Source organism: Burkholderia sp. AU38729 (genome assembly GCF_020419725.1).
Taxonomy (GTDB): Bacteria; Pseudomonadota; Gammaproteobacteria; order Burkholderiales; family Burkholderiaceae; genus Burkholderia.
Genome location: NZ_JAIZQO010000013.1, coordinates 1 through 114749, shown reverse-complemented (window position 1 = coordinate 114749; position 114749 = coordinate 1). Strand labels below are relative to the sequence as shown.

The window sequence follows — 114749 nt, the reverse complement described above, 5'->3', positions numbered from 1 at the left end:
TGCTGTTTTTGAGGGCCTGAAAAAGGTCATTTTTACCCATATTTTCCGCAGCGTTTTCAGCGCATGCGCACGATGCGTTTTTCACGCGTATCAGGCTCGACGAATTGCCGATTTGCACGCGAGAAAATGCGCCGTGCGGCCGATACCGCGCATGACGATTCATTCGTCAGAAAGATTTTGAAACGTGATCGGCAGGCGCGGAAGTCGGCCGTTCGGCCTATTCGATGGCTGCGGGCCGATTTTCAGGGCGTCGGCACGCTGCGCCGACGTGTAACGGCGGTGATGGGGCCACCGCCGCGCAGCGACTTTTGCGGGCGGCGGAGGCGGGGTCGGTGCCCGCTATCGGCCGCCGCGCGCGAGCCTGCTTACTTCAGCCATTTATCCGAAATCGCCTGGTATTCGCCGGTCGACAGCGCGAGATGCAGCCACTGATCGACGTACTGCTGGAACGCGACGTCGCCGCGCGGCACCATGTACGCCTTCTCGCCGAACTGGAACGGCTTGTCCGGATGCACCGAGCACAGGCCCGGATTCAGCTTTTGCTGCAGCAGCGTCTCGGATGCATCCGTCACCATCACGTCCGCCTTGCCGGCGAGGATCTGCTTGAAGATCGTTACGTTGTCCGGATAGACGGTGAGGTTCGCGTGCGTGAAATACTGCTTCGCGAAACGCTCGTTGGTGCCGCCCGGGTTCACGATCACGCGCGTTTCCGGCCGGTCGATCTGCGCGACGCTCTGGTATTTGTCGGCGTCCGCGCAGCGCACGATCGGCGTCTTGCCGTCGACCACGTACGGCTGCGTGAAGAACACGCGCTTCTGGCGCTCGAGCGTCGTCGACACGCCACCCACCGCGATGTCGCATTTCGCGACGAAATCGCCGGTCAGGTTCGGCCAGCTCGTCTTCACGTAATCGGTCTTCACGCCGAGCGACTTCGCGAGCGATTCGGCCATGTCGATGTCGATGCCCTCGAAGCGGCCGTCCGCGCGGTAGTACGAATACGGCTTGTAGTCGCCCGTCGTGCACACGCGCAGCGCGCCGCGCGCGAGCACGTCGTCGAGCCGCGAGCCGGCGCCCGGTGCGGCGGCAGCGGCGAGCGTGCCGGTCTGCGCGTGCGCGGCGGTGCAGCAAAGCAGTGCGGCCGCAGCGAGCGTGGCGAGTGTCTTCATCGGTCTCCTCCTTCGTTTCGTTCGATATGAGCGTCCGATCATAACGGAGCCATCGCGCGCGTCATATGGCCGCCATCGCGTCGGCATGCGCAGCCTGAGGGCGGCTGTCCGGTAAAATGCCGCTTTGCCCTCGCATCGTCGCTCCTACCGTGGCCCATACCCTGCTCAACGACACCTTCCTGCGTGCGCTTCTGCGCGAGCCGACCGACTACACGCCGATCTGGCTGATGCGCCAGGCCGGCCGCTACCTGCCCGAATACAACGCGACGCGCGCCCGCGCCGGCAGCTTCCTCGGTCTCGCGAAGCATCCCGACTATGCGACCGAAGTGACGCTGCAGCCGCTCGAGCGCTTTCCGCTCGACGCCGCGATCCTGTTCTCGGACATCCTGACGATTCCGGACGCGATGGGGCTCGGCCTCGACTTCCAGGTCGGCGAAGGGCCGAAGTTCGCGCATCCGGTGCGTACCGAGGCCGACGTCGCGAAGCTCGCGGTGCCGGACATCGAGGAAACGCTCGGCTACGTGACGGGCGCCGTGCGCGAAATCCGTCGCGCGCTCACCGACGGCCAGGGCCGCCAGCGCGTGCCGCTGATCGGTTTTTCGGGCAGCCCGTGGACGCTCGCGTGCTACATGGTCGAAGGCGGCGGGTCGGACGATTTCCGCACGGTGAAGTCGATGGCGTATTCGCGCCCCGACCTGATGCACCGGATCCTCGACGTGAACGCGCAGGCGGTGGCCGCGTACCTGAACGCGCAGATCGAAGCCGGCGCGCAGGCCGTGATGATCTTCGATACGTGGGGCGGTGCGCTGGCGGACGGCGCGTACCAGCGCTTCTCGCTGGACTACATCCGCCGCGTGGTCTCGCAGCTCAAGCGCGAGCACGACGGCGAACGCGTGCCGGTGATCACGTTCACGAAGGGCGGCGGGCTGTGGCTCGAGGAGATCGCGGCGACCGGCGTCGACGCGGTGGGGCTCGACTGGACGGTCAATCTCGGCCAGGCGCGCGAGCGCGTCGCGGGCAAGGTCGCGCTGCAGGGCAACCTCGATCCGACGATCCTGTTTGCGCCGCCGGCCGCGGTGCGCGAGCAGGCGCGCGCAGTGCTCGACAGCTATGGCAACCATCCGGGCCACGTATTCAACCTCGGGCACGGCATTTCGCAATTCACGTCGCCCGATCACGTCGCCGAACTCGTCGACGAAGTGCATCGCCACAGCCGCGCGATCCGTAGCGGAGCCGCCGGCTGAACGCAAGCGCTGTCATGCTGCATTGCGGCGTGACAGCGTTTCGCAATTGTCACTAAACAGGGCGCAACCCCCCACCGGTTGCCGATTCAGTGCTTGTCAAGACTTGACTTATACACATTTTCCACGTTGCAGCGCGGTAGAGCCCTGTATCGGTCAATTTGTCTCGCTATGGTTCGGTAATTTGAATAGCAGCCTTATGGCATAAGGCTCCGCGGGGCACCGCAACACGCGGCGAAAATCAGCGCAAAGCGCGGCCCCGCGCGCGTTGCGGCCATCGAGCGGCGAGTTCTCAACAAAGTTATCCACAGGCTGGGCAGGGTATACGGCGATTCCTAATGCGAATCCAAAACTTAGCGCCGAATCTGAAGTTTTACTTTAAGTTCGCTGCCCCAATGCGGGCGCGGATGTCGGCCGTCCATGCCCATGCGGCGCATCCGGCCGCCGGAGCGCCGGGATGAGCGGCACCTATCTGCGCGTCGCGCTCGACCATCCGCTCGCGACCCTGTTCGATTACCGCTGCGACGCGCAACCGGCGCCCGGGCCCGGCACGCTCGTCCAGGTGCCGTTCGGCAAGCGGCAGGCCGTCGGGCTCGTCTGCGAAGTGACGACTCACACCGACGTGCCGCCGTCGCGGCTGCGCGCGATCGACGCGATCTGCACCGACCTGCCGCCGTTGTCGCCGGACTGGCTCGCGCTCGTGTCGTTCGCCGCGGATTACTACCAGCGCGGACGTGGCGAGGTCGCGCTGCCGGCGCTGCCGCAGGCGCTGCGCGATGCCGGGCGCTGGGGGCGGCTGCTCGCGCCCGAGGTGCGTTACCGGCCGACGGAAGCGGGCCGCGCGGCGCTGCCCGATACATTGCCCGCGCGCGGCGCCGCGCTGCGTCGGCTCGCGCAGGCGCTGGTCGACAGCGGCTCGCTGGCGCTGCCCGACGCGCGCGCGCTGCACCCGAAGGCCGCGGCCACGCTCGACGACTGGGCGGCGCGCGGCTGGGTCGACGTCGAGGAGATCGGCTGGGCCGATGCGCCTGTGCCCAAAGCTGTGGATAACCTGTTGGCAGCCGGTGGAAGAACTGTGCCGCCGGCGCTCACGGACCAGCAGGCCGAGGCGCTCGACGCGATCCGCGCCGCGCAGGGCTTCGCGCCGTTCCTGCTGCACGGCGTGACGGGCAGCGGCAAGACCGAGGTCTATCTGCATGCGCTCGCGTCGCTGCTCGACGCGCGGCCGGATGCGCAGGCGCTCGTGCTCGTTCCCGAAATCAACCTGACGCCGCAGTTCGAGGCCGCGTTTCGCGCGCGCTTCGCGGGGGCGCTCGCCGACGACGCAATCGTCACGCTGCACAGCGGGCTCGCGGAGGGCGAGCGTGCGCGCAACTGGCTCGCCGCGCATACGGGCCGCGCGCGGATCGTGCTCGGCACGCGCCTCGCGGTGCTCGCGTCGATGCCGACGCTCGCGCTGATCGTCGTCGACGAGGAGCACGAGCCCGCGTACAAGCAGCAGGAAGGGTTGCGCTATTCGGCGCGCGATCTCGCCGTGTGGCGCGCGAAGCAGCTCGCCATCACGGTCGTGCTCGGCTCGGCGACGCCGTCGCTCGAAAGCTGGTGGCAGGCCGAGCAGGGCCGCTACACGCGGCTCACGCTGTCGCGCCGCGCGGTGGCCGACGCGACGCTGCCGACCGTGCGGCTGATCGATCTCGAAGAGGAGCGGCGGCGCGGGCGCGCGTCGATGGGCGGGCTGTCGGGGCCGCTCGTCGCGGCGCTGAAGGCGCGGCTCGAGCGCGGCGAACAGAGCCTGGTGTTCCTGAACCGGCGCGGTTATGCGCCGCAGCTCGCGTGCGATGCCTGCGGCTGGGTCGCCGGCTGCCCGCGCTGCAGCGCGTACGTCGTGCTGCACAAGCCCGAGCACGCGTTGCGCTGCCATCACTGCGGCTGGGAAGCGCGGATTCCGCGGTCGTGCCCCGAGTGCGGGAACGTCGACATCGCGCCGCTCGGGCGCGGCACGCAACGCATCGAGGAGGCGCTCGCCGAGGCCGTGCCCGGCGCGCGCGTGCTGCGGATCGACGCGGACAGCACGCGCCGCAAGGGCAGCGCGCAGGCGCTCTTTTCCGATGTGCATGCGGGTGAGGTCGATATCCTCGTCGGCACGCAGATGATCGCGAAGGGGCACGACTTTCAGCGCGTGTCGCTCGTCGGCGTGCTCAATGCCGACACCGCGCTGTTCTCGCATGACTTCCGCGCGAGCGAACGACTGTTCGCGCAGCTGATGCAGGTGAGCGGCCGTGCGGGGCGCGCCGGGCTGCCGGGTGAAGTGCTCGTGCAGACGCGTTACCCGCGTCACGCGCTGTACCACGCGCTCGGGCGGCAAGACTACGTCGGCTTCGCGAATTCGACGCTCGGCGAGCGCCGCGACGCGCACCTGCCGCCGTTCGTCTACCAGGCGTTGTTGCGCGCCGAAGGGCGCACGCTGGACGCCGCGCTCGCGTTCCTGCTGCAAGCGGCGGCCGCGTTGCCGGGGCTGCCGGGCGCCGATCGCGTGACCGTCTACGACGCGGTGCCGATGACGATCGTCAAGGTCGCGAACGTGCATCGCGCGCAGTTGCTGCTCGAAAGCGCATCGCGGGCGGCGCTGCAGCATGCGCTGCGTGCATGGCAGCCGGAGCTGCGCGCGTTGAAAGGCGTGCTGCGGTGGAGCGTCGAGGTCGATCCGCTGGATATCTGAGCTGAGCGGCGGCGCGGCATGCGGCCGTCGTGCTGCGTGCCGCTGCGTTGCACCCCCGGCCACCGGGCCGGGTGCCCCTGAATCGTCACTTGCCGCCCGGCCGCGCCCTGGCGTCTCACACCTTCCGTCGCACCCAGTGCAACCCGTTTTCGTCCGCCGCGACGCGTGCGGACGGTTGCGCACGCCTGTCAAACCGGCCCGCTCAGGGAAAACACCGATCCTCCGACCACGGGCAACTCCTAGGTTGCAACCGCATAAGTGGCTGATTATATTGAGTAACCTATGGGTGCAACCTGTCTCGTAATTTGGTTGCACCTTTTTATTGCGTGCCGTAGGATTTCGCGCATCCTCTCACACCACATTGCCGGGCTCGCACCGGCGCACGAACCCACCATGGCAAGCACGACTCTCGGCGTCAAAGTCGACGACCTTCTTCGCTCGCGCCTCAAGGACGCCGCCGCGCGTCTCGAGCGCACTCCCCACTGGCTGATCAAGCAGGCGATCTTCGCGTATCTCGAGCGGATCGAGCACGGCCAGTTGCCGCCCGAGCTATCGGGCCACAGCGGCGTGACGGAGCTCGCCGACGGTCAGTCCGCGGACGGCGACGACGACAACTCGCCGCATCCGTTCCTCGAGTTCGCGCAGAACGTGCAACCGCAATCGGTGCTGCGCGCGGCGATCACGGCGGCGTACCGCCGCCCCGAGCCGGAATGCGTGCCGTTCCTGCTCGGCCAGGCGCGCCTGCCCGCGAACCTGCAGGCGGACGTGCAGGCGCTCGCGACGAAGCTCGTCGAGGCGCTGCGCGAGAAGAGCTCGGGCGGCGGCGTCGAAGGGCTGATCCACGAATTCTCGCTGTCGAGCCAGGAAGGCGTCGCGCTGATGTGCCTCGCCGAAGCGCTGCTGCGCATTCCCGATCGCGCAACCCGCGATGCGCTGATCCGCGACAAGATCAGCAAGGGCGACTGGCGCTCGCACGTCGGCCACGCGCCGTCGCTGTTCGTGAACGCGGCCACGTGGGGGCTGATGATCACCGGCAAGCTCGTGACGACCAACAGCGAAGCCGGGCTGTCGTCGGCGCTGACGCGCCTGATCGGCCGCGGCGGCGAGCCGCTGATCCGCAAGGGCGTCGACATGGCGATGCGCCTGATGGGCGAGCAGTTCGTCACCGGCGAGACGATTTCCGAAGCACTGGCGAACAGCCGCAAGTACGAAGCGCGCGGCTTCCGTTACTCGTACGACATGCTCGGCGAAGCGGCGACGACCGAAGAGGACGCGCAGCGCTACTACGCATCGTACGAGCAGGCGATCCATGCGATCGGCAAGGCGGCCGGCGGCCGCGGCATCTACGAAGGCCCGGGCATCTCGATCAAGCTGTCCGCGCTGCACGCACGCTACTCGCGCTCGCAGCAGGACCGCACGATGAGCGAGCTGCTGCCGCGCGTGCGCGCGCTCGCGCTGCTCGCCCGCCGTTACGACATCGGCCTGAACATCGACGCCGAAGAGGCCGACCGCCTCGAACTGTCGCTCGACCTGCTCGAGGCGCTGTGCTTCGATCCGGACCTCGCGGGCTGGAACGGCATCGGCTTCGTCGTGCAGGGCTACCAGAAGCGCTGCCCGTTCGTGATCGACTACCTGATCGATCTCGCGCGCCGCAGCCGCCACCGCCTGATGATTCGCCTCGTGAAGGGCGCGTACTGGGATACCGAGATCAAGCGTGCGCAGGTCGACGGCCTCGAAGGCTATCCGGTCTATACGCGCAAGATCTACACGGACGTGTCGTACCTCGCATGCGCGAAGAAGCTGCTCGCGGCGCCGGACGCCGTGTACCCGCAGTTCGCGACGCACAACGCGTACACGCTGGCCGCGATCTACCAGCTCGCGGGCCAGAACTACTACCCGGGCCAGTACGAATTCCAGTGCCTGCACGGGATGGGCGAGCCGCTGTACGAGGAAGTCACCGGCCGCGACAAGCTGAACCGCCCGTGCCGCGTGTATGCGCCGGTCGGCACGCACGAGACGCTGCTCGCGTACCTGGTGCGCCGCCTGCTCGAGAACGGCGCGAACACGTCGTTCGTGAACCGCATCGCGGATAAGACCGTGTCGGTGAAGGAGCTGGTCGCCGATCCGGTCGACGAGGCATCGAAGGTCGTGCCGCTCGGCGCGCCGCACACGAAGATCCCGCTGCCGCGCAACCTGTACGGCGACGAGCGTCCCAACTCGATGGGCCTCGACCTGTCGAACGAGCACCGCCTCGCGTCGCTGTCGTCCGCGCTGCTCGCGAGTGCGCATTTCCCGTGGCGCGCCGCGCCGATGCTCGCCGACGACACGCTCGCCGACGCGCCGGCCCGCGACGTGCGTAACCCGGCCGACCAGCGCGACCTGGTCGGCACGGTCAGTGAAGCGACGGCCGAACACGTGAGCGCGGCGCTCGCGCACGCGGTGGCCGCCGCGCCGATCTGGCAGGCGACGCCGGTCGATGCGCGTGCCGACTGCCTGGTGCGCGCGGCCGACCTGCTCGAGGCGCAGATGCACACGCTGATGGGCCTGATCGTGCGCGAAGCCGGCAAATCGCTGCCGAACGCGATCGCCGAGATTCGTGAGGCGGTCGACTTCCTGCGCTACTACGCCGCGCAGATCCGCGACGAATTCTCGAACGACACGCACCGCCCGCTGGGCCCCGTGGTCTGTATCAGCCCGTGGAACTTCCCGCTCGCGATCTTCATGGGCCAGGTCGCCGCGGCACTCGCCGCCGGCAACACGGTGCTCGCGAAGCCGGCCGAACAGACGCCGCTGATCGCCGCGCAGGCCGTGCGCCTGCTGCGCGAGGCCGGCGTGCCGGCCGGTGCGGTGCAACTGCTGCCGGGCACGGGCGAGACCGTCGGCGCGGCACTGGTGGCCGACGCGCGTACGCGTGCGGTGATGTTCACCGGCTCGACCGAAGTCGCGCGCCTGATCAACAAGACGCTGTCCGCGCGCCTCGACCCGGACGGCAAGCCGATTCCGCTGATCGCCGAAACGGGCGGCCAGAACGCGATGATCGTCGACTCGTCGGCGCTCGCGGAGCAGGTCGTCGCGGACGTGATGCAGTCGTCGTTCGACTCGGCCGGTCAACGGTGTTCGGCGCTGCGCGTTCTGTGTCTGCAGGACGACGTTGCGGACCGCACGCTGACGATGCTCAAGGGCGCGATGCACGAGCTGGCGCTCGGCAATCCCGACCGGTTGTCGACGGACGTCGGCCCGGTGATCGACGCCGAAGCGAAGCAGACGATCGACGCGCACGTCGCGGCGATGAAGGACAAGGGCCACGGCGTCACGCAACTGCCGATGCCCGAGGCCTGCGCGCACGGCACGTTCGTGCCGCCGACGCTGATCGAGATCGGCAGCATCGACGAGCTGAAGCGCGAAGTGTTCGGCCCGGTGCTGCACGTGGTGCGTTATCGCCGCAGCCAGCTCGACAAGCTGCTGGAACAGATCCGCGCGACCGGCTACGGCCTGACGCTCGGCATCCACACGCGGATCGACGAGACGATCGCGCACGTGATCTCGAATGCGCACGTCGGCAACATCTACGTGAACCGCAACGTGATCGGCGCGGTGGTCGGCGTGCAGCCGTTCGGCGGCGAAGGGCTGTCGGGCACCGGCCCGAAGGCCGGCGGCGCGCTGTACCTGCAGCGCCTGCTCGCGACGCGTCCGTCGGGCCTGCCGCGTTCGCTCGCGCAGTCGCTGATCGCGGACGGCGCGGTGGAAGGCGACGCACGCGGCAACCCGGCGGCGGCGCTCACGACGCTGCGCGACTGGCTGATCGAGCAGCGCGAGCCGGCGCTGGCCGCACGTTGCGACGGCTATCTGGCTCAGGTGCCGGCCGGTGCGACCGCGGTGCTGACCGGTCCGACGGGCGAGCGAAACACGTATACACTCGGCCCGCGCGGCACGGTGTTGTGTGTCGCGGCGACGCCGGGCGGTGCGCGCGCGCAGTTCGCGGCGGTGCTGGCGACCGGTAACCGCGCGCTGTTCGCGGGTGCGGCCGGCGAGGCGCTGGTGGCCGCGCTGCCGGCATCGCTGAAGGCGCATGCGACCGTGCGCAAGCAGGCCGACGCGCCGTTCGACGCGGTGCTGTTCGAAGGCGACAGCGACGAACTGCAGACGCTCGTGAAGGACGTCGCGCAGCGGCCGGGCCCGATCGTGTCGGTGCAGGGCGTGTCGGTGGGCGCGTTCGAGAACGGCGATGCGGAAGATTACGCGCTGGAACGGCTGCTGACGGAGCGCTCGGTGAGCGTGAACACGGCCGCGGCGGGTGGCAATGCGAATTTGATGACGATCGGCTGACCATCCTTGCCGTTCGGATCAAACATAGGAAGCGGCAAGGCGATCCCGAAGCCGCTCCATTTACCCTGGTACCAAGGAGATGCTATGCAACACACGATGAAAAAGCTGGCAGGCGCGACGTTTGTCGCGGTCATGTCGCTGGCGGGGACGGCCCATGCGGATGACGTGAAGATCGGTTACGCAGGGCCGATGACGGGCGCGCAGGCGCACTACGGCAAGGATATGCAGAACGGGATCGCGCTCGCGATCGAGGATTTCAACGCGACGAGCCCGAAGATCGGCGGCAAGCCGGTGAAGTTCGTGCTCGACACGCAGGACGACCAGGCTGACCCGCGCACCGGCACGACGGTCGCGCAGAAGCTCGTCGACGACGGCATCAAGGGCATGCTCGGCCACTTCAACTCGGGCACGACGATTCCGGCTTCGCGCATCTACGCGAACGCGGGCATTCCGCAGATCGCGATGGCGACCGCACCGGAATACACGCAGCAGGGCTACAAGACGACCTTCCGCATGATGACGTCCGACACGCAGCAGGGCTCGGTGGCCGGCACGTTCGCGTCGAAGGATCTCGGCATGAAGAAGATCGCGATCGTCGACGACCGCACGGCCTACGGCCAGGGTCTCGCCGACCAGTTCGAGAAGGCCGCGAAGGCCGGCGGCGCATCGATCGTCGACCGTGAATTCACGAACGACAAGGCGGTCGACTTCAAGGCGATCCTGACCAAGCTGAAGGCGGCGAAGCCGGATCTCGTCTACTACGGCGGCGCGGATTCGCAGGCGGCACCGATGGTCAAGCAGATGAAGACGCTCGGCATCACCGCCCCGCTGATGAGCGGCGAAATGGTGAAGACGCCGACGTTCCTGAAGATCGCGGGCAACGCGGCCGACGGCACGATCGCTTCGCTGGCAGGCCTCCCGCTCGAAGAAATGCCGGGCGGCAAGACGTACGCCGACAAGTACAAGAAGCGCTTCGGCGAAGACGTGCAGACGTACTCGCCGTACGCGTACGACGGCGCGATGGCGCTGTTCAACGCGATGAAGAAGGCCGATTCGACCGATCCGGCGAAGTACCTGCCGGTGCTCGCGAAGACCGACATGGCCGGCGTGACGTCGACGCACGTCGCGTATGACGCGAAGGGCGACCTGAAGAACGGCGGCATCACGATGTACAAGGTCGAGAAGGGCGAGTGGAAGCCGCTGAAGAGCATCGGCGGGAAGTAAGCAGCCGGTCTTGATGTTCTGACGCGCGGGGCGGCGGCGCAATGCGTCGTCCCGCGCGTCATGCGAAAGAGCCACTGGGCCCGTTGGGTCTGGTGGCTTTTTCTTTGGCGAGCTACGGCTGGTAGGGCATAGGGATCTTGCAGGCCACGGTGGTGCAGAGGGGGCGCCGCATGCGTACGTCGATACCGCATCGCCGCGGCCGGCGGCAGTATGACGTTACTTGCCGTCGCAGCACTTGTTAGGGCAGTCGGGCAGGAACGAAATTTCCACGCGCCGTCCATTGTCCACGTCGCCATGCGAATAAACGCGGGCGCTCTTCTTGACGGTCCCGCGTAAAAAACCTAATTCCTCCAACAGCGCATACGCGGTTTGCAATCTCGATTGCGCAAGCGCCGGTGCTTCCGGTTCGCTTTCCTCGGCATGGCCGCTGATCAGCGTCGTTTCTTTGGTTAGGTGATTTGCATAATTGATTTTTTGGTCGGCAACCCATTTTGCAACGCGGACGATCTCGGAATTTGATATATGCGAGCTATCTCTCGAAAAGTAGATGTCGAAATTCTCGCTGGCGATGCATGCGAATACCGGATTGGAGATGAGAAGGCTTATGCCAAGAATAAACTTAAGCATTGTAAATGACATATCCTGCAATACTGTCGGCATTGTTGATTGCTTGATTCGGATTTTCGGCTCCAAATGTCAAGCATTCCTCCATGAAATATCTGTGATCCTTGGTTGCCATTGTATCGTCGAAATGACTCACCTCATGAATCAGCGTGGAAACTACGGAATCCTTTTCCCATGAAAAATCTCGCATTGTGCAAAAGTCGGGATGTATTGCAATCGTATGAGTTGCAGTATCTGGTGAGCACACTGATGCTGCAACTCCCGATTTGTTCGGATTCGGAACGCATCCAATGTGTTTGAATCGCTCGCTATCCCATCGCGTGAAATTGTAGCCTGTGAGTGACTTTAGTACGCGAGCGATTGCCGCTAGACCTGCTAATAGGGCTATGCGGGTGCTCTCATCGGTTCTACCGAACCACTGTAATACACGTGCCTTATCAGCGTGGGACCAGCGCTGCAAATCCTCGATTCTTTTACCGACAAGAGAAACGGCTCGATCGCGTTTACTCAATACCATTTCCCGGAATTCCTTGTTTGTCATGTTGTGACATATTCTTTCGATATTGATTGTTACCTCCACCATCGACCCAGGATTGGTATTAGTGACTGCGCCTGAATGTACGAGGAACCATTCTCCGCCGTCGTTCACATCAAAATTTTTCATTGCTTCAATGTTCCATCGTATAGATTTTCAGCGTTGCCGAGCCGCGGGTGGCGATCCGATGTGTTTGCCCGGCCGTATCCGTAGTGCCGGTAAAAATCTGCCCGGTGTCGGTAACGATTCGGTAGCGGATGTTCGCGAGCGGGCGGCGGGAGCCATCCAGCAACGTGAATTGCTCGTCGTGTACGGCATTCGATCGAGCAAATGACCGCTTGGCTGCATCAGGTTGGCGCCCAGTCAGCGTCGCAGTCTCTCCTGCAGTAAAAGTCATCCGCATGCCGCGCTCAGCGTAGAAGATCGGCGGTGGGTTGCATCCGCAGACATTGATATCCCCGCTCAATGCCCACTGTTTGCCGTTCGGGCCGGTGCCTGGCCAGCGCGGCCCTTGCGGTGCGATATACCCTTCACGCTTGCAGGCCGAACAGTAGGTCTTCATATCCAGCGTGGCGATATGAACCATCGGCGGCGGATTGGAACAGGTCACGCGGTCGAGGCCTTCAACAATGACCGCTTCCCCGGCGCGGTCGCCTTTGGCAAGAAAGTAGCGAATCATGGACGCTACCTCAGCGGGGCATGGAAGAGCGGGTGACGACGCTAAATACAACGGACGACGCTACGCCTTGTCGTTCGGGACTATCGGTGATCGTGTCGCCGTTATCGAGTTCGCTGCCAACGAAGGCGAGCGGCGCGAAGTCGGCCCGGTCGGCCAAAACCAGACCGGTCGTAACGCGCGCGGTTGAGCCGTCGGGATAGCGGATCAGGTCGCCCACCGTGGCAGCTTTGCCCAAGTGCGGCGCTACTTCCCATGTGCCGGACGGCTCGCGTAATGCACCGCCGCGCGCTGTTGTCGCGCCACGTACCGCCAATCTATAGGCAGGCGGTGCGGGTGGCGGCACATAGGTGGGATCGAACAGGCCCGCAACGCTTTGCCCCTCCCGCACGTGAATGCCCCACGAAGTGCGCAGCGTTTCGGTAATTCGGTCACCGTTGCTCAACCGGCTGCCGACCAGCGCGAACGGCTTGCCTCCGCTATGGTTGTCTCCCGCGCCGTCGATAATCGCGGCCTCGCTACCGTCGTCGTAGGTCACTACATCGCCGACGCAGGCGACTTCCAATCCGGCCAATGTCAGGCCGCCGGTTGCGGTGGTGACACGTCCACCGCGTTCCGTGAGCGCGCCAACGGTGGCGAAAAGATGGGTCGGTGCTTTGAGTTCGTTTTTCATCCGGCTTCCCTGTCTCAGTAAATGGAATGGCTGCCTAGAGACGCTATTCCAGATAAGAAACGTCGATCAATCGGACGAATATGATTCAGAGCTGGTAACTTCTATTACTTGTTCCGTTCTGCCTGTTGCATTGACCGCGCGTGCGCGAATGCGCTAGCTCAATCGCGGATACTCAGTCCCTGCGCACGCGCAGCAAAAACTTCTGCAGCTTGCCCGTCGGCGTGCGCGGCAGCGCCTGCGCGAACGTGAATTCGCGCGGGATCTTGTACGCGGCCAGCCGCTCGCCGCAGAACGCGCGCAGTGCATCCGCGTCGGGCACGCTGCCCGCGCGCAGCACCACGTGCGCGACGACCGTCTCGCCCCAGTCGGGATGCGGGACGCCGACGACGGCCGCCTCGGCGATGTCCGGGTGCGCGCCGAGCACGTCCTCCACTTCCTTCGAATAGACGTTCTCGCCGCCCGTCACGATCATGTCCTTCAGCCGGTCGACGATGAACAGGTAGCCATCCTGATCGATCCGTGCGATGTCGCCGGTGCGATACCAGCCGTCCGGCGCGAACGCGGCGCGCGTCGCGGCCGCATCGTCGAGATAGCCGAGCATCATGCTGTCGGTCTTCAGCCAGATCTCACCGGTCTCGCCCGGCTGCGCGTCGAGGCCGTCCGTCCGCATGACGCGCAGGTCGACGCCCGGGCCGCCGGTGCGGCCGATCGAACCGGCCTTCGCGATCTGCTCGTCCGGATACAGCGTCGTGCCGGCCGGCCCTGCTTCGGTCATGCCGTACACCTGGAAGAACGCGTTGCTGCGATACGCACGCGTGAGACGTTCGGCCTGCGCGGGGCCGATCGGGCCGCCGCCGTACAGCCACGCGCGCACGCTCGACAGGTCGAACGCCGCGAACCCGTCGATCGTGTCGAGCGGCAGCAGGTACGACACCGGCGCGCCGAAATACAGCGTCACGCGCTCGCGCTCGATGGCCTGCAGGAAGCGCAGCGGATGGTATTCGCGCAGCAGCACGACGGTGCCGCCCGCGTACAGCGTGCCGCCGAACCAGTTGTTGAGCGGCGACGAATGCCAGATCGGCATCGCCATCAGCGTGCGCTCGTGGCGGCCGATGCCGGTCGCGAGCGCCGCCTGCATCGCCGCGAGCGTCACGGTGCGGTGGCTGTGCACGCAGCCTTTCGGGTGGCCGGTCGTGCCGGACGTATAGAGGATCTGCGCGATGTCGCCCTCGGCCGGCTCGATGCCCGCGAGGCCGTCCATCGTCGCGCACAGCGTGTCGAAGCACGGCACGCCGTCGAGTTCGCCTTCGGTCACGAGCCGCCGCGCGGGATGCACGAGGCGTTCGACCACCGGCGCGAGCGCCACGTCGAACAGCAGCGCCTTGCTGCGGCTGTGTTCGAGCACGTAGTCGACTTCCGGCGCCTGCAGCTTGTGGTTGACCGGCACGAACGTCGCACCGAGCCGCCACGCGCCGAACATCAGGTCGACGAAGGCCGGCGTGTTGAAGCACATCGCGGCGACACGGTCGCCGGCCGCGACGCCGAGCGCGCTCAGCACGGCTGCCGCGCGGTGCGAGCGCTCGCGCGCGGCGGCATAGGTGATCGTCGCGGATTCGCTGACGAGGAACGGCTGGTCGGGCGTCGCACGGGCGGCGCGGTCGAGGGCGGCGACGAGGTTCATCGGGACTCCGGGCGGGCGAACGAAGGCGAACTGGGCCTTACCGAGCTATCCAAAGGGCATCAGGCCGGGTACGCGCGCTGCAGCAGCGCGGCGACGTCGATCGCGTGCGGATCGAAGCCGCCTGCGATGCGGCCCCAGTCGGGCGCGGCGAGCCGCGTCACGACGAATGCGTCGGCAACGGCCGCCGGCGCATCGCGGCGCAGCAGGCACGCCTGCGCGAGCACCGCGAGCCGCTGCGCGAACACGCGGCCCGACGCCTCGAGCGTGTCGGCCGGCGCCGCGAGCATCGCGCGCAGCGCATCGAGCGCCATGCGGATGCGCGGTTCGCCCGCACCGAGATCGGCGAGTTCGTCGAACAGCGCAGCGGCCGCGTCGGGCTCGCGCGATATCGCGCGCAGCACGTCGAGGCACATCACGTTGCCCGAGCCTTCCCAGATCGAGTTGACGGGCGCCTCGCGGAACAGCCGCGCGATCGGGCCGTCGTCGACGTAGCCGTTGCCGCCGAACACTTCCATCACCTCACCGGTCAGCTCGACCGCGCGCTTGCACACCCAGAATTTCGCGGCGGGCGTGACGATGCGCTTCCATGCGCGTTCGCGCGGCGAGTCGTCGCGCTCGAACGCGTCGGCGAGACGCATCGACAACGACAGCGCGGCTTCGCTCTCGAGCGCGAGATCGGCGAGCACGGTGCGCATCAGCGGCTGCTCGGCGAGCGCGCGGCCGAACGCATGGCGCCGGCGCGTGTACGCGATCGCCTGCACGACGCCCTGGCGCAGCATCGCCGCGCTGCCGAGCACGCAGTTCAGCCGCGTGGTGGTGGCCATCTCGATGATGGTCGGGATGCCGCGGCCTTCGTCGCCGAGCATGATGCCCCACGCGTCGTTCAGCTCGATCTCGCTGCTCGAGTTGCTGCGGTTGCCGACCTTGTCCTTCAGCCGCTGGATCTCGATCGCGTTCTTCGTGCCGTCCGGCCGCCAGCGCGGCACGTAGAAGCACGACGGGCTGCCGGCTTCGGTGCGCGCGACGACGAGGTGCGCGTCGCACATCGGCGCCGAGAAAAACCACTTGTGGCCGCGCAGCCGGTATTCGCCGCCGCGGCCGCCCGCGCCGACGGCGGTCGCGAGCGTCGTGTTCGCGCGCACGTCGGAGCCGCCCTGTTTCTCGGTCATGCCCATGCCGAACCAGATCGAGCGCTTGTCGGCGACCGGCACGTCGCGCGGATCGTAGTCGTTGCTGTAGAGCTTGTCGCGCAGCAGGTCCCACAGCACGGGCTCCTTCTGCAGCACGGGAATCGCGGCCTGCGTCATCGTCGCCGGGCACAGCGTGCCGGCCTCGATCTGGCCATGCAGGTAGAAGCCGGCCGCGGTCGCGGCCCAGCGGCCGCGGCGCGTGTCGCGGAACGCGAGCGACACGAAGCCTTCGTGGCGGTACTGGCCGAGCAGCGTGTGCCAGGCCGGGTGGAAGTCGACGCGGTCGATGCGCCGGCCGCGCCGGTCGAAGGTGTGCAGTTCCGGCGTGTGGCGGTTCGCTTCGTCGGCGAGCCGCGCGGTGTCGGCGCTGCCGAGCCGCGCGCCGTAGGCGTCGAGCTGCGGCACGGCCCAGTCGGCGCCCGCGCGGGTGAGCGCATCGCGCAGCGCGATATCCGTCGCGAAGAGGTTATAGTCGACCAGTTCGTCGAACTGGTTCGTGACGGCGTGAGTCGATTCGGTCATCGAGGTGTCTCCGGTCTCATGCTGCGCGGGCGGCCGGCGTCATGCCGCACGGATGACGCTTCGGCGCCGGCTCCGGCCCCCGGTAAAACGCATGCCCTGCTGATTTCCAGAGTAGCAAATATGCCGCCGCGACATGTTCAGGTTCCGGCGCCGCCCGGCCAGCCGGCGGCGCAACCCGCGCCCGCCTTGCGCCGCCGGCCGCGCCAGTCGCGCGCGCAGGCGAGTTCCGACGCGCTGCAGCAGGCGTTCGTTCAGCTTTTGCTCGAACGCGGCTACGCGAAGGCGACGATCCGCGAGATCGCGGCGGTCGCGGGCGTGAGCATCGGCACCTTCTACGAATACTTCGGCGACAAGCAGAGCCTCGCGGCGCTCTGTATCCACCGGCACGTACAGGCGATGGCCGACCGGCTGCGCGACGCCATCGCGCGACTGCATGGCGCGCCGCGGGCCGAACTGGCCGCCGCGCTCGTCGACCTGCAGGTCGACGCGATCGGCGCCGACGCGGCGCTGTGGGGCGCGCTCTTCGCGCTGGAACGGCAGGTGTCGCCGCTCACCGCCTACCGTCGGCATTACGACGCGTACGTCGCGCTGTGGCGTGACGCGCTCGCGCATGCGGCCGATCCGCCGCCGGCCGCGCGGCTCGACGGGCTCGCGCGGATGGCGCACACGATCTGCTACGGCGGGCTTTCGCAGGCGTTGCTGACGCTCGGGCCCGCGTTCGACATCGCCGCGCTGCGCGACGAACTGCGGGCCGTGCTGCTCGCCTACCTGGCGGCGGCCGGCCGGTAGCATCCCTGGGGCCTGCTCACACTGATAACAGCCTAGGGGAAATGCCTGATTCGCATGTCGCCCCGACAGGCTAGCCTTGCCGCTGCGTACCCCTCCCCACGAGCCATGAGAAAAATGCATGGCCGCCATGACGAACTTTCGATTGTCGACCGATATTGGCTCGGGCTAAATCGTGCGGCAGATGCAGGCCGTGCGTGTCGCGCGCGGCCGCCCGAAGGACATCAGAAGGAGGAGTCATGCGAAGCGCGACCGCGCCCCGTTCGAAACTACCCGACGTCGGGACGACGATCTTCACGGTGATCGGCCAACTGGCTGCCCGTCACGATGCGTTGAACCTGTCGCAGGGGGCGCCGAATTTCGCGCCCGATCCGGCGCTCGTCGAAGGCGTCGCGCGCGCGATGCGCGACGGGCACAACCAGTACGCGCCGATGGCCGGCGTCATGGCGCTGCGCGAGCGGCTCGCCGAAAAGACCGAGGCGCTGTACGGCCCACACTACGATCCGGCTACCGAGATCACGGTGATCGCGAGCGCGAGCGAAGGGCTCTACGCGGCGATCAGCGCGCTCGTGCATCGGGGCGACGAGGTGATCTACTTCGAGCCGTCGTTCGACAGCTATGCGCCGATCGTGCGGCTGCAGGGCGCGACGCCGGTGGCGATCAAGCTGTCGCCCGAGCATTTCCGCGTGAACTGGGACGAAGTCGCCGCGGCGATCAACCCGCGCACGCGGATGATCATCGTCAACACGCCGCACAACCCGACCGCGACGGTGTTTTCCGCCGACGATCTCGAACGGCTCGCGCAGCTCACGCGCGATACCGGCATCGTGATCCTGTCCGACGAGGTCTACGAGCACGTCGTGTTCGACGGCGCGCAGCACCAGAGCATGGCGCGCCATCGCGAGCTGGCCGAGCGCAGTGTGATCGTGTCGTCGTTCGGCAAGTCGTTCCACGTGACGGGCTGGCGGGTCGGCTATTGCCTCGCGCCGGCCGAGCTGATGGACGAGATCCGCAAGGTGCACCAGTTCATGGTGTTCGCGGCCGACACGCCGATGCAGGTCGCGTTCGCGGAAATCCTCGCGCGGCCGGACAGCTATCTCGGCCTGTCGGCGTTCTACCAGGCCAAGCGCGACCTGCTCGCGCGCGAGCTGGCCGATTCGCGTTTCGAGCTGCTGCCGAGCGAAGGCTCGTTCTTCATGCTCGCGCGCTTCCGGCACTTCTCGGACGAAAGCGACAGCGATTTCGTGCTGCGCCTGATCCGCGACGCGCGCGTCGCGACGATTCCGCTGTCGGCGTTCTATACCGACGGCACCGACGCCGGCGTGATCCGGCTCAGTTTTTCGAAGGACGACGCGACGCTGGTCGAAGGCGCGCGGCGGCTGCGTTCGCTGTAAGGCCCGTACGTCAACCGGCGACGGGAGCGTCGCACCGACCAGACACAGGAGATCACGATGAAGCACACGGCCACCCTGAAACTCGCGTTCGCACTCGCGTGCGCCATCGGCTCGGGCGCCGCGCTTGCCGATACGCAGACGCTGCGCTTCGGCCTCGAGGCGCAATACCCGCCATTCGAATCGAAAGCGCCGAACGGCGACCTGCAGGGCTTCGACATCGACGTCGGCAATGCCGTCTGCCAGACGGCGAAGCTGTCGTGCAAATGGGTCGAGACGTCGTTCGACGGCCTGATTCCCGCGCTGCAGGGCCGCAAGTTCGATGCGATCAACTCGGCGATGAACGCGACCGAGCAGCGGCGCCAGGCGATCGACTTCACGACGATCATCTATCGCGTGCCGACCCAGCTGATCGCCCGCACCGGCAGTGGCCTGCTGCCAACGCCGGAATCGCTGAAGGGCAAGCGTGTCGGCGTGCTGCAGGCGTCGATCCAGGAAACCTTCGCGAAGGCGCACTGGGAGCCGGCGGGCGTCGCGGTCGTCGCGTACCAGGACCAGAACCAGGCGTACGCGGACCTCGTGGCCGGCCGTCTCGACGCGACGCTCGTGCTCGCACCGTCCGGCCAGCGCGGCTTCCTGTCGCGTCCGGACGGCAAGGGCTTCTCGTTCGTCGGCCAGCCCGTGCGCGACGACAAGATTCTCGGCAATGGCATCGCATTCGGGCTGCGTAAAGGCGACAGCGCGCTGAAGGCGAAGCTCGACGCGGCGATCGACAAGCTGAAGGCGGACGGCACGGTGAAGTCGCTCGGCCTGAAGTATTTCGGCGATATCGACATCTCGGCGAAGTAAGCGGAGCCGCGCGCGATGCAGAACCGGAACACGGCCGCCGCGGGTGGCGAACAGGGCGGCGGATCGTTGTCGGGTGATGCGGTCGAAGCCGTGCTCGTCGCCGAACTGGGCGATGCGCTCGTGACGCGCTCGGCGGACATCGATCCGCGTTACTTCACCGCGTACAACGAGCCGGCCGGCGTGCGGCCGCGTGCGCTGGTGCGACCGCGCAGTGTCGACGACGTGTCGCGCACGCTCGCGCTGTGTGCGCGGCTCGGCCAGCCGGTCGTGCCGCAGGGCGGTTTGACGGGACTTGCGCGCGGCGCGGTCGCGCTCGGCGTCGAGGTGGTGCTGTCGATGGAGCGCTTCGCGGGCATCGAGGCGCTCGACGCGGCGGCCGGCACGATGACCGTGCGCGCCGGGACGCCGCTGCAGACGGTGCAGGAAGCCGCGGAAGCGGCGGGTTTCACGTTCGGTGTCGATCTCGGCGCACGCGGTTCATGCCAGATCGGCGGCATGCTCGCGACCAATGCGGGCGGCACGCGCGCGATCCGCTACGGGATGATGCGCGAGCAGGTGCTCGGGCTCGAGGCGGTGCTCGCGGACGGCACGGTCGTGTCGTCGATGAACCGGATGCTGAAGAACAATGCGGGCTACGACCTCAAGCAGCTGTTCGTCGGCAGCGAAGGGACGCTCGGCGTCGTCACGCGCGCGGTGCTGCGGCTGCATCCGCTGCTGGCCGCGCCGGCCACGGCGCTCTGCCGCGTGCGCGACTACGATGCGGTGGTCGCGCTGTGGAACCGCGTGCGCATGTTGCCGGAGGTCGTCAGTTTCGAGGCGATGTGGCCGGCGTTCTACGACTACGTCGCGCGTCATACGCCGGGTGTTTCGGCGCCGTTCGTCGGCGACGATGGCTTCGCGATCCTGATCGAATGCGCGACGAGTGCACCGGGCGGCGATGCGCACCAGGCGCTGGAAAGCGGTCTCGCGGCGGGGTTCGATGCAGGGCTCGTGGAGGATGCGGTGCTCGCGACGTCGGAGCGGCAGGCGCGCGACTTGTGGACGCTGCGCGAAGGACTCGCGATCGACGCGCTGCCGCAGCTCGTCAACTTCGACGTGAGCCTGCCGACGGGAGAACTCGGCGCGTTTGCCGAGCGTTGCGACGCGGCATTGCGGGCGCGCTGGCCGGACGTCACGTGCCTGTTCTTCGGCCATGTCGGCGACGGCAACGTGCATATCGGCGTGTCGCTGGCCGGGATAACCGACACGGACCTCGATGCGCTCGATCACTGCGTGTACGCGGTGGTGCGGGACATGGGCGGCTCGGTGTCGGCCGAGCACGGGATCGGCGTCCTCAAGCGCCCCTACCTCGCGCATACGCGCAGCGACGCGGAAATCGGATTGATGCGACGCCTGAAGGCCGCGCTGGATCCGCTCGGCATCCTGAATCCCGGCAAGGTGCTTTGATCGGGGTGACGCACGTTGCCGGCGGGAGCCGGCGTGCGTGACGCGTCAGCCGTCCACCCAGCGCAGCGCACCGATCTTCAGGTGCTCGACGACGCTGCGCGCCCAGTCGAGTTCGGCATTGAGCAGGACGAGCGCATGCTCGTTCTGCAGCAGGAACAGGCGCGGCACCTGGTCGGCCTGCGCGGTGGCGCGCAGCGTTTCGAGGCGTTCGCGCTCCGCGTCGAGCCGCGTGATTCGAAGCTCGAGCTGGTGGCGGGCATCTTCGGCGTCGAGCAGCGGCAGGAATGCCAGGCCGGCGCCGAATGCCGGAAATTCACGCGCGGGTTCCGCGAGCAGCGCATGCAGCCACGCCTGCCCGGCCGTGTGGCCGGCCTCGGTCAGCGCATACAGCGTGCGCTCCGGAAACGCGCCGTCGCGCTCGGTGTCGTGCACGGCGATAAGCCCGTCGCGCAGCAGCCGGTCGATCGTCTGGTAGAGGCTCGTGCGCTGGCGCACGTTGACGACTTCGTCGTACCCGCGCGCCTTCAGTTGCTGCAGCATCCCGTAGGGATGCATCGGTGTTTCGGTGAGCGTCGCGAGGACGGCCAGCGCGAGCGGGGACGGGCGACTGGTGGACATGAATAGTGATTCAATATCTAGTAAGAATATAACTATTCTTAATCAGACTATCATATTTCACAAGGGTTTCAGCCGAGGTGCGAGCGCTTCGCGGCCGGGGCGACGGTTTCCATCGTCGCGAGACCGTGCACGATGCCGCAATCTTCGACCGAATGCTCGCCGACGCACTGGCGGCGCAATTCGGTGAGCTGGTCGCGCAGATGCGTGAGTTCCGCGAGGCGCGCATCGACGTGTCCGATGTGCTCGTCGAGCAGCGAATTGATCGAATCGCAGGGGTCGGCCGGCGTGTCGGTGAGCTGCAGCAGCGCGCGGATTTCGTCGTGGGCCATGTCGAGTGCGCGGCAATTGCGGATGAAGCGCAGCCGCTCGACGTGCACGTCGGTGTAGTTGCGGTAGTTCGAGTCAGTGCGCTCCGCATCCGGCATCAGACCCTCTTTCTCGTAGAAACGGATCGTCTCGGGTGTGCAGCGGGCCGCTTTGGCCAGTTCGCCGATCTTCATGACCTTTCTCCCGTGTAAGGGTTGACCTTGTAGTGGCTTCAGGGTGTTAACTCTACACCGTTAGCCATTGAGGAGGTTGTCATGACCGACGCCCAGCGTACCCACGACCCACGACACCGTCATGCCGGCGGCGCCGCTCCGTGCTGCGCCGACGCGCACGATACGGATACGGCGACCGTCGCCGAGGCGGCGCCGACGGCCGGCGAGCACGCGCACGGCGAGGTCGCCGCAGCGCGCGGCGCGCAGTCGCATGCCCACAGCCACGACCACGATCATCAACATGATCACGCGCATGCCGGTGGTGAAGAGGGTCACGCCCACGGCGCCGGTTGCAGCCACGGCAGCGGCAAGGAACACGACCACGATCATGGTCATGACCATGCGCACGAGCATGGCGACGGCCATGTCCATGGCGCCGCCTGTGCACACGGCAGCGCCGCGCACGACCATGCCGGTCACGACCACGACCACGACCACGACCACGCGGCCGGCGACTGCTGCGCGCCTGCCGCGATGACGCTCGCGCCGCTGCCGGTTGCGCAGGCGACCGCGTCGGGCCATGTGCGCTCCGCGTTCCGGATCATGCAGATGGACTGCCCGACCGAGGAAACGCTGATCCGCAAGAAGCTCGGCGGGATGAGCGAAGTGTCGGCGCTCGAATTCAACCTGATGCAGCGGATGCTGACGGTCGAGCACGTGCCGGACGCCCAGTCGGCGATCGAAAGCGCGATCCGCTCGCTCGGGATGACGCCCGAGGCGGCAGCGCCGGGCGCACCGGCCGCGCGCGTCGCCGACGCCCCCCCGAAGCCGTGGTGGCCGCTGGCGCTCGCCGGTGTCGCCGCGATCGCGTCCGAAGGCGCGACCTGGGCCGGCCTGCCCGTGTGGCTCGCGGCCGCACTCGCGCTTGCGGCGGTGCTCGCATGCGGGCTCACCACGTACAAGAAGGGCTGGATCGCGATCCGCAACGGCAACCTGAACATCAACGCGCTGATGAGCATCGCGGTGACGGGCGCGATGGCGATCGGCCAGTGGCCGGAAGCCGCGATGGTGATGGTGCTGTTCACGATCGCCGAGCTGATCGAAGCGAAGTCGCTCGACCGGGCACGCAATGCGATCCAGGGCCTGATGCAGCTCGCGCCGGACACCGCGACCGTGCAGGACCCCGACGGGTCGTGGCGCACGATCGAGGCTGCGCAGGTTGCGCTCGGTGCAGTCGTGCGCGTGAAGCCGGGCGAGCGGATCGGGCTGGACGGCGAAGTCGTCGCGGGCCGCTCGACGGTGAACCAGGCGCCGATCACCGGCGAGAGCCTGCCCGTCGAAAAGACGACCGGCGACGCCGTGTACGCGGGCACGATCAACGAATCGGGTTCGTTCGACTATCGCGTGACGGCCGTCGCGGCCAACTCGACGCTCGCGCGGATCATCCACGCGGTTGAAGAAGCCCAGGGCGCGAAGGCGCCGACGCAACGCTTCGTCGACCAGTTCGCACGTGTCTACACGCCGATCGTGTTCGCGGTCGCGCTGCTGGTCGCGGTGGCGCCGCCGCTCGTGATGGGCGGTGCGTGGCACGACTGGATCTACCGCGCGCTGGTGCTGCTCGTGATCGCGTGCCCGTGCGCGCTGGTGATCTCGACGCCGGTGACGATCGTGTCGGGGCTCGCGGCAGCCGCACGACGCGGGATTCTCGTGAAGGGCGGCGTGTACCTGGAAGAAGGGCGCAAGCTCGCGTGGCTCGCGCTCGACAAGACCGGCACGATCACGCACGGCAAGCCGGTGCAGACCGACTTCGACCTGCACGCGACCGACGCCGATGACGCACGTGTGCGGCACCTCGGCGCGAGCCTCGCGGCGCGCTCCGATCACCCGGTGTCGCAGGCGATCGCAGCCGCAGCGCGCGACGCGGGCACGACGGTATTCGCCGATGTGCAGGACTTCGAAGCGATCGTCGGGCGCGGCGTGCGCGGCACGATCGACGGCACGCGCTACTGGCTCGGCAACCACCGGCTCGTCGAGGAACTCGAGCGCTGCTCGACGGCCCTCGAAGCAAAGCTCGATGCGCTCGAGCGGCAGGGCAAGAGCGTCGTGGTGCTGGTCGACGAAGCGCGCGTGCTCGGCATCTTCGCGGTGGCCGACACGATCAAGGACACGAGCCGTGAAGCGATCGCGGATCTGCATGCGCTCGGCATCCGCACCGCGATGCTGACCGGCGACAACCCGCATACCGCGCAGGCGATCGCGCAGCAGGCCGGCATCGACGACGCACGCGGCAACCAGTTGCCGGAAGACAAGCTCGCGGCGGTCGAGGAGCTGTCGGCCGGCGGCGCGGGCGCGGTCGGGATGGTCGGCGACGGGATCAACGACGCACCGGCGCTCGCGCGCGCCGACATCGGCTTCGCGATGGGCGCGATGGGCACCGACACGGCGATCGAGACGGCCGACGTCGCGCTGATGGACGACGACCTGCGCAAGATTCCCGCGTTCGTGCGGCTGTCGCGTGCGACGCATCGCGTCCTGGTGCAGAACATCGGCTTCGCGCTCGGCGTGAAGATCGTGTTCCTCGGCCTCACGGTCGCGGGGCTCGGCACGATGTGGATGGCGGTCTTCGCCGACGCGGGCGCCAGCCTGATCGTCGTGGCCAACGGTTTGCGGCTGCTGTCGTCCTCGGGGGCGTTCGGCGGCGGGCAGGCCAAGCGTTGAGGAGCGGGCGATGAGCTTTCTGAAACGAATCCTGGGCGGCCACGGCGGTAGCCATGGCGGCGGGCACGGCAACAACAGCGGTTACGGTAGCGGGCATCACGGCGGGCAGCGCCGGGACGGGCACGGCGGCCACGAGGCGCGCGGCCGCGATCGCCACGGCTGGGGCTGGCAGGCGCCGGCCGACAGTCGAAGCGGGCCGGCCAGCGGCAACGTGCCGCTGACCCAGCTGGCCTGCGCGGGCTGCGGCGCACTCAACGCGGCGGATGCGCGCTTCTGCGCGCAGTGCGGTGCCGCGCAACGCGGCAAGTCCTGCAGCCGCTGCCACTCGGCGCTGGCGGACGACGCGCGGTTCTGCCCCGGGTGCGGGACGCAGGCTGCGTAAGCCGGTTGATCCGCGCATTCGCGCCGGCGGCGTGTGAACGCCGGCCGGCGCGCTTCGTTTCAGGGCCGCCGCGCAGGCTTGCGATCAGCGCAGCGGCAGGTAGATCTCGGTGCGCAGGTCGGCCGGCGCGGCATCCATCGGCGTATTGAGGTATAGCTCGAACGGCGGCGTGTCGGCGGCTTCACGGCCCGAGTGGCGCAGCCAGTCGCCGTAGAGCCACTGGTAGGCCGTCTTCAGGTCCGCATACGGCCCCGTATGCAGCAGCACCGCGTATTCGCCGCCCGCGACCGTCGCACGCTCCACCGGCGGCGCGGGTTCGATGTCCGGCGCGCCGTCGGCCGGCATGAAGCACGCTTTCGCGCGCAACTGCGCTTCGGGCGTCGTGTCCGGATCGTCGTAAAAAATCCCGATCATCTTCGCGCCCGGGCCGATCAGCCCGCGCGGACCGGCCCACGCACCGATCCGGGCGAACGCGTCGCCGACCTTCAAGTACGACCCGGTGTGCGCCACGGCATAGCCGTGTAATTCCGGCAGCCGCCGGATCTCGACTTCATGCTTGAACATGTCTTCCTCTCCTCGCTGTAACGGATAGATGGGCCGGTGGCTGCCCGTGCGACGGTGCTGCACGGGCGGCACGCCGTATGCGTCGCGAAACGCCCGCGCGAACGCGTGCGTCGAACCGTAGCCCGCGCGCCGCGCGATTTCGTCGATCGGCCGCGCCGTGCACACGAGATCCTCGGATGCGCGCACGATCCGCATCCGCCGCACCGTCAGCACGATCGACTCGCCATACAGCGCGCGATAGACACGCTGCCAGTGATACGGCGACAGGCACGCAACTTCGGCGAGCCGGTTCAGGTCGAGCGGGCCGTCGAGGTGTGCGCGGATGTACTCGTGCACGCGCGCCACGCTCGCCGCATAGCGAAGCCAGGCGGGCGGGTCGGGTTTCGTTTCGATGGTCATCGGCGTGTCAGGGCAGGAACCGACGTCACGGTAGCACGGCCCGATTTGATAAATCTTGCGGAAATGCGTAGGAGACCAACGAGTCGAGCCCCATTTTATTTTGGCGAAATGGGGTCTTGCCCCCCTGCGATCTATGACTAAAGTTAAAGACGGTGAAATCGGGTGATCGCGTCATTTTTCTCGGGTAAGTTGCTCCGTCGGGCAGCACGTTTTTCGAAGTACGCAGGTAGTTCGTCGATGTTCAATCGCAACACCACGTTTTCGGGAGAAGAAGAAATGGATGCTTCCAGCTTCATCACGTCGCTGCAGACCACGCTAGGGGGGTATCTGCCAAAGATCGCCGGCGCGATCGGCATCCTGGTGATCGGCTGGCTGATCGCCGTCGTGGTGCGGGCCGGCGCGATGCGCCTGCTCAGCGCGCTGAAGGTCGATCAGCGGATCAACGAAAGCACCGGCCAGGGCGCCTGCGTCGAGCGCATCATCGCGGGCGGCCTGTTCTGGCTCGTGCTGCTCGTCACCGCGGTGGGCATCTTCAACGTGCTCAACCTGTACGCGGTGTCCAACCCGTTCTCGCTGCTCGTCACGCATATCGTCAACTACCTGCCGAACCTGATCGGCGGCGCGGCGCTGACGCTGATCGCGTGGCTCATCGCGTCGCTGCTGCGCAGCCTCGCGAACCGCGCGCTGAAGGCGAGCAAGATCGATGACAAGCTGTCCGAAGGCGCCGGCATGCAGCCGATGACCGGCTATCTCGGCGACGTGCTGTTCTGGCTCGTGATCCTGATGTTCCTGCCGGCGATTCTCGGATCGTTCGCGCTGTCGGGGCTGCTGTCGCCGGTGCAGGGGATGGTCGACAAGCTGCTCGCGATCGTGCCGAACATTTTCGCGGCCGCGGTGATCGGCATCGTCGGCTGGATCGTCGCGCGCGTGCTGCGCGGCCTCGTGACGAACCTGCTCGTCGCCGCCGGCGCCGACCGCCTCACGCAGCGTCTCGACAGCCCGACGCCCGTGCGCGTGTCGAGCCTGGTCGGCACGATCGTCTACGTGTTCGTGTTCGTGCCGACGCTGATCTCCGCGCTCGACGCGCTGAAGATCGACGCGATCTCGGTGCCGGCCACCAACATGCTGAACCAGTTCCTCGGCGCGGTGCCGGACATCGTCGCGGCGATCGTGATCGTGCTGGTGACGTTCTACTTCGCGCGCTTCGTCGCGTCGCTCGCGCAGAAGCTGCTGGAAGCCGCGGGCGCCGACGGGCTGCCGGCCGTGCTCGGCGTCGAGCGCGTGTTCTCGGGGATCCTGCAGCCGTCGGTGCTGGTCGCGCGGCTGATCGTGTTCTTCGCGATGCTGTTCGCGTCGGTCGAAGCGGCGAACCGGCTCGGCTTCTCGCAGGTGCGCGACGTCGTCACGCTGTTCATCGAATTCGGCGGCCACGTGCTGATGGGTGGCGTGATCCTCGTGATCGGCGTGTGGCTCGCGGGCCTCGCGCGCCGCGTGATCGAGCAGGCCGACCGCGAGCACAGCGTGCTGTTCGCGCGCATCGCGCAATTCGCGATCCTGGGCCTCGTGTTCGCGATGGGGCTGCGCGCGATGGGCATCGCGAACGAGATCGTCCAGCTTGCCTTTGGCCTCGTGCTCGGCGCGATCGCGGTGGCGGTGGCGCTGTCGTTCGGCCTCGGCGGCCGCGAAGCGGCCGGCAAGCTGCTCGACCGCTGGTTCAACCAGCGCGGCGGCGGCCAGTAACACCACCGTCGCGCCTCCGTCCGGCCGCGCTGCATGGCCGGACGGCGTTGCGGCCGCGTATGTATCCGGTCGGGCGGGAACGCCACGCGACAGCGTCCGCTCGGGCGGCGCCGCCAGCGGCGGGCGTCGGCTGTCGGCGGAGGCTGCCGCTGTGCCGCCTGCGGCGTGTCGGCTTCGTCAGCCGTTGCGTGCCTGCATTTCTGCAAGCGAAATGTCAGCCGCGATCTTTGCCGAATTTCGATAACACGTCGTTTAATGACTCTCTAGCATCGATTCTCAGTCGCGCAGGCCGGCAGGCATGGCGCCTTTGAGGAGAGAGTCCGATGAAAGCAGAGTCGAATGGCCGGCCCGCCGCCGGCGCCAAGTCGTCCGGCCAGCCCGCGCTGCAGCAGACGCTCGGGACCTGGCAACTGTGGGGCATCGCGGTCGGCCTCGTGATTTCCGGCGAGTACTTCGGCTGGAGCTACGGCTGGGCGAGCGCCGGCACGCTGGGCTTCGTCGTCACCGCGCTGTTCGTCGCGGCGATGTACACCACCTTCATTTTCAGTTTCACCGAGCTGACGACGTCGATCCCGCATGCGGGCGGCCCGTTCGCGTATGCGCGCCGGGCGTTCGGCCCGACCGGCGGCTATCTCGCCGGTGCGGCGACACTCGTCGAGTTCGTGTTCGCGCCGCCCGCGATCGCGCTCGCGATCGGCGCGTACCTGCACGTGCAGTTCCCCGGCCTCGAGCCAAAGCATGCGGCGATGGGCGCGTATCTCGTGTTCATGGCGCTGAACATCGTCGGCGTGCAGATCGCGGCGACCTTCGAGCTGGTCGTCACGCTGCTCGCGATCTTCGAGCTGCTGGTGTTCATGGGCGTCGTGTCTCCGGGCTTCGCGTGGAGCAACTTCATGAAGGGCGGCTGGTCGGGCGCCGATCATTTCAGCGTGGGCGCGTTCCACGGGATGTTCGCCGCGATCCCGTTCGCGATCTGGTTCTTCCTCGCGATCGAAGGCGTCGCGATGGCCGCCGAGGAAGCGAAGAACCCGAAGCGCTCGATCCCGATCGCGTACGTGGCCGGGATCCTGACCCTCGTTGCACTCGCGATCGGCGTGATGGTGTTCGCCGGCGGCGCAGGCGACTGGACCAAGCTCGCGAACATCAACGATCCGCTGCCGCAGGCCATGAAGTACATCGTCGGCGCGAACAGCGGCTGGATGCACATGCTCGTGTGGCTCGGGCTGTTCGGGCTGGTCGCGTCGTTCCACGGGATCATCCTCGGCTATTCGCGGCAGATCTTCGCGCTGGCCCGCGAAGGCTACCTGCCCGAATGGCTCGGGAAGGTGCATCCGCGCTTCAAGACGCCCCATCGCGCGATTCTCGCGGGCGGCGTGGTGGGCATCGCGGCGATCTACAGCGACGAGCTGATCCAGTTCGGCGGGCAGACGCTGACCGCGAATATCGTGACGATGTCGGTATTCGGTGCGATCGTGATGTATATCGTGAGCATGGCGTCGCTGTTCAAGCTGCGCCGCTCGCAGCCGAACATGGCGCGGCCGTTCCGCGCGCCGCTGTACCCGATCTTCCCCGCGTTCGCGATCCTGGCCGCGCTCGTCTGTCTCGGCACGATGATTTACTTCAACGGGCTGGTCGCGCTGGTGTTCCTCGGCTTCCTCGCGTTCGGCTACGCGTACTTCCTCGCGACGCGTGCGCAGCGTGCGAGTGCGCCGGGCGACGTGCTGCTGGAGGAGTGAGCAGGGTGAAGGTGAACGTGAAAGGCCGTTCCTGACGGCATCCGGCGCGCCCTGTCGAACGGGCGCGCCGTCGGCTTTAGGCAAGGAGATTCGCAGATGTCCTATACGGAGACGATCGGTCCGCGCACGTACCGCTTCGCGGACCTGAAGACGCTGCTCGCGAAGGCGAGCCCGCTGCGTTCCGGCGACCAGCTCGCCGGTGTCGCGGCGGCGAGCGAGGAGGAGCGCGTCGCCGCGAAGATCGCGCTCGCGGGCGTGCCGCTGAAGGCGTTCCTGAACGAAGCGGTGATCCCGTATGAAGACGACGAGGTCACGCGCCTCATCGTCGACGATCACGATGCGGCGGCCTTCGCGGAAATCTCGCACCTCACCGTCGGCGAGTTCCGCAACTGGCTGCTGTCGCCGGCGGCCGACGGCGCGGCGCTCGAACGGATCGCGCCGGGGCTCACGCCCGAGATGGTCGCGGCGGTGTCGAAGCTGATGCGCAACCAGGACCTGATCGCGGCGGCGCGGAAGCGCCGCGTCGTCACGCGCTTTCGCAACACGGTCGGGCTGCCGGGCCGGATGTCGGTGCGGCTGCAGCCGAACCACCCGACCGACGACGTGAAGGGCATCGCCGCGTCGATGCTCGACGGGCTGATGTACGGCTGCGGCGACGCGATGATCGGCATCAACCCGGCCACCGACAGCCTCGCGGCGATCGTGAAGCTGCTCGCGATGATCGACGGCTTCCGCGAACGCTACGGCGTGCCGACTCAGTCGTGCGTGCTCACCCACGTGACCAACACGATCGCGGCGGTCGAGAAGGGCGCGCCGGTCGACCTCGTGTTCCAGTCGATCGCGGGCACCGAGAAGGCGAACGCGAGCTTCGGCATCTCGCTCGCGCTGCTCGGCGAGGCGCGCGAGGCCGCGTTGTCGCTCAAGCGCGGCACCGTCGGCAACAACCTGATGTACTTCGAGACGGGGCAAGGCAGTGCGCTGTCGGCGAACGCGCATTTCGGCGTCGATCAGCAGACCTGCGAAGTGCGCGCGTATGCGGTGGCGCGCAAGTTCGAGCCGTTCCTCGTGAACACGGTGGTCGGCTTCATCGGGCCGGAATACCTGTACGACGGCAAGCAGATCATCCGTGCGGGGCTCGAGGATCACTTCTGCGGGAAGCTGCTCGGCGTGCCGATGGGCTGCGACATCTGCTACACGAACCACGCGGAAGCCGACTCGGACGACATGGATACGCTGCTGACGCTGCTCGGTGCGGCCGGCATCAACTTCATCATGGGGATTCCGGGCGCGGACGATGTGATGCTGAACTACCAGAGCACGTCGTTCCACGACCAGCTATACGTGCGCGAGGTGCTAGGCCTGCGCCGCGCGCCGGAATTCGAGGAGTGGCTGGAGACGATGGAGATCGCCGACGCGCACGGCGCGTTGCGCGCGGCGACGTCGCGCGTGCCGCTGCTCGCGGGCGCGAACGACTGGATCGGGATTTCGGCATGAGCGACGCCGTCGAAAAGAACCCGTGGGCGCAGCTGAAGTCGTTCACCAACGCGCGGATCGCGCTCGGCCGCGCGGGCAACAGCCTGCCGACCGCGCCGCTGCTCGCGTTCAACCTGTCGCATGCGCAGGCGCGCGACGCGGTGCACCAGCCGCTCGACGCGGACGCGCTGCGGCGCGAGCTCGACGCGGCCGGCTTCGCGACGCTCGGCGTGCAGAGTGCCGCGCCCGATCGCCAGCATTACCTGCGCCGGCCCGACCTCGGCCGCAAGCTGTCGGATGAAGGGCGCGCGCTGCTGGCGGCGCACGGCGACGCGGTGACGGGCGACGGGCCCGACGTCGTGTTCGTGGTCGGCGACGGGCTGTCGGCGTTTGCAGCCGCGAAGCAGGCGCTGCCGTTGCTGCAGGCCGTGCGGCCGCGGCTCGATGCGGATGGCTGGCGGATCGGCCCGGTGGTGGTCGCGACGCAGGCGCGCGTCGCGCTCGGCGACGAGATCGGCGAATTGCTGCGCGCGAAGGTCGTCGCGATGCTGATCGGCGAACGGCCGGGGCTCAGCTCGCCGGACAGCCTCGGCGTGTACCTGACGTGGGCGCCGAAGGTCGGCTGCCATGACGCGTTGCGCAACTGCATCTCGAACGTGCGGCCTGAAGGGCTGCCGTACGCGGGGGCCGCGCACAAGCTGCATTACCTGATGACGCACGCGCGCCGGCTCGGGCTGACGGGCGTCGGGCTGAAGGACGACAGCGATGCGTTGTTGCCGCAGGCAGAGGCGGAGCGGATCGGGGCGGATTGAAAAAGGCCATGCGCGGGCCGCCGCGTGGCGGTGTTCGAGCCGTTCGAGCGGCCTGCGGGCGCCTATCTGAACAACCGCTCGCACAGAAAATCGACGAACACGCGCAGCTTCGGCGACAACTGCCGGCTCGATGGCCACACGATCGAGAATTGCCCGGGCGCGATCCGGTAGTCGTCGAGCACGGTGACGAGTGCGCCGTGTTCGAGCGCGTCGCGCGCGAGGAAGTCGGGCATGTAGCCGATGCCGAGCCCCGCGAGCACGGTGCCGCGCAGGGCTTCCATGTTGTTGCAGGTCAGCGCGGTGCGCAGCTTCAGCGGCGTGCCGTCGTCGGCCGCGAGCGCCCAGTCCTGCAGCTTGCCGGTGGTCGGGAAGCAGTAGCGCACGCATTCGTGCGCTTCGAGATCGCGCGGCGTGCGCGGCGTGCCGGCCTGCGCGAGATACGCGGGCGTCGCGCACAGCACGAACGCGAACGGGCCGAGCCGCCGTGACATCAGGCTCGAATCCGACAGCGGGCCGCTGCGGATCACCGCATCGAAGCCGCCTTCGACGACGTCCACCATCCGGTCGTTGAAATCGAGATCGAGTTCGACGTCCGGGTAGCGCTGCCGGAATTCGGGCAGCACCGGCAGCAGGAACCGGTAGCCGATCACCGGCAGGCTCACGCGCAGCTTGCCGCGCGGGCGCTGCGCGGAGGCCGTTACGGTCGCTTCCGCGTCGCGAAAATCCTCGAGGATCCGCTGGCAGCGTTCGTAGAAGTGCCGCCCCTCTTCGGTGAGCGTGACGCGCCGCGTGGTGCGGTTGAACAGGCGCACGCCGAGCGACTGCTCGAGTTTCGCGATCGTCTTGCCGACCGCCGACGCCGAGATGCCGAGCGCGCGGCCGGCCGCGACGAAGCTCAATGCTTCCGCGGTGCGGACGAAGGCGACGATGCCGGTCAGGTTGTCCATCGAGTCGAAGGCGTGCGTCGACGCACGTGGTCGAGTGAATTGCGGAATTCTAGTCCGTTATATGCGGAGCTTTGCGTGGTTTTTCGTGGATTGAATCGGATTTATCTTCTGTCGCTCTGACGGCGCATCCGCGCCGGCTTTTCGAGGAGCGATGATGGATCACCCTTTTTCAGCCGCTTCGGACCCGTCGGCACGCCGGCGCGCATGGGTGCTGGCCGCCGTCTGCCTGGCCGCCGTCGCGCTGCCGCTGTCGTTTTCGGGCGGCGCCGTCGCGACGCCCGCGATCGGCCGCGACCTGCACGGCGGGACGGTCGCGATGAACTGGATCACCAACGCGTTCATGCTCGCGTTCGGCAGTTTCCTGATGGCGGCCGGCGCGCTGGCCGACCAGTTCGGCCGCAAGCGCCTGTTCGCGATCGGTGTCGGCGGCTTCACGCTGATGTCGGTCGCGCTCGCGTTCGCGCCGTCGATGCTCGCGGTCGACCTGCTGCGCGCCGCACAAGGGCTCGCGGCGGCCGCGGCGCTCGCGGGCGGCACGGCCGCGCTCGCGCAGGAATTCGACGGCGCGGCGCGCACGCGCGCATTCAGCCTGCTCGGCACGACCTTCGGCATCGGGCTCGCGTTCGGGCCGGTGCTGGCCGGCGCGCTGATCGGGCATCACGGCTGGCGCGCGATCTTCGTGACGAGCGCGGTGGCCGGCGGGCTGTCGCTCGTAGTCGGGCTGCCGCGCATGCACGAGTCGCGCGACCCGCACGCGACGGGGCTCGACTGGCCCGGCACGGCCGCGTTCACCACCGCGCTGACGCTGTTCACGTTCGGCGTGATCGAGGCGCCCGCGCGCGGCTGGTCGAGCCCGCTGGTGATCGCGCTGCTGGCAGGCGCGGCGCTCGGCGCGTGGGCGTTCGTCGCGATCGAGACGCGGGTCGCGCGGCCGATGCTCGACCTGTCGCTGTTCCGGATCGCGCGCTTCGTCGGCGTGCAGGTGCTGCCGGTGTCGACCTGCTGCTGCTACATCGTGCTGCTCGTCGTGCTGCCGCTGCGCTTCATCGGCATCGACGGCTTCAGCGAGATCGACGCCGGCTGGCTGATGCTCGCGATTTCCGCGCCAATGCTGGTCGTGCCGTTCATCGCGGCGACGCTCACGCGCTGGCTGTCGGCCGGCGTGATCTCGGGGTTCGGGCTCCTGATCGCGGCAGCCGGGCTCGTGTGGCTGGGCATTGCGCTGCGCGGCGGCGCGGGGGCCGCGGCGATCGCGCCGATGGTGACGATCGGAGTCGGCGCCGGGATGCCGTGGGGGCTGATGGACGGGCTGTCGGTGAGCGTCGTGCCGAAGGAGCGCGCGGGGATGGCGACGGGAATCTTCAGCACGACGCGCGTGGCCGGCGAGGGAATCGCGCTCGCGATCGTGGGTGCGGTGCTGGCTGGGCTGGCGCGGACGGGGCTGACGCAGGCGGCGGGTGCCGCCGGCACACCCGACGAAACGCTGCGTGCGGCCGCGCGGCTCGCGACCGGTGATCTCGCGGGTGCGGCGGCTGCGCTGCCGGGTGTTGGGCACGCAGCGCTGCTCGCGAGTTACACGCATGCGTTCGATCGGTTGTTGATCGGGCTGGCGGTCGTGACGGTGCTGTGTGCGGGGGTGGTGTTTGCGTTTCTGGGTGGGCGACCGGCGGCGGCTGAAACGGATGACGACACCGACGAGCACGCACATGCCGACGTGCCGGCGCGCAGCCGGATCGAACCGGCTTGTGCGGAGACGCGCGCGCGTTGAGCCTCGCGTCGTCGCGCACGGACGCTCCGGCCACGGCGGCCGGATCGTCGTCCTGTTTCATCATCGCCGCATTCGCACGCTGACGATCCGCCTTGCCCCTCAAGCCAGCACCAGCGGCGGCAGCGTCGCATCCGCCCGTGCCTGCGCATGCTCCACGTCAACCACGACATAGCGCCGCGCATCGGGCCACAGATGCGCACGGCTGCCCGCCTCCTCGTCGATCGTCGCGCGGCCCTGCACGAGCCAGGTCGTCTGCCGCACGAAGTCGACGAACAGCAGCGCGATGGCCGGATTCACCAGCAGGTTGCCGATCGTGTTGAACAGGTTGTTGCCCGCGAAGTCGGGCAGCACGAGCGTGCGGCGGTCGGGCAGGTCGACGAGCGGCTCGAACGAGCCGTCCGCGCGTGGCTGGCGGCCGCGGTACGAGCAGTCGCTGTTGCCGGCCGCGTCGGCGGTTGCGACGATCAGGAACGCCTGTTCGCGAATGAACGCGATGGCGTCGTCGGTCAGGGGGCCGCGGTCGTTCATGGTGTCGGTCGGCGCACACGCCGCTTCATGGGAAAGCGAAGGGCGCACGCAAGCGACATGCCACGCGGCACGGCCTGCTTCCGCGCGCAGATGCGCCCGCGCACTGTGGAGATTTCGAACACCGCTCCGGCGCGCTGCGCAACCAGGCTGTTCAGAATCGGCACACCCGCCATGCTGCGTCGGTGAACACGGCACGGTGCGTACGCGGGCCGGCCGTGGTTGCCATGCTTCCGTCCTGTTTGGCACGCATGTTGCGTAAACGAGAGCAGCGCAATTCCAACCGGCGCTGTACTCACACAAGCACGATGAACAGGAGACATGTATGAACCCGTTTGACCTGAAGCAACTGGGCCTCGACGTCGAATACCCGTACCGTCAGCAATACGACAACTACATCGGCGGCAAGTGGGTTCCGCCGGTGAAAGGTGAGTACTTCGAGAACGTGTCGCCGATCAACGGCCAGCCGTTCTGTCGCATCCCGCGCTCGGGCGCCGACGACATCGAGCTCGCGCTCGATGCCGCGCACGCCGCACGCCGCAAGTGGGGCAAGACGTCGGTCGCCGAGCGCGCGAACCTGCTGCTCGCCGCCGCCGACCGGATGGAAAAGAACCTGAAGCTGCTGGCCGTGGCCGAGACGATCGACAACGGCAAGCCGCTGCGCGAGACGATGGCGGCCGACCTGCCGCTCGCGATCGACCACTTCCGCTATTTCGCGGGCTGCATCCGCGCGCAGGAAGGCGGCATCTCCGAAATCGACGACAACACGGTCGCGTACCACTTCCACGAGCCGCTCGGCGTCGTCGGCCAGATCATCCCGTGGAACTTCCCGCTGCTGATGGCCGCGTGGAAGCTCGCTCCGGCGCTCGCGGCCGGCTGCTGCGTGGTGATGAAGCCGGCCGAGCAGACGCCCGCGTCGGTGCTGGTGCTGATGGAGCTGATCGGCGACCTGTTCCCGGCCGGCACCATCAACATCGTGAACGGCTTCGGCAAGGAAGCGGGCGAAGCGCTCGCGACCAGCAAGCGCATCGCGAAGATCGCGTTCACCGGCTCGACGCCGGTCGGCAAGCACATCCTGCGCGCGGCGGCCGACAGCCTGATCCCGTCGACGGTCGAACTGGGCGGCAAGAGCCCGAACATCTTCTTCGCCGACGTGCTCGACCAGGACGACGCGTTCCTCGACAAGGCGCTCGAAGGGCTCGCGATGTTCGCGCTGAACCAGGGCGAAGTGTGCACGTGCCCGTCGCGGATCCTGATCCAGGAATCGATCTACGAGAAGTTCATCGAGAAGGCGGTCGCGCGGGTCGAGCGCATCAAGGCCGGCCACCCGCTCGACCTGCAGACGATGATCGGCGCGCAGGCCTCGCAGCAGCAGCTCGACAAGATCCTGTCGTACATCGACATCGGTCGCGGCGAAGGCGCGCAATGCCTGACCGGCGGCGAGCGCACGGCACCGGCGGCGGAACTCGGCACGGGCTACTACGTGAAGCCGACGATGCTGCTCGGCAACAACAAGATGCGCGTGTTCCAGGAAGAGATCTTCGGGCCGGTCGCGTCGGTGATGACGTTCAAGGACGAGCAGGACGCGATCGAACTCGCGAACGACACGTTCTACGGGCTCGGCGCGGGCGTGTGGACGCGCAACGGCACGCGCGCGTACCGGATGGGCCGCGAGGTCGAAGCCGGCCGCGTGTGGACCAACTGCTACCACCTGTATCCCGCGCATGCGGCGTTCGGTGGTTACAAGCAGTCGGGGATCGGCCGCGAGACGCACAAGATGGCGCTGTCGAACTACCAGCAGACGAAGTGCCTGCTGGTGAGCTACCAGGCCGAGGCGCTCGGGTTCTTCTGATCCGTGCGCGGGCGTCCTGGCCGGCCGGCGGCGCGGTATGCGTCGGCCGGTCGGGGCGCCGTCTCGAGCGGCGAAGCTTTGGATACCGGAGGGTCGTCGAACGCGTATCGCGCCGGTCGACGGTGGCTGTCTGGCCGACGACCGGTGCGCGGAGGCGTGCCGCGCGACCGACCGGCGATCCGGAGATTGACCGTTTCCGCCCATTCGCATTCGCAACCCGGTATCGGTCGCGCATTGCCGCGGCCTTCGCCGGAAACGATACCGATGGTCGTTCGTTTTCCGCGGCAAGTCGAGCCGGCGCGCCGGACGTAAAACCCCATGTCAGAACCGCCCCGATCCTATCCACGCCATCCCGTGTTCCACGCAGGTGAACTCGACGCGCATCACCGCTTTGGCGTCGCCGACGAGGCCGAGCGGATGAGCGACGTCGTGACGACGCGGCTGAGCATGGGCGTGCGGCAGTTCATCGAGACGCAGCCCTTCATGTTCGTCGGCACGGCGTGCGGCGGGCAGGCGGGCGTGACCTGCGACATCGTGCAGAGCCGGCGCGACGCGAACGGCGACCTGCTGCCGGTCGTGCGGGTGATCGATACGAAGACGCTGCGCTTCGTGCTGCCGGTGTACGGCGAGAGCGACGGCGGCCGGATTGACGCGGCGCGGTGTAATGTCAGCGGCGTCGGGTTGCTGTTCGTCGACTTCGTGCGCGGCATCCGTTACCGGATCAACGGGTGCGCGACGCTGCGGACGGATCTGGCCGATGCGGACGCGGCGCCGTGGCCGGCCGGCAGCGCGATCGTCGAGTTGGCGGTGACTCAGGCGTACGGCAATTGCGGCACGCGCGTCGTGCGGCTGCGGCCCGCGAACGGTGGCTAGCCGGTCGCCGCGCAGTGCCGGGCGGGCGCCGCGTACCGGATGCGCCGGCGCGGCGCGTGCCGCACCGGCGGGGTGCGTGCGACAACGCGTTCGGGCATGCCCGCATGGCGCGTCCGTGCCGCGCAGCGTCGAATGACGGACTTTGCGCGGGTCGCGCGCCGTTCGGCACGGGACTTGCGTGGCAGGTGCGGTTCCGGGCAGGTGAGGGAGGACACGATGGACCAATACGTGACGTGCAGCGAAGAACCGACGGCCGAAGACACGCGGCGCAACGCGCAGGGCGACGATGCGCTGGCCGGGCAGGCGGTCGTCAGCGTCGCGCATGACGCCGACGAGCAGGCGCGCAACCTGATCGGCTGGCGGCAGACCTACGACCAGCTCGCGGCCGGCCGCTTCGTCGGCACATTGACCGAGCTGCCGCTCGACACGATGAAGCTGTTTCGCGAATCGACGAGCCACCTGCTGCGCCAGGCATGCGAGGTGCGCGGCGACGCGTACTGGTTCGGCATTCCGCTCGTGAGCGACGGCACCGCGCGCGTCGATGCGTGCCGCATCGGGCCGGGTGCGCTCGCGTTCCGGCCCGGCAACGTCGAATTCGAACTGGTGACGCCCGCGCAGTTCTCGATCTACGGTGTCGTCGTGCGCGGCGACGTGCTGCGCCGCTACGCGGAAGAGGTCGAACACCGCGCGCTCGACGAGCGGCTGTTCACGCAGCGCGTGATGCAGGTTGGCGATGCGCGGCTCGCGCGCCTGTGCGCGCTGCTCGGCCGACGGCTCGACGGCGCGATGGCGATGGCCGGCCCGCTGGCCGATGCGCAGCGCGACGACCTGCAGGCCGAGGTGCTGGCCGCGCTGTTCGACGCGTGCGCGCAGCCGGCCGACGACGATTCAGGCCGTGCGCCGTCGATGCGCCGCTGGATCGTCGAACAGGCGCGCGACTACGTACTCGCGCACCGCACGCGCCCGGTCGGCGTGCCCGAGCTGTGCGAGCAGTTGCACGTGAGCCGGCGCACGCTGCAGTACTGCTTCCAGGACGTGCTCGGCATGGCGCCCGCCACTTACCTGCGCACGCTGCGGCTGAACGGCGCGCGGCGTGACTTGTGCGGCCGCGCGGCTGGCTCGGTGCAGGACGTGGCGGAGGCGTGGGGCTTCTGGCACCTCAGCCAGTTCGCGACGGATTACCGGCGGCTGTTCGGCAAGCGGCCGTCGGAGACGCTGCGCGAGCGCGCGGTGATGGTGGCGGTGGGGTGAGCGCGGGGCGGTAGGCGAAGCGGTTCTGATTTAGACGCGGCCTTCGACACCGGCTCAGGCACCGGCTCAGGCTCAGGCTCAGGCTCAGGCTCAGGCTCAGGCTCAGGCTCAGGCTCAGGCGGCGACGCTTTCGGCCTCGCAACCGGCCGCCGCATCCTGTCTCCCTATTCGGCCGTAGCCGTCGTTTCGCGTAGCGCGGGCCACGCCAACGCATCCCAGTCGATCGCCCGGTAAGCGGCCTCGACCGCGGCGAGATCGGCCGGCCGCTCGCTGCGATGCATCCCGTGCAATTCGGCGGGCACGTCGAGCGCGACCGGCACGCAATGCGGGTAGTCGCGCACGCGCAGCGCCGGCCCGATCGTCGTGAAGCACGCGAGCGTCGGCACGTCGAAACCGTCGGCGAGATGCAGCGCGGCGGTGTCGGGCGCGAACAGCAGGCTGGCACCCTTGACCCATGCGATGAACCGGGCCGTATCGTCGGCCGCATCGGCGCTCACGTCGACATAGGCGGGATGGGCGACGGGCCCGAACCCGGCCACCGGCAATCCGTAGCGCTGCGCGAGCTGCTCGACGAACGTTGCCCGCAGCGCGGGCGGCACGCTGCGCAATGCAGTGCTCGCGGTCGGGCAGAACAGCACGTACCGGCGCCGCCATTCCTCAGGCAGCGCAGGCAGAGGCAGCCGCCAGAGCCAGCGGTTGCGCTTGGCCGCCGCCGGCACCGACGCGGGCTCCGCGCCGAGCGCGTCGAGGAAGAAATCGATCATCGGCAGCCGCGCGAACGCGGGCCAGTACAGGTGATTGCCGACGTCGATGCACGGTGCATCCGCCGGCAGCGTGTCGGCGGAGTTCGGCAGTGCGCGCGACGGCGCGACGAGGTCGGCCGCGAGCGCATACAGCGCCTCGACGTAGCGCGGCGCGCGGGCCGGCCGGTACAGCGTGAAGTGCAGGCCCGGGTGCGCCGCACGCAGCGCGGCGAGGGCGGTGAGCCCGATCACCGAATCGCCGAGCGTGACGCCCATCCCGTTGATCACGTGCACGTGCCGTGCGCGGTCGTAGTCGAGCCGGAACGGCCGGTGCGCGGCGTGCAGCAGGCCTCGCGCGGACGCGGCCGGCACGTGGCCCACGGCGCGCGCGCCGCCTTGCTCGAGGTCGTATGGCGCGACGAGCGTGCCGTCCGGCGCGAGCAGCGTGCCGGGGAGCGTGAGCGCGTCGTCGTGCGACAGCGCGACGTCGGGCGGCGCGGCGTGCGTGCCCACCGTCACCCACCGCGTGCGCGGCGGCCCTGTTCGCGGATCTGTTCGAGTGTCGCGGCCGGCGTGCTGGCGTCCTGCGGGATGCGGATCTCGATCAGCGCGGGCAGCCCGCAAGTCAGCGCGCGCTCGAGCGCGGGCGCGAAATCGGCGGTGCGCTCGACGGTCTCGCCATGCGCGCCGAACGCACGTGCATACGCGGCGAAATCGGGATTCGTGAGCCCCGTGCCATGCACGCGCCCCGGGTAGTTGCGCTCCTGATGCATGCGGATCGTGCCGAAATGCCCGTTGTTGACGACGATCACGACGATGTTCAGCCCGTACTGCATCGCGGTCGCGAGCTCGTTGCCGGCCATCATGAAGCAGCCGTCGCCCGCGAGCGCGACGACGGCGCGCGACGGGTACAGCGACTTCGCGGCAAGCGCGGCCGGCACGCCGTAGCCCATCGCGCCGCTGGTCGGCGCGAGCTGCGAGCGGAAGTGCCGGTACGCGAAGTGGCGATGCAGCCAGATCGCATAGTTGCCGGCGCCGTTGGTGAGGATCGCGTCATGCGGCAGGCGCTCGCGCAGCTGCACCATCACGTCGCCGAGCTGGACGTCGCCGGGCATCGGCAACGGCGCATGCCATTCGCGATACGCGCGATGCGCGTCGGTGGCCGTGCCGGCCCAGGTCGGGCGCTCGGGCGGCTCGAGTGCGGCGAGCGGCGCGGCGATTTCGGGCATGCCCGACACGATCGGCAGGTCGGCCGCATACACGCGGCCAAGCTCGTCCGCACCCTGGTGCACGTGGATCAGCGTCTGGCGCGTCTTCGGGATGTCGAGCAGCGTGTAGCCGCCGGTCGTCGCTTCGCCGAGGCGCGGGCCGATCACGAGCAGCAGGTCGGCGTCGCGGATGCGCTTCGCGAGCGCGGGGTTGATCCCGAGCCCGACGTCGCCCGCGTAGTTCGGGTGCGCGTTGTCGATCGTGTCCTGGTAGCGGAACGCACAGGCCACCGGCAGCTGCCAGCGCTCGACGAAGGTGCGCAGGTTCGCGCACGCGTCGGGTGTCCAGCCGCTGCCGCCGACGATCGCGAACGGCCGCTCGGCGCGCGCGAGCCGCTCGCGCAGTTCGTCGAGCTGCGCGGCCGACGGCGCGGCCGCGACGCGTTTCGCGGCCGGCACGACCGGCTGCGGCGCGCATGCTTCGGACAGCACGTCTTCCGGCAGCGCGAGCACGACCGGGCCGGGGCGGCCCGACGTCGCGACGTGGAACGCATGGCTCAGGTATTCGGGGATGCGGCGCGGGTCGTCGATCTGCGCGACCCATTTCGCCATCTGGCCGAACATCCGCCGGTAGTCGATTTCCTGGAAGGCTTCGCGGTCGAGGTGCTCGCGTGCGCACTGGCCGACGAACAGGATCATCGGCGTCGAATCCTGGAACGCGGTGTGCACGCCGATCGACGCGTGGGTCGCGCCGGGGCCGCGTGTGACGAACGCGATGCCGGGGCGGCCGGTGAGCTTGCCGACGGCCTCGGCCATGTTCGCGGCGGCCGCCTCGTGGCGGCAGACGACCGTCTGGATGCGCGCGGTGTCGTCCGCCAGCGCATCGAGTACGGCGAGGAAACTCTCGCCCGGCACGCAGAACACGCGTTCGACGTGATTGGCGAGCAACGCATCGACGAGCAGTCGCGCGCCGGTGGTGGCGGGCTGCTCGAGATCCTTGGAATGCGACATGGGCTGCCGTCTCCCTGGGTAGCGGGACGTACAGCTTACGCCCGTTGGTGGGCCCCTGAATAGTGTCGGAACACGTAGGGATTCGGGGCATGCAATGCGGTTTCGGCCGAACGGCCAGCTTGTGCGTGCATCCCCAACGCGGAAGAATCGAGCGCTATGAATGTCGAGCCGGTCCGCTCGTCGTGGGCGTTACGGAAGGGGCCGCGTCCGCGAAGAAAAGAGCGGCGTGCCGGCGTTCGCGTCCGAATCGATACCGAGGTAAGTGCTGATGTACACACATGGATTTACATCGTCGGCCAAGCGGATATACTGTACATCCACAGTACATCCGGATGTTGGGGGCGACATGCATACGACGAGGGTATTTCGGAACGGCAATTCGCAGGCCGTGCGAATTCCAGCCGACCTTGCCTATGAACGCAGCGATATCGAACTGGAAATCGAGCGCATCGGTGACGAAATCCGCATTCGGCCGGTGCGGCGGCCGTTGACCCGCGTCCTCGAGAAATTCGCGAAATTCGGGCCGGATTTCATGGCCGAAGGGCGTGGCGACCACGAGCAGGCCGAACGCGAGGGTTGGTGATGCCGCGCTACATGCTCGACACCAACATGTGCATCTACCTGATGAAGAATCAGCCGGAGCAGGTTGCGAGGCGGTTTGCGCAGTGCTACACGGGGGACGTCGTGATATCGGCGATCACGTACGCCGAGCTCGAGTACGGCGTCGCGGCGTGCGCGAGCCCGGCGCGGGAGCGCGGCAATCTTGCCGCGCTGATCGACGATATTCCGGTCGCGCCGTTCGACGTCGCGGCCGCGCAAGCGTATGGTCCGGTCCGCGAGGCGACCCGGGAGCGGAAGAAGGATCACCTCGACAAGCTGATCGCCGCGCATGCGGTGTCGCTCGATGTCGTACTCGTGACCAACAACGAGCGGGATTTTGTGAGCTATCCGGGATTGCGGCTGGAGAACTGGCTCAACGATTGATCAGGGCACGCAGGGCGCCCGAGGGTCATGCGAGACGTCGGATTGTCCCGCATGACCCTTGGATCCAGCATCAGCACTCGACGATATTCACCGCCAGCCCGCCGCGCGACGTTTCCTTGTACTTCGTCTTCATGTCGGCGCCCGTCTCGCGCATCGTCTTGATCACGGAGTCGAGCGACACGTAGTGCGAGCCGTCGCCGCGCAGCGCCATGCGCGCCGCGTTGACCGCCTTCACCGACGCCATCGCGTTGCGCTCGATGCACGGGATCTGCACCATCCCGCCGACCGGGTCGCAGGTGAGGCCGAGGTTGTGTTCCATCCCGATCTCGGCCGCGTTCTCGACCTGCTGCGGCGTGCCGCCGAGCACGGCCGCGAGCGCGCCGGCCGCCATCGAGCACGCGACGCCCACTTCACCCTGGCAGCCGACTTCCGCGCCGGAGATCGACGCGTTCAGCTTGTAAAGAATGCCGATCGCGGCGGCCGTCAGCAGGAAGTCGATCACGCCCTGTTCGTTCGCGCCGGGCGTGAAGCGCGTGTAGTAGTGCAGCACGGCCGGGATGATGCCGGCTGCGCCGTTGGTCGGCGCGGTGACGACGCGGCCGCCGGCTGCGTTTTCCTCGTTGACCGCGATCGCGTACAGGTTGATCCAGTCGATCATCGACAGCGGATCCTGCAGCGCGCGCTCCGGGCTGCCCGTCAGCGTGCGGTACAGCTGCGGTGCGCGGCGCTTGACCTGGAACGGGCCGGGCAGGTTACCGTCGGCTTCCGGGTTGCCGATCCCGCAGCCGCGCGACACGCACGACTGCATCACGGCCCAGATCTTCAGCAGGCCGTCGCGCGTCTCTTCCTCGGTGTGCCATGCGCGCTCGTTTTCCCACATCAACTGCGCGATCGACTTGCCGGTCGACTCGGTCAGCGCGAGCAGCTCGGCGCCGGTGCGGAACGGGTGGGTCATCTGCTCGGCCGCGCTCAGCACCTTCGTGTTGGGCGCGCCGGCCGTCACGACGAAGCCGCCGCCGACCGACAGGTAGGTGCGCTCGACCAGCACGTTGCCGCTCGCGTCGGACGCGCGCAGTTTCATCCCGTTCGGGTGCTCGGGCAGCGCCTGACGGTAGAACGCGATGTTCTCCTTCAGCACGAACGGCACCGGATGCGTGCCGAGCAGTGCGAGCTGCTTCGATTGTCGGATGTCTTCCAGCCGCGCGTCGATCGTGTCGGGATCGACGGTGTCGGGCGCGTCGCCGAGCAGGCCGAGCATCACGCCGCGATCGGTGCCGTGGCCCTTGCCGGTCGCGCCGAGCGAGCCGTACAGCTCGACCTTCACGTGGGCCGTCGCCGCGAGTTGCCCGTCACGCTCGAGTCCCTGGACGAACATCAGCGCCGCGCGCATCGGCCCGACCGTATGCGAACTGGACGGACCGATGCCGATCTTGAAAAGGTCAAAGACGCTGACTGCCATAGTGATTCCTGCCTTGCTTTAAGAATATTGCTAGCGCGCCTGCAATGGCAGGCACGCGGCGAGCCATGCGGGCGGCGTTGGGGAAAGCTGCTGCGCGACGCGGGCATAGCGCCCGTCGAGCCGCGCGGCCAGATGAAAGAGTTCGGTGGCGTTTTTCGGGTCCCACTGCCCCGTGTAGCCCGGCAGGCCGGCCTCGCGGCGCTTCGCATCGAACGGCACCGGCGAATTCACGAATTCCTCGTGGGTTTTTTCGCCGAGCGCGTACGGCACGAGCCAGTCGAGCGCGGCCGCGAGCGTCGCGCCGTTCGCGCCCCGTTCGCGCAGCCAGTTGCGGTTGAAGCGGCGCGCGGCGAGCGCGGCCGTCACCAGCGGCTGCAGGTCGTAGACCGCGTAATGCAGCGCATCGCGTTCCTCGAAGTCCCAGGTCTTGCCGTCCGGGCCGATGTTGTCGGCGAGATGCTCGACGAACAGCCGCTGCGCGGCGTTCATCATCTTGCGGTCGCCGAGCGTGAACGCGGACAGCGCGATCAGCTTGATCCGGTGGCTCTGCCAGTTGTTGCGCCAGGTGCCCGTGAGCGGCCGCTTCTGCGCGTCGATCTGCGCGACGTAGCCGGCGCCGAGCTTCGCGATGAACGCGGCCGTCGCGTTGCGGGTCTTCACCGGCAGCGCGCTCGCGGTCATGTCGTACGCGACGATCAGGCTTTCGAAGCGCGTCTCGTCGATCGGGTTGAAGCTCGGCTGGTAGGTCGCGACCCACGCGGACAGAAAGCGGTCGACGAGCTGCAGGTAGCGCGGCGCGTTCGTCACGCGCCACGCGAGCGCGGCATCGCGCATCAGGTCGAGATCCTTCAGCGCGGCGGCACTCTGGTCGTAGATGCCTTCGTGCGGCAGCGTGCCCTCGGTGTGCACGCGCGCCATTGCCTTCGGCTGCTCGCCGATGCGCGCGTCGACGCTGCGGATCAGCGCCTGGATGCCCGGCTCGGCCTGTGTCGTCTCGCTCGCCTGCAGTGCCGGCGCCGCGCAGAAATTCATCGCCGCGCGCGCGCTGCCGGACGCGCCGAGGCCGGCGGCGGCAAACGACAGCGACGCGACGAGCATCGGCACGACGCGGCGCGCGCGCGGCCGCCCTTGCATTGCACCATGGCCCGGAAACATCGGACGCACCATGCGGAACTCCTTCATTGGCTGGATCGCGTGTGATGTTAGCCGGATTGGCGGACGAACGTGAACCGGTTCGAGCGGCGAACAAAAAACCGCACGCAACTCCGGGTTGCGTGCGGTGCGGTCACCATCGGGCGGCTCCTGGGCTGGCGCGCGTTATGCGTATTCCGACATCGGCACGCACGAGCAGAACAGGTTGCGGTCGCCGTAGACGTTGTCCGCGCGGCCGACCGGCGGCCAGTACTTGTTCGTGCCCAGCGACGCCACCGGGTACGCAGCCTGCTCGCGCGAGTACGCGTGCGGCCATTCGTTCGCGGTGACGACGGCCGCCGTGTGCGGTGCGTGACGCAGCGGGTTGTCCTCGCGGTCGGCGCGGCCTTCCTCGACTGCACGGATTTCGTCGCGGATCGCGATCATCGCGGCGATGAAGCGGTCGAGTTCTTCCTGCGATTCCGATTCGGTCGGCTCGACCATCAGCGTGCCCGGCACCGGGAAGCTCATCGTCGGCGCGTGGAAGCCGTAGTCCATCAGGCGCTTCGCGACGTCGTCGACGGTGATGCCGCTCGATTCCTTGATCGGACGCAGGTCGAGAATGCACTCGTGCGCGACCAGCCCGCCCGGGCCCGAATACAGCACCGGGTAGTGCGGCGCGAGGCGCTTCGCGATGTAGTTCGCGTTGAGGATCGCGGTTTCCGTCGCGGCGGTCAGGTTCTTCGCGCCCATCATCGCGATGTACATCCACGAGATCGGCAGGATCGACGCCGAGCCGTACGGCGCGGCCGATACCGCGCCGATGCCGTCTTCCTCACGCGTGTAGCCGGTCGAACGCTGGTTCGGCAGGAACTTCGCGAGGTGCGCGCCGACCGCGACCGGGCCGACGCCGGGGCCGCCACCGCCGTGCGGGATGCAGAAGGTCTTGTGCAGGTTCAGGTGCGACACGTCGCCGCCGAACTGGCCCGGCGCGGTCAGGCCGACCATCGCGTTCATGTTCGCGCCGTCGACGTACACCTGGCCGCCGTGCGCATGGACGATCTCGCAGATCTCGCGGACGTTCTGCTCGAACACACCGTGCGTCGACGGATACGTGATCATGATTGCCGCGAGGTCCTTCGCGTGCGCGTCGGCCTTCGCCTTCAGATCGGCGATGTCGACGTTGCCCTGCGCGTCGCATGCAACGACCACGACCTTCATGCCGGCCATGTGCGCGGACGCCGGGTTCGTGCCGTGCGCCGACGCCGGGATCAGGCACACGTCGCGATGGGCTTCGCCGCGCGATGCGTGGTAGGCGTGGATGATCAGCAGGCCCGCGTACTCGCCCTGCGAGCCCGCGTTCGGCTGCAGCGACACGGCCGCGTAGCCGGTGGCCGCGACGAGCATCTGCTCGAGCTGGTCGATCATCTCGCGGTAGCCGACGGTCTGGTCGGCCGGCGCGAACGGGTGGATGCCGCCGAATTCGGGCCACGTGACGGGCAGCATTTCCGACGTCGCGTTCAGCTTCATCGTGCACGAGCCGAGCGGGATCATCGAGCGGTCGAGCGCGAGATCCTTGTCCGACAGGCTGCGCAGGTAGCGCAGCATTTCGGTTTCGGAATGGTGGCGGTTGAACACGTGGTGCGTCAGGTACGCGCTCGTGCGCTCGAGGCCGGCCGGCAGCGCCGGGACGCCGGCGAGGCCCGCGTCCAGCGCGTCGACGGCAGGCGCGGTGCCGCCTGCGGCCTGCGCGAACACGGCGAGGAGATCGGCGAGGTCGTCGCGCGTCGTCGTTTCGTCGACCGATACGCCGACTTGCGTGTCGCTCACGCGGCGCAGGTTGATGCGCTTCGCCTTCGCGAATGCGTGGACCTGCGCGGTGCGCGCGCCGGTGTCGATCGTCAGCGTGTCGAAGAACGTGTCGTTGACGGTCGCGAAGCCGAGCTGCTTCACGCCGGCGGCGAGCAGCGCCGCGATGCGGTTCACGCGCAGCGCGATCGTCTTCAGGCCGTGCGGGCCGTGGTAGACCGCGTACATGCTGGCCATGATCGCGAGCAGCGCCTGCGCGGTACACACGTTCGACGTCGCCTTCTCGCGGCGGATGTGCTGTTCGCGGGTCTGCAGCGCGAGGCGCAGCGCGGGCTTGCCCTGCGCGTCGACCGTCACGCCGACGAGGCGGCCCGGCATCTGGCGCTTGAATTCGTCACGCACCGCGAGATACGCGGCGTGCGGGCCGCCGAAGCCCATCGGCACGCCGAAGCGCTGCGTGTTGCCGATCGCGACGTCCGCGCCCCAGTCGCCCGGCGGCGTGAGCACGGTCAGCGCGAGCAGGTCGGCCGCGACGACCACGTGGCCGCCGGCCGCGTGGATCGCTTCGGTGAGCGCGCGGTAGTCGCGCACGTCGCCGTTCACGCCCGGGTACTGCAGCAGCACGCCGAATGCATTCGCTTGCGCGGCGTCGGCGGCCGGGCCGGTCTTGACCTCGATGCCGACCGGCAGCGCGCGCGTGCGGATCACTTCGAGCGTTTGCGGCAGCACGTCGTCGGCGACGTAGAACACGTTCGACGTCGGCTTGCCGGTGCGCTGCAGCAGCGTCATCGCTTCGGCGGCGGCGGTGGCTTCGTCGAGCAGCGACGCGTTCGAGATCGCGAGGCCGGTGAGGTCGGCGACCATCTGCTGGAAGTTCAGGAGCGCCTCGAGGCGACCCTGGGAAATTTCGGGCTGGTACGGCGTGTAGGCCGTGTACCACGCCGGGTTTTCGAGCACGTTGCGCAGGATCACGGCCGGCGTGTGCGTGTCGTGGTAACCCTGACCGATATACGAGCGGAACACCTGGTTCTTGTCCGCGAGAACCCGCAGCGCGGCGAGGGCTTCGGCTTCGCTCTTCGGCTGCGCGAACGGGCCGAGCGGCAGCGTTTCGGCGCGGCGGATCGAGGCCGGGATCACGGCGTCGATCAGGGCGGCGCGCGTCGGGAAGCCGAGCGTGTCGAGCATGGCCTGCTGGCTGGCGGCGTCGGGGCCGATGTGGCGTTCGGCGAACGCGTCGTGCGTTTCGAGCGCGGCGAGCGAGAGGGGCGTGCGGTTCATCAGGCGGTCCGGGTGTTCGAGCTTCATGGCGTTCCTTGGTCGGCCCGGGCGAGCGATGCAGCGCTCACCCGGGCCCCATGCTTTGCGGTCGACCCGGGCGGCGCGTTGACGCCGGCCCGGGTTCCGCGCGGGGCAGGGCGGCTGACCCGCTCCGCGCGATTCAGGGAAATTAGTCGATCAGCTTGCTGTACGCGTCAGCGTCGATCAGCTTGTCGGTCGACGCGCCGGCCGCGAGCTTGATCTTGAACAGCCACACGCCGTACGCGTCGCTGTTCACTTCTTCCGGCGAATTGGCGGCATCTTCGTTGATCGCGACGACCTCGCCGGATACCGGCGAGTAGATGTCGGATGCGGCCTTCACCGATTCGACGACGCCGACGGCGTCGCCCGCCGTCACCGACTTGCCGACTTGCGGCAGTTCGAGGAAGACGATGTCGCCGAGCGTGCTCTGCGCGTGATCGGTGATGCCGACCGTCAGCGTGCCGTCCGCCTCGGTGCGGATCCATTCGTGTTCGTCGGTGTATTTCAGATCGGCCGGGACGTTGCTCATCGGATGCTCCTGGTAAAAGGGTGTGTTCGTTTTGCTGGCGCGCCGCCGGGGCGCGCCGGGTGTGGTGTTGCGCCGGGCGCCATCTCCCGGCTTCCCGGGAGGCGGGCCTCCCGGCCGTTACGCAGCGAGGACCTTGCCGTTGCGCACGAACGGCAGTTTTACCACGCGCGCGGGAAGATTCTTGTCTCGAATTTGCACCTGGACCAGGTCGCCGATCTGGACGGCTGCCGGCACGCGCGCGAACGCGATCGATTCCTGCATCGACGGCGAGAACGTGCCGCTCGTGATCTCGCCTTCGCCGTGCGGCGTGACGACTTTCTGGTGCGCGCGCAGCACGCCGCCTGCCTTGCCGTTTTCCTTCTGCAGGATCAGGCCGACGAATGCGGCGCGGGTGCCGTTGGCTTCCAGTGCGGCGCGGCCGACGAAGTCGCGCGGCGCGGAGAGATCGACCGTCCACGCGAGGCCCGCGTCGAGCGGCGACACGGTGTCGTCCATGTCCTGGCCGTACAGGTTCATGCCGGCCTCGAGGCGCAGCGTGTCGCGCGCGCCGAGCCCGCACGGGCGCACGCCGTTTTGCTGCAGCGCGTTCCACAGCGCTTCGACGTGCACGGCCGGGACGATCACTTCGAAACCGTCTTCACCGGTGTAGCCGGTGCGCGCGACGGTGAGATCGCCGAACGGCGTGCCGGCGACCTGCGCGGCGTTGAACGGCTTCAGTTCGCTGGTGGCGGCACGCGCGGCGGGCACGGTCGCCCAGGCCTTTTCGCGGGCGTTCGGGCCCTGAACGGCGATGATCGCGAAATCGCGGCGCGGCGTGATCGTGACGCCGAAGCCGCCTTGCTCGTTCAGCTGGTTGAACCACGCGATGTCTTTCTCGGCCGTGCCGGCGTTGACGACGACGCGGAAGAATTCTTCGGTGAAGTAGTAGACGATCAGGTCGTCGATGACGCCGCCCTGCGGATTGAGCAGGCACGAGTAGAGGGCCTTGCCGGGCGTCTTGAGCTTGCCGACGTTGTTCGCGATCGCATGCTCGAAGAATGCGCGCACGCGGCTGCCGGTGAAATCGACGACGCACATGTGCGACACGTCGAACATGCCGGCGTCGGTGCGCACGGCTTCATGTTCTTCGATCTGCGAGCCGTAGTTGACGGGCATGTCCCAGCCGCCGAAATCGACCATGCGGGCATTGAGCGCGCGGTGCGCGGCGTTGAGCGGGGTGTGATTCAGTGCAGTCATCGAGGCCTCAGGCAAGGCGCTTGCGCGCGGATCAGAACGGCCATGTGCCGACCACCGCGGCCGATGGCCTGCGAGCGATCCGGTACATGCCCCTCTGTCCTCGATACCTGAGAGATTGCGCTGCCGGCCAGGCCTGGCGAACGCGCGCCCCTTCGGTGGGCAGCTTGCCCGCGCAGCGGATGCGCTGCGGGCTACTGCCGCTCTCCAGAGTGCGGGGAGAGTGTGGCCCGCGCAATGCGCGGACGGGATTCCCCGACGCGGTCGGTCCTTTTGCCTGAGAGTTTGCGGGTGTGCCCCTTCGGCGGCGCAACCGGCTGAAACAGCCCGGTTACACGCTCTCCCGACGCGTGCGGGCGACTGTACGCGAGCGGGTGGGCCTTGTCAATTTGAGCAAAAGAATGTCGCTTCGCGACAAGCGGCGGCAACCGGTGCCGCCGCTTTTTCCGCTCCGGCGGGCGCCGGTGCGTTACTCGCCGATCGCGCGTGCGGCCGTGTCGAGTTCCTGGTTCAGCACGCGCTGCTCGTCGCCGGACAGGCCGCCGCTGTGCTGCGCGGACATGTCGTTCGATTCCTGGCGGATCACGTCGAGGCGATGATGAAGCTGCGCGCCGTACGGCGGCGGGTAGTAACCGCCGTTCACGCGCGCATCGATGCGGCGGTGCAGGTTGTCGATCCGGCCCTGGATCTGCTGCATCCGCTCGTTCGCGACGACCTGCGGATTCGGCCGCGGCGGGGGCGCCGGGCGAACCGGCTGCTGCGGCTGCACGATACAGGCCGCAAGCGAGGAAACCAGGACGCAGCACGCAGCTGCGCGAATCAACCGTTGCATCAACATTCTCCTGACGGATTGGTGTCGGATCGACTTTTTTGAGAAACGCATCAGACTAGTCTGCCGCTGACTTTCGTTCCTCCGGCATTTGTAACCGAATGTTCCGGCTGATCCCGATGCACCGGCGCCGGCCGGCCGCCACCGGCCGGCGCGCGGTGTCAGATCGTGCGGCGCACGAACGGCACCCGGCGGCCGTCGTGCTCGCTCTGCGCGGCGAGCTCGATGATCGTCATCACGTCGACGGCGTCCTGCGCGGCGACGGGGAACGGCGCGCCGTCGCGGATCGATGCGGCGAGCGCGCGGTAGAACTCCGCGTACTGGCCATCGAGCGTCGGCACCGGGCGCTCGACCTCGACTTCGCCGTCGAGCACGCGCAGCAGGCCGGGCGGGTTGCCGCCGCCGAATTCGACGTCGTCGGCGGTGAGGCCGGCCTTGAGCTGGTCTTCCTGCGTGTCGAGCCCGAACTTCTGGTAGCTGCCGCGCGTGCCGTGCAGCGTGAAGCGCGCGGGTTCGATCGCCGACAGCGCGCTCGCATGCAGCGCGACGTCCTTGTCCGGATAGCCGAGCTGCAGGTGCACGAAATCGGGCGCCGTGCCGTTGTCGCGGCGCGTCTTGACGGTCGCGCTCACCGTTTCCGGCAGGCCGAACAGCGCGAGCGCCTGGTCGATCAGGTGCGGGCCGAGGTCGAGCAGCAGGCCGCCGCCGCGAGCCGGCTCCTCGCGCCAGCGCGTGCGTGGGGTCGGGCGGAAGCGGTCGAAGTGCGACTCGAAACAGGTGATGCGGCCGAGCTCGCCCGATTTGACGATGTCGCGCACGGTGAGGAAATCGCCGTCCCAGCGGCGGTTGTGGAACGGCGCGAACAGCCGGCTGCGCGCATTCGCGAGCCGCGCGAGCGCGAGCGCCTCGTCCGCGGTGAGCGTCACGGGTTTGTCGACGACCACGTGGCGGCCCGCTTCGAGCACCTGGCGCGCGAGCGCGAAGTGCGTGTCGTTCGGCGTGGCGATCACCACGCACTCGATGTCGTCGAGGCCGAGCAGCGTGTCGAGATCGGGGACGACGCGCGCGCCCGGATACGCCGCCTGCGCGCGATCGGGCTGACCCGTCGCGATCGCGGCGACTTCAGTGCGGCCGCTCGTGGCGATCACGGGCGCGTGGAACGTCGCGCCGGCGAAACCGAAACCCATCAAACCAATCCTGAGCAATGACGACATGGCAATTCCTGGCTGCGAAGGAAACTAAAGGATGGCGCGCCGGGACGGCGCGAAGACGACCGGCTATTTTGGCATGGCGCCGCCGCTTGCACCGGCGCGTTCGGGCGAAATGCGCGATGCGATGCGGCGCTTGCGCAAGGCAAGCCGGCATTTGCGCAGGCCGGGTGGCCGCGCGAGCGGGGTTTGCCCGCCTACGCCCGTGCAATGAACGGCTGCCGCGGGGGCGCCGCCCGGCGTCATACGGTCGCCCGCCGCAGCACGGCGGCGGCGACCTGCGCGGCCCACACCGCGCAGGCGGTTGCGCCGGGGTGGAAGCCGTCGGCGGCCATCAGGTGGCGCTCGAGCGGCAGCTCGACGCGCAGGAACGTGCAGTGCGGCTGCGTGGCGGCCCACCCGGCGAGCGCCGTGTTGAGCCGCTTCGCGCGCAGCCCGAGATACCACGCGAGCGGCTGCGGCAGCGCCGGAAAGCGCTCCATCGGCGGCACCGCCGACAGGATCGCGTGCCCGACCCGGAAGCGCGCGGCGAGCAACCGGACGAGCTCGGCCTGCTGCGCCTGCCAGCGGCCCGGCGGCACGCCGCCCGTCACGTCGTTGACGCCGAGCGACGTGACGGCCACGTCGAACGGCTCGGCCGGCTCGGCGGCGAGCCAGTCGACCAGCTCCCGCGTGGTCAGGCCGGTGCGCGCGAGCAGCTTCCAGCTCACGCGATGCGTGGCCGCGAGCGCGCTCGCCAGCTGCCCGGACAGCGCGTCGCGCTGCGTCGCGACGCCGACGCCCGCGGCGGCCGAATCGCCGACCACCAGCACGCGCAGCGGCGGGCCGTCGCCCGCCACGCCGTCGCGCGGGCCGGCGGCCTCGGGCAGCCGCGGCGTGACGCGGCGCACGTAGCGCCCCTGCGCGAACAGCAGCGGGCCGAGGGCGGCGGTGGCGAACGGGTATCCCATGATGTCGATCCGGTGGCGGTACAGGTGACGCAAACGGGCCGGCGCGGGGCGGCGCCGAAGTGGCCATATTGTGGCCGATCGGTGCGCGAACGGGGCCGGATTGGCCGAACGGACAGGGGGCGCCCGGCCGGTCGGCCCGCGCAGCCCCGCCCGGCGGCGCTCCCGAAAAGCACGCCGCCGACGTGTTAACATGCGCGTCCTGCCCGCGTGTCCGCCTGCTTCGCCAGCCCGCCGCGCACGGCATCCTCCCGGCGTTCCGCCGTCAACCGCAACACCATCCGCCATCATGTCCGCAGGCCTGAATCCCGCCCAGAACGAAGCGGTGCGCTACCTCGACGGTCCCTGTCTCGTGCTCGCCGGCGCGGGCAGCGGCAAGACCCGCGTGATCACGCAGAAGATCGCGCACCTGATCGAAGCGAAAGGCTTCGAGCCGCGTCACATCGCCGCCGTCACGTTCACGAACAAGGCGGCCGCCGAAATGCGCGAGCGCGTGTCGAAGCTGCTGGAGGGCAAGACGCTCACCACGCCCGGCAAGGAAGGCCGCAAGGTGCCCGTCAACCAGCTCACCGTCTGCACGTTCCACTCGCTGGGCGTGCAGATCCTGCGCCAGGAGGCCGAGCACGTCGGCCTGAAGCCGCAGTTCTCGATCATGGATTCGGACGACTGCTTCGGGATGATCCAGGAGCAGATCGGCACGACCGACAAGGGCCTGATCCGCAAGATCCAGAGCACCATCTCGCTGTGGAAGAACGGCCTGATCATGCCCGAGGAGGCGATGACGATCGCGGCCAACGAGGACGAGCACCAGGCCGCGCTGGTCTACCGCAACTACGTCGCGACGCTGCATGCGTACCAGGCGGTTGACTTCGATGACCTGATCCGCCTGCCCGCCGAACTGTTCGCGAAGAACGAACAGGTGCGCGACCGCTGGCAGAACAAGCTGCGCTACCTGCTGATCGACGAGTACCAGGACACCAACGCGTGCCAGTACGAGCTGCTGAAGCTGCTCGCCGGCCCGCGCGCGGCGTTCACGGCAGTGGGCGACGACGACCAGGCGATCTACGGCTGGCGCGGCGCGACGCTCGAGAACCTCGCGCAGCTCGGCAAGGATTTCCCGAAGCTGCACCTGGTCAAGCTCGAGCAGAACTACCGGTCGACGGTGCGCATCCTCACCGCCGCGAACAACGTGATCGCGAACAACCCGAAACTGTTCGAGAAGAAGCTGTGGTCCGAGCACGGGATGGGCGATTCGATCACCGTCACGCCGTGCAACGACGAGGAGCATGAAGCCGAATCGGTCGTGTTCCGGCTGTCCGCGCACAAGTTCGAGCGGCGCGCGCAGTTCCGCGACTACGCGATCCTGTATCGCGGCAACTTCCAGGCGCGGATCTTCGAGCAGGTGCTGCGCCGCGAGCGGATTCCGTACGTGCTGTCGGGCGGCCAGTCGTTCTTCGACAAGGCCGAGATCAAGGATCTGTGTGCGTACCTGCGGCTGATCGCGAACGCCGACGACGATCCCGCGTTCATCCGCGCGGTCACGACGCCGCGCCGCGGGATCGGCAACACGACGCTCGAAGCGCTCGGCTCGTTCGCGGGCCAGGCGAAGGTGTCGCTGTTCGAGGCCGTGTACATGGGCGGGATCGAGGCGCGGCTGTCCGCGCGCCAGGTCGAGCCGCTGCGGATGTTCTGCGACTTCATCCAGCGCCTGACCGAGCGTGCGGACAAGGATCCCGCCACCGCCGTGCTCGACGACATGATGGAGGCGATCCACTACGAGGCGTACCTGTACGACGCGTTCGACGAACGGCAGGCGCAGTCGAAGTGGCAGAACGTGCTCGAATTCCTCGAATGGCTGAAGCGCAAGGGCACCAAGCCCGAGACGGAAGCGGTCGATGGCGAGGCGGAGGGTTTCCACAACGCGGACGGGCTCGCCGATACCGGCAAGAACCTGCTCGGCCTGATCCAGACCGTCGCGCTGATGTCGATGCTCGAGGGCAAGGACGAGGATCCGGATGCGGTGCGGTTGTCGACGGTCCACGCGTCGAAGGGGCTCGAGTATCCGCACGTGTTCCTGGTCGGCGTCGAGGAAGGCATCATGCCGCACCGCGGCGGCTCCGAGGACGACGGCCCGATCGACAACGAGCGGATCGAGGAGGAGCGCCGGCTGATGTACGTCGCGATCACGCGCGCGCAGCGCAGCCTGCACCTGAACTGGTGCAAGAAGCGCAAGCGGGCGCGCGAGACGGTCGTGTGCGAACCGTCGCGCTTCATCCCGGAGATGGGGCTCGACGACGCGCCGCCGCCGACGCCGGAAGAGGCGCCGATGTCGCCGAAGGACCGGCTCGCGAGCCTGAAGGCGTTGCTGCAGAAGTGACGCGGCGGCGCCGCCGCCGGACGCACGGCGCTCCAGAGGTCCGCCCGCAAAACAAAACCCCCGCGACGCGTGTGCATCGCGGGGGTTTTTTACTGACGGCCGGGTGGGGTTACTTCGACGCGTTGACCATGTAGTCGACGGCGGCCTTCACGTCGGCGTCCGACGCGTTCGACCCGCCCTTCGGCGGCATCGCGCCCTTGCCGTGCAACGCGTAGTTGTAGACCGTATCCATCGAGTCCTTCAGGCGCGGCGCCCAGTCTTCCTTGCTGCCGAACTTCGGCGCGCCGAGTACGCCCGCCGCATGGCAGGCCTGGCAGGTCGACGTGTACAGCGCCTTGCCGGCGTCGGCGCCGGCCGGGGCGGCGGCCGCCGCAGGCGCTTCGCCGGCTTTCGGGATCGCGGCGATCGCAGCCTGGGCCGCGGCGATTTGCGCGCTGGCGGCGTCCGCCGTGCCCGATGCGGCTGCGGTGCCGCTGGCCGGTTGCGCCGCGTTGGCGGCCGGCGCGGCCGGTTCGGGGAAGTTCGCGCCGTCGTTGTTCGCCATGTAGACGATCGCACGGGCGATTTCATAGTCGCTGACGTCGTCGGGGCTCGTGCCGCCGCGCGGCGGCATCGCGCCCTTGCCGGCCAGCGCCGTCTTCAGCAGCGTGTCGAAGCCTTGCGAGATGCGCGGCGCCCAGTCGTCCTTGTTGCCGAACTTCGGCGCGCCGGCGGCGCCCGTGCCGTGACAGGTCACGCAGACGGCCTTGTAGACTGCCTCGCCGGTCTTGAACGTGCGGGGCGCGTTGGCGTCCTTCACGTCGACCTTCGCGAGCGGGGCGACACGTGCGGCGACCTGTTCGTCGGATAGCGCGTCCGTGCCGGCGCCGGCACGGAACGCATGGTTCGCATAGTTGGCGAACAGGACGATCAGGATGATCGGAATCGCGAACGACGCGATGATGACGGCAATCAGCTGCCCGGGGGTTTTGACGGGAGATTCGTGGGGTGCTTCGCTCATGCTTGCCTCGTCTCCGTGATTAGGAATTGTGAGCGCGGTGCAACGGCAAATGGCAGTCCAATGAAGCCCGGTCGATTATAGACGGAACGTTTACATCACGGCGAGCGGTGCGATGGCGCGTGTTTACCCGCACGCGGCGCGGCCCGGCGGGGATTCGTCGGGCAAGGTGGACGCGTCATGGGAAACCGGGTATCCTTGCCGTCTTGCCAATCGTGGGCGGCCTGTATATTGGGGTCGCTTCACTGTCACAGGCGCCCGTAGCTCAATGGATAGAGTACTGCCCTCCGAAGGCAGGGGTTGCTGGTTCGATCCCAGCCGGGCGCGCCAAGCCTATCAAGGCTCTCAGCGGTTTTCTCCGTTCGTCGCATTGTCTCGTTGCAGCTGAATTGCAGCCGGCACCGGCACGGGCTCGGCCGTCAGCGGCGTGACCCATTGCGCGAGGTGGTCGGCCGACAGGTGCGCGTACCGCTGCACCATTTCCATCGTCTCCCATCCGCCCAGCTCCTTGAGCACCTGCAGCGGCGTGCCGCGCTGCACGTGCCAGCTCGCCCACGTGTGACGCAGGTCGTGCCAGCGGAAATCGCTCAGGCCGGCACGCTGCAGCGCCTTGGCCCAGGCGGCCGTCGCCGTCTGGTAGACCGGCCGGCCGCGATAGGTGAACACGCTGTCCGCGCACTCCGGCGCCCGCGGGTTCGCATGCTGGCGGCGCAGTACGGCGATCGCGGTATCCGAAAGCGGCACCGTGATGGCCTTGCGCGCCTTCGCCTGGTCCGGGTGGATCCACGCGACGCGCCGCGCGAGGTCGACTTGCGACCACCGCAGCCCCGTCACGTTGGCGCGGCGCAGGCCGGTCTCCAGACTGAAGCGCGCCATGTCGGCGAGATGCGCGGGCAGTTCGGCGAGCAGCCGCTCCGCTTCGGCCGGGGTCAGCCAGCGGATGCGCTTCGAGACGATCTTCGCGCGTTTCGTGACCGGCGCGCGCTCCAGCCATTCCCATTCGACCGCCGCATTCAACACCGACTTCAGCACGCCGATCACGCGACGCACGGTGCCGTCGCTGACGGCCCGGTCGGTCTCGACGATGCCGTGCCGGGTGCGCACCGTGCGCGGCTCCTGGCGCTTCGCGAGCGCGATCGCGTCGACGCGGTTGCGGTCGATATCGGCGAGCGCGACGCCGGACAGGTGCCGGTCGAGCCAGCGCAGATGAATCTTCGACGTTTCCAGGCTGGCGAGCCCCGCGCGTTCGCCGACGTAGCGCACGACCGCGTCGTTCCACGAATGGCGCGGCTTCGTGCCGAGCCGCGCCTGATTCCACAGGTCGACCTTCAGCCGGTCGTGGAATTCCTGGGCCTGCGCTTTGTCGCGGGTGCCAGTGCTTCCCTGTATCGGCGTTCCGCCGCCAGGGGGGTACAGCTTGTATTGCCAGTTGGGGCTGGTCTTGCGCTTGTAGAGCGACATGGGCGGGTTTCCTCTTGCTGATCGTGATGGGCGACGGGCGGGAGCCATTCGCCGGCGAGGTAGCGCTGCAGGGCGGCGACGGAAAAGATCCAGCGCTTGCCGACCTTGCGGCCGGGCAGCGCGCCGGCCCGGGCCTTCAGGCGCACCGTTTCGGGGTGGGCGCCGAGCAGCGCCGCGGCGCCGGCCAGGTCGACGGTGGCCGGATGCGGGCTGTCGGCAGGCCGCGCGCCGGGCGGGCACGCAGCGCAACTCGTGGAGTGGTGGTTCGCGTGTGAAGGGTGCATAACACGTTGATGTTCAAGCGTTTTGTTGGCCATCGGTTGCCATCATTCAGGCGTGGCGAGCGCGTGGAACCCGTGGCGCGAACTCGCTGCCTCGGCGGCGACCGATGGCAATGCGGCGCCGACTCGTGGCGCGCGATGGCGGCTCGTCGCCGTGGTTTCCCGGTTCTCTTTCTTCTTTTTCTTCAATGAGTTGAAGAGAGAGAAAGAAGAAGGAACCGCCGCCGGCGCGCCAGCCGGACTCATGGCAAAAGCGGCATGACACGTGGTGAACCCGACGTGAGGCAGGGCGGCAGTTTCCTCAGGAATCAAGGACTTGCGAGCCGTCACCCGCGACAACCACGACTCGCGTGCGCTGCCTGCCCACTCCCGGCGGGTTCCGCCGTGCGGTGGTTGGCTGGACAGGGCGCGGCTCATGCGCGGCCTCCCTGCAGCGCGTCGGTCGCCAGATCCTCGCGCACCGACACGTGCAGGCCGAATGCGGCCAGGCGCTCGAGCGACACCGGCGTCAGGTACGGCACGCGGCGCATGTAGATGCGGCGCTCGACCTCCTTCTCGCCGACCACGACGCCGGCGTGCTTGAGCTGCGCCTTGAACACGCGGTCGGACTTCACCGGCAGGCCGTTCCACTTGTCGCGCAGCGCGCTCGTGTGCGCGAGGTGATCCATTACGTGCCCGGTGCGCAGCAGCAGGCAGAATTCGCCGTCGACGGTGTCGAACGTGTACGGATGCTTGTAGTTGCCGCCGTCGATTTCCGACAGCACCGTTTCCATGATCCAGACCCACGGCTCGCGGTCGGCGCTGGTTTCGGCGACGTGGCCGTTCATCTCGGCGATCAGATCGCGCGGGAACTCGCCTTCGCTCGGGTCCATGCCGGCGAAATCGCACAGGTAGCGCCACGCGAGCCCGATCGCCGCGTAGTTGCCGGCCATGCGCCGCGCGCCGTCGTCCTCGCCGCTCGCGCGGCAGCCGGCGAGCGCCTGGTCGCGCAGCGTCGCGTACTGGTCGAGCGCGGTGCGCCGGTCGAGGCCGGTCAGGAACTCGAGCCATTGGCGGACCGGGAAGCGCGGCAGGTCGTCGGGCAGCAGCGGCCCGCGCTTGCCGGTCAGCGTCGTGCGCACGAGCTTGCCGAGCAGGCTGCGCACCGGCACGTCTTCGCCGGCCAGCATCACGGGCGCGCACAACAGGTATTCGGTCATGTCGGTGCCGCGCCGCGTCACCGTGTACTGGTAGTTCTCCTGCAGCAGCCCGACCGCCTTGTCGATCACGTCCTGCCGCCGTGCCGACAGCTCTTCCCAGCCGACCGGGTGGCTCGTGTGACTGATGCTGGTCAGGAGGCGGAATTCGGTCTGCAGCGACTGCCCCGAGAACATCGTGAACGCGAGCGAGCGCTCGAGCCGCTTGATGAGCGTCGACTTGCCCGCGCCCTTGTTCGCCTGGACCGTCAGATGCGGCCAGAAGCCGAGCAGCGCCTTCAGGTGGCCGCCGAGCGCCCACACGAGCGGGATCGTCGCGGCGTTCTGCCGGAACGTCGTCTGATAGGCGGCGATCACGCGGCGCGCGTCGCTCACCGGGCCGCCCGGGAACGTGAGGTTGTGATACGGGCACTGCTTGTCCGCTTCGGTGAAGTAGCAGTCGGGGCCTTCGTTGACGATCAGCCGCCCGTCGCGCCACGCGAGCCCGACGAAGTTCGCGGCCCGGCGCGCGCCGAGGTCGGCGCCGCGCTCGAGGATGTTCACCATCCGCTTGAACGGCGCCGGCGCCCAGATCGGGCCGAACTTGCTCCACTGGTCGACGTTGTGCAGCTGGTCGTCGAGCATCACGCGGCGGATCAGCTGCGCACCGTGCCGCGGCGCCTGCACCGACACGGCGAAGTAGACGGTGGGCGCCTGGTCGGCGTCGCCCGTCATCGTCGACGTCGCGCTCGCGACGGCCACGCGGCTGATGCCGGCGATGCGAAAGCCGCACAGGTCGGTCATCACGGGCGTCTCGACGCCGGATTCCTCGTTGCGATCCATCTTGGTGATGTAGTTCGTGAAGTCGGGCCGCACGCGAAACCGCCAGTACTGCGCGAAATCGTGCGCCGGCAGGAAGATGCGCGGCCGGCCGCGGCGCGACGCGTCGCCGGGCAGGCCGGCGACGAGCCACGGCTCGAGCTGGTCGAGCGCGCGGGCGAGGTCGGCCGGGCCGCGCAGCTGCAGGTAGTCGTTCACGTCGTTGATCGGCGTGCGCTTGGCGTCGCCGTCCGCCAGATCCGCCAGCCAGTCCGACTGGTCGACCAGCACCGCGCTGATGTCGAGCGCGGTCAGCCGTTCATGGAGCGCCCACGCGGCCTCGGGGCCGGGGCGCTGCCCGGCGCGCGGGTGGCCTTCCGCGAACGGCTCGTCGTTGTCCAGGCAGATCGTGACCTGCTTGCCGCGCAGGAATGCGAAGTCGATGCGTTCGACGTTCGCGAGGCCGCGCAGCGCAAGCGCGGTCGTGCCGGGCAGCGCGCAGGTGTCGATCGACAGCGCGTTGATCGCGCTCTCGACGATGACCACGCGTTTCGCGCGCTCGAGCCGGCGCGCGTCGGCGGTCCAGCCGTAGCCGGCCTTGTCGCCCTGGGTCTGCGTCTTGACGCCGCCGTTGAGCGCGGGGTCGACGTAGCGCATGTCGACCGCGACGACGCGCGCATCGCCCGGCGCGCGCACCACGAACGCGGCGGCGGGGCCGCCGTGGCCGACGTCGCCGGCGGCGATCTTCGGGCTCGTCCACGTATTGAAGCCGAGCGTGCGTGCCGCGAACGCCGCGTCGAGCGCCGCGGCGGAGATGCCGCGGCCGCCGAGGTAGTCGCGCACGCGATCGCGTTCGGCCGTGCAGCGGTCGGCGATGTATTCGACGGTGGATTTCTCGCGGCGCTCGGCGGGGGCCGGGCGCTCGGACGGGAGGCCATACGCGTCGTGGAGATAGCGGACGGCGTCGGCCACCGTGCCGCCGCGCGCGTGGATCACGAGGTCGATGCACGAGCCGCCGGCGTCGGCGCTGTGATCGCGCCAGCCGGTGCCGTACTTCGGGTGATTCGCATAGATCGACAGCGACGGGCTCCGGTCAGCGTGCTGCGGCGAGTGATAGAGCGCGCGGTCGCCGCCGCGGCCGCGTTTCAGGCCGAGGCGGCCGGCGAGGTCATGCAGGTCGATGTGTCGTTTCAGTTCGTCGATCGAGGCCATATCTTCGTCATTGCTGCCGTTCGGGTTGCGGTGATGCGGGCGGCGCGGGATGGCCCGTCGTGGCCGGTGAATGGGCGAGCGCGCGCAGCGCGGCGGCGGATTGCGGGAAGCCGAGCGCGAGGCGATCGGCGAGCGCCGACACGAAGCGGCCGAGCGTGCGTTGCCGCTCGGGGCTGTCCGGCGGGGCGTCGAAGCCCAGCGTGTCGGCGGCCGCCGCGATGGCGGCGCGCAGCGCGGCGTCGTGCGGCGCGGGTTCGGTGGCGTAGCGGTTCATGGGCGCGCCTCCTGGTCATAGACCCGTACGCATCGCGCGGGGTGGCGGACCGCCGGGCGGGCGGGGCATCGGACGGCGCGGCCCGCTTGGATCGGGATCATGAGGTGTCCTTTTCAATGGCAAAGGCGATCCCTCGCGCCATTCAGGCACGATGCGAGGGAAACGCGGGAACGAAGGGGTTAGGGCGTCAGACCGGCAGCTCGAGTTGCGCGGCCAGGCGTTCGCGGACGTGCGGCGAAAGCGGCAGCTGCAACGCGAGGTTCGGGACGGCGGACGGCGACAGCGTGCGGGCGAATTCCATGTTGACGACGTACGTGTGGCCGCACTCCGGATTCGCGCACTGGAACGTGATTTCGCGGAACGTCAGCGACATTTCGCGGCTGCTGCGCGCGGTGGCGCGGGTGCGGCAGTGCGGGCAACGGTTCAGGATTCGCATGGGGGCGTGCTCCGGGCGAGAGTCTGCGCAGGGCCGGCCGGACGGTGGGCTTCGCGGGCGATCCGGCTGCATCGCTGGCCGATCGGCGGATGGGTGCGGGCGTGCGCGCGGTTCACAATCGACGTTGCGGGCACGGACGGTCGGGCGCGTTCGACGGTGCGGAACATGAGGGCGCCCGGTTCAACGGCCGGCGGTGCGCGAGCGCGGCGCCGCGATCGCGCGCAGGTGGCTCGTGCCGATGCGGATCAGTTCGCGCGCCATGCTGGAGATCGAGCGGTTGCGCTGCGCGGCGAGCTGCTCGAGCTCGCCGCGCTCGACCGGCGTCAGCCCGACGTAGACGGGTTTGTCCGACATCGTGCCGCGCGGCGAACGGCGCGGGCCTTGGGGAGTAGTCATGGTCGGTATACTTTGTCGAGATAGTCTTGCGTTACGGTAAGGCCAGTGTAATGAGCAAAAAACAGCGCGTCAATTGTTAATGGGTAATTTATGACACAAATCGGGAGTCGCTTGCGGGACGAGCGCTTGCGCATCGGGCTCAGCCAGGATGAGTTTGCGACCGTGGGCGGTGTCGCGAGGCGCTCGCAGTCGGCGTACGAGTCGGATGAGCGCTCTCCCGACGCGTCCTATCTGCTGGCCGTTCGCGAGATCGGTGTCGATATCGGCTACGTGCTGACCGGCGAACGGTCCGCCGCAGGCGAACCGGCGTCGGAGGCCGGCGGCCGCGACGCGGACGAAGCCGACGTGCTGGCGATGTACCGGCAGCTCAACGACGCCGGCAAGGCATCGCTGCACGCGTTTCTCGCCAGCTGCATCAGCACGGGCGCGATGGTGCAGGCGGCGCCGGCGCGGCGCGCGAAGCGCCTGCCGGAGAATCGCCGTGCGGCACTCGATCAGCGCACGGCGGAAAACGTCGAGCGGGCGATGGCCGAGGTCGAACGGCTGAAGTCCGAGCGCGCGGCGAAGCAACCGAAGAAATAAGCGGCCGCGCGGCCCGGCGCACGCGCTGCCGCGCATGCCGGCGGCGTGCTGCTCGCGGCCACACGCGGCCCGATCCGCGCCACGGCGCATGCGGCGGCGCGGGCGGCTCATCCCCTTTCCCTTTCCCCGATACCACGGCGGTGCGCTGAGCGCGCCGCGCAAGCGCATCGGATAAAATCGGACGAATCACTGTATATCCATACAGTATTGGTTTAGCATTCTGAAAGCCGGTGAGCTGGCGGCGGGGCGTTCCGAGGCGACCCGTCGTGTCAGGCGGCCCCCGGTGGATGACTGAGTTTGCGGAGACCGGAAAAATGGACACCAACAGGAAGCACGACATCGGGACGATCGGCGCGTCGGCGCGCGCCGACCATCGCGCGGACCCGCGCGGATCGACGATGGGCCCGCCGCGATATCGTCCGGACCTGACCGACGACGAACGGGCCGACGCGCACGCAAAGATCGACAGCGCGATGCTGTCGGTCGGGCAGGTGCTCGAGGCCGCGCTGCAGGCGATGGCCAATCTGCGCGATGCGCGGGCCACGTTGCAGCAATGCGACGACGCGCGGGACACGCGCATCACGCTCGGCGGGCGCCAGCAATCGAGCTGAAGCGCCGCCACGCCTCCCCGCCGGCCGGCATTCGCTCCGGCCGCTGCATCGAATCCGAGCCGCGCACCCCGCGCATTGCGTCGCCCCGCCCACCGAGATCCTGAGTTCGCCACCGCGATCGCCGGCACGCGATCGCGTGCCGGGCATTGCGGCCCTGGGCGTTACTTCACCCGTCAGCGCTTGCCGGTTCGACCCGACTGCTTCGGCGCATCGCGTACCTCGAGCTCGAGCGCGGTCGTGAACCCGCCGTCGCCGATCGTATGCGTCGCCTTCTTCACGAGCCACGGCGTCTCGTCGATCTCCGGCTTGAACCCCGTCACGGTGACGGGCATTTCGGGAAACAGTTCGGGCCGGCCCAGTGCGAGCGTGTAGCTCAGCGTCGACTGGCCGCGCTGCGTGCGCGCATAGTCGGCTTGCGCGGCCGCCCGGGCCTCGGCTTCCGTCGCGTAATCCTCGGGCAGCACCTTGACGTTCTTGCCTTTTGCGTCGCCGACGACCACCGACAGCCGCCGCGCGCTGCCGTTCGAGTGATAGTGCGCGCGCACCGACGTGTAATCGTCGCGCTGCGCGATGTGGTAGCGATGCTGGTCGCCGCTCGCGCGGGTGATGGCCAGCACGTCCAGCGGCTGGCCGCTGACGGTCTTGCCGCTGCCGATCGGCATGAACAGCAGGCGCTTGTCCTTCACGGTCATCACCGCGTCGTAGCGCCTGGCGAGGCGCGTCAGGAACGACATATCGGATTCCTGCGTCTGGTCGACATGGTCGATCCGCGTCGCGGCGAGCGTGGCGTCGACGGCGGCCGTGAGCCCGTGGCGCGTCGCGATGGTGCGCACGATCGCGCCGATCGTCTGCCGGTGCCAGCTTTTCTCGCGGCGCTCGTGCATGCCCTTCGTCATCGATGCCGAGCGCGCGCGGATCGTGATGACGTCCGGTGCGCCGCCGTGCTCGACTTCGTCGACCGTGAACGCGCCCTTGTCGACGAGCGGCTCGCCGACCCAGCCGATCGACAGCTTGATGCTCGCGCCGCGCTTCGGAATCGCGAACGTGCCGCGCGCGTCGTCGAGCACCAGGTCGAGCATGTCGGCCTCGTCCGCGCGCGATTCCGACAGCGACAGGCTGATGAGGTTGGGCGCGATCAGGCGCGACAGGTCGCGGCCGTCGAGCGTGATCCGATAGTCGGCCTGGGGCTGCACGCGGCCCGCGCGGGCCTGCGCATCGCCCGGCTTGCGTTCCAGCGTGCTCATTGCTCGTCCGCTCCGCTTTCGTCGTCCTGCTGCGGCTCGGCCAGCACGCCGTCGTCCACGCGCTTGAGCGTCAGCGTGAACGCGATCTTGCGCGCGATGCCTTCCTTCGTGTGATACGTGGCCGTCTCGTTGAGGCTGTCGATCACGTACGCGCCGTACACGTTGCCGTTCCCGTCGACGAGCACGTAGGCGTCGCCGGCGTCGCCCATCCGGGCGAGCGCCTCGATCGACGCGATCTCGCCGATGCCGTTGTCGGGGGCGACGATGCCGGACAGGGTGATCGTGTCGTCGCCGGCGCCGGTGAACTGGCTCGCATCGCGCACGCCGATGCGCGAGCTGGTGCGGTGCTTCCAGTTGCGCTGGCGCTGGAGCTCCTGGTACGGCGTGGTCGCCAGGCTGAAAACGAACTGGTCGAGCGACATCATCATGGGCGGGTTTCCTTCAACGAACGATCAATCGGACAGGCGCGAGCCGGCGCGCGACGCTTTCGCGCGTTCGGCGCGTTCGAGCTCGGCGCGCACCATGCGGGCGATCTCGGCCGCGTCGGCGCCGGGCGGCGGTGCGATGTTGATGGTGACGGGGCCGCTCGCGGGCGCGGCGCTGGCGGCAGCGGCGGCCGGCGCCGTGAGCGGTGCGCGGTAGTCGAGCGACAGGTTGTAGCGCTCGAGCGGGGCGGCGGCGGCGATCGCGGGGCTCGCGGCGAACGCGGGCGGGCCGACCAGCGCGGCGGTGGTCGTGAGGGCGGCGGCGGTGCGGGCCATGAGCGACGGGGCGCCGGCCGTGGCGTCGTCGGGCGTGGTCGAAGCCTTTATGCCGAGTTTTTCCTTGGCCCAGTCGCGCATCGAACTGCCGAGGCCGCCGACCGTCTCCTTCACCGCGACGAAGCGGCTCTTGATGCCGTCGACGAGCCCCGACACCAGGCTGGCGCCGATTTCCTGGAAGCGCGTGCCGATGTCGCCGAACCAGTCGCCGATGCCGCCGATCGCGGTCTTCACCCACTCGACGGTGGCGTCCCATTTCGCGGTGATCCAGTCGCCGGCCGCGCCGAACGCGCCCTTGATGGTTTCCCACAGCGCGATGAACTTCGGGCCGAGCGTGTCCCAGTTCTGCCAGACGTAGATGGCGGCCGCTGCAATCAGGCTGATCACGGCGATCACCGGATTCGCCAGCGCGAGCCGGCCGAGCACCATGAACGCCTGCCCGACGAGCCTGAAGGCGCTGACCATCGACGTCGCGAAGCGGAGCACGTTCACCGTCCCGAGCACGTTGCCGAAGACGCTCGCCAGCGTGCCCACGACCGTGAGTACGCCACCCAGCCCGGCGAAAGTCGTGGCGAGGATGCGGGTGGCCGTGCCGTGTTCGCGCACGAACTTCACGATTTTCCCGAGCACGGTGGCCGTGACGTCCAGCGCCGCGTTGTACATCGGCGTGATCTTCTCGCCGATCTCGAGCTTCAGGTCGCGCAACTGCGCGAGGACGACGAGCTCGCGGCCCGCGGTCGAATCCGCGGCTTTCGCCCGCATGCCGGTGACGCCGTCGGCGGCGGCACTCTGCCGCTCGGTGTCGTGGATCTGCTCGCGCTGGTCGTACATCGTGGTGAGCAGGTTCCCCGCGGCCTTGTCGGGAAACAGTTTCGCCAGTTCGGCCTTGACCTTGTCGGGGCTCGTGATGCCCTTGGCGGCGAGCTTCGGCAGCAGCACCTTTTCGAGCCATTCGAACGGCGACGCCTGCAGCATGTCGCTGCCCGCCAGTGCGCCCGGCTTGAGCCCGGCGATCGCACCGTTCTTCCGGTGCGTGAGCCCTTTCGGATCGACGAGGCCGAGCGCCGCCAGCCGTTGCGCGGCGAGTGCGGACGCCTTGCCCTCGAGCGCGCTGCCGGACAGCGCGGCCAGGCCTGCGCCGGCCGACTTGCCGCCCAGCTTCTCGATGAGCGGCTGCATCTGGTAATAGAACGCGTCGGTGCGCAATTTCTTGGCCGCGTTGCCACCCGATTCGGCGAAGTTGTTCCACTCGTCGCCGCTGACCTTGCCGCCGGTCGCCGTCTGCATCTTCTGCACGATGTTCGCTTCGGCGCCGAACGCCGCTTCGCTCTTCGTGCCGCCGCGCAGGTCGATCACCTTCAGCATGCTCATGAACTGGTCGACGTTCTTCTTCGCATCTTCCTTGCCGTACAGCGCCTCGTTCGCGAATTTCATCGAGGACAGCAACGGCAGCGCGACCCGCGCATGCTGTTCGTCGCCGCCTAACTCGGTCAGCGATTCGCGCATCAGCGCCAGGTTGTCGATGGTCGACAGCCCCGGCGCCTGCTGCGCGCGCGCGAACTTCACCGCGTCGGCCGACGCACCCGCGGCGCGCATGCGCAGCGTTTCGCTTTCGGCCTGCTTCGCGGCGTCGAGCGGATCGGACAGCATGCCGAGCATGTTCTTGCCGACGCCCTTGACCGTCTCGCCGCGCTTCGCCCACTTCTCGCCGACGCCGCGCAGCGCGTCGATCCTGGCGCGCCGGGCGTCGGCTTGCTGCTGGCGCCGGGTGTCGTACCCGCGCACCCCCGCGTCGATCATCGATGCACGCGACGCCATCGTCGCGCGGAGGTTGCGCTCGTCCCGCGACAGGTTGCGCGTGTCGATGCCCGCGCCGGCGAGCTGGGTACGCATGGCTTGTACGCGGCCGGCCTGGTAGTGGTGCGCGGACGCCAGGTTCTCGGCCGCGCGTTGCGCCTTGTTGAAGTCGCTGATCATCTGTTGCGACGGCGAGCGGGTCGCGCGCAGCGACTGGGCGAGCGTGTCGACGCGTGCGCGTGCCGCCGAGAGCTCCGATGCCGTATTGGCGAGGCCCTTGCGCATCTCGCGAAACTCGCCGATGCGCTTCTGCGTCTTCGCCATGTCATCCAGCTCGCGGCGGGTCGCCCGCAGCGAATCGGCCAGCCCCTTGTTGCCGGTCAGCATCATTTGCAGGGGCTTCGTCATGTTGTCGACCATGTCGAACATGACGCGCAGTTTCGTGGTGTTGTCCATCGTCGATCGTTTCGCTCATTGGGCGCCGGCGCGTACTCGGGCGCGCTCGCGCCAGTCCATCAGCTCGGCCAGGCTGAAGGCATCCATCACGGGCGGTGTCCAGCCGAACACCGTCGCGATGTCCGCCATCGGGTCTTCTACGCGGTCTGGGAGGCCAGTCGGGATTTCACGGCCTTCGGCATCAAAAAACCGGCGAAGATGCCTCCCAGCTGCACGAGGTCGGCGGGGTCGATGTTGGCGACGTCGGCTTCGGTCAGCATCGGCGAGCTGATGCGCGGCAGCACTTTCGACAGCGCGACGACGTCGAGGCTGACGAGGTCGGACAGCGACACGCCGCGCAGTTCGCCCGATTTCGGCTTGCGCAGCGTGATCGACGTGATCGTCTGGTTGCCGCGCACGAGCGGCGTGTCGAGCGTGTGGGTGGCCGGATCGTCCTGGTCGGGCGCGGCGACGGCGGTGACGGCGGACGCATCGGCCTGCGAGTCGTTCGCGGCCGGGTCGGGTTGCATCGGATTCATGGTGGTCCTGTCGGTGATCAAGCGGGGGGAAGGGCGAGGAAGGGCCCGGCCGGCGTAACCGGCCGGCCGGGCGGCGGATTACAGGCCGATCGCGTTGCGCAGCGCCGCGAACAGGTCGTTGCCGTTGACCTTCTCGATCATGTTGACGAAGTCGATCTCGATCACGTCCTGGCCGTTCACGGACAGCTTGTAGTAGCTGGCGACGGTCGTGACCTTGAACGCGGTGTCTTCCTTCGACTTCGCGGTGCCCGGGTCGATTTCGCTGTGGCGGCCGCGGATCACGATCTCGATCGCGTCGACGTTGGTCGAATCCTCGGACTGGTAGCCGCCGGCGAAGCGCAGCAGCACGCCGTCGTGCTTCGTGATCGCGTATTGGCCGAGCACGGAGCGCATGAAGCCGCCGCAGGTCCATTCGAGCTGGATCCCTTCCTGCCCGAAGTCGACCTTGATCGGGCCGCTCATGCCGCCGCCCTGGTAGTCCTCCATCTTGCGCGTGAGCTTCGGCAGCGTGACTTCGACAACCTGGCCGACGAAGTTCTCGCCGTTCTGGAACAGGTTGAATCCCTTGAGTTTGCGAGGCATACCCATCGTGTTTGACTCCTGGTGAGGCCGGTCGTTACGCGCTGACGCGCGCGGCGAAATCGGCGAGGTAACGGTCGGTGATGCGCTGGCGCAGCATCAGGTTTTCGAGCGGCGGAACCGGCGTGTATTCGTAGTCGAGATACGCCTTGCCGGACTTCAGCACGTCGGTCGTGTTCGGCTCCGGGTCGTACCAGGCCGAGCCGCCGATCAGGTAGCCCTGCGAGATCCATTCGCGGAACTTGGCGTTGATCGTTTCGATGATGTCGCGCGGCAGCGACGGGTTGAGCGGGCCGTCGATGATGGCCATCTGCGCTTCGGCGATCGAATCGGCGATGACCTGCGCGGTGCGCGTGTAGTTCTCGAACGCGAACAGCGGATCGTCCGAGCACGTGCGCGAACCCCAGAAGCGGAAGCCGTTGCGGTTCACGAGCGTCGTCACGTCCTGCTCGTTGAGGAAGCCCGCGTCCGTCGCCGGATCCTGCAGGTCCCACGACACGTCGGCGCTGATGCCGGTGACGCCGTTCACGCCGACGTTCGACAGCGTCTTGTGCCAGCCCGTGTCGTTGTCGATCTTCGCGCGCAGGCCGGCCGCATACGCGGTGGCCGGCACGACGACCGTCTTGCTGGTCGTGTCGTCCCACGCGAGGAAGTCCGGCCAGACGACCATCAGTTCGCGCTGGCTGAACTGCTTGCGATAGGCGACGGCTTCTTCCTTCGTCTTGCAGCCGTTGGCCGACACGTACGCGAACGCGCGCAGCGACTGCGCGATCGACGCGAGCGCCGCGGCGACGGGTTGCGTGTCGAGGCCCGGCGTCGCGAGGATGTGCGGCTTCACGCCGAAGCGCGCTTGCGCGCCGAGCAGCGCCTTCATGCCGGTGTACTTGCCGTCGGCGGTGACGGTGCCGATCACGTTGGTCGCCGTCTCGGCGGCGTCCTTGCCTTCCGCGACGCGCACGACGATCGTGACGGGCTTGGTCTGCCGGCCGATCGCGTCGAGCGTGCGGCGCAGCGTGCCCTTGGTGCCGGCCTTGCCGAGCGCGGCGACGACGTTGGTCAGCAGGACGGGCGTGTCGAGCGGGAAGGCGGTGGCATCGGCGTCGGACGCGGTGCAGACGATGCCGACGACGGCCGTCGACACGGTGCGGATCGGGCGCGAGCCCTCGTTGATTTCGATGACGCGTACGCCGTGGTGGTAATCCTGCGGCATGGTGTGTGGCTCCTGTGTGTGCAGATCAGATGAAAGAGAACGGGAGAAATCCCGTGCGGATCAGGCCGCGGGGTCCGCGACCGGAGCTGCAGGTGCGCTGGGTTCGTCGGGCTTCGGCTCGGGCTTCGGTTCCGGTTGAGGCTCCGGCTCCGGCTTGGAAGGCGGCGGCGGTACGTACGGCGCCGGCGTGGTCGGCCACGTCACCGCATCGGGGAACGTGTCGGCCTGGACGACCGAAACGAGTGCCATCTGGTAGGCCGACCAGGCCTTGAAGTAATAGACGCCTTCGTCGTCGAGCAGACCCGCGGCGTAGGCATCGGCCTTGCCGGCGTTCGCCTTGCGTGCGGCTTCGAGTCGTCGCTCGAACTCGGCCATCGCGGCGTCGCGTTTTTCGCGCTCGAGCAGTGCAGCCGGGATCGCCCACGCGCCGTTGATCCACGCATGGCGCGGCGACGGTTGCGGTTCGGTCGTGAGGCCGAGTTCGTCGGGCGTCTTGCCGGCAGTCGCGATTTCGACCGGTTCGCCCGTGTCGGTGCGATAGCAGAGGCGGCCGCGGAAGTCCGGCAGCAGCGTCCACGCGTTGTCGCGATAGAACGGCCAGGTCGTCGGCGTGCGCGCCGGCGGCTCGTCGAACGTCGCCCATGACGGCACGAGCCAGCGTTCGGGGTTGCGCGGATCGGCGTCGGGCTGGCCGCTGCTCAGGTATTCGCCGGTCGACTGGTGGTAGTGGTGGATCAGCATGTTTCGGGGTCCAGGTTAATAAGCGCGGATCAACGCGAGCAGCGCGACGTTGCGCGAACGCGATTCGTTGGCGCCGTCGAGGTTGACGGTGATGGCGTGGCTGTGACTGCCTGCGGCACCGATACCGACGTTGTGGCCGTGCGTGCCGGCGCCTTCGGTATTGAATTCATGGTTGTGACCGCCGGCGCCGGACGTGAATGCCCACGGGTTGTCGTTGTCGACGCCGCCGTTCGAGCCCTGGTGAGCGCCGGAATGCGTACCGAACGGAGCGACACCCACTTCCGTGTAGGGTGCGACGTGCTGGTGATCGCCTACGCTGCCGGTCCAGCCGTGGTGGCCGTGCCAGCCCTGTGAGTCGGTCCACGCGGAGTGCGCGTGGTCGCCGACTGCGGCCGCGCTCGCGCCATGGCCGTGCGAGCGGTTCGCGCTGTCCTGCCACGAGCCGAGGATGCGGTTGGTGTCGACACCGCGGGCGTCGTCCCAGCACCGGATGAATTCACCGCGCAGCTCAGGCAGGCGGAACGTCGTCGAGCCGTCGCCCAACGAGAAACAACCCCATCGCTGGTTGTGCCATTCATCGTCCGAGACGAGCGTGCCACTGGCTTGCGCATAGGCCCAAAGAGCGGGGTAGTCGGCACGATTGACGAGCACGCCGTTCGCTTTCAGGAACCCGGCGCGCGGCAGCGTGCGCGGCTCGAATACGATCTGGCCGACCGTCGCCGTCGAGAGGGCGGCCAGCACCCATTCAGTCGTGGCGAGCGCCTTCGAACGATCGCCCGGGGCGGGTGTCGGGCCCTGCACGGGTGTCTGGAAGGTCGTTCCGCCCGGTGTGAACGCAACCTGCGGGATCGAGTTGCACGTCACGCCGAACGAGCCGTCGTTGATGTGGTACAGGCCGGTGTCCGGCGCACCGTCGTTGACGAACGTGAGCGACGGTGCTTGCGCGCTGCCTTCCGCCAGGAAAATCCGCTTGCCCGGATCGAACCAGATGTCGCCCGACATCGTGCCGCCGGTCCTACGGTCGAGCGGGGTAAGGTTCGCGGTGTGCCACACCACGTTGCCGTTGATGCGGAACGTGTGGTCGTCCAGGATGTACTGGAATGAGTCGGCTTTACCCCACCAGCCGACTGAATGAGCATTGGCGTAGAAATGGCCATCGACGGGACCGAGCCGGATGTGTCCTTCATCCGTACTCCTTCCGATTGCGAGATCGCCGCCGATGTTTGTCAAGGCACCGCTGTCACTGATGCGGACGATCCCGTCGGATAGCGACCAGGCAAACGGGCGGAAATCATTCCACTGACCTTCCGCATTGCCCTTGTTCGTCGACAGCAGATACACGTTCGTGCCGTCATTGCGCAGGAAAGCTCCGTAGCCGTTGGAGATCGCGCGGAAATGGGAACCCGTGGCGTCCATTTCACGCGCGGTCAATCCACCCGCGAACGTTGCGCTCCCGCCGACCTGGATCGCGTTACGGCCGTCGTCGCCGATGTCGCCGACGGTCAGGCGCTTCGCGACCGAAAACGTCTGCGTGCCGCGGTCCACACGAAACGCGGAGAACTGCGTAACGCCGTCGTCCGCGAACGCGTTCAATCCGAAGTTGTTGCCGCCGTTGCCCCCCGTTGCCGTGCCGTCGCGCTTGAACAGCGACCAGCGGATCTTGCCGCCGTCGGTAAAGAACAGCGTCGAGAAATTGCCGGCCCCGCCATCGATCGATACGGCCTTCGAATAGCTCGTGCCTTCGGCAACGGCATCACCGCCGACGCGCAGTCGCGAGTTCCCGTCGTCGTTCCTGACGTCGCCGACGAGCACGCGGCCACCGTAGGCGATGCGCAGGGCGCGCGCCTGGTTCGCGTCGGTTTCGTTGTCGTTGACCGCACGGTTGAGCCAGAGGTCGACGTATTCGCGCCCCCAGGCGCCATTGTCGAAACCCGAGCGCAACGTTGCGACAATGCGTGATCCGGTGTCGGTGTTGGTACCGCTGAACGTGCCATGCAGACGCACGCGGCTTTCCCGTCCGTTCTTGCCGGTCGGCGGACGCACCGTGACATGCGCCGTATCCGGACCCGCATCGAATTCAGTCACGACCGGCCCGGTGAACTTCGCCCCGGTCAACGCCGCATATCGCGACGCCGCGGTTTTCGGCGTCACGGCGCGCGCATCGTCCGCACCCGCGTTCACTTCCGCCTGCGTCGCCAGCTCGACCACGCCCTGCCGCTCCGTGGTCGCCGGCGGGTTGAGGAACGACGCGTCGCCGAACACGAGTTTCGTCGCGTCGATCGTCGCGAACTGCAGGTCGGACGACAGCAGCAGTATCGCGGCCGGCGACTTCTCCATGATCGGCGTCGCCTGGCCATAGCTGGCCAGCAGCACGCCGTTCTCGAGATAGAGGCCGAACCCGTACAGCGAGTACTGGTCCGCGGTGTCGTCCTTCAGCGTCGTATGAATCGTGTCCGGCGCGACGTTGGCGCCGCCGAAGGACTTGATCCGCTTCAGCTCGTTCGGCAGCTTCGTGAGCCCCTTGTCGGCGACGAACGGCGCGTTCGCCAGGCCGATTTCCACGACCTGGTGGGCGTTCGTGCCGCCGTTGCCGGCGGCGACGAGCGCGGCACGGCCGGCGTCGGTGATGATGATCTGGGTTGCCATGTGCGATCAGTAGTCGGTGAGGTTCAGGCGGCGATAGGCCGCCACGCGCGCGGCGGCGCCGACCGGTTGTCGGCCCCGCATCTCGAAGCCCTGCGTGAACGTGTAGTGCGCCCGTACCGGCTTGGTCCGGTCGATTTCCGCGAGGATGTCGGCGACGTATTCGGCGGTCGGCGGCTGGCCTTCCTGGCCGCTGACCGTCATCACGAGGTCGAACGTGCCGGGTTGGCCCGGCGGGCGCTGCTCGAACCATTCACGCAGGACGATGTTTCCGCCGAAGGCCGCGACGACTTCGCGCACCGCGGCGGCGGTGCCCTTGCGGCGGGCGATCGGAATCGCCTGGCCGGCCCGGGCGCGCTTCACGTACTCGGGCCAGTAGTCCTTCCACGCATCGACGCCGAGGTGCCACGCGAGCCACGGCAGCAGGTCGGACCGGATCGCGTCCGGATTCATCAGCGTCGCGAGCGGCGTCGGCACGTCGTCGATGCGCGCGTTCGTCGCGGCGAGCCGGCGTTCGAGCCGCGTCGCGTTCGGCGGGAGGACGTCATTCATTGCTGTACACCCCGCCGTCGATCAGCTCGATTCCGGTGCAATACGGCGCCTGCTGCTTGGTCGCCGGCAGGCCGGCGGACGGGCTTTCGAGGATCACCTTCTGCACGCCGGCCGCGCGGGCGGCCGCGTAGATCCCGTCGAGCGTGACCTCCATCCCGAGGCGGTGCATGGATTCGGTGTATTTCTTCATCGCGCGGTTGGCTTCCGCGAGCGCCACCGCGCGATCCGGGCCGGCGAAGAACACGAGCCGCGCACGCACCTGGTAGCGCAGGATTTCCGCGCCGCGCACCGTGACCTTGTCGGTCAGCGGCCGCACGTCGTCGGCCTGCAGCGCGGCCGCCACCGCGGCGATCAGCGCCGGGTCCGCCGTGCCGTCGCCATCGCGCGCCAGCACCGAGACGAGGACTTCGCACGGCGCCGGGCTGACGGCCGACGCGTCGAGCACGCGGCCGTCCGCGTTGCGTGCGTGCGAAACGTACGCGCCTTCGGGGCCGGCGACGGACAGGCTCTGCGGCGCGAGCTGCGTGCGGGCGCGCAGGTCGGTATCGCTTTCCATGACCGCCGCGACGTTGTGTTCCGGATCGGCGGGCGTGATCGTCAGGCGCCGGACGCCGAACAGCGCGGCGAGATGATCGAGGTCCGTGCCGACCGCGTAGGCGAGCATCACGGCGCGCGCGGCGTCGTTCACGCGCTGCCGCAGCACGATCTCGCGGTACGCGTTCTCCTGCAGCAGCTTCACGACCGGCTCCGATTCGAGCGCGAGCGTCGCGGCGATCTCGGCCTGCTCGTCGGCCGGGTAGAGCGACACGAAGCGTGCCTTGCGCGCGGCAAGCAGGGTTTCGTAGTCGATCGTTTCGACGACGTCGGGTGACGGCAGCTGCGAGAGGTCGATCGGCGTCACGCTCATGTGGGGCTCCCGTTCGTCATCGGCACGCGGGTCGATACGGCCGTGCCGTTCTCGCCGGTCCAGCCTTCGATGTCGAGATAGACCGACCCGGCGGCCGCATTCGCGTCATCGGCGGCGAGCACGACGCGGGTGAGCGTCAGGCGCGGCTCCCAGCGCATGAGCGCCGTCGCGACGGCCGCGTATAGCCGGGTGCGCACGGTGCCGTTGCCGGGTGCGTCGATCAGGTCGGGCAGCTCGGAGCCGAACGTGCGGCGTTTCACGCACGACGCGAGCGGCGTCGTCACGATCCTGCCGATCGACTGGTAGAAGTGGTCCAGGCCCGAGATCGAGCGGCCGGTGTTCGCGTTCATGCCTTTCATTGCGGTGCGCTCACGAGTTGTCCATCGCCCTGTTCGCGATGCGTGTGATGCGGGAGGCTGATGCCCTGGGATGTCACTTCGCGGGTGAAGGTGGCCGCGCCGTCGATCTGCATCGTGGCGCCGCCGCCGGCGCCGCCGGTGCCGGTCATGCCCGATTCGAATGCGAACGGGCCCTTGACCGTCAGCGCGCCGGTGCAGGTCGTCTGCGGCGCGTCGAACGTGATGCGCTCGGCCTTCACCGTGGCGTCGCGGGTCTGCACGACGACCGAGCCCGGCGCGACGATGCGCACGGTCGCGCCGGCGGGCAGCTCGGCCGTGAGCGCATGCGCGGCGTGGTCGTACGTGATGCTCGCGCCATCGGGGTAGACGCGTGCGTGGGTGTCCGGGCTCGAGGCAGGGGCCGGCGCGGCGTTCGAATAAACGCCGCGCAGCGCGACGCCCTGCGCCGGATCGCCCATCGGGCAGAGCAGTACGACCTGTTCGCCCGGTGTCGGCGGCAGCCAGTCGCGCGTGCCGCCGGCGGTGCCGGCGACCCACGGAATCCAGTTGGTCTGCAGGCCGCTGCCGTCGGAGTCGGCGTCGCCGACCGAGACGCGGCACAACGCGGCCGCATGGTCGACCGCGAGGATCGTTCCCTTGCGCACCGCGTTGCGTGCCTGCCGTTGAATTTCATTTGCGTCCATGCAGCCATGGTGACGGTCGGGCAGCCACGGCGCGAGCGATGGCCTGTGTCGTCGCGACGAGGACAGCGCGCACCGGATGCCGGCACGAACGCGCGCGTCGAGAATCGCATCACCGGTTGAAATGAGGATGGCGTCGTGCGCCCCGGCGATGGAGTGGCGAGGCTGGAGTGCGTGAGCGGGGCGACGTCGCGGTGGCGACTCGGCGGAGGTGCGACGGGTTGCGTGGCGACGAAATGCAGAGGGGTGTTGTGCGGCGGGACACGAGGATGGGGCGCGCATGGAGGGGTTGCCACGGGCGATGACGTCGACGCGGCGCGCGTCGCCGATGCTGGTCGATTCGAGGGCGATGCACGAGCGGGCGATCGGCGTTGCGATCGCGACATGCGAGTTCGCCACGGCGCGCGAAACGAAGAGGGCGAGACGAGATGTCCGGTAGCGACGCGCAGCCGTTGCGGCGGTGAACGCGGCGGAACACTGCGCACGCACGGTGCACGGTGTTCGTTCGATAGCACGCGGCGTCGATGCCACACGCAGGAAGACGGGCGGCCGCCCACCGGGCTTACCGGGTGAATGAACGCTGCAGAACACCGTGCACGCACGGTGCACGGTGTTCGTTCGATAGCACGCGGCATCGATGCCGCGTGCAGGAAGACGAGCTGCCGGCCGCCGGGCTTACCTGATCTGCGGCAGCGCGACCCAGGTGAGCGTATTGGCCGGATCGACCCGCGTGTCGTCGACGTGGGTGATCACGTGCCGGCCGTCCGGCCCGGTTGCGACGTTGACGCTTTCCGTCAGCGCCAGCCGGATCGACAGGTCGACTGCCGCCGGGTCGCGAACGCCGAGCTCGAAGGTGATGCCGCTCGTGCGCGCGGCGGGATTCGTCACGAGATCCGGCTGGTTCTTGCGGGCCCATTCGACGACCGCGACGAACACGGGATCCGTGTCGCCGGAGAAATTCGTCGCGAGCACGTGGGCCGTGTACCGGTATTCGAACGACGGCGTCAGCGTGCCGGTGGTCGCAATCGATCCTTGCTCGACGAGCACGGTCAGCGCGCCCGGTTCGGTTCCGAGTGACGGGATGGCGGCGACGAGCGCCCGCCGCAGGCTGTCTGGCTTAATCATGCGGATGCGCTCCGTGGCGGGTTGCGGGTGTGCCGGCCTGGCAGGCCGCGATCATGTCGACTTGCGCCGCGCAGGTCGCCCAGGCCGCCTTCGCGAGCGTGAGCGCGGCATCGAGCTCACCGTTGGTGCGGGGCGCGAGCATCGGCAGCGTGCAGGGGCTCACCGCCTGGCACGTATTCGACGTAAGCGTCGGCGCCGGTGAGAGCGGGATTGGCTTGCAGGCGGACAACGTCGTCAGGCAGACGAGTGCCAGCCCAGGCGCGAAGCGCGGCGTTTTCATCGGTCAATCTCCGGTTTTCAAGTCGGGTGGCGTCGAGCTTCGATGCGATCGCGGCCTGCGAACGGTCGAGCCGGGCCTGCTGTCGGGCGCGCTCGGCGGTGTCCTGCCGCATGCGCGCGATGACGTCGTCGCGCCCGGCGAGCGCCTGTCGTGTCTCGACGAGTTGCTGCCGTGCGGCGCCCAGGTCGGCGCGCAGCGCATGCACGCCCAGCGCCGCGGCGGCGCACGCGGCAAGCGCGGCGACGCAGGCGGCGAATTTCGCGGCGAGCCCGTTCATGCGGCGGACGGGGCGCCGGTCGATGCGGATCCGCCCGGCGTCGACGCGGCCGGTTGCGATGTATAGCGGTCATAGGCGCGCGCGAGTTTCACGTCGTAGAGGTTCGCCGCGTAGTCGGGGCCGTTGTACGCGCGTGCGAATGCGGCCCACTGGCGATCGCAGAGCGCGCGGCGCAGTGCGTCGTCGGCCGCGATGTAACGGACGAAGGCGTCGAGATGCCGGGCTTCGCCGCTTTCCATGCACGCGACGAATTCGTCGATGCCGGCATAGCCGAGGCGCGCCCAGTGATAGCCCATCACCTGGAACGCGCCCCAGCTCGCGGATTCCCACGCGGCGCCGGCATCGATCGACTCGGCCGTCGCGAGGCGCGCGTATTCCGCGGCGCCGCCGCGATAGCCGCCGCGCGTGCGCGACACGATGTCCGGCTGGCGCGCCGCGAACGGTGCGGGATCGATGCCGCGTGCCTGCAGCCGCTTCCAGAACACGTGGCGTTCGAACAGGATCACGGGCCGGCCGTCGGGCAGGAACCCGGCGCCGCGCGACTCGACTTCGTTGACCGCGCGAATGCACGCGAGCGGCACGTCGAGCGTGCGTGCGGCGCATTCGAGATCGGCGAGCGCGAGGTGGGTCGGATCGCGCCGGCCGGTGGCCAGCGCGGCGCAGGTCTTCGGGCCGGCGATGCCGTCGTCGACGAGGCCGGTGTTCCGTTGCAGTGCGATCACGGCGGCTTCGGTCGCCGCGTCGTAGAGGTGCGTGACCTGCACCGGATAGCCGGCGCGGATCAGCCGGCGTTGCAGCAGGCCGACGTCGTCGCCGTGGTCGCCGAGGCGGCGGGTCTTCATGATTCATTCACTCCTGAGCAGGCGGGCGACGTTGCCGCGCGTGCCGCAGACGGACATCGCCAGCAGGACGGCGGTAGCCGCTTCGAAGAAGCCGACGGAGCCGGCATGCAGCAGCAATTCGATCGATGCACCGCCGGCGACCGCCACGACGATCCACGCGAACCAGGACGCGCGATGCCGGTGCCGCGCGCCGTTGCGCCGGTAGGTGAGCACGCGCACGAGCACGGCGACGTGGGCGCAGAGCGCGATCAGCACGAGCGGGAGCGGCATGTCATCCCCCCTTGCGGAACAGCGCGAGCAGGTCCAGCGTCTTGACCCGTTCGATGAGTTGCAGCGTGACGGCGATGACGAGCGCGGCCGCGAAGAACGCGGCGACGCCCGTCGAGTGGATCGGCGTGGCGCCGACGATTTCCGGCGCGGCGAGATAGCCCATCACGAGCGAGATCAGCAGGTACGCGGCGCGCCGTGCGACGCCGATTTCCTTCGACGTGACGACCACGAGCGCGGCGCCCGTGAACGCGCCGATCAGCGCGTTGCCGTCGATGCCGGGCGCGAGCCCGGCGACGCCGATCGCGGCGGACAGCATCGCGGCGGTAGTGAGGTTCGGTTCGGCCATGCAGGCGATTCCAGGGTCAGTCAAACAGTTGCAGCAACGGCCGCGCGCGCGTGGCGGTGTCGAGCGGCGGCAGATGGACGGGCGTGCCGGCCGGCAGCACGACGCCGAGCCCGGCGAGCCCGGTGTTGGCTTCGAGCACGGTTTCGACGGTGCCGTCCGTGCGGCCGTAGTGGCGCCAGCACAGCGCGTCGACGGTGTCGCCCTGCAGGGTGCGCACGATCATGGCCGGCGCTCCCGATGCGGGAACGCAACGCAGTCGCCGACCGGCGCGTGGTGGAGGCTTGTCGATGTCGTGCTGCTTGCCATGGCGAGGTCCCGGGCGGTGACGCAGTGGAGAGGGTTCCCATGGTCGAGCTTCGCCGGGCGGCGTTCAACGACACGCATGCGTGGCCTGTGCGGAGACGCAGCGCGGCGCGTGTCGCGACGGGCATCGGGCCTTACGCTTTCCGTGCGGGTGCTCGATCGGCGCTTGATGGGCACGTCACGGGCGGGTGCGGCGTGCGCCGTGCAGCCGGATTGCAGCTGGCGTGGGCCGGGGCGGCCTTGATTGACCTTGTGCAGCCTTGGTTTTGCGCGGTGCGACGCGTGGCGGGCCCTTGCCGGGCAAGGGCGGGGGGAGCGTAGGTAAAACTCCGAAGGCAGGGGTTGCTGATGCACGGCGTGCGCCTGCCGCCGCACCGTCATGCGAGAATCCCCGCAACGACCACTCCAAGCGACGATCGCGGCGGCCGTCCGCGCATCGCGCCGACTCCCGATGGCTGCCATCCTGTCTACCTCGACCGCAGTCGATGCCCGCGCGCTGACCGATGCGCAGCAGGCACTGCTCGCGCGTCTGCACGCCTATTCCCCCGACGATCCGACCGCGCCGCTGCCGTACAGCCGGCGCCTTGCCGAAGCCGAAGGCTGGTCGCATGCGCATGCGCTGGCCGTGATCGACGAATACAAGCGCTTCGCGTTCCTCGCGCAGGCGGCCGGCCATCCGGTCACGCCGTCGGTCGCGGTCGACGCCGCGTGGCATTTCCACCTGCAGTACACGCTCGAATACTGGGACGTCTTCTGCGCCGGCGTGCTGCGCGCGCGGCTGCATCACATGCCTGGTACGGGCGCGCCGGACGAAGCCGCCGTGTACGCGCAGCGCTACCGCGACACGCTCGACAGCTACCGCAGGCTATTCGGTTGCGAGCCGCCCGAAGCGATCTGGCCGCGCCCCGTGACCGAGCCGGACGTGCCCACCGACGCCCCGGTGCAGCGCGCAGCACCGCGCGACGGCCCGTCGAGCGAGCCCGCCGCGCGCCCGCGACGCGGGCGGCGCTTCCCGAAGTTCGCGTGGCCGACGGCGGCGATCAGCATCGCGGCGACCTGCGCGAGCGCGAGCGATTTCAATGTGCTGGACTTCTCGGGGCCGGACTTTCTCGGGTTGTTCTACGTGCCGCTCTGCGTCGCCGCGCTGCTGCTGATCGCCGGCCTGCAGTGGATCGAATACCGCCACCGGGTGTGGGGAACGCGCGCCCCCGAATCGTCGCCCGACCTGAGCGCGGAGGAAGCAGCGTATCTCGCGGGCGGCGGTGCGCGGATGGCGCAGGTCGCGATGCTGTCGCTCGCGCATGCCGGTGCGATCGAGCTGCGGATGAGCAAGGGCCACGACGCGCGGGTGCGGATCGACGATCCGCGACACGCAGGCGCGTATGGCGCCGACTGGGAATGGCTGAGGCGGCAGCCCGGCGGCGAGACGAGCTGCCACGCGTTTCGTCAGCGTCTCGCGTGGCGCGAAGCCGACTGCGCCGCCGCGTTGCAGCGCAAAGGCTGGCTCTGGGCGCCGGGCGAGATGCGGGCGACGCGGATGGCCGCGCGCGCGATCCTGCTGCTCGTGTTCGGCGCGGGCGCGGCGAAGCTCGCGGTCGGCCTGAGCCGCGGCCGGCCCGTGCTGCTGCTGATGATTGTCATGGCGGCGTTCATGGTCGCGTACCACTTCATGGTCGAACGCCTGCCCGGCGTCGGGCGCGGCGGCATGACCCGCGGCGGCGAGGCGGCGCTCGACGCGCACCGCGAGCAACGCCGGGGCGACCGCGCGACGCCGGACGGGCTCTTGTGGACGGCCGCGCTGTTCGGCGCCGGCGCGCTCGCCGGCACCGTGTGGGCCGCGCATTCGAACGTGCTGATGGCGCCGCCGCCCGTTGCCGTGCAAACCGGCGGGTCGAGCGGTTCGTTCGACTCGGGCGCCGGAGACAGCAGCAGTTCCAGTTCGTGCAGTTCGTCGAGCTCATGCAGCTCGAGCAGTTGCGGCGGCTGTTCGAGCACCTGAGCACAGCGCGCGCTGCCGGGATAGCGCGCCGGGCCGCCAGCGTCAGGCAGGCGGCACGGCGCGCGCCGACTTACGCGATCGCGGCATCGGCGGGCGTGCGTGCCTGCGCGGCACGCCCGTCGCCCGCCTCGACGATCAGCGTCCAGTCGAACGCCGGCAGTGCGCAGAGCTGCTCGACGGTGGCCATGTACTCGTGCACGGGCGCGTGCAGGTAGCGCACCTTGTCGGTCCATTCGGGCAGCGGCGCCTGCGACGTGGTCACCACGACCGCCAGCAGATCCTGCTCCGGCCGCCGTGCGATGTCCTGCAGGCTCAGTCGGACCTGGTCGAGGTCGCCCTCGGCGTCCAGGATCAGCGCGCCGGGGATCGGCGCATCCGGGCAGCCGGGCGGGTTGCCGATCGCGCCTTTGTCGATGCACTGCTGATACACACGGCGATAGCGCGGCAGCGCCTGCTGCAGCGCGTGATGCTTGCGGACCTTCGCCTGCGCCGTGCGCGCGAGCCCGCGGCGCAGCGCCGGGTGCGCGATCAGCCGCTCGAGCGCGTCGACCCAGGCCTGCGGCGCATCCGGGACCAGCAGGCCGTCGCAGCCGTCGTGCAGCGCGAAGCGATAGGCGGGCCGGTCGCTGGCGATCGAGGCGATGCCGGCCGCCGCGTATTCCTGCCACTGGATCGTGCTCGTGCCGGCGTTGTAGTCGTGGTCGGCGAGCGGCAGCAGCGCGATGTCCCAGCGCCGTTCCGGCAGGCGTCGTGCGTGCGCGTCGTAGTCGTGAAGCTCGGGCTCGCACCCGGCGGCCGGATGGCCGGCCCAGCCCGGCGGGACGTCCGCGCCGACGAAACTCACCCTGACCTTGCCGGGATGGCGCGCGCAGATCGCTTGCAGCGCCGCGTCGACGAGCGCGAAGTTGTCGGCGCGCAGCGACGCGCCGGCGATGCCGATCGTCACGCAGTCGTCGTCGCGCGCCGTCACGGGGCGGTAGAACCGGTCGAAGTCCACGCTGTCGGGCAGCACGTGAACGCGCGGGTGCGACAGCCGGTAGCGGCTGGCGATGAACGGCGTGGATACGATCACGGCGTCCGCGTTGCGCAGCACGAGCTCGATCCCCGCGCGGGCCACCCCGCCTTGCGCGGCGAGCGGATGCGTGGACGGCAGGTCGGTCAGCAGGTCGTCGGTCTCGTAGATCACCGGCTTTTCATGCTTGAAGATCGTGTACAGGTCGTTGCCCGTCAGCATGCCGGGCGCCAGCCGGTGCAGCAGGATGGCGTCGGCCGTGGCCAGCACGCTGCTGTCGATCTGGCCGTCCCGGAAGCCCGGGACGAGTTCCCATTCATCGTTCAGCAGACCGAACGGCAGCGTGAGGCGAATGCGCGACGACGCGCATGCGTCCGGATCGATCGAATACACGATCAGGCGCTTGCGGTGCGGTGCGGCGTCCGCAGTCGCGGCGACGGGCGCCAGCGTCCGGTTCTCCGCCAGCAGCCGCGCGTACAGCGCACCGTGGCGGGCGGCGTTGCGGCCGATGTCGTGCTGCGCGCGGATCGCATCCTGCGCGGCCGCGGCGAGCTGCGCGCGGGTGTGCGGATGCTCGATCAGGTGCGCGATCGCGTCGACCCACGCGTCGGCGGTGTCGGCGACGAGCCAGCCCGTGCTGCCGTGGACAACCGGGCCGCCTTGCGCCGGCGTGGCGACGAGCACCGTGGCCGCGCCGGCCGCCGAGCATTCGAGCCATGCGCGCGGCGGCGCATCGTCGCGCAACGTGGCCGGCGCCGCGACCAGCGCGATGTCGAGGTCCGCGCGCTTCAGCGCGTCGGCGTAGCGGTCGTAAGGGGCAGGCTCCGCGATCAGCGTGACGTCCGGTTCGCGGTCCCAGCCGGCCGGCAGCGCCGCGCCGACGAACGACACCCGGAGCTTCCCCGGAAACCGGCGGCGGAGCTCGGCCAGCGCGTGGCGGACCTGCTCGAGACGCACGCCGTCGAGGCCGGTGCCGGAAACCGCGAGGTTCACGTGGTCGCGCACGCCGGGCGCCGCCCGGTGCAGACGCTCGAGATCGACGCCGGTCGGCAGCGCGTGGACCGAGGCGTTGACATGACGGTACTCCCGCACCAGCGCTTCCGACGGCACGACGAGCGCATGCGCGCGCTGCACGGCGCTGCGGATGCCTGCCTTGCGGCGCGCGTTGTCGGCCGCGCCGGGGGCGTCGGCGAGCAGCGTGTCGAGCGGCACGTCGATGTCGAGGACGACCGGCTTGCCGAGCGAGAACAGGTGTTCCAGCGTGGCGGCGGACAGCAGGCCCGGCGTGTCGCCCTGCAGCACGATCAGGTCCGCGCGCTGCAGCGCGTCGGGATCGATGCCGGCTGGCGTGACAGGGAACGTCAGCGCCCATTCGCGGTCCAGCCGCGCGAACGGCTGCGCGAAGCGCAGGCTGGTGCGCGCGTGGTCGGCGGGTTCGGCGGTGACGACCGCGATGCAAGAGCGCGGCGCGGACTGTCCCTGGGCGGCGGCGCCCGTCGCGACGGCCTGCGCATCCAGCTGGTCCGCGTGGGCCTGGGTCCGCTCGACGAAGTTCCGTAACTGCTGCCAGAACGTCTCCTCTTCCTTCAGGTAGACGCTGCGCGCTTCGTGAACGGTGGCCTTCGCGTGGGCGATCGCGTGTTCGTCGAGCCCCCACGCGATGCCCTTGCCGTCCATCACCCACCGGAACGGCTCCGGCAGCGACGCGTCATTCATGATGCACACGACCGGGCAGCCGCACAGCAGCGCTTCGAACACGGCGGTGGACCATTCGTACATGTACACGCACTCGACCTGTCGGAACAGCGCCGCGAGTTCGTGCGCCGAACGTTCCGGCACGCGGGTCGAGATTTCGATCGACTCGGCGGTGACCGGATGCAGCGTGCCGCCGCGCCGCAGGTGGCGATTGATGAAGACGGCCGTGCCGTTGCGGCGGGCGTCGTCGACCCCGTCGCTGTTGAAGATGCGCGTGTCGACCAGCGGCATGCGCAGCAGGTCCGCCTTCCATTCCTCAGGCACCAGCGACGGCCCGAACGTGAAGACGAGGTCGTCCGGCTGCAAGGTGATCGGTTCGCCGTTGATGCGGCCGGGCTCGGCCAGCAGATAGCGCACGACGCAGCGCGCGTTGAACGGATTGCCGGTGACGACGTCCGGGTAGACGACGATCGGGCTGCGGTTCGCGCGGGCGTGCGCCTGCGCGATGTCGTTGGTCAGCGGCGGCGTGCGCAGGTCAGGATGCACGACCGCCGTGCAGACGTACGCTTCGTGGCCGAGCAGGTTCAGCGCGTGGCACAGGTAGTGCATCGCGCGGATCCCGCCGGAGGTTTGCCGGAAATTCGGCGCGAGTATGTAGTACGGGTGGTCGAGTCGCGTAAAGATGCGCGAACCGCCGTGCGCCAAGCCGGGTGTGGGAGTCGTCATCGTTATCGGGTGCGGTAGAAATCGAAGACCACGTCGAGGATGCGATCCTGTTCGGCTTCGGTCATGTCGTGGTACAGCGGCAGCCGGACGAGCCGGTCGGCGACGAGGTCCGTCACCGCCATGCCGGACCCGCAGCGCCCGTAGCGCTGGCCGGCCGGCGAACTGTGCAACGGCACGTAGTGGAACACCGCGTTCACGCCCACCGCGCGGATCTGCTGCAGCAGTGCGGTGCGTTCGGCGAGGTCGCGTGCGAGGAAATAGAACATGTGGCCGTTGCCGCGCTCGGCGAGCGAAATCGCGGGCAGCTCGATCAGCCCGTCCGCGTGCAGCGGCTGCAGCGCGTCCTGGTAGCGCTGCACGGTCGCGCGCCGCTGCGCGGTGATCACGTCCGCGTGCTCGAACTGCGCGTACAGGAACGCCGCGATCAGCTCGCCCGGCAGGAACGACGAGCCGACGTCGACCCAGGTGTACTTGTCCACCTGCCCGCGGAAGAACTGACTGCGGTTGGTGCCCTTCTCGCGGATGATCTCCGCGCGCTCGACGAGGCGCGGGTCGTTGACCAGCAGCGCGCCGCCTTCGCCCGAGATCACGTTCTTGGTCTCGTGGAAGCTGAGGCACGCGAGGTGGCCGAGGCTGCCGAGCGGCTTGCCGTTCCACGTCGACTGCAGCGCCTGGGCGGCGTCCTCGATCACCCACAGGTCGTGGTCCGCCGCGAGCTGCCCGATCACGTCCATGTCGCAGGCGACGCCCGCGTAGTGCACCGGCACGATCGCGCGCGTGCGCCGGGTGATCGCGGCGGCGATCTGCGTCTCGTCGAGATTCAGCGTGTCGCGGCGGATGTCGACGAACACCGGCGTCGCGCCGCGCAGCACGAACGCGTTGGCGGTCGACACGAACGTGTAGGACGGCATGATCACTTCGTCGCCGGGCTGCACGTCGGCGAGGATCGCGGCCATCTCGAGCGCGGCCGTGCACGAGTGCGTGAGCAGCGCGCGCTGGCAGCCGATGCGCGCTTCCAGCCAGCGGTGGCAGAGCTTCGTGAACGCCTGGTCGCCGGCGAGGCCGCCCTGCTCGACCGCCTTCGCGATGTAGTAGAGCTCCTTGCCGACCACGAACGGGCGGCCGAACGGAATGCAGTCGAGGTTGGGTGGGCCGAACATGGTCAGGCTCCTCGTAAAGTGACGGGCGATCGGCGGCGCGGGCGCGGCGCCGTTCAGGTGTCCTGCCGGACGGCGCCGCGCGAGCGCGCAGGGCCGTCGTCGTGCAGGCTTGCGTGACGGGATGCGTTCATCGGCACATGTCACGCGCCCCGATAGAGCGCGTACTCGCGAGCGTCGGGGCCGCAGTTGAACAGCACGTCGAGCACGGTGACGCCATGCACGAAGTCGCCCCACTGCTGCGGGTACTCGGGATAGGCCGGGTAGTCGAACCAGCGCACCGCGATGTTCGCGTCCGCGAACAGGTTCTCGTCCAGGTAGCAGCGGGCGGACGGGCCCGACAGGTACTCGGTCGCGCCCGCCTGCATGCATAGGTTCAGCAGCTTCTCGGTGCGGTCGCCGTTCAGCGTGTAGTCCGACGACGACGAGATGCGCGTGTCGATTCCCAGCTGCTGGTTGATCCACATCAGCAGCGTGCGGTTCAGCTCGCTGAGCGTGTCGTAGCGGCGGCCGAGATAGAGCGCTTCGAGCGCGTCCGCATAGCCCGCGAAGTGCGGCGCGCGCGCGTAGTTCTGCTGCAGCCGCTTCCAGTGCTGCGGCGCCCAGTCGTCGCCGTCGATCTCGGTTTCGCGAATCGTCTGGAGATACTTGCCCTTCACCTTCACCGGCACGCTCAGCCATTGCACGCCCTGCGGCGTCTTGATCTGGTTGCGGTTGCGCCAGTCGCGACGGGTGTACTGCGCGTCGTCGTACAGGATGAATTCGTCGCTGGCGGCGATCAGGTCGAAATAGCCCTTCCACGGGATGTAGTTCGACTGGACGATCGCCACCCGCTTCGCAACCGCTTCCATGGGCGTGCCGCTCATGCCGGGATGTGGCCGTACCGGTACATGTCGACCAGCTCGGGCGGAATGCCCCAGTCGGTCGCGCCGATCCGGTCGTGCAGCGCTTCGAGGTCCGTGCGCATCGAGCGCTGCAACTGCTCGACCATGCGGTTCCTCGCCGGCTCGAAGTCGTGCTGGTACGCCGCGTTGAGCTGGTGGCGCACGGTCTTCGCGATCGCGGCCTCGCGCGACATGTTGCGGATCAGCGGCCGCTCGGGCGCAAGCTCCGCGTAACGCGGGTCGATCGGCTCGCCGCGCATCGCGGCGACGAGGTCGCGGCACAGCACCGGCGACAGGTGGAAGCCGTCCCGCTTGGTGCCGCCGAGGATCCACAGGTCCCGCACGCTGGTTTCGCCGAACAGCGGATACAGGTCGGACGTCATGGGCCGCCAGCCGACGTTCACGTTGACGAGGTTCGCGCGGTAGAACTTGCTGTTGATCTGGTCCATTGCCGCTTTCAGCAGCGAGTACGCGCTGCCGACGTGGCCGTGGTCGATCGGCACCGGGCTGATGTAGTTGCTGGCGCCGATCAGCGTGCGGTCCGGCCCGTACGGCGCCGAATAGACGCCGCATGCGAGGCCGCGGTTGGTGGTGCGGATGCAGTGCGTGTGCACGTTTTCCGCGCTCTGCAGCTCGATTGACATGCCGATGCCGTAGAACAGCCGCTGTACCGGCAGCTCGGGCGCGCTCGCGCGCAGCAGCTGGCCGAGGTTCGCGCCGTTGCACAGGACGAAGCGGTCCGCGTCGAGCGTGCTGCCGTCGGAGAGCCGCGCCGCGACGACGCGCCCGCCGGCGATATCGAGCCGCTCGACCTGGGCGTCGACGAGCGTCGTGTTGCCCGTCTGCGCGACGGATGCCGTCAGCGCGTCGAGAAACTGCTTCGGATTGACCCAGCCCTCACGCTTCAGGTAGAGCGCGTTCAACGCGCGATAGCGCGGGTCGGGGTGATAGTTCGGGATGCTTGACGGATCGACCGCCTCGCAGGGTTCCTCGAATTCGCGGCAGAAGCGCTTCACGGCCGCGAAGTTCTCGTCGTCGAGCGCGTCGGTCGCCGCGTTGTTGAGCACGTACGTGCCGAACCCGTGGGCGACCTCGCGCGCCGGCGTGCAGATCTCGGCAAATACGCCCGGCCAGGCCGCGGTCGCCGCGCGGCTCAGCTCGAACTTGAAGCGGTCGAGCGGCGTGCCGAGCGAGTCGCCTTCGAGTTCGGTGAATGAGTTGAGCATCGCCGCCGCCGCGCGCGTCGCCGAGCCCGGGCGCAGTGCCGGGCCGACGATCACGAGTTCGACAGTCGGGTCCGCGCGTTGCCATGCCCGGGCCGTCATCAGCCCGAGAATGCCGTTGCCGAGGATCGCGATCTTCATTAGCGCCCCTGTCCGCCTTCGGGGAACGTCATGTAGCAGAGCGACGGATACGCCTGCGTCCGGTGAATCTGGTGGGGGTACTTGCCGAGCACCTTGTGCAGGTAGTGCATGCCTTCCGCGGGGGCCTGATGGCCGCGCATCAGCTGCCACACCGCGACCACGCCGCCCGGCACCAGGCGCTGGAGCACCGCTTCGAACGCCTGCTCCGTCGGGCCCGGCACGTTCAGGTCGAACCATGCCAGCGCGATCGTCTCGCCCGGGTGCGCTTCGTCGAACGCCGCCAGCGTGTCGCGGCAGTCGCCTTCCCACACGCGGTGCTTGCCGTTCACGTGGCCCATCGCGTTGTTGCGCTCGTGCAGCGACAGCAGCTTGCGCAGCAGGTCCGCGTAGCCGCTCGCCACCGAATAGGTGCCGTCGGAGAACAGCTTGCGGTCGCGCGAGTCGTCCTCGGAGAAGCCTGCGTAGCCGGTGAACGTATCGAACGCGTGAATGCGGCGCTGGAAGTTCAGCGGCTCGAGGATCGCGCGGAAGTTCTCGCACAGCACCGCGGTCTGCCCGCGCCATGTGCCGAGATCGAGGATCGAGCCCGGCAGCGGCACGATCTTCTGATACACCTCGAAGGTCGCCAGGAACCGCGCGAGCAGCGAACCGCGCACGAACAGGCCGAGCGAGCGTTCCAGTTCCTCGGGGGTCGCGGGATACGCGTGCAGCAGGTCGAACAGTTCGCGGCGCGCGGCGAGCTGGTCGTCGTTCGAGTTGGTGATGATGGATGACTCGTGCATACAAAAGGCTCCAGGGACTATGAGTGATACCGAACGAAGTGCCGTGGCGGACCGGGGTCGCGTGCGCGGCCGGCATCCGGTGCGGCAACCGGGCCCGCACGCGTCGCGGCTGTCCGCACGGTGCAATCCGGTCATCTTTCGGAATCGAGTCTAGCGAGCGGCGCCAGGATCGAATGTCGGATTAGCGGGTGGTTTCACCCCGCATTTCGATGGATGCGCGGGTGTCCGGCGCGCATTCAGGGCGCCCGCGGGTGCGGCTTGCAGTCGCGGGAATAACGACCAATTCCGGCACCTGCTCGCCCAATTGGAACGCGGCGTGCGCGAGGAGAATTCGGACACGTCGGAGACCGTCGGTGCGTGCGTCCGCGGGCGCAGGCGTGCGCCGGCGCAGGGGTGCCGGCCGCGATTCGAATCCCGTATTGGCTACCAGGACGACTTAAGCATCATGATGCCCACTTCCCCCGCCGCCGCCACGATCGAACAGGCGCTGGCGCACCATCAGGCCGACCGGCTGGAAGCGGCCGAGACGCTGTACCGGCAGATCCTCGACACCGATCCCCGGCACGCGGACGCGCTTCACCTCCTCGGCCTGATCGGTCATCAGTACGGGCGCTATCGGGAGGCATCCGACCTGATCATGGCGGCGATCGAGGTCAGGCCGGACGCGATGTACTACTACAACCTCGGCAACGTGATGCAGGCGGACAACCGTCACGCCGCCGCCGCCGAGTGCTTCCGTCTCGCCATCGAGCTGCGACCCGACTACGTCGATGCGTACAACAACCTCGGCAACGCGCTGCGGCTCGCCGGCGACGCCCGCGCGGCCGTCGATGCGTTCTGCCAGGCCATCGCGCTGAAGCCGGACAACGGCCAGGCCTACAACAACCTTGCAAATGCGCTGTTCGACCTGAACGAGATTCCGGCCGCGCTCGAGGCTTACCGGCACGCGGTCGCGCTGCGCCCCGAACTGCCGGAGCCGCGCAGCAACCTGCTGTTCGCGAGCCACTGCAGCGAAGCGTTCGATCAGGACGCCTATCTCGCCGAGGCCGCGCGCTACGACGAAGTCGTCACGCGCGGCGCGACGCCGTGGACGGACTGGCTCGTCGACCTGACCGCCCGCGCCGGGCGGCCGCTCAAGGTCGGCATCGTCTCGGGCGACCTGAAGGCGCATCCGGTCGGCTATTTCATCGAGAGCATGCTGAAGCATCTCGACCCGAACCGGATCGAGATGCATGCATACCCGACGCGCGACGTCGAGGACGACGTGACCGCCCGCCTCAAGCCGGCCTTCGCGACGTGGACCTGCATTGCCGGCCTGAGCGACGAAGCGGCGGCCGCGCGTGTCCGCGCGGACCGCATCGACGTGCTGCTCGACGCGGCGGGCCACACGGTCTACAACCGCCTGCCGCTGTTCGCGTGGAAGCCGGCGCCGCTGCAGGCGAGCTGGCCCGGTTATTTCGCGAGCACCGGCGTGCGCGCGATCGACTACGTGATCGGCGACCGTCACGTGCTGCCGCCCGCCGAGGCCGCGCATTTCACCGAGCGGCCGTGGCATCTGCCGGACAGCTATCTGTGCTTCACGCCGCCGGCCGAGCCTGTCGACGTCGGCGCGCTGCCGATGCTTGCGAACGGCCATCCGACCTTCGGCTATTTCGGCAAGCTCGCGAAGATCACCGATCGCGTCGTCGCGGTCTGGTCGCGCGTGCTGCAATCGGTCGCGGGCGCGAAGCTGTTCGTGAAGGCGGAGCATCTCGACGATCCGCGCGAGCAGCAGGCGCTTGCCGCGCGCTTCGCGGCGCACGGCATCGACGCGCAGCGTCTGATCCTCGAAGGCCGCTCGCCGCGCGCCGAATACCTGGCCGCGTACCGGCGCGTCGACCTGATGCTGAGCCCGTTCCCGTATCCGGGCGGCACGACGACCGCCGAAGCGCTGTGGATGGGCGTGCCCGTACTGTGCCGGCGCGGCGAGCGCTTCCTGTCGCACATCGCCGAGAGCCTGCTGCATTCGGCGCGGTTGCCCGAGTGGATCGCGGACGACGACGACGCTTATGTCGCGAAGGCCGTCGCGCAGGTCGGCCAGCCCGCCGAGCTGGCGGCGCTGCGCACGACGCTGCGCGCGCAGGTGCTCGTGTCGCCGCTGTGCGACGCGCCCCGCTTCGCGCGCCACTTCGAGGACGCGCTGCACGGCATGTGGGCGCAGCACGTCGAAGCCGCGCCGGGCGCGTCCGTGTGAGGCCGCTCGCGACGTGACGGGCGTGGGCATTTCCACGCCGGCGGCACGCGGAACATGGCGCCCCACGCGCAGAACACCGCGCCGGCCGACGTGATCGTCATTCCGGCCGGTGGCGCGTGCGCGACACCGTCGTCGGGATGGCACGCGATGGGATGGCGGCATCGGCCGTGACGATCGGGCACGGCCGCCGGCTGATCGACTTCGGACGTGAACCTCATCCCTATTGAGCAGAGCAGACGAGATGGACGGAACAGGACAGGCATTGCAGGCGGCGCTCGCGCATCATGAGGCGGGGCGTCTTGCCGAAGCGAAGACGCTGTACGACGCGATCCTCACCGCGCAGCCGGGCCAGCCGGACGCGCTGCATTTTCTCGGGCTGCTGGCGTGCCAGCTCAAGCAGTACGACGCGGGCATCGCGCTGATGGAGCAATCGCTCGTCGCGCGGCCGGACGCGTCGTACTTCAACAACCTCGGCAACATGCTGCGCGAAAACGGCCGGCTCGACGACGCGATCGCGCACTACCGTCGCGCGGTGACGCTGCGGCCGGACTATCCCGAGGCGCACAACAACCTCGGCAATGCATTGCGCGACGCGCGCGAGCCGGCGGCTGCGATGGAGAGCTGCGCGCGCGCGATCGAGCTGCGGCCCGATTACGCGCAGGCGTACAACAACCTCGGCAACGCGCTGCAGGATCTGGGCGACCTCGACGGCGCCGCCACGCATTACGGCCGCGCGATCGAGCTGGACCCGTCGATGGCGATGGCCCACGCGAACCTGAGCGCCGTGCGTCACAAGCAGCTGCGCTGCGCGGAAGCGCTCGCGCATGCGCAGGACGCGATCCGGCTCGCGCCGACCCTCGCCGAAGCGCACAACCACGCGGGCAACGCGTATCACGGACTGGACCGGCTCGACGCGGCGCAGGCCAGCCATCGCACGGCCGTCACGCTGAATCCGGCGGACGCCGGCGCGTGCCACAACCTGTCCGTCGTGCTGCTGAAGCTGCAGCGGCTCGACGAGGCGCTCATCTATTGCCGGCAGGCGTTGCAGGCCGGCCCGCCGGCCGTGTTGATGCACGTCAATCTCGGCGACATCCTGCGCGCGCAGGGCAACGTCGATGCCGCGGTCCACGCGTATCGCGACGCGCTTGCGCTGGTGCGCGACGACGCCGACGACGTCGCGGCGACCGTGCTGAACCGGCTGCTGTTCAGCGCGGCGGCGTCCGCCTGCGTGAACCCCGCCGACTACCTGGCCGACGCGCGGCGCTACGGCCGGCACCTGGCCGCGCGTTCGACGCGGTATGCGTACGATCCGCGCGAGCGGGCCGCGCGCGCGCAGGGGCGGCCACTGCGGGTCGGCTTCGTGTCCGGCGACCTGCGCCTGCATCCGGTCGGCATCTTCCTGGAAAGCGTGCTTGCGCACCTCGGACGCACGCGCATCGACCTGCGCGTGTACGTGACCACGGACGAGGAGGACGCGATCACCGCGAAACTGAAGCCGCACGCGAGCAGCTGGCGCTCGATCGCCGCGCTGGGCCCGGAGGCGGCCGCGCGGATGATTCACGACGACGAAATCGACGTCCTCGTCGACCTCGCGGGCCATACGCAGTCGAGCGGGTTGGCCGTGTTCGGCTGGAAACCCGCGCCGGTACAGGCGAGCTGGCTCGGCTTTTTCGCGTCGACCGGCTGCGACGCGATCGACTACTTCATCGGCGACCGCTACACGCTGCCGGACGCCGAAGCGCATCACTTCGTCGAGCAGCCGTGGCGGCTGCCGGACAGCTTCCTGTGCTTCACGCCGCCGGCCTGCGACGTCGAGGTCGGCCCGCTGCCGATGGCGGCGCGCGGCCATCCGACGTTCGGCTGCTTCGGCCAGCTCGTGAAGATCGGCGACGACGTCGTGCGCGCATGGTCGCGCATCCTGCACACGCTGCCGGACGCGCGGCTGCTGCTCAAGGCGCACGAACTCGGCCGCGAGGGCGTGCGCGACGCGACCGCCGCGCGCTTCGCACGGCATGGCATCGGCGCGGGCCGGCTGATCCTCGAGGGCGGTTCGCCGCGCGCGGAATACTTCGGCGCCTATCACCGCATCGACGTCGCGCTGAGCCCGTTCCCGTACCCGGGCGGCACGACCACCGCGGAAGCGCTGTGGATGGGCGTGCCGGTGCTCGGCATGAAGGGCGGCCGCTTTGTCACGCACATCTGCGAAAGCGTGCTGCACGCGGCGGGCATGGGCGAATGGGTCGCTGACGGCGAGGCTGCCTACGTCGCGAAGGCGATCGAGGCGGTGCGCGACCGCGAGCGGCTCGCGACGCTGCGCGCGGGGCTGCGCGCGCAGCTGCTCGCGTCGCCGCTGTGCGACGCGCGCCGGTTCGCCGCGCATCTCGAAGCGGCGTTCATCGGCATGTGGCAACGCTATACGAACTCGGAACACGAAGCATGAACGATATTCACGACACGCTGCAGTCCGCGCTGGCGCATCACCAGGCGGGGCGTCTCGCCGAAGCGAAGACGCTGTACGACGCGATCCTCACCGCGCAGCCGGGCCAGCCGGATGCGCTGCATTTTCTCGGTCTGCTGGCGTGCCAGCTGAAGCAGTACGACGCGGGCATCGCGTTGATGGAGCAATCGCTCGTCGCGCGGCCGGACGCGTCGTACTTCAACAACCTGGGCAACATGCTGCGCGAAAGCGGCCGGCTCGACGACGCGATCGCGCACTACCGTCGCGCGGTGGGGCTGCGGCCGGACTATCCGGAGGCGCACAACAACCTCGGCAACGCGTTGCGCGACGCGCGCGAGCCGGCGGCTGCGATGCAGAGCTGCGCGCGCGCGATCGAGCTGCGGCCCGGCTATGCGCAGGCGTACAACAACCTCGGCAACGCGCTGCAGGATCTGGGCGAGCACGAGGCGGCGGCGGCGAGCTACGCCAAGGCGGTCGCGCACCAGCCGCAATACGCGGATGCGTACTGCAATCTCGGCAACGCGCTGAAGGCGCAGGAGAAATTCGACGATGCCGCGGAGGCCTATCGTCGCGCCATCGCGCTGCAACCGGGCTTCCGTGTCGCGCACCAGGGGCTGAGCGAGACGCTGCGCGCGGCAGGTGATCTGCGGGGTGCGGTCGACCATGCGCGCGAGGGGCTCGATCCGGGCGACGCGGACGCGCACTGCGTACTGGCCAGGCTGCTGCAGCGCATGAGCGAGTTCGGCAAGGCGGTCGAACTGCTCGAGCGGGCGATCGCGATCGATCCCGCGCATGCGCGGGCGTGGGCCTGGCTCGGCGACCTGCGCAACCAGCAGGGCGAATACGGGCAGGCTGTGCAGGCGTGCCGGCATGCGATCGAGCTCGATCCCGAACTGGCCGATGCATACAATTTCCTCGGCTACGCGTATCACAACCTCAACCGGTTGGCTGCGGCGGAGTTGAGCTACCGGCACGCGATCGACCTGAACCCCGACGATGCCGACGCCCATCAGAACCTCGCCGCCGCGCTGTTGCGGCTCGAGAAGCTCGACGAGGCGATGAAGCATACGGAGATCGCGCGGGAACTCGGCATCGATCCGCTGAAGCTCCAGATGACGCTCGGCGACATCCTGTGGGCGAAAGGCGATCTCGCCGGCGCGCTGGACGCATTCCGCGCGGCAATCCGGTTCGACCTGCATCGCGCGTACTCGCGGATGCTGTTCAACATGTCGAGTTCGCCCGCGTTCGAGCCGCAGGAGTGGGTCGCTGAAGCGCGCCGCTACGGCGAACATCTCGAGCGCGATGCGCTTCCGTTCGAGCACGACCCCGCGCAGCGCGTCGCGCAGGCACAGGGGCGGCCGCTACGCGTCGGCTTCGTGTCGGGCGACCTGCGCCAGCACCCGGTCGGCATTTTTCTGGAAAGCGTGCTGGCGCGGATCGACCGGTCGCGCATCGAGCCACATGCGTATGTGACGTTCATCGGCGAGGACGACGTGACCGCGCGGCTCAAGCCGAACTTCGCGAGCTGGAAGAAGGTGGTCAGCCTGGGCCGCGAGGAGGCCGCGAAACTGATTCGCGACGACGGCATCGACATCCTGATCGACATGGCAGGCCATACCGACTGGAGCGGTCTGCCGATCTTCGGACACAAGCCCGCGCCGGTGCAGGCGAGCTGGCTCGGTTTCTTCGCGACCACCGGTTGCCGCGCGATCGACTATTTCATCGGCGACGCGCATACGCTTCCGGCCGACGAGGCGCAGCACTTCACCGAGCGGCCGTGGCGGCTGCCGGACAGCTACCTGTGCTTCACGCCGCCGCCGTACGATGTCGCGGTCGGCCCGCTGCCGATGGCGGCGCATGGCGGCGTCACGTTCGGCTGTTTCGGCAAGCTGGTCAAGATCAGCGACGAGGTCGTCGCGCTGTGGTCGCGCATCCTGCACGCGCTGCCGGACGCGCGCCTGCTGCTGAAGGCCCATGAGCTCGGCGCCGGCGACGTGAACCAGGCGACGCTCGACCGCTTCGCGCGGCACGGCATCGGCGCGGATCGGCTGATTCTCGAAGGCGGTTCGCCGCGTGCGGAGTACTTCGCCGCGTATCACCGCATCGACATCGCGCTGAGCCCATTCCCGTACCCGGGCGGCACGACCACGGCCGAAGCGCTGTGGATGGGCGTGCCGGTGCTCGGGATGAAGGGCGGCCGGTTCGTCACGCACATTTGCGAGAGCCTGCTGCACGCGGCGGGAATGGGCGAATGGATCGCGGAAGACGAGGCGGCGTACCTCGCGAAGGCCGTCGCGTTCGCGCGCGACCGTGACGGGCTGGCGACGCTGCGTGCGACGCTGCGCGAGCGCGCGCTCGCGTCGCCGCTGTGCGACGCGTCGCGCTTCGCGCGCAACCTGGAGGACGCGCTGCACGGCATGTGGGTCTGCTACGCGTCCGGCGAGACGGCGACCCCGGACGCATGACGAGCGGGGCGCGCCTCGGCGGGAAGCCGCGCTCGCGCACCGTCGGGCCGGCCGCCCGAGATGATCGGCGCGGCCGTCGAGCGGGCGACGCGGGCATGGCCGGCGCGATCCGGCTCGCTCACCCGCCCGCCGGCGAAAAAAAAGCCGCAGTGAAGCGGCTCGATGGTACGGCGACAACGGTCCGCTCGACTGGCGGCGTCTTTTAATTCGACCTGCGCGGCGGGCGAGACGCCCGGCCGGTCACAGCAAGCCGGCCATCTGGTACTGGCTCGCGGCCTTGATCCGCTCCTGGGACTGCGCAAATTCCGCAGCCAGGCGGTCACGGTCCGTCTGCGCATGCTCGGTGATCGACGCGTCGATCGCCATGATCTGCCGCACCTGGTCCAGCCCGTCCGGGGTCTGCTCGCCGGACAGGTTCATCAGCAGCGGCGAGCGTTCGTCGACGAGGGCCGCGACGCGCACCCAGTCGCGTGCGTCGGCCGCCGACTGCATGGCACGGGTCAGGTCCAAGGCGCGGGACAGGGTGTCGTTCGTCATGGTTCGGCTCCGAAGGGGGGGCTGCCAAGGCTTACTTGTTGTTGGCCAACGCGCCGGAGCTGTTCTGGCCGCCGAACAGCTGGGTCAGGTAGCGGGTGTTGTTCGCCATCTGCGCCATCAGCGTGTTCAGCGCGGTGAACTGCGCGGTGTATTGCGTGGTCAGCTGGTTCGAGTAGGTCTGCAGTTGCGTGGCCTGACTCTGCACGCTCGTCAGATCGGCATTGATCGCGGTGGTGCGCTGGTCGATCAGGCCGGACGTCTGCGTGTACGAGGTGATGTTCGCATTGAGCGCCTGGGCGATGCCGTTCGTCTGGTTGAAGATCGCCGCCACCGCGGAGCTGTTCGACTTGAGCGCGGTGGTCAGTGCGGCGGTGTCGACCGACATCGCGCCGGTCGAGTCCACGTTGATGCCGATGCTGCCGAGCGCATAGGTCGTGCCGCCCGTCGTGACGCCGCTGCTGAGCGTCGTCGCGAGCGTGCTCCTGATCGTGTTCATCATTGCGTCGCCGAGCAGCGGGCCGGCGGTCTTCGCCGTCGCGTCGTAGCTCGACAGCGATTTCGCGGTGTTCACGAAGTTGGTATACGCGGTCGCGAAATTGTTGATCGCGGTCGTCGCCGCGGCGGTGTCCTGCGACAGCGTGACGGTTTGCGTCGTGCCGACGGCGGCCTGCGACAGCGCCAGCGTGACGCCCGTCAGCGCGCCCGACACGTTGTTCGACGCGCTCGACACCGGCGTGCCGTCGATCGTCAGCTTCGCGTCGGCCGCCGGCGTGACCGTCGTGTACCCCGACGTCAGCTTCGAGTTGACGCCCGTGCCCGTGATCGAGATCGTGTTGGCCGCGCCGGTGGCGTTCGACTGCATCACGAGATGCTGGCCGTCCGAACCGGTGATGACCGACGCGGTGACGCCGGCATTGCCGGACGCGGAGTTGATCGACGACGCGATGTCGGACAGCGACGCGCCGGCCGCCACGTTGACGTTGAATGCGGGATTGCTGCCGAACGTGATGCTCAGCGAGCCGGCCGAGATCGTGTCCGCCGACGTCACGCCGGCCGACGACAGCTTGTTGGCGGTCGCGAGCTGCGTGACATTGACCGAATACGAACCGGCCACCGCGCCGCTGCCGCTCGTGACCGTCGTCGCGATGCCGCTGCCGCTCGCCGTCGCGGCCAGGCTGCTGAGCGTGGTGCCGTTCGAGAGGCCGGTGAGCGCGGTCTGCAGCGCGGACAGCGCACCCTTCAGCTGGCCGATCGCGGACAGCTGCGTATTGTCGTTCGTCTGGCGGGTCTGCAGGGTCTGCAATTGCCCGGCCGTCTTCGCGTTCACCAGCGTCGTGACGAGCGTATTGACGTCGAGCGACGAATTGGTCGCGCCGCTGATGATCGACTGTCCGGCCTGCGACAGGAGGGTGGTGATGTCCGTGCTGCTGACGGGGGTCGTGGTGGCCATGCCGTTGCTCCGGTCGTCCGCGCAATCAACGTGCGCGATGCGGCGGGGCGCCGCGGTTCAATGCAAAGAGGGAGGCGTGCCTCCCTGGAAAATTCTGATCCGGGCGGTGTCGGCGGCGTCGCGATGCATCGCATGGCGACGCCGCCGGGCCCGGAGGCGGGCGGGCGCGTGGCCCGCCGCGGGTGCTGCTCGATTAGCCGAGGAGCTTCAGGACTTGCTGCGGCAGCGAGTTCGCTTGCGCCAGAACCGAGATACCAGCTTGTTGCAGCACTTGCGCCTTGCTCAGGTTCGCCGTTTCCGTCGCGAAGTCCGCGTCGGTGATCTGCGAGCGAGCGGCGGTCATGTTGGTTGCCTGGGTTTGCGTCGTCGAGATCGCAGCCTGGAACGTGTTCTGTGCTGCGCCCAGCGTTGCCTGGAACGTGTTGACTTGCTTCAGTGCCGCGTCGATCGCCGTGATCGCCGATTGCGCGCCCGACTGCGTGGCGACGCTCAGGGTGTTCACGCTCATGCCCGTGCTGTTCCAGTTCGCCGTGCCGAAGTCGACGGTAACGACCTGGTTCGCTGCTGCGCCGATCTGGAACGTGACGCTGCCGGTGCCGCCCAGGATGGTCTGGCTGTTGAACGTCGTTTGCGATGCGACACGGTCGATTTCGCCGAGACGCGTCGTCACTTCAGCTTGCAGGTTCGCGCGAGCGCTCGAATCCAGCGAGCCGTCGCCAGCTTGTTGCGCCAGCGTACGGATACGCTGCAGGTTGTCGACCGTCGATTGCAGCGCGCCGTTGGCGGTCTGGATCATCGAGATGCCGTTGTTCGCGTTTGCAACACCTTGCGTCAGCGCATTGATTGCCGCCGTTTGCGACGTCGAGATCGCCAGGCCTGCTGCATCGTCAGCAGCGGTGTTGATGCGCTTGCCCGACGACAGGCGGTTGATTGCTTGCGACAGTGCGCTTTGCGAGCCCGACAGATTCGTCTGCGTCGTCAGCGAAAGGATGTTGGTGTTGATGTTCAGCATTTGCTTCCTCGTTTTGGAAAATGGCTGGGATACAGACAGGTTCTGATTTCGGCGTTGCGCTTTATCGCGACTGGCGCTGCCCCGCCTTTCCTGGTTGACGGCGGCACCCGGCGAAAACTTTAGAGGGATGTTTGGGGAAATTCGGGACGGAAGGAGGGTTGTCGGTCGAAAGGCACGCCCGGCTTGGCCGGCCGGGCCGCCGGCAGGCGCGGCACCCGGCCCCGTTCGACGGGGCGAGCGGCCGCGCCACGCGGAGCGACGAACCGGGGGATGCAAAAGGGTAGTTTTGTCTGTGATTCTCTGCTATGATGGCGGGCTGAATTGAGATTTCTGTCAAGCCTCTGCCGTTTTCGGCATGTCTGCTGGCAGTCAAACGCGGCGCTGCACGCGGTTGTGAAGCGTACTCGCGGTGCTTTCCGCCTCTCTTTTCCGGCCTCCGAGGCCGTATTTCCGCTCGTTTCGCCTGTTTGTGGGGACGCTCGGATGGCCGGTGCGTGGCGCTTGGCCGCTACGTTTTTGACCGTTTAAGCAATTTAGGAACGACATGACGACGATTCTTCTGAAAGAAAACGAGCCGTTCGAAGTGGCGATTCGCCGCTTTCGCCGTGCTATCGAAAAAAATGGCCTGATCGCTGAACTGCGCGAACGCCAGTCCTACGAAAAGCCGACCGCAGTCCGCAAGCGCAAGAAGGCAGCAGCCGTCAAGCGCCTGCACAAGCGCCTGCGCAGCCAGATGCTGCCGAAGAAGCTCCACTAAGAGCGTCTTACGGTTCGCCGCGAAACGGCGGAGCGTGCTTCGAAAGAAGCCGCTCCGCCGTTTTGCTTTTGGGGGCCGGGAAAATCCCGAGGCCGTGGCGCGGCGGCCGTGCCGGCTAATGGCTGACGGCCGGCGGTTTGCGGCCGCCGGCCCGCCGTTCAGAAGTCGATCTTCGCGCTCAGGCTCACCGTGCGCGGGTCGCCCGGCTTCACGTAGTCCGCGTACTGGTATTCCCAGTAACGGCGGTTCAGCACGTTGTCGATCGACGCGCGCAGCGTCACGTCGTGGCGGCCTACCCGCGTCAGGTAGCGCGCGCCCGCATTGACGACGAGAAAGCCCGGCGCGTCGAGGCCGCCGGCCGCGCGCAGCGGCGTCGCGCCGGTGAATTTCGCGTCGACGCCGAGCGTCAGCCCCGGCACGCCCGGCACCGCGTAGCCGAGGTCGCCGGCGAGCACGAAACGTGGCGCGCCCGCGACACGGTTGCCGTTGTTGCCGATCCCGTTCGCATACCACGCGTCGAGCAGCATCGCGTCGACGCCTGCGTTCCAGCGTGCGCCGAATTTCGCACGGGCACCGAACTCGATCCCCTGGATGATCGATTCGCCGTCCTGCACGTAGACGTTCGCGGCGTTCGCATATTCGGCGCTGCGCTCGATGCGGAACAGCGCGGCCGTCGCGCTCCAGCGCGCGTGCTCGCTCTTGATCCCCAGCTCGTATTGCTTGCTGCGCAGCGGCTTGAGCACCTGGCCGGCGTTCGCGTAGACGTCGTTCACGCGGCTGCCGGGCTCGAGCGATTCGGCGTAGCTCACGTAAGCGGTCGTGGTCGGCGCGAGCTTGAACATCACCGCGAACGTCGGCGTGACCACGCCGTTCTGGCGGTAGCCGGGATCCTCGGCGCCGCTCGCCTGGAACGAGCGCTGCTCGTAATTCATGTAGCGCACGCCGGCGAGCACCGACCACCGCTCGGTGAGCTGCACGGTGTCGCTCGCGAACAGCGATTTCTGCACGATCTCGCTCGTGCGGTACTGGATGAAGCCGTGCGGGCTGTCGTAGCGGTATGGGTTCGGCGCATACAGGTTGCCGGCGCCGAGCGGCACGAACACGCTGTTTGCCGAATAGTCGTTCGCCTGCTTCTGCCATGACGCGCCGAGCACGATCTGGTGGCTGAACGGGCCCATGCGCACCTTGCCCTCGACCATCGCGCGCCACTGGCTGAAGCGGTGATCCTCCATCCCGACGTAGCGGCTGTCGGTGTAGTTGCCGGCCGCGTCCTGCAGGTACAGCGTGCTTTCGTTGCGGCGGCGCGTCGCCTTGCTGTAGCTGTACGCGACGTCGAGCTGCCAGTCGGGCGCGAGCTGGTATTGCAGCCCGGCCGTGTAGAGCTGCAGGTTCGTGTTCAGGTACTGGTCCTTGCCGCCGAGGTTCGTCGTGCCGCCGCTGATCGTCGCGGGCAGCGCGCCGCCCGGGTAGCTGCCGGTGAAGATCGACGGCGTCTGGCCCGTCGTGCGGCGGTCCTGGTACAGCGCGCCGAAGGTCACCGACAGGTCCCGCGTCAGGTTCGCCTGCAGCGCGAGCGAGACGCTGTCGCGGCGGATGTTGCCGTCGTTGTACGTCTTGCCTTCCTCGTGCGTCGCGTTCAGCCGCGCGCCGAATAGGCCGTTCGGCCCGAAGCGCTGGCCGATATCGACGTGCTCGGTCCACACGTTGGTGCTCCGGTAGCCGACGTCGACGCTGCGTACCGGTTCGACGCCAGGCTGCTTCGTTACGTAGTTGACGACACCGCCGGGCGTCACGAAGCCGTACAGGAACCCGCCGAGCCCTTTCAGCAGCTCGACGCGGTCGAGCTGTTCGTACGGCATCGTGATCCCGTACGTGACGAACGGCAGCCCGTCGATCTTGTAGCCGTTCTGCCAGTCGAGCTGCATGCCGCGCACGGTCATGTAGCTGGCCCATGCGCTGTACGCACCGCTGTTGTCGGACACCGAGGCGTCGTTCGCGAACACGTCGCCGAGCTTGTACGGCTGGCGTGCCTCGAGCTCCTCCGACGTGACGATCGTCGTCGAGAACGGCGTGTCGAGCTGGCGGCGCGTGCCGAGCGCACCGGTGGAGAGCGTGTCGGTCAGGTGCTGCGGCGAGTCATGCGCAGCGGTGACGTTGATGGCCGGCAACGCCGTGGCGCCGCCGGGCGAATCGTCCGCGTGCGCGAGCGACGCGGCAAGGCAGGCAAGGGCGGCGGCCACGCGACGTGGGCGGACGGGAGGACGGGCGAGGCTGACGGTCATGGCGGGTAAGTAAAAATGCAAGTAAGAATCATTCGCATTGCGATAAAATGTTGCGCATCGTATCAAAACCCGTCGAACGCGCAACAATTCCATGCCGCGTGCAAGGGCATCCGGCCTCGCCAGCGGCGGCCGGCCGGCTCGTGCGCGGCGCCTGACCGCAAATGACCTGCATCCCGTTGAACCGGGGCCGCTCGTGCCGGCCCGCTTTCCTTTCCCAGGGCGCGCGATGAACGCGTTTCTGCGGCCGTTTCTCGTCCGCCTGCATCGCTGGTTCGGCCTCGCGATCGCGCTGTTCCTGTTCGTCGCGGGCCTTACCGGCGCGCTGATCGCGTGGGATCACGAACTCGACGCGGCACTGAACCCGGACTTCTACACCGCCCGCAGCGATGCGGCGCCGCTTGATCCGCTCGCGCTCGCGACGCGCATCGAGGCTGCCGACCCGCGCGTGCAGGTGACCTATCTGCCGCTCGCGATCGAGCCGGGCCACACGCTGCAGGCGGGCGTGATGCCGCGCACCGACCCGGCAACGGGCCAGCCGTACGCGCTCGGCTTCAGCCAGATCGCCGTCGATCCCGCGACGGGCGCGGTGCAGGCCCGCCGCGAATGGGGCGCGCTGTCGGTGGCGCGGCTCGGCCTGATGCCGTTCATCTACCGGCTGCACTATTCGCTGTTCCTGCCCATGTACGGCGGGATCAACTTCGGGTTCTGGGTGATGGGCGTCGTCGGCATCGTGTGGGCGATCGACTGCCTGATCGCGCTCGTGCTCGCGTTTCCGAACCCGAAGAGCTGGCGCAAGTCGTTTGCGTTCCGCGTGCGCCGCGGCGGCTATCCGCTGGTGTTCGACTTGCACCGCTCGGGCGGCGTGTGGGTGTGGGGGCTGCTGCTGGTCGTCGCGGTCACGTCGATCTCGATGAATCTCGCCTTGCCCGTCGTGCGGCCGCTGGTATCGCTGGTGTCGCCGCTGGCCGAGACGCCGTACACGAATCCCGAACACTTCCCGCCCGCCGCACCGGGCAGCACGATCCTGCCGCGCGAGCGAATCGTCGAGATCGCGCGCGCGGCCGGGCGCGACGCGGATTTCGCCGCGCCGCCCGGCGCGCTGTTGTTCGCACCGGCGATGAATGCCTATGCGGTCGGGTTCTTCACGCCCGGCAACGATCACGGCGACGTCGGGCTCGGCAATGCGTGGCTCTATTGGGATGCGGTGACCGGCAGGCCCGTCGCCGCCCAGGTGCCGGGCCGCGGTTCGGCAGGCGACCTGTTCATGCAGGCGCAGTTTCCGCTGCACTCGGGGCGGATCGCCGGCGTCGCGGGGCGTGCGGCGGTGAGCGCGCTCGGCATCGTGATCGCGATGCTGAGCGTGACGGGCATCTGCATCTGGGTGAAGAAGCGCAGCGCCCGTGTGCGGGCCGCGCGCAGCATGCGGGCGGTTGCGCCGGCGTCGTCGCGCGCCGCAAGGTGAGGTGTGGCGCGCCGCGCAGCGCCGCGCTTCGTGAGCGGTGAGCGGGCGGCGTAACCCGCGCTGGGCCGCGGGGGCCGGCGGGCGGCCGGCCGCTGCCCGCGCCGTCGGCCCGCTTCGTGCCGTCAGCCCGCCTTGCGCCGGCGTGCGGGCGATTTGCCGCCGAGCGCCGCGCATTGCGCGTGGCACGGGCAGCCAACTTCGTGATCGTTGACCATGCCGGTGGCCTGCATCAGCGCATAGCAGATCGTCGAGCCGACGAACTTGCAGCCATACGCCTTCAGCGCCTTGCTGAGCGCGTCGGACTGTTCGGTCGACGCGGGCGCGTCGCGGTACGACTGCCATGCGTTCTGGACCGGCGTATCGCCGACGAACGACCACAGGAACGCGGCGAGCGACCCGTGCTCTTCGCGGATGCGCTGCACGGCGCGCGCGTTGGTGACCGCCGATTCGACCTTCGCGCGGTTGCGCACGATGCCGGGATTCTCCAGCAGCTTCTCGATGCGTTTCGGCGTGAAGCGCGCGACGGCATCGACGTCGAAATCCGCAAAGGCTTCGCGATAGCCCGCGCGCTTGTTCAGGATCGTCGACCACGACAGTCCGGCCTGCGCGCCTTCCAGGATCAGCATTTCGAACAGGTGGCGATCGTCGTGCGACGGCACGCCCCACTCGGTATCGTGATAGTGCGCATCCGCTTCCGTCTTCACCCAGTTGCACCGCTGCGACATCGTCTGCCTCGCTTTTCGTATCGATTCGATCGCGTCAGCATAGCGGAAGCCCTTTTCACGGAACAGCCGGCCGAACGGCAGATGGGCGCGCGGCGCCGATCCGGTTAAGCTTGGCGCCTGTTCGAATCAGCGGGATGAAGGCATGGCGGCATTACTTTTTGCGATCGGCATCGACGGCGGCGGCACGGGCACGCGCGCGGTGCTGGCCGACCGGCACGGGCGCGAGCTCGCGCAGGGGCGCGGCGGCCCGTCGGGGCTCGGGCTCGGCATCGAGCGCGCGTGGGCGTCGATCGGCGCAGCCTGCGCGGATGCGTTCACCCAGGCCGGTCATGCATTCGACTGGTCGCAGTGCGCGCTCGGCTGCGGGCTCGCGGGCGTCAACAATGCGGCGTGGCTGGCCGCGTTCCGCGCGCAGGCGCCGCTCGGCGCGCTCGCGGTCGAGAGCGACGCGTATACGACCGTCGTCGGCGCGCACGGCGGCGCGCCGGGGCTGATCGTCGCGCTCGGCACCGGCAGCATCGCCGCCGCGCTCGATGCGGCCGGCGCGTGCCGGATCGCCGGCGGCTTCGGCTTCCCGTCCGGCGACGAGGCGAGCGGCGCATGGCTCGGCGTGCGCGCGCTCGCCTATGCGCAGCAGGCGCTCGACGGCCGCGTGCCGCGCGATGCGTTCGCCAGCGCACTGCTCGCGGAAACGGGCGCGCAGGATCGCGACGCGCTCGTCCAGTGGTCGTGCGATGCGAACCAGACGATCTACGCGCGGCTTGCGCCGATCGTGTTCGCGCACCGTTCGCATCCGGTCGCCGGCGCGCTGATCGCGCAGGCGGGCGACGAGATCGGCAAGATGATCGACGCGCTCGATCCGCAGCAGGCGCTGCCGGTCGCGCTGTGCGGCGGATTGGCGGACGCCCTCGCACCGGCCGTGCCGGCGCGCCACGCCGGGCGGCTGCGCGCGCCGCTCGACGATTCCGCGCACGGCGCGCTGCGGCTCGCGCTGCAGGCGCTGCGGGCGGCGGAAGGGCGCTGACGGCGTGTCGAGCCGGAGGAAAGCGCATCGCAACCGCGCCGCGGGCGGCAATCGGCCGGGAACCGTCCGGCGGGCAACCGGGCCCGACGTTAGAATGGCCGTTCCGCAGAGCCCTGAGCGCCATTCTTCCGTCCCATGTACAAAGTCATCGCCACCGATCTCGACGGTACCCTGCTGAACAGCGACCACCAGCTCGATCCGTACACGATCGACACCGTCCGCCGGCTCGACCGCGACGGCCTGCAGTTCGTGATCGCCACCGGGCGCCATTACGCGGACGTCGCCGGCATTCGCGACGTGCTCGGCATCCGGCCGTACCTGATCACGTCGAACGGCGCGCGCGTGCATGCGCCGGACGACACGACGATCCACGCGCAGGACATCGATCCGGCAATCGTCCGCGGCCTCGTGCAGCCCGAGGTCGTCGGCGCGCACGGCCGCGTGATCGTCAACCTGTTCACCGACCAGGGCTGGCTGATCGACCGCGATGCGCCGCACCTGCTCGAATTCCACCAGGATTCGGGCTTCCGCTACGACGTGATCGACATGCCCGCGCATGACGGCGCGGATATCGCGAAGGTGCTGTACATCGGCGATCCGGCCGATCTGGCGGTCGTCGCCGAGCAGATGCGCGTGCGCTTCGGCGATGCGCTGTACGTCACGTACTCGCTGCCCGACTGCCTCGAGGTGATGACCGCGAACGTGTCGAAGGGCCGCGCGTTGCGCTCGGTGCTCGCACGGCTCGGCGTCGACACCGGCCACTGCATCGCGTTCGGCGACAACATGAACGATATCGACCTGCTCGAAACCGCCGGCCACGCGTTCATGATGAACAACGCGAATCCCGACCTGGTCGCGCGGCTCCCGCACATCCCGCGGATCGGCAACAACTTCGATGCGGGCGTCGCCCGCCACCTGCGCACGCTGTTCTCGCTCGAAGACAACGTCGCCGCCTCCTGAGCGTCCCGCCGGGGGCGGAAATGAAAAACGGGCGCCAGTGGCGCCCGTCGAAATGACTTGCCTCGATCTTCTTCGACAGCGTGAGGCTCGCTGCTCTGCTCGCTTGACCCCGTAGTGTTTTATTCGCTTGTGCGAGCCGATGCCGGCAGCAGGTCGACGGCGTCGTCACGCCCCGCGACCAGCGGATAGATGATCCCGGCGAGTACCGCGCCGATGATCGGTGCCACCCAGAACAGCCAGAGCTGACCGATCGCATCGCCGCCCACGAACAGCGCGGGGCCGGTCGAGCGGGCCGGGTTCACCGACGTGTTGGTGACCGGAATCGAGATCAGGTGGATCAGCGTCAGGCACAGGCCGATCGCGATCGGCGCAAAGCCGGCCGGCACGCCGCGCTTGTCGGTGGCGCCCAGGATCACGAACAGGAAGAAGCCCGTCATCACGACTTCGCAAATGAACGCCGAACTGAGTGCGTAGTGGCCGGGCGAGCGCTCGCCGAAGCCGTTCGTCGCGAAGCCGCTGCCGACGACGTCGAAGCCCGGTTTGCCGGTCGCGATCAGGTACAGCACGAATGCACCAAGCGTCGCGCCGACCACCTGCGCGACGATGTACGGCACGAGATCCCGTGCGGGGAAGCGGCCGGCGACCGTCAGGCCGACGCTCACCGCCGGATTCAGGTGGCAGCCCGAAATGTGGCCAATTGCGAATGCCATCGTCAGCACGGTCAGGCCGAAGGCAAGTGCGACGCCGGCAAAGCCGATGCCGAGGCCCGGAAAGGCGGCGGCCAGCACGGCGCTTCCGCACCCGCCGAGCACCAGCCAGAACGTGCCGAATACCTCTGCAGCGAGACGCTGAGAAAGATTCATGTAAGGACCTCGTTCAAGTGGATTGAAGACAACCGGACGACGCGACGGATTTAAACCGTCACCCGGAATTGGTCTGGATTATAGGAAATGAATCGGGTCGGGGAGGGTCAACGATTGTTAAATTTGAATAGCTGACGAATGCCTTTTATTAGAATAAGTCCGCATTCTCGATATAGCCGAATCGGTTAAAGATGGCAGCATTAATTTCGAAGGGCAGGGCGGCAGTGCGGATGGCGTAACGGATGTTGGTGTCCCGGCCGGATTCGCCGGGGCCGCATCATCGAAAAGGGGAGTCAAAAAATGTCTCAATACGCGAAGCTCAAGGCGCAGATCGCCGATCTGCAGGCCCAGGCGGACGATGTGCGCCGCCAGGAAGTGGCGGCGGTGATTGCGGAAGTCCAGCAAAAGATTGCCGAATATGGGCTGACTGCCCAGGATCTGGGCTTCGCGGAGCGAGCGAAGCGCGGGCGTCCGCCGAAGAAGGCGCCGCTGCCCCCGAAATACCGCGATCCGAAGTCGGGCGCGACCTGGAGCGGGCGCGGCAAGCCGCCGAATTGGATCGTCGGTAAAAACCGCGATCGTTTCCTCATCGAATGACCGAAAGCCCAAACAAAAGAGCCGCATCGAGATGCGGCTCTTTTGTTATCCGCGCCAATTTGGGCGCGGATTGGATTACGGCATATTTCCTTGCGGCATTCCGTGTCAGGCGCCGGCGACCCGGCGCAATGCCGGTTGACGGGCTCCCGTGCAAAGCGATTCGTAAGTTTCGACATATCGCTGCGCCATGGCCTTCGAGCTGAAGCGCGTATCGAAACGTTCGCGGATGGCGGTGCGCGACAGGCTGTCGATCCGGTGCAGCGCGCCGACCGCGCCCTGCACGTCCTCGACGATGAAGCCGGTCACGCCGTCCTCGATCACTTCGGGCACCGAGCCGCGGTTGAACGCGACGACCGGCGTGCCGCAGGCCATCGCCTCGATCATCACCAGGCCGAACGGCTCCGGCCAGTCGATCGGGAACAGCAGCGCCTTCGCACCGGACAGGAACGCGGGCTTCTGCGCCTCGTTGATCTCGCCGATGAATTCGACGTGCGCCTGGTCGAGCAGCGGCTCGATCACTTCCTTGAAGTAGTCGGCGTCGGCCTTGTCGACCTTCGCGGCGATCTTCAGCGGCAGCCCGCTTTGCGCGGCGATCCGGATCGCGGTGTCGACGCGCTTTTCCGGGCAGATCCGGCCGAGGAACGCGAGGTATTCGGGCTTCACGCCCGGCTGCGGCGTGAGCAGCGTGTCGGGCAGCCCGTGATACACGGTGCCGGCCCACGCGGCCTGCGGCAGCGGCTTGCGCTGGTTGTTCGAGATCGACACGACCGGCGCGTCCGGGAACGCGTCGAACACGGGCTGCAGTTCCGGCAGGTCGAGGCGGCCGTGCAGCGTCGTCACGTACGGCGTGTCGAGGCGCGACATCAGCGGGAACGGCAGGTAGTCGAGGTGGAAGTGCAGCACGTCGAATTCGTGCGCGACCCGGGCGACCTTTTCGAGGAGCCGCATATGGGGCGCCATCGAATCGCGGATCGACGGGTCGAGTCGCAGTGCGCGCGGCCAGGCCGCCTCGAGTCGGGCCGACGTGACGGAGTCGCCGCTGGCGAACAGGGTCACATCGTGGCCGAGATCGACGAGCGCCTCGGTGAGGTAGGACACGACACGCTCGGTGCCGCCGTAGAGTTTCGGCGGAACGGCTTCGTAAAGCGGCGCGATCTGGGCAATTCGCATGGAGGTTCTCCTGTTTCGACCCGGGGGCGCGGGGCGCCGATGCGGATCCCGTGCAAGGTTGCGGAACTCGCCGGCGTACGCGGTTGGCGGTACGTGGCCGTGCCCTGGGCGGGGTGCGCGGGGCGCCGGACGACGAGCTGCGGGGCGGGCCGGCACGGCTCGCGCCGCCGCCCATTGGAGTCCATTATCGATATCGCCCTGAGGGGTTCGAGTGTTTTTTCAAACACTTAAGGCTTGTTACACGATGAAATACGCGAAAACCCCGATAAAAAGGGTGTGGAAACAGAAACGGAGATAGACGCAACTATTGTTGCGTCTTCGTGAAAAAGCACTATAATTTTTACCGATCCGATTGCCGGCAGCCTTGCCGGCAAGCCTTCCAGGACTGCACGGAGGCCATCGGACACATCACAGCCGAATTCGCGCTGCCAGCCGTTTCCCCGATTGAGCCTTTCAATTCGCTTTGTCGGAAAAATTCCTACACGGTTTACAGACAAATCCTGCGCGGCATACGCCACTTCGCTGATACCGGCGCACATGCCGTTTGGCCAAAATTCGCCCTGTAAGACTATAAACGAGCCGACTGAGCGCCAAGAGCGCCCTGATCGAGCAAACGTTTTCATAACACGAATGGCCAAAGCAAAGCTCTTTAACGGGGGAATCATGAGCGCTACCAGCGAAATGCTCAGTGAGATCAAAGAGGTCAACCTGTCGTACCTCCTCCTCGCGCAACGCCTGCTGCGGGAAGACAAAGCGATGGGCATGTTCCGCATGGGCATTTCCCAGGAACTCGCCGACGTGCTCGCCAACCTCACGCTCGCACAGACCGTGAAGCTGGCCGCGTCGAACCAGATGCTGTGCCGCTTCCGCTTCGATGATCACGCGCTGCTGTCGTCGCTCGCCGACAAGGGCCGCAGCGATGTCGTCGCGCACGCCCACTCGGCCATCCTGATGGCCGGGCAGCAGGTCGAAGGCGTCCGCTGATCCATCCCGCCTTGCGTGTGTCCCGGCGTGCCGCGCCGGTGGGCAGCGTATTGGCCATCCATCCGAATAACGTCAAGCGGACGGTTATCACCATGGCAAGCAAAAGCGTCGTGATCGAGGTGAAGGAAATCACCCTCGCCATCGAACTGATCGAACTGGGCGCCCGGCTGCAGCTGCTGGAAGCGGAGACGAGCCTGTCGCGGGACCGTCTGATCAAGCTGTACAAGGAACTGAAGGGCGTGTCGCCACCGAAGGGGATGCTGCCGTTCTCGACCGACTGGTTCATGACGTGGCAGCCGAACATCCACTCGTCGCTGTTCTACAACATCTACCGGTTCATGCAGGATCACGGCCGCTGCGAGCCGATCCAGTCGATCGTGAAGGCGTACCGGCTCTATCAGGAGCACGTGAACCTGTCCGGCGACGAGGCCGCGCTGAGCCTCACGCGCGCGTGGACGCTCGTGCGCTTCTTCGATTCGGGGATGCTGCAAATGACCCCGTGCACGCGCTGTGGCGGCCACTTCGTCGCGCATGCGCATGATCCGCATCAAGGTTTCGTCTGCGGCCTCTGCCAGCCGCCGTCGCGCGCGGGCAAGACCCGCAAGGCCGCCGCCGCGCGCGCCGAACTGGCCGCTGCCGCGGCCTGAGCAGCGCCGGGCGGGGCGTTCAGGCCGCGCCGGGTGGCGCGAATCGTCTGCGAATTGCTGGTAAACACCGTCGGGCCGCCGCCTGGCCGCCCGCGAAAGTTTTCCTGCCGACTGCCGTAAACCTGTTTAACGGCGGTCTCCCCGCCGGTCATTCGTGAGGGACAGGCAGTGCTGATTATCGTGGGAACACTCGTGACGCTGTTGTCCGTCTTCGGCGGTTATGCGCTGGCAGGCGGGCATCTGGGCGCCTTGATCCAGCCGGTCGAGATCCTGATGATCGTGGGTGCCGGTGTCGGCGCGTTCATCCTCGGCAACGGCGGCAAGACCATCAAGGCCACGCTGCGCGTGCTGCCGACGCTCTTCAAGGGCTCGAAATACACGAAGGATGTCTACATGGAGCTGATGGCGCTTCTTTACGTGCTGCTCGCGAAGGCACGCAAGGAAGGCACGCTCACGCTCGAGGCCGACATCGACGATCCGGAAAAGAGCCCGATCTTCACGCAATACCCGAAGATCCTCGCCGATCATCACATCGTCGAATTCCTGACCGACTACCTGCGCCTGATGGTGGGCGGCAACATGAACGCGTTCGAGATCGAGAGCCTGATGGACGAGGAGATCGAGACGCACCACGCGGAAGGCGAAGGCCCCGCGCATGCGCTGATGCGTGTCGGCGACGCGATGCCGGCATTCGGTATCGTCGCGGCCGTGATGGGCGTCGTGCACACGATGGCGTCGGCCGACAAGCCGCCCGCGGTGCTCGGCGCGATGATCGCGCAGGCGCTGGTCGGCACGTTCCTCGGGATCCTGCTGTCGTACGGGCTGATCGGGCCGCTCGCGAGCCTCGCGGAGCAGCGCGTCGCCGAGTCGACCAAGATGTTCCAGTGCATCAAGGTGACGATCCTCGCGACGCTGAACGGCTATGCGCCGGCGATCGCGGTCGAGTTCGGCCGCAAGGTGCTGTTCTCGACCGAGCGCCCGTCGTTCTCCGAACTCGAAGAACATGTGCGCCGCGTGAAGGCAAAGTGACGCGGAGCGCCCAATGAGCAAGAGCAAGGATCGCGCAATCGTCGTCAAGCGGGTGGCCCCGGCGAAGAAGGGCCACCACGGCGGCGCCTGGAAGCTCGCGTACGCGGACTTCATGACCGCGATGATGGCGTTCTTCCTGCTGATGTGGCTGCTGAGCTCGGTCACGCCGGTGCAGCTGAAGGGGATCGCCGAATACTTCAACACGCCGCTGAAGGCCGCGCTGTTCGGCAGCGGCGACCGCAGCTCGCAGGATTCCAGCATCATCAACGGCGGCGGCCGCGACCTGTCGAGCGTCGACGCCGGCACGCTGCGCCGCACCGACGGCACCACGCAGCTCGCCGAACGTCTCGCGAAGATGGGCGACGAGCATTCCCGCTCGCAGGCGCAGAACGCACAGGCCGCGCAGGACCGCCTCGAGCAGGCGCGCCTGCACGACCTGCAGATCAAGCTGATGGCCGCGATCGAGGCCAACCCGACGCTGCGCCAGTTCAAGCAGCAGATCCGCATCGATTCCACGCTGATGGGGCTGCGCATCGAGATCGTCGATTCGCAGAAGCGGCCGATGTTCGCGATGTCGAGCGACCACGTCGAGCCGTACATGCGCGACATCCTGCGCGAGATCGGCAAGACGCTGAACGACGTGCCGAACCGGATCATCGTCCAGGGCCACACCGACGCCGTGCCGTACGCGGGCGGCGAGGGCGGCTACAGCAACTGGGAGCTGTCGGCCGACCGCGCGAACGCGTCGCGCCGCGAGCTGATCGCCGGCGGCATGGGCGAGGCGAAAGTGCTGCGCGTGCTCGGCCTCGCGTCGACCCAGAACCTGAACAAGGCCGATCCGCTCGATCCGGAAAACCGCCGGATCAGCGTGATCGTGCTGAACCGCAAATCCGAAGAGGCGCTGATGCGCGACGATGCGACGACCACGACGCTGTCGGCCGATGCGGCCGGCTCGCAGCAGCTCGCGCAGCAGCTGGCTCCGGCGCCGGCCGTGCGCCCGGCGCTCGCGGCGTCCGCCGTCGCCGTGCCGAAACCCTGACGTTTACGAGATTCCGAGACAGACATGATCCGAACCATTCTCGCCATCGACGACTCCGCGACCATGCGTGCGCTGCTGCAGGCAACGCTGATGCAGGCCGGCTACGACGTGACGGTGGCGCCGGACGGCGAGGCCGGCTTCGACCTGGCGGCCACCGTGCCGTACGACCTGGTGTTGACCGACCAGAACATGCCGCGCAAGAGCGGGCTGGAAGTGATCGCCGCGCTGCGCAAGCTGACCGCCTATACGGAAACGCCGATCCTCGTGCTGACGACCGAAGGCAGCGACGCGTTCAAGGACGCCGCACGCGACGCGGGCGCGACCGGCTGGATCGAGAAGCCGATCGACCCCGCCGTGCTGGTCGACCTGGTCGCGACGCTGTCCGAGCCGGCCGCCTCCTGACATTCACGCGACGCATTCAACCCGGGACCGGGCATGACTCTCGACATCACTCAGTTCTACCAGACATTTTTCGACGAAGCGGACGAGCTGCTCGCGCAGATGGAGCAGCTGCTGCTGAACCTCGACGTCGGCTCGCCCGACCCCGAGGATCTGGCCGCGATCTTCCGCGCCGCGCATTCGATCAAGGGCGGCGCGGCGACGTTCGGCTTTTCCGCGCTGACCGACACCACGCACATCCTCGAATCGCTGCTCGACCGCGCGCGCAACCATGAGCTGACGCTGACCAAGGAAATGGTCGACGCGTTCCTGGAGACGAAGGACGTGCTGTCCGACCAGCTCGTCGACTACCGCGCGAGCGCCGAACCGGACGCGGCCGCCGCCGCGACGATCTGCGCGAAGCTCGAACGGCTGAAGGCCGAGAGCGGCGCGGCCGCGCCGGCTGCCGCCGCCGCTGCGCCCGTGGCGCCGGTCGCGGCCGTCGCCGCCCCGGCCGCGCCGGCCGTGGAACCGGCCGCCGGCGACGATCGCGCGCCCGACCACGTGATCGAGCAGGCCGTCGCGGCCGCGCATCCTGCGGGCGACGCAGGCGAAGGCGGCCCGCACCTGAAGATCACGCTCGTGGGCGTCGACGCGAAGGATCGCGAACTGCTCACCGAAGAACTCGGCAACCTCGGCCGGATCGTCGGCCGCGAGGAAGCGGGCGCGGACCTGACGCTGTGGGTCGAATCGGACGTGCCGTCCGACGACATCGTCGCCGTGTGCTGCTTCGTGATCGACGAAAGCCAGATCCGCGTCGGGCACGGCACGGCACCGGCCGCCCCGGCTGCCGCGCAGGACGCCGCAGCGCCGGCCGCGGAACCGGCCGCCGCCGCGCAACCGGCGCGCGCCGAGGTATTCGCGCCGCAGGCCGCGGCACCGCAACCGGCGGCATCGGCGCCGGCCGCACC

101 protein-coding genes, 1 tRNA gene and 2 riboswitches are annotated in these 114749 nt (G+C 68.4%); of the genes, 40 read left to right on the top strand and 62 right to left on the bottom strand.

Annotation, left to right across the window (positions count from 1 at the left end):
• Positions 1-365 precede the first annotated feature (365 nt).
• Positions 366-1166, bottom strand: a complete 801-nt coding sequence (locus LGM56_RS30195) for a transporter substrate-binding domain-containing protein (RefSeq protein ID WP_226207598.1) — start codon at positions 1164-1166, stop codon at positions 366-368.
• A 149-nt stretch (positions 1167-1315) separates the two neighbouring features.
• Between LGM56_RS30195 and hemE the strand changes: the two genes are divergently transcribed.
• The 4 genes from hemE to LGM56_RS30175 all read left to right on the top strand — a co-directional run bounded on the left by hemE (position 1316) and on the right by LGM56_RS30175 (position 10676).
• Positions 1316-2410: a uroporphyrinogen decarboxylase gene (hemE, locus tag LGM56_RS30190; RefSeq protein WP_278190121.1), complete on the top strand. Its 1095-nt coding sequence runs from the start codon at positions 1316-1318 to the stop codon at positions 2408-2410.
• 454 nt (positions 2411-2864) lie between these two features.
• Complete coding sequence (locus tag LGM56_RS30185; RefSeq protein WP_089493819.1) at positions 2865-5126, top strand: primosomal protein N'; 2262 nt, start codon at positions 2865-2867, stop codon at positions 5124-5126.
• A gap of 393 nt (positions 5127-5519) precedes the next feature.
• The gene (gene putA / locus LGM56_RS30180; protein ID WP_226207597.1) at positions 5520-9452 is read left to right on the top strand and encodes a trifunctional transcriptional regulator/proline dehydrogenase/L-glutamate gamma-semialdehyde dehydrogenase; all 3933 of its coding nucleotides are present in this window, start codon (positions 5520-5522) and stop codon (positions 9450-9452) included.
• Positions 9453-9536: 84 nt separating this feature from the next.
• A complete protein-coding gene (locus LGM56_RS30175; protein ID WP_226207596.1) occupies positions 9537-10676 on the top strand; it encodes a branched-chain amino acid ABC transporter substrate-binding protein in 1140 nt (379 codons plus the stop codon).
• Between the two features lie 216 nt (positions 10677-10892).
• Here LGM56_RS30175 and LGM56_RS30170 read toward each other — a convergent pair whose 3' ends face one another.
• The 6 genes from LGM56_RS30170 to LGM56_RS30145 all read right to left on the bottom strand — a co-directional run bounded on the left by LGM56_RS30170 (position 10893) and on the right by LGM56_RS30145 (position 16577).
• Entirely contained in the window at positions 10893-11303 is a 411-nt protein-coding gene (locus tag LGM56_RS30170; protein WP_226207595.1) for a hypothetical protein, read from the bottom strand.
• Positions 11296-11964, bottom strand: coding sequence for a M35 family metallo-endopeptidase (locus LGM56_RS30165; protein ID WP_226207594.1), 669 nt, complete (start codon positions 11962-11964; stop codon positions 11296-11298). The genes LGM56_RS30170 and LGM56_RS30165 overlap by 8 nt, the downstream gene beginning before the upstream one ends.
• Before the next feature lie 4 nt (positions 11965-11968).
• Positions 11969-12514, bottom strand: coding sequence for a hypothetical protein (locus LGM56_RS30160; RefSeq protein ID WP_226207593.1), 546 nt, complete (start codon positions 12512-12514; stop codon positions 11969-11971).
• Between the two features lie 10 nt (positions 12515-12524).
• Positions 12525-13184 carry a PAAR domain-containing protein gene (locus tag LGM56_RS30155; RefSeq protein ID WP_226207592.1) on the bottom strand — a complete coding sequence of 220 codons (660 nt, stop codon included), beginning with the start codon at positions 13182-13184 and terminating at the stop codon, positions 12525-12527.
• 172 nt (positions 13185-13356) lie between these two features.
• Positions 13357-14865, bottom strand: a complete 1509-nt coding sequence (locus LGM56_RS30150) for a class I adenylate-forming enzyme family protein (protein WP_226207591.1) — start codon at positions 14863-14865, stop codon at positions 13357-13359.
• Between the two features lie 59 nt (positions 14866-14924).
• A complete protein-coding gene (locus LGM56_RS30145) occupies positions 14925-16577 on the bottom strand; it encodes an acyl-CoA dehydrogenase family protein (RefSeq protein ID WP_226207590.1) in 1653 nt (550 codons plus the stop codon).
• A gap of 120 nt (positions 16578-16697) precedes the next feature.
• Between LGM56_RS30145 and LGM56_RS30140 the strand changes: the two genes are divergently transcribed.
• From LGM56_RS30140 to LGM56_RS30125, 4 genes are all read left to right on the top strand, one after another.
• Positions 16698-17366, top strand: a complete 669-nt coding sequence (locus LGM56_RS30140; RefSeq protein WP_089493828.1) for a TetR/AcrR family transcriptional regulator — start codon at positions 16698-16700, stop codon at positions 17364-17366.
• A 236-nt stretch (positions 17367-17602) separates the two neighbouring features.
• A complete protein-coding gene (locus LGM56_RS30135; RefSeq protein WP_226207589.1) occupies positions 17603-18757 on the top strand; it encodes a pyridoxal phosphate-dependent aminotransferase in 1155 nt (384 codons plus the stop codon).
• Between the two features lie 57 nt (positions 18758-18814).
• Complete coding sequence (locus LGM56_RS30130) at positions 18815-19603, top strand: ABC transporter substrate-binding protein (RefSeq protein WP_226207588.1); 789 nt, start codon at positions 18815-18817, stop codon at positions 19601-19603.
• Positions 19604-19618: 15 nt separating this feature from the next.
• On the top strand, positions 19619-21049 hold the full coding sequence (locus LGM56_RS30125) for an FAD-binding oxidoreductase (RefSeq protein ID WP_226207587.1): 1431 nt from the start codon (positions 19619-19621) through the stop codon (positions 21047-21049).
• Positions 21050-21094: 45 nt separating this feature from the next.
• Here the strand turns inward: LGM56_RS30125 and LGM56_RS30120 are convergent, their stop codons facing one another.
• The gene (locus LGM56_RS30120; protein WP_089424169.1) at positions 21095-21667 is read right to left on the bottom strand and encodes a PadR family transcriptional regulator; all 573 of its coding nucleotides are present in this window, start codon (positions 21665-21667) and stop codon (positions 21095-21097) included.
• A gap of 68 nt (positions 21668-21735) precedes the next feature.
• The gene (gene cadR / locus LGM56_RS30115) at positions 21736-22167 is read right to left on the bottom strand and encodes a Cd(II)/Pb(II)-responsive transcriptional regulator (RefSeq protein ID WP_011350541.1); all 432 of its coding nucleotides are present in this window, start codon (positions 22165-22167) and stop codon (positions 21736-21738) included.
• Positions 22168-22248: 81 nt separating this feature from the next.
• On the opposite strand from cadR, the gene LGM56_RS30105 reads away from it, so the two are divergent.
• A complete protein-coding gene (locus LGM56_RS30105; RefSeq protein ID WP_319000783.1) occupies positions 22249-24864 on the top strand; it encodes a heavy metal translocating P-type ATPase in 2616 nt (871 codons plus the stop codon).
• Positions 24865-24874: 10 nt separating this feature from the next.
• Entirely contained in the window at positions 24875-25246 is a 372-nt protein-coding gene (locus tag LGM56_RS30100) for a zinc ribbon domain-containing protein (protein ID WP_226207584.1), read from the top strand.
• 84 nt (positions 25247-25330) lie between these two features.
• On the opposite strand, the gene LGM56_RS30095 is transcribed toward LGM56_RS30100, so the two are convergent.
• A complete protein-coding gene (locus LGM56_RS30095; protein WP_226207583.1) occupies positions 25331-26209 on the bottom strand; it encodes an AraC family transcriptional regulator in 879 nt (292 codons plus the stop codon).
• Between the two features lie 276 nt (positions 26210-26485).
• Between LGM56_RS30095 and LGM56_RS30090 the strand changes: the two genes are divergently transcribed.
• The 4 genes from LGM56_RS30090 (at position 26486) to eutC (ending at position 31970) form a co-directional block, all read left to right on the top strand.
• On the top strand, positions 26486-27949 hold the full coding sequence (locus LGM56_RS30090; RefSeq protein ID WP_226207582.1) for a mechanosensitive ion channel: 1464 nt from the start codon (positions 26486-26488) through the stop codon (positions 27947-27949).
• Between the two features lie 323 nt (positions 27950-28272).
• Positions 28273-29685: an ethanolamine permease gene (eat, locus tag LGM56_RS30085; RefSeq protein ID WP_226207581.1), complete on the top strand. Its 1413-nt coding sequence runs from the start codon at positions 28273-28275 to the stop codon at positions 29683-29685.
• Positions 29686-29781: 96 nt separating this feature from the next.
• Entirely contained in the window at positions 29782-31179 is a 1398-nt protein-coding gene (locus tag LGM56_RS30080; RefSeq protein ID WP_226207580.1) for an ethanolamine ammonia-lyase subunit EutB, read from the top strand.
• Positions 31176-31970, top strand: a complete 795-nt coding sequence (gene eutC / locus LGM56_RS30075; protein ID WP_226207579.1) for an ethanolamine ammonia-lyase subunit EutC — start codon at positions 31176-31178, stop codon at positions 31968-31970. Before LGM56_RS30080 ends, eutC begins: the two co-directional genes overlap by 4 nt.
• A gap of 62 nt (positions 31971-32032) precedes the next feature.
• Here eutC and LGM56_RS30070 read toward each other — a convergent pair whose 3' ends face one another.
• On the bottom strand, positions 32033-32917 hold the full coding sequence (locus tag LGM56_RS30070) for a LysR family transcriptional regulator (protein WP_039351377.1): 885 nt from the start codon (positions 32915-32917) through the stop codon (positions 32033-32035).
• A 154-nt stretch (positions 32918-33071) separates the two neighbouring features.
• Between LGM56_RS30070 and LGM56_RS30065 the strand changes: the two genes are divergently transcribed.
• Positions 33072-34685: an MFS transporter gene (locus LGM56_RS30065; RefSeq protein WP_226207578.1), complete on the top strand. Its 1614-nt coding sequence runs from the start codon at positions 33072-33074 to the stop codon at positions 34683-34685.
• Positions 34686-34784: 99 nt separating this feature from the next.
• On the opposite strand, the gene LGM56_RS30060 is transcribed toward LGM56_RS30065, so the two are convergent.
• The gene (locus LGM56_RS30060; protein WP_226207577.1) at positions 34785-35213 is read right to left on the bottom strand and encodes a pyridoxamine 5'-phosphate oxidase family protein; all 429 of its coding nucleotides are present in this window, start codon (positions 35211-35213) and stop codon (positions 34785-34787) included.
• 322 nt (positions 35214-35535) lie between these two features.
• Between LGM56_RS30060 and LGM56_RS30055 the strand changes: the two genes are divergently transcribed.
• From LGM56_RS30055 to LGM56_RS30045, 3 genes are all read left to right on the top strand, one after another.
• Entirely contained in the window at positions 35536-37062 is a 1527-nt protein-coding gene (locus LGM56_RS30055; RefSeq protein WP_089424179.1) for an aldehyde dehydrogenase family protein, read from the top strand.
• Between the two features lie 318 nt (positions 37063-37380).
• Positions 37381-37935, top strand: coding sequence for a hypothetical protein (locus tag LGM56_RS30050; protein ID WP_226207576.1), 555 nt, complete (start codon positions 37381-37383; stop codon positions 37933-37935).
• A gap of 216 nt (positions 37936-38151) precedes the next feature.
• Positions 38152-39186, top strand: a complete 1035-nt coding sequence (locus tag LGM56_RS30045; RefSeq protein ID WP_226207575.1) for a helix-turn-helix domain-containing protein — start codon at positions 38152-38154, stop codon at positions 39184-39186.
• A 164-nt stretch (positions 39187-39350) separates the two neighbouring features.
• Here the strand turns inward: LGM56_RS30045 and LGM56_RS30040 are convergent, their stop codons facing one another.
• Entirely contained in the window at positions 39351-40448 is a 1098-nt protein-coding gene (locus LGM56_RS30040) for an ADP-heptose--LPS heptosyltransferase (protein ID WP_226207574.1), read from the bottom strand.
• Positions 40445-42148, bottom strand: coding sequence for a thiamine pyrophosphate-binding protein (locus tag LGM56_RS30035; protein WP_226207573.1), 1704 nt, complete (start codon positions 42146-42148; stop codon positions 40445-40447). Before LGM56_RS30035 ends, LGM56_RS30040 begins: the two co-directional genes overlap by 4 nt.
• A gap of 346 nt (positions 42149-42494) precedes the next feature.
• On the opposite strand from LGM56_RS30035, the gene vapB reads away from it, so the two are divergent.
• The gene (gene vapB, locus LGM56_RS30030; protein ID WP_089493847.1) at positions 42495-42731 is read left to right on the top strand and encodes a type II toxin-antitoxin system VapB family antitoxin; all 237 of its coding nucleotides are present in this window, start codon (positions 42495-42497) and stop codon (positions 42729-42731) included.
• On the top strand, positions 42731-43132 hold the full coding sequence (locus LGM56_RS30025; protein ID WP_226207572.1) for a type II toxin-antitoxin system VapC family toxin: 402 nt from the start codon (positions 42731-42733) through the stop codon (positions 43130-43132). The genes vapB and LGM56_RS30025 overlap by 1 nt, the downstream gene beginning before the upstream one ends.
• Positions 43133-43202: 70 nt before the next feature.
• Here the strand turns inward: LGM56_RS30025 and LGM56_RS30020 are convergent, their stop codons facing one another.
• From LGM56_RS30020 to LGM56_RS29985, 8 genes are all read right to left on the bottom strand, one after another.
• The gene (locus tag LGM56_RS30020) at positions 43203-44591 is read right to left on the bottom strand and encodes an L-serine ammonia-lyase (protein ID WP_089424185.1); all 1389 of its coding nucleotides are present in this window, start codon (positions 44589-44591) and stop codon (positions 43203-43205) included.
• Between the two features lie 30 nt (positions 44592-44621).
• The gene (locus LGM56_RS30015; RefSeq protein WP_071335544.1) at positions 44622-45758 is read right to left on the bottom strand and encodes an alginate lyase family protein; all 1137 of its coding nucleotides are present in this window, start codon (positions 45756-45758) and stop codon (positions 44622-44624) included.
• A 150-nt stretch (positions 45759-45908) separates the two neighbouring features.
• The gene (gene gcvP / locus LGM56_RS30010; RefSeq protein WP_226207571.1) at positions 45909-48836 is read right to left on the bottom strand and encodes an aminomethyl-transferring glycine dehydrogenase; all 2928 of its coding nucleotides are present in this window, start codon (positions 48834-48836) and stop codon (positions 45909-45911) included.
• 142 nt (positions 48837-48978) lie between these two features.
• Entirely contained in the window at positions 48979-49359 is a 381-nt protein-coding gene (gene gcvH / locus LGM56_RS30005) for a glycine cleavage system protein GcvH (RefSeq protein ID WP_089430428.1), read from the bottom strand.
• A gap of 117 nt (positions 49360-49476) precedes the next feature.
• Positions 49477-50595 (bottom strand): glycine cleavage system aminomethyltransferase GcvT, encoded by a 1119-nt coding sequence (gene gcvT / locus LGM56_RS30000; RefSeq protein WP_226207570.1) that lies wholly within the window; start codon positions 50593-50595, stop codon positions 49477-49479.
• An 84-nt stretch (positions 50596-50679) separates the two neighbouring features.
• Positions 50680-50813, bottom strand: a riboswitch (glycine riboswitch).
• 33 nt (positions 50814-50846) lie between these two features.
• Positions 50847-50948: riboswitch (glycine riboswitch) on the bottom strand.
• Positions 50949-51061: 113 nt separating this feature from the next.
• On the bottom strand, positions 51062-51424 hold the full coding sequence (locus LGM56_RS29995) for a hypothetical protein (protein WP_011350564.1): 363 nt from the start codon (positions 51422-51424) through the stop codon (positions 51062-51064).
• A gap of 158 nt (positions 51425-51582) precedes the next feature.
• Complete coding sequence (locus LGM56_RS29990; protein WP_089493852.1) at positions 51583-52635, bottom strand: oxidoreductase; 1053 nt, start codon at positions 52633-52635, stop codon at positions 51583-51585.
• Positions 52636-52871: 236 nt separating this feature from the next.
• Positions 52872-53579 carry an SGNH/GDSL hydrolase family protein gene (locus tag LGM56_RS29985; RefSeq protein ID WP_226207569.1) on the bottom strand — a complete coding sequence of 236 codons (708 nt, stop codon included), beginning with the start codon at positions 53577-53579 and terminating at the stop codon, positions 52872-52874.
• A gap of 286 nt (positions 53580-53865) precedes the next feature.
• On the opposite strand from LGM56_RS29985, the gene LGM56_RS29980 reads away from it, so the two are divergent.
• Positions 53866-55953 (top strand): UvrD-helicase domain-containing protein, encoded by a 2088-nt coding sequence (locus tag LGM56_RS29980; protein WP_046547468.1) that lies wholly within the window; start codon positions 53866-53868, stop codon positions 55951-55953.
• Positions 55954-56062: 109 nt separating this feature from the next.
• On the opposite strand, the gene LGM56_RS29975 is transcribed toward LGM56_RS29980, so the two are convergent.
• Positions 56063-56953 (bottom strand): c-type cytochrome, encoded by an 891-nt coding sequence (locus LGM56_RS29975; RefSeq protein ID WP_089493854.1) that lies wholly within the window; start codon positions 56951-56953, stop codon positions 56063-56065.
• A 251-nt stretch (positions 56954-57204) separates the two neighbouring features.
• Between LGM56_RS29975 and LGM56_RS29970 the strand changes: the two genes are divergently transcribed.
• Positions 57205-57280, top strand: a tRNA-Arg gene (locus LGM56_RS29970).
• Positions 57281-57295: 15 nt separating this feature from the next.
• Here LGM56_RS29970 and LGM56_RS29965 read toward each other — a convergent pair.
• Entirely contained in the window at positions 57296-58366 is a 1071-nt protein-coding gene (locus tag LGM56_RS29965; protein WP_264171029.1) for a tyrosine-type recombinase/integrase, read from the bottom strand.
• Complete coding sequence (locus LGM56_RS29960) at positions 58279-58530, bottom strand: DNA-binding protein (RefSeq protein ID WP_264171028.1); 252 nt, start codon at positions 58528-58530, stop codon at positions 58279-58281. The genes LGM56_RS29965 and LGM56_RS29960 overlap by 88 nt, the downstream gene beginning before the upstream one ends.
• Between LGM56_RS29960 and LGM56_RS36860 the strand changes: the two genes are divergently transcribed.
• Entirely contained in the window at positions 58426-58686 is a 261-nt protein-coding gene (locus tag LGM56_RS36860; protein ID WP_218828063.1) for a hypothetical protein, read from the top strand. The two genes, LGM56_RS29960 and LGM56_RS36860, sit on opposite strands and share 105 nt — an antisense overlap.
• Before the next feature lie 51 nt (positions 58687-58737).
• Here the strand turns inward: LGM56_RS36860 and LGM56_RS29955 are convergent, their stop codons facing one another.
• The 5 genes from LGM56_RS29955 to LGM56_RS29935 all read right to left on the bottom strand — a co-directional run bounded on the left by LGM56_RS29955 (position 58738) and on the right by LGM56_RS29935 (position 63004).
• Positions 58738-59109 (bottom strand): hypothetical protein, encoded by a 372-nt coding sequence (locus tag LGM56_RS29955; protein WP_226207568.1) that lies wholly within the window; start codon positions 59107-59109, stop codon positions 58738-58740.
• Positions 59106-61898, bottom strand: a complete 2793-nt coding sequence (locus tag LGM56_RS29950; protein ID WP_226207567.1) for a toprim domain-containing protein — start codon at positions 61896-61898, stop codon at positions 59106-59108. Before LGM56_RS29950 ends, LGM56_RS29955 begins: the two co-directional genes overlap by 4 nt.
• A gap of 7 nt (positions 61899-61905) precedes the next feature.
• Entirely contained in the window at positions 61906-62172 is a 267-nt protein-coding gene (locus tag LGM56_RS29945) for a hypothetical protein (RefSeq protein ID WP_089493859.1), read from the bottom strand.
• 187 nt (positions 62173-62359) lie between these two features.
• The gene (locus tag LGM56_RS29940; protein WP_048251455.1) at positions 62360-62608 is read right to left on the bottom strand and encodes an ogr/Delta-like zinc finger family protein; all 249 of its coding nucleotides are present in this window, start codon (positions 62606-62608) and stop codon (positions 62360-62362) included.
• Between the two features lie 180 nt (positions 62609-62788).
• Entirely contained in the window at positions 62789-63004 is a 216-nt protein-coding gene (locus LGM56_RS29935) for a hypothetical protein (RefSeq protein WP_089460274.1), read from the bottom strand.
• Positions 63005-63166: 162 nt separating this feature from the next.
• Between LGM56_RS29935 and LGM56_RS29930 the strand changes: the two genes are divergently transcribed.
• The gene (locus LGM56_RS29930) at positions 63167-63586 is read left to right on the top strand and encodes an XRE family transcriptional regulator (protein ID WP_069249199.1); all 420 of its coding nucleotides are present in this window, start codon (positions 63167-63169) and stop codon (positions 63584-63586) included.
• Between the two features lie 314 nt (positions 63587-63900).
• Positions 63901-64197: a hypothetical protein gene (locus tag LGM56_RS29925; protein ID WP_089493860.1), complete on the top strand. Its 297-nt coding sequence runs from the start codon at positions 63901-63903 to the stop codon at positions 64195-64197.
• A 173-nt stretch (positions 64198-64370) separates the two neighbouring features.
• Here LGM56_RS29925 and LGM56_RS29920 read toward each other — a convergent pair whose 3' ends face one another.
• The 20 genes from LGM56_RS29920 to LGM56_RS29825 all read right to left on the bottom strand — a co-directional run bounded on the left by LGM56_RS29920 (position 64371) and on the right by LGM56_RS29825 (position 80007).
• Positions 64371-65441 carry a phage late control D family protein gene (locus LGM56_RS29920; protein ID WP_089493861.1) on the bottom strand — a complete coding sequence of 357 codons (1071 nt, stop codon included), beginning with the start codon at positions 65439-65441 and terminating at the stop codon, positions 64371-64373.
• The gene (locus LGM56_RS29915) at positions 65438-65869 is read right to left on the bottom strand and encodes a phage tail protein (RefSeq protein ID WP_069246823.1); all 432 of its coding nucleotides are present in this window, start codon (positions 65867-65869) and stop codon (positions 65438-65440) included. The genes LGM56_RS29920 and LGM56_RS29915 overlap by 4 nt, the downstream gene beginning before the upstream one ends.
• A 24-nt stretch (positions 65870-65893) precedes the next feature.
• On the bottom strand, positions 65894-68455 hold the full coding sequence (locus LGM56_RS29910) for a phage tail tape measure protein (protein WP_226207566.1): 2562 nt from the start codon (positions 68453-68455) through the stop codon (positions 65894-65896).
• Positions 68456-68470: 15 nt separating this feature from the next.
• Positions 68471-68584, bottom strand: a complete 114-nt coding sequence (locus LGM56_RS29905) for a GpE family phage tail protein (RefSeq protein WP_006484104.1) — start codon at positions 68582-68584, stop codon at positions 68471-68473.
• 8 nt (positions 68585-68592) lie between these two features.
• The gene (locus LGM56_RS29900) at positions 68593-68973 is read right to left on the bottom strand and encodes a phage tail assembly protein (RefSeq protein WP_089493863.1); all 381 of its coding nucleotides are present in this window, start codon (positions 68971-68973) and stop codon (positions 68593-68595) included.
• Between the two features lie 78 nt (positions 68974-69051).
• A complete protein-coding gene (locus LGM56_RS29895; RefSeq protein WP_048251463.1) occupies positions 69052-69561 on the bottom strand; it encodes a phage major tail tube protein in 510 nt (169 codons plus the stop codon).
• Between the two features lie 28 nt (positions 69562-69589).
• Positions 69590-70762, bottom strand: coding sequence for a phage tail sheath protein (locus LGM56_RS29890; RefSeq protein WP_226207565.1), 1173 nt, complete (start codon positions 70760-70762; stop codon positions 69590-69592).
• Positions 70763-70822: 60 nt separating this feature from the next.
• Complete coding sequence (locus tag LGM56_RS29885) at positions 70823-71503, bottom strand: tail fiber assembly protein (protein ID WP_226207564.1); 681 nt, start codon at positions 71501-71503, stop codon at positions 70823-70825.
• Positions 71504-71518: 15 nt separating this feature from the next.
• On the bottom strand, positions 71519-74149 hold the full coding sequence (locus tag LGM56_RS29880) for a phage tail protein (protein WP_089493866.1): 2631 nt from the start codon (positions 74147-74149) through the stop codon (positions 71519-71521).
• Positions 74150-74155: 6 nt separating this feature from the next.
• Positions 74156-74698, bottom strand: coding sequence for a phage tail protein I (locus tag LGM56_RS29875; RefSeq protein ID WP_226207563.1), 543 nt, complete (start codon positions 74696-74698; stop codon positions 74156-74158).
• Positions 74691-75605, bottom strand: coding sequence for a baseplate J/gp47 family protein (locus LGM56_RS29870; RefSeq protein WP_226207562.1), 915 nt, complete (start codon positions 75603-75605; stop codon positions 74691-74693). Before LGM56_RS29870 ends, LGM56_RS29875 begins: the two co-directional genes overlap by 8 nt.
• Complete coding sequence (locus tag LGM56_RS29865; RefSeq protein WP_226207561.1) at positions 75602-75964, bottom strand: GPW/gp25 family protein; 363 nt, start codon at positions 75962-75964, stop codon at positions 75602-75604. Before LGM56_RS29865 ends, LGM56_RS29870 begins: the two co-directional genes overlap by 4 nt.
• A complete protein-coding gene (locus LGM56_RS29860; protein ID WP_089493869.1) occupies positions 75961-76647 on the bottom strand; it encodes a phage baseplate assembly protein V in 687 nt (228 codons plus the stop codon). Before LGM56_RS29860 ends, LGM56_RS29865 begins: the two co-directional genes overlap by 4 nt.
• A 672-nt stretch (positions 76648-77319) precedes the next feature.
• The gene (locus LGM56_RS29855) at positions 77320-77769 is read right to left on the bottom strand and encodes a phage tail protein (RefSeq protein ID WP_226207560.1); all 450 of its coding nucleotides are present in this window, start codon (positions 77767-77769) and stop codon (positions 77320-77322) included.
• Entirely contained in the window at positions 77762-77998 is a 237-nt protein-coding gene (lysC, locus tag LGM56_RS29850) for an Rz1-like lysis system protein LysC (protein WP_226207559.1), read from the bottom strand. The genes LGM56_RS29855 and lysC overlap by 8 nt, the downstream gene beginning before the upstream one ends.
• On the bottom strand, positions 77886-78326 hold the full coding sequence (gene lysB / locus LGM56_RS29845) for an Rz-like lysis system protein LysB (RefSeq protein ID WP_089493871.1): 441 nt from the start codon (positions 78324-78326) through the stop codon (positions 77886-77888). The genes lysC and lysB overlap by 113 nt, the downstream gene beginning before the upstream one ends.
• The gene (locus LGM56_RS29840) at positions 78323-79168 is read right to left on the bottom strand and encodes an N-acetylmuramidase domain-containing protein (protein ID WP_226207558.1); all 846 of its coding nucleotides are present in this window, start codon (positions 79166-79168) and stop codon (positions 78323-78325) included. Before LGM56_RS29840 ends, lysB begins: the two co-directional genes overlap by 4 nt.
• Positions 79169-79171: 3 nt before the next feature.
• On the bottom strand, positions 79172-79438 hold the full coding sequence (locus tag LGM56_RS29835) for a phage holin family protein (protein WP_089424212.1): 267 nt from the start codon (positions 79436-79438) through the stop codon (positions 79172-79174).
• 1 nt (position 79439) lies between these two features.
• Positions 79440-79784 (bottom strand): putative holin, encoded by a 345-nt coding sequence (locus tag LGM56_RS29830; protein ID WP_069246837.1) that lies wholly within the window; start codon positions 79782-79784, stop codon positions 79440-79442.
• 16 nt (positions 79785-79800) lie between these two features.
• Entirely contained in the window at positions 79801-80007 is a 207-nt protein-coding gene (locus tag LGM56_RS29825) for a tail protein X (protein WP_089430443.1), read from the bottom strand.
• Positions 80008-80538: 531 nt separating this feature from the next.
• On the opposite strand from LGM56_RS29825, the gene LGM56_RS29820 reads away from it, so the two are divergent.
• Positions 80539-82086: a TIGR04222 domain-containing membrane protein gene (locus LGM56_RS29820; protein ID WP_226207557.1), complete on the top strand. Its 1548-nt coding sequence runs from the start codon at positions 80539-80541 to the stop codon at positions 82084-82086.
• Between the two features lie 70 nt (positions 82087-82156).
• Here the strand turns inward: LGM56_RS29820 and LGM56_RS29815 are convergent, their stop codons facing one another.
• From LGM56_RS29815 to LGM56_RS29795, 5 genes are all read right to left on the bottom strand, one after another.
• The gene (locus LGM56_RS29815; RefSeq protein WP_226207556.1) at positions 82157-85519 is read right to left on the bottom strand and encodes a glycosyltransferase; all 3363 of its coding nucleotides are present in this window, start codon (positions 85517-85519) and stop codon (positions 82157-82159) included.
• A gap of 2 nt (positions 85520-85521) precedes the next feature.
• Entirely contained in the window at positions 85522-86679 is a 1158-nt protein-coding gene (gene rffA, locus LGM56_RS29810) for a dTDP-4-amino-4,6-dideoxygalactose transaminase (protein WP_089460292.1), read from the bottom strand.
• A 140-nt stretch (positions 86680-86819) separates the two neighbouring features.
• Positions 86820-87542, bottom strand: coding sequence for a WbqC family protein (locus LGM56_RS29805; RefSeq protein WP_226207555.1), 723 nt, complete (start codon positions 87540-87542; stop codon positions 86820-86822).
• Positions 87539-88924, bottom strand: coding sequence for an NAD(P)/FAD-dependent oxidoreductase (locus LGM56_RS29800; RefSeq protein WP_089493879.1), 1386 nt, complete (start codon positions 88922-88924; stop codon positions 87539-87541). Before LGM56_RS29800 ends, LGM56_RS29805 begins: the two co-directional genes overlap by 4 nt.
• Entirely contained in the window at positions 88924-89706 is a 783-nt protein-coding gene (locus LGM56_RS29795; RefSeq protein WP_089493880.1) for a class I SAM-dependent methyltransferase, read from the bottom strand. The genes LGM56_RS29800 and LGM56_RS29795 overlap by 1 nt, the downstream gene beginning before the upstream one ends.
• A 445-nt stretch (positions 89707-90151) precedes the next feature.
• Between LGM56_RS29795 and LGM56_RS29790 the strand changes: the two genes are divergently transcribed.
• The 3 genes from LGM56_RS29790 to LGM56_RS29780 all read left to right on the top strand — a co-directional run bounded on the left by LGM56_RS29790 (position 90152) and on the right by LGM56_RS29780 (position 96862).
• Positions 90152-91939, top strand: a complete 1788-nt coding sequence (locus LGM56_RS29790; RefSeq protein WP_226207554.1) for a tetratricopeptide repeat protein — start codon at positions 90152-90154, stop codon at positions 91937-91939.
• 241 nt (positions 91940-92180) lie between these two features.
• Positions 92181-94379: a tetratricopeptide repeat protein gene (locus tag LGM56_RS29785; protein WP_226207553.1), complete on the top strand. Its 2199-nt coding sequence runs from the start codon at positions 92181-92183 to the stop codon at positions 94377-94379.
• Positions 94376-96862: a tetratricopeptide repeat protein gene (locus LGM56_RS29780; RefSeq protein WP_226207552.1), complete on the top strand. Its 2487-nt coding sequence runs from the start codon at positions 94376-94378 to the stop codon at positions 96860-96862. Before LGM56_RS29785 ends, LGM56_RS29780 begins: the two co-directional genes overlap by 4 nt.
• Positions 96863-97102: 240 nt before the next feature.
• Here LGM56_RS29780 and LGM56_RS29775 read toward each other — a convergent pair whose 3' ends face one another.
• The 3 genes from LGM56_RS29775 to LGM56_RS29765 all read right to left on the bottom strand — a co-directional run bounded on the left by LGM56_RS29775 (position 97103) and on the right by LGM56_RS29765 (position 99861).
• Positions 97103-97399 (bottom strand): flagellar protein FliT, encoded by a 297-nt coding sequence (locus tag LGM56_RS29775; protein ID WP_089493883.1) that lies wholly within the window; start codon positions 97397-97399, stop codon positions 97103-97105.
• A gap of 31 nt (positions 97400-97430) precedes the next feature.
• Entirely contained in the window at positions 97431-98849 is a 1419-nt protein-coding gene (gene fliD / locus LGM56_RS29770) for a flagellar filament capping protein FliD (protein WP_226207551.1), read from the bottom strand.
• Between the two features lie 193 nt (positions 98850-99042).
• Positions 99043-99861, bottom strand: a complete 819-nt coding sequence (locus LGM56_RS29765; protein ID WP_011350581.1) for a flagellin domain-containing protein — start codon at positions 99859-99861, stop codon at positions 99043-99045.
• 544 nt (positions 99862-100405) lie between these two features.
• On the opposite strand from LGM56_RS29765, the gene rpsU reads away from it, so the two are divergent.
• Complete coding sequence (gene rpsU, locus LGM56_RS29760; protein WP_006401410.1) at positions 100406-100618, top strand: 30S ribosomal protein S21; 213 nt, start codon at positions 100406-100408, stop codon at positions 100616-100618.
• 158 nt (positions 100619-100776) lie between these two features.
• On the opposite strand, the gene LGM56_RS29755 is transcribed toward rpsU, so the two are convergent.
• The gene (locus LGM56_RS29755) at positions 100777-102900 is read right to left on the bottom strand and encodes a TonB-dependent siderophore receptor (RefSeq protein WP_226207550.1); all 2124 of its coding nucleotides are present in this window, start codon (positions 102898-102900) and stop codon (positions 100777-100779) included.
• Positions 102901-103126: 226 nt separating this feature from the next.
• Between LGM56_RS29755 and LGM56_RS29750 the strand changes: the two genes are divergently transcribed.
• Entirely contained in the window at positions 103127-104362 is a 1236-nt protein-coding gene (locus tag LGM56_RS29750; RefSeq protein WP_226207549.1) for a PepSY-associated TM helix domain-containing protein, read from the top strand.
• Between the two features lie 122 nt (positions 104363-104484).
• On the opposite strand, the gene LGM56_RS29745 is transcribed toward LGM56_RS29750, so the two are convergent.
• Positions 104485-105087: a DNA-3-methyladenine glycosylase I gene (locus LGM56_RS29745; protein ID WP_089493887.1), complete on the bottom strand. Its 603-nt coding sequence runs from the start codon at positions 105085-105087 to the stop codon at positions 104485-104487.
• A 142-nt stretch (positions 105088-105229) separates the two neighbouring features.
• Between LGM56_RS29745 and LGM56_RS29740 the strand changes: the two genes are divergently transcribed.
• Both LGM56_RS29740 and LGM56_RS29735 read left to right on the top strand, forming a co-directional pair.
• Positions 105230-106111, top strand: coding sequence for a BadF/BadG/BcrA/BcrD ATPase family protein (locus LGM56_RS29740; protein WP_089493888.1), 882 nt, complete (start codon positions 105230-105232; stop codon positions 106109-106111).
• A 135-nt stretch (positions 106112-106246) separates the two neighbouring features.
• Positions 106247-107071 carry a Cof-type HAD-IIB family hydrolase gene (locus LGM56_RS29735; protein ID WP_089493889.1) on the top strand — a complete coding sequence of 275 codons (825 nt, stop codon included), beginning with the start codon at positions 106247-106249 and terminating at the stop codon, positions 107069-107071.
• 119 nt (positions 107072-107190) lie between these two features.
• On the opposite strand, the gene aqpZ is transcribed toward LGM56_RS29735, so the two are convergent.
• Positions 107191-107934, bottom strand: coding sequence for an aquaporin Z (gene aqpZ, locus LGM56_RS29730; RefSeq protein ID WP_089424232.1), 744 nt, complete (start codon positions 107932-107934; stop codon positions 107191-107193).
• Between the two features lie 300 nt (positions 107935-108234).
• Between aqpZ and LGM56_RS29725 the strand changes: the two genes are divergently transcribed.
• The gene (locus tag LGM56_RS29725; protein ID WP_021162849.1) at positions 108235-108531 is read left to right on the top strand and encodes an H-NS histone family protein; all 297 of its coding nucleotides are present in this window, start codon (positions 108235-108237) and stop codon (positions 108529-108531) included.
• Positions 108532-108636: 105 nt separating this feature from the next.
• Here LGM56_RS29725 and LGM56_RS29720 read toward each other — a convergent pair whose 3' ends face one another.
• The gene (locus LGM56_RS29720) at positions 108637-109701 is read right to left on the bottom strand and encodes a glycosyltransferase family 4 protein (protein WP_046547453.1); all 1065 of its coding nucleotides are present in this window, start codon (positions 109699-109701) and stop codon (positions 108637-108639) included.
• A gap of 663 nt (positions 109702-110364) precedes the next feature.
• Between LGM56_RS29720 and flhD the strand changes: the two genes are divergently transcribed.
• The 6 genes from flhD to LGM56_RS29690 all read left to right on the top strand — a co-directional run.
• Positions 110365-110685, top strand: a complete 321-nt coding sequence (gene flhD, locus LGM56_RS36855; RefSeq protein ID WP_011350590.1) for a flagellar transcriptional regulator FlhD — start codon at positions 110365-110367, stop codon at positions 110683-110685.
• A 92-nt stretch (positions 110686-110777) separates the two neighbouring features.
• Complete coding sequence (gene flhC / locus LGM56_RS29710; RefSeq protein ID WP_011350591.1) at positions 110778-111332, top strand: flagellar transcriptional regulator FlhC; 555 nt, start codon at positions 110778-110780, stop codon at positions 111330-111332.
• A 168-nt stretch (positions 111333-111500) separates the two neighbouring features.
• Positions 111501-112361 (top strand): flagellar motor stator protein MotA, encoded by an 861-nt coding sequence (gene motA, locus LGM56_RS29705; RefSeq protein ID WP_011350592.1) that lies wholly within the window; start codon positions 111501-111503, stop codon positions 112359-112361.
• 13 nt (positions 112362-112374) lie between these two features.
• Positions 112375-113400 carry a flagellar motor protein MotB gene (gene motB, locus LGM56_RS29700; protein ID WP_039346832.1) on the top strand — a complete coding sequence of 342 codons (1026 nt, stop codon included), beginning with the start codon at positions 112375-112377 and terminating at the stop codon, positions 113398-113400.
• Between the two features lie 24 nt (positions 113401-113424).
• A complete protein-coding gene (locus tag LGM56_RS29695; RefSeq protein WP_011350594.1) occupies positions 113425-113802 on the top strand; it encodes a response regulator in 378 nt (125 codons plus the stop codon).
• A 33-nt stretch (positions 113803-113835) separates the two neighbouring features.
• The coding region (locus tag LGM56_RS29690) for an Hpt domain-containing protein (protein ID WP_226207547.1) at positions 113836-114749 on the top strand (914 nt) is incomplete at its 3' end.

Coding starts and splice junctions, on each gene's coding strand:
- LGM56_RS30195 (WP_226207598.1), bottom strand. CDS start 1,166: ATGAAGACACTCGCCACGCTCGCTGCGGCCGCACTGCTTTGCTGCACC.
- LGM56_RS30185 (WP_089493819.1), top strand. CDS start 2,865: ATGAGCGGCACCTATCTGCGCGTCGCGCTCGACCATCCGCTCGCGACC.
- putA (WP_226207597.1), top strand. CDS start 5,520: ATGGCAAGCACGACTCTCGGCGTCAAAGTCGACGACCTTCTTCGCTCG.
- LGM56_RS30175 (WP_226207596.1), top strand. CDS start 9,537: ATGCAACACACGATGAAAAAGCTGGCAGGCGCGACGTTTGTCGCGGTC.
- LGM56_RS30170 (WP_226207595.1), bottom strand. CDS start 11,303: ATGCTTAAGTTTATTCTTGGCATAAGCCTTCTCATCTCCAATCCGGTA.
- LGM56_RS30165 (WP_226207594.1), bottom strand. CDS start 11,964: ATGAAAAATTTTGATGTGAACGACGGCGGAGAATGGTTCCTCGTACAT.
- LGM56_RS30160 (WP_226207593.1), bottom strand. CDS start 12,514: ATGATTCGCTACTTTCTTGCCAAAGGCGACCGCGCCGGGGAAGCGGTC.
- LGM56_RS30155 (WP_226207592.1), bottom strand. CDS start 13,184: ATGAAAAACGAACTCAAAGCACCGACCCATCTTTTCGCCACCGTTGGC.
- LGM56_RS30150 (WP_226207591.1), bottom strand. CDS start 14,865: ATGAACCTCGTCGCCGCCCTCGACCGCGCCGCCCGTGCGACGCCCGAC.
- LGM56_RS30145 (WP_226207590.1), bottom strand. CDS start 16,577: ATGACCGAATCGACTCACGCCGTCACGAACCAGTTCGACGAACTGGTC.
- LGM56_RS30140 (WP_089493828.1), top strand. CDS start 16,698: ATGCCGCCGCGACATGTTCAGGTTCCGGCGCCGCCCGGCCAGCCGGCG.
- LGM56_RS30135 (WP_226207589.1), top strand. CDS start 17,603: ATGCGAAGCGCGACCGCGCCCCGTTCGAAACTACCCGACGTCGGGACG.
- LGM56_RS30130 (WP_226207588.1), top strand. CDS start 18,815: ATGAAGCACACGGCCACCCTGAAACTCGCGTTCGCACTCGCGTGCGCC.
- LGM56_RS30125 (WP_226207587.1), top strand. CDS start 19,619: ATGCAGAACCGGAACACGGCCGCCGCGGGTGGCGAACAGGGCGGCGGA.
- LGM56_RS30120 (WP_089424169.1), bottom strand. CDS start 21,667: ATGTCCACCAGTCGCCCGTCCCCGCTCGCGCTGGCCGTCCTCGCGACG.
- cadR (WP_011350541.1), bottom strand. CDS start 22,167: ATGAAGATCGGCGAACTGGCCAAAGCGGCCCGCTGCACACCCGAGACG.
- LGM56_RS30105 (WP_319000783.1), top strand. CDS start 22,249: ATGACCGACGCCCAGCGTACCCACGACCCACGACACCGTCATGCCGGC.
- LGM56_RS30100 (WP_226207584.1), top strand. CDS start 24,875: ATGAGCTTTCTGAAACGAATCCTGGGCGGCCACGGCGGTAGCCATGGC.
- LGM56_RS30095 (WP_226207583.1), bottom strand. CDS start 26,209: ATGACCATCGAAACGAAACCCGACCCGCCCGCCTGGCTTCGCTATGCG.
- LGM56_RS30090 (WP_226207582.1), top strand. CDS start 26,486: ATGGATGCTTCCAGCTTCATCACGTCGCTGCAGACCACGCTAGGGGGG.
- eat (WP_226207581.1), top strand. CDS start 28,273: ATGAAAGCAGAGTCGAATGGCCGGCCCGCCGCCGGCGCCAAGTCGTCC.
- LGM56_RS30080 (WP_226207580.1), top strand. CDS start 29,782: ATGTCCTATACGGAGACGATCGGTCCGCGCACGTACCGCTTCGCGGAC.
- eutC (WP_226207579.1), top strand. CDS start 31,176: ATGAGCGACGCCGTCGAAAAGAACCCGTGGGCGCAGCTGAAGTCGTTC.
- LGM56_RS30070 (WP_039351377.1), bottom strand. CDS start 32,917: ATGGACAACCTGACCGGCATCGTCGCCTTCGTCCGCACCGCGGAAGCA.
- LGM56_RS30065 (WP_226207578.1), top strand. CDS start 33,072: ATGGATCACCCTTTTTCAGCCGCTTCGGACCCGTCGGCACGCCGGCGC.
- LGM56_RS30060 (WP_226207577.1), bottom strand. CDS start 35,213: ATGAACGACCGCGGCCCCCTGACCGACGACGCCATCGCGTTCATTCGC.
- LGM56_RS30055 (WP_089424179.1), top strand. CDS start 35,536: ATGAACCCGTTTGACCTGAAGCAACTGGGCCTCGACGTCGAATACCCG.
- LGM56_RS30050 (WP_226207576.1), top strand. CDS start 37,381: ATGTCAGAACCGCCCCGATCCTATCCACGCCATCCCGTGTTCCACGCA.
- LGM56_RS30045 (WP_226207575.1), top strand. CDS start 38,152: ATGGACCAATACGTGACGTGCAGCGAAGAACCGACGGCCGAAGACACG.
- LGM56_RS30035 (WP_226207573.1), bottom strand. CDS start 42,148: ATGTCGCATTCCAAGGATCTCGAGCAGCCCGCCACCACCGGCGCGCGA.
- vapB (WP_089493847.1), top strand. CDS start 42,495: ATGCATACGACGAGGGTATTTCGGAACGGCAATTCGCAGGCCGTGCGA.
- LGM56_RS30025 (WP_226207572.1), top strand. CDS start 42,731: ATGCCGCGCTACATGCTCGACACCAACATGTGCATCTACCTGATGAAG.
- LGM56_RS30020 (WP_089424185.1), bottom strand. CDS start 44,591: ATGGCAGTCAGCGTCTTTGACCTTTTCAAGATCGGCATCGGTCCGTCC.
- LGM56_RS30015 (WP_071335544.1), bottom strand. CDS start 45,758: ATGGTGCGTCCGATGTTTCCGGGCCATGGTGCAATGCAAGGGCGGCCG.
- gcvP (WP_226207571.1), bottom strand. CDS start 48,836: ATGAAGCTCGAACACCCGGACCGCCTGATGAACCGCACGCCCCTCTCG.
- gcvH (WP_089430428.1), bottom strand. CDS start 49,359: ATGAGCAACGTCCCGGCCGATCTGAAATACACCGACGAACACGAATGG.
- gcvT (WP_226207570.1), bottom strand. CDS start 50,595: ATGACTGCACTGAATCACACCCCGCTCAACGCCGCGCACCGCGCGCTC.
- LGM56_RS29995 (WP_011350564.1), bottom strand. CDS start 51,424: ATGCAACGGTTGATTCGCGCAGCTGCGTGCTGCGTCCTGGTTTCCTCG.
- LGM56_RS29990 (WP_089493852.1), bottom strand. CDS start 52,635: ATGTCGTCATTGCTCAGGATTGGTTTGATGGGTTTCGGTTTCGCCGGC.
- LGM56_RS29985 (WP_226207569.1), bottom strand. CDS start 53,579: ATGGGATACCCGTTCGCCACCGCCGCCCTCGGCCCGCTGCTGTTCGCG.
- LGM56_RS29980 (WP_046547468.1), top strand. CDS start 53,866: ATGTCCGCAGGCCTGAATCCCGCCCAGAACGAAGCGGTGCGCTACCTC.
- LGM56_RS29975 (WP_089493854.1), bottom strand. CDS start 56,953: ATGAGCGAAGCACCCCACGAATCTCCCGTCAAAACCCCCGGGCAGCTG.
- LGM56_RS29955 (WP_226207568.1), bottom strand. CDS start 59,109: ATGAGCCGCGCCCTGTCCAGCCAACCACCGCACGGCGGAACCCGCCGG.
- LGM56_RS29950 (WP_226207567.1), bottom strand. CDS start 61,898: ATGGCCTCGATCGACGAACTGAAACGACACATCGACCTGCATGACCTC.
- LGM56_RS29945 (WP_089493859.1), bottom strand. CDS start 62,172: ATGAACCGCTACGCCACCGAACCCGCGCCGCACGACGCCGCGCTGCGC.
- LGM56_RS29940 (WP_048251455.1), bottom strand. CDS start 62,608: ATGCGAATCCTGAACCGTTGCCCGCACTGCCGCACCCGCGCCACCGCG.
- LGM56_RS29935 (WP_089460274.1), bottom strand. CDS start 63,004: ATGACTACTCCCCAAGGCCCGCGCCGTTCGCCGCGCGGCACGATGTCG.
- LGM56_RS29925 (WP_089493860.1), top strand. CDS start 63,901: ATGGACACCAACAGGAAGCACGACATCGGGACGATCGGCGCGTCGGCG.
- LGM56_RS29920 (WP_089493861.1), bottom strand. CDS start 65,441: ATGAGCACGCTGGAACGCAAGCCGGGCGATGCGCAGGCCCGCGCGGGC.
- LGM56_RS29915 (WP_069246823.1), bottom strand. CDS start 65,869: ATGATGATGTCGCTCGACCAGTTCGTTTTCAGCCTGGCGACCACGCCG.
- LGM56_RS29910 (WP_226207566.1), bottom strand. CDS start 68,455: ATGGACAACACCACGAAACTGCGCGTCATGTTCGACATGGTCGACAAC.
- LGM56_RS29905 (WP_006484104.1), bottom strand. CDS start 68,584: ATGGCGGACATCGCGACGGTGTTCGGCTGGACACCGCCCGTGATGGAT.
- LGM56_RS29900 (WP_089493863.1), bottom strand. CDS start 68,973: ATGAATCCGATGCAACCCGACCCGGCCGCGAACGACTCGCAGGCCGAT.
- LGM56_RS29895 (WP_048251463.1), bottom strand. CDS start 69,561: ATGGGTATGCCTCGCAAACTCAAGGGATTCAACCTGTTCCAGAACGGC.
- LGM56_RS29890 (WP_226207565.1), bottom strand. CDS start 70,762: ATGCCGCAGGATTACCACCACGGCGTACGCGTCATCGAAATCAACGAG.
- LGM56_RS29885 (WP_226207564.1), bottom strand. CDS start 71,503: ATGCTGATCCACCACTACCACCAGTCGACCGGCGAATACCTGAGCAGC.
- LGM56_RS29880 (WP_089493866.1), bottom strand. CDS start 74,149: ATGGCAACCCAGATCATCATCACCGACGCCGGCCGTGCCGCGCTCGTC.
- LGM56_RS29875 (WP_226207563.1), bottom strand. CDS start 74,698: ATGAATGACGTCCTCCCGCCGAACGCGACGCGGCTCGAACGCCGGCTC.
- LGM56_RS29870 (WP_226207562.1), bottom strand. CDS start 75,605: ATGAGCGTGACGCCGATCGACCTCTCGCAGCTGCCGTCACCCGACGTC.
- LGM56_RS29865 (WP_226207561.1), bottom strand. CDS start 75,964: ATGAAAGGCATGAACGCGAACACCGGCCGCTCGATCTCGGGCCTGGAC.
- LGM56_RS29860 (WP_089493869.1), bottom strand. CDS start 76,647: ATGGACGCAAATGAAATTCAACGGCAGGCACGCAACGCGGTGCGCAAG.
- LGM56_RS29855 (WP_226207560.1), bottom strand. CDS start 77,769: ATGATTAAGCCAGACAGCCTGCGGCGGGCGCTCGTCGCCGCCATCCCG.
- lysB (WP_089493871.1), bottom strand. CDS start 78,326: ATGAACGGGCTCGCCGCGAAATTCGCCGCCTGCGTCGCCGCGCTTGCC.
- LGM56_RS29840 (WP_226207558.1), bottom strand. CDS start 79,168: ATGAAGACCCGCCGCCTCGGCGACCACGGCGACGACGTCGGCCTGCTG.
- LGM56_RS29835 (WP_089424212.1), bottom strand. CDS start 79,438: ATGCCGCTCCCGCTCGTGCTGATCGCGCTCTGCGCCCACGTCGCCGTG.
- LGM56_RS29830 (WP_069246837.1), bottom strand. CDS start 79,784: ATGGCCGAACCGAACCTCACTACCGCCGCGATGCTGTCCGCCGCGATC.
- LGM56_RS29825 (WP_089430443.1), bottom strand. CDS start 80,007: ATGATCGTGCGCACCCTGCAGGGCGACACCGTCGACGCGCTGTGCTGG.
- LGM56_RS29820 (WP_226207557.1), top strand. CDS start 80,539: ATGGCTGCCATCCTGTCTACCTCGACCGCAGTCGATGCCCGCGCGCTG.
- LGM56_RS29815 (WP_226207556.1), bottom strand. CDS start 85,519: ATGACGACTCCCACACCCGGCTTGGCGCACGGCGGTTCGCGCATCTTT.
- rffA (WP_089460292.1), bottom strand. CDS start 86,679: ATGTTCGGCCCACCCAACCTCGACTGCATTCCGTTCGGCCGCCCGTTC.
- LGM56_RS29805 (WP_226207555.1), bottom strand. CDS start 87,542: ATGAGCGGCACGCCCATGGAAGCGGTTGCGAAGCGGGTGGCGATCGTC.
- LGM56_RS29800 (WP_089493879.1), bottom strand. CDS start 88,924: ATGAAGATCGCGATCCTCGGCAACGGCATTCTCGGGCTGATGACGGCC.
- LGM56_RS29795 (WP_089493880.1), bottom strand. CDS start 89,706: ATGCACGAGTCATCCATCATCACCAACTCGAACGACGACCAGCTCGCC.
- LGM56_RS29790 (WP_226207554.1), top strand. CDS start 90,152: ATGATGCCCACTTCCCCCGCCGCCGCCACGATCGAACAGGCGCTGGCG.
- LGM56_RS29785 (WP_226207553.1), top strand. CDS start 92,181: ATGGACGGAACAGGACAGGCATTGCAGGCGGCGCTCGCGCATCATGAG.
- LGM56_RS29780 (WP_226207552.1), top strand. CDS start 94,376: ATGAACGATATTCACGACACGCTGCAGTCCGCGCTGGCGCATCACCAG.
- LGM56_RS29775 (WP_089493883.1), bottom strand. CDS start 97,399: ATGACGAACGACACCCTGTCCCGCGCCTTGGACCTGACCCGTGCCATG.
- fliD (WP_226207551.1), bottom strand. CDS start 98,849: ATGGCCACCACGACCCCCGTCAGCAGCACGGACATCACCACCCTCCTG.
- LGM56_RS29765 (WP_011350581.1), bottom strand. CDS start 99,861: ATGCTGAACATCAACACCAACATCCTTTCGCTGACGACGCAGACGAAT.
- rpsU (WP_006401410.1), top strand. CDS start 100,406: ATGACGACGATTCTTCTGAAAGAAAACGAGCCGTTCGAAGTGGCGATT.
- LGM56_RS29755 (WP_226207550.1), bottom strand. CDS start 102,900: ATGACCGTCAGCCTCGCCCGTCCTCCCGTCCGCCCACGTCGCGTGGCC.
- LGM56_RS29750 (WP_226207549.1), top strand. CDS start 103,127: ATGAACGCGTTTCTGCGGCCGTTTCTCGTCCGCCTGCATCGCTGGTTC.
- LGM56_RS29745 (WP_089493887.1), bottom strand. CDS start 105,087: ATGTCGCAGCGGTGCAACTGGGTGAAGACGGAAGCGGATGCGCACTAT.
- LGM56_RS29740 (WP_089493888.1), top strand. CDS start 105,230: ATGGCGGCATTACTTTTTGCGATCGGCATCGACGGCGGCGGCACGGGC.
- LGM56_RS29735 (WP_089493889.1), top strand. CDS start 106,247: ATGTACAAAGTCATCGCCACCGATCTCGACGGTACCCTGCTGAACAGC.
- aqpZ (WP_089424232.1), bottom strand. CDS start 107,934: ATGAATCTTTCTCAGCGTCTCGCTGCAGAGGTATTCGGCACGTTCTGG.
- LGM56_RS29725 (WP_021162849.1), top strand. CDS start 108,235: ATGTCTCAATACGCGAAGCTCAAGGCGCAGATCGCCGATCTGCAGGCC.
- LGM56_RS29720 (WP_046547453.1), bottom strand. CDS start 109,701: ATGCGAATTGCCCAGATCGCGCCGCTTTACGAAGCCGTTCCGCCGAAA.
- flhD (WP_011350590.1), top strand. CDS start 110,365: ATGAGCGCTACCAGCGAAATGCTCAGTGAGATCAAAGAGGTCAACCTG.
- flhC (WP_011350591.1), top strand. CDS start 110,778: ATGGCAAGCAAAAGCGTCGTGATCGAGGTGAAGGAAATCACCCTCGCC.
- motB (WP_039346832.1), top strand. CDS start 112,375: ATGAGCAAGAGCAAGGATCGCGCAATCGTCGTCAAGCGGGTGGCCCCG.
- LGM56_RS29695 (WP_011350594.1), top strand. CDS start 113,425: ATGATCCGAACCATTCTCGCCATCGACGACTCCGCGACCATGCGTGCG.